Annotated in this window: 88 protein-coding genes, 1 other RNA gene, 2 pseudogenes and 1 riboswitch (1 of these 92 running past the window's edge); of the genes and pseudogenes, 24 read left to right on the top strand and 67 right to left on the bottom strand. The window is 67.3% G+C overall.

Annotation, left to right across the window (positions count from 1 at the left end; translation table 11 throughout):
- Window positions 1–31 carry the 3' end of an amidohydrolase family protein gene (locus N5D20_RS00455; RefSeq protein ID WP_279914654.1) on the top strand. Its footprint begins 1,487 nt before the window's first position, so the window shows 31 of its 1,518 coding nt (coding positions 1,488–1,518); its start codon lies off the left edge, out of view; it ends in the stop codon at window positions 29–31.
- A gap of 6 nt (window positions 32–37) precedes the next feature.
- Here N5D20_RS00455 and N5D20_RS00450 read toward each other — a convergent pair whose 3' ends face one another.
- The 3 genes from N5D20_RS00450 to N5D20_RS00440 are packed head-to-tail and all read right to left on the bottom strand — an operon-like array spanning window position 38 to window position 2,766.
- Entirely contained in the window at window positions 38–769 is a 732-nt protein-coding gene (locus N5D20_RS00450; protein ID WP_143993675.1) for a LytTR family DNA-binding domain-containing protein, read from the bottom strand.
- On the bottom strand, window positions 766–1,815 hold the full coding sequence (locus N5D20_RS00445) for a histidine kinase (RefSeq protein WP_279914653.1): 1,050 nt from the start codon (window positions 1,813–1,815) through the stop codon (window positions 766–768). Before N5D20_RS00445 ends, N5D20_RS00450 begins: the two co-directional genes overlap by 4 nt.
- A gap of 24 nt (window positions 1,816–1,839) precedes the next feature.
- Window positions 1,840–2,766 (bottom strand): alpha/beta hydrolase, encoded by a 927-nt coding sequence (locus N5D20_RS00440; RefSeq protein WP_279914651.1) that lies wholly within the window; start codon window positions 2,764–2,766, stop codon window positions 1,840–1,842.
- Window positions 2,767–2,969: 203 nt separating this feature from the next.
- On the opposite strand from N5D20_RS00440, the gene metF reads away from it, so the two are divergent.
- Window positions 2,970–3,797: a methylenetetrahydrofolate reductase [NAD(P)H] gene (metF, locus tag N5D20_RS00435; RefSeq protein ID WP_004143823.1), complete on the top strand. Its 828-nt coding sequence runs from the start codon at window positions 2,970–2,972 to the stop codon at window positions 3,795–3,797.
- A gap of 40 nt (window positions 3,798–3,837) precedes the next feature.
- Entirely contained in the window at window positions 3,838–4,422 is a 585-nt protein-coding gene (locus N5D20_RS00430) for a DUF4124 domain-containing protein (RefSeq protein ID WP_019338075.1), read from the top strand.
- A gap of 44 nt (window positions 4,423–4,466) precedes the next feature.
- Here N5D20_RS00430 and N5D20_RS00425 read toward each other — a convergent pair whose 3' ends face one another.
- The 3 genes and pseudogenes from N5D20_RS00425 to N5D20_RS00415 form a co-directional block, all read right to left on the bottom strand.
- Window positions 4,467–5,423: a Nudix family hydrolase gene (locus N5D20_RS00425; protein WP_279914650.1), complete on the bottom strand. Its 957-nt coding sequence runs from the start codon at window positions 5,421–5,423 to the stop codon at window positions 4,467–4,469.
- Window positions 5,424–5,536: 113 nt separating this feature from the next.
- Window positions 5,537–8,269, bottom strand: coding sequence for a preprotein translocase subunit SecA (secA, locus tag N5D20_RS00420; RefSeq protein ID WP_279914648.1), 2,733 nt, complete (start codon window positions 8,267–8,269; stop codon window positions 5,537–5,539).
- Between the two features lie 267 nt (window positions 8,270–8,536).
- A pseudogene (locus tag N5D20_RS00415) lies at window positions 8,537–9,493 on the bottom strand (M23 family metallopeptidase).
- Window positions 9,494–9,505: 12 nt separating this feature from the next.
- Between N5D20_RS00415 and N5D20_RS00410 the strand changes: the two are divergent.
- Window positions 9,506–9,955: a DUF721 domain-containing protein gene (locus N5D20_RS00410; RefSeq protein WP_029379786.1), complete on the top strand. Its 450-nt coding sequence runs from the start codon at window positions 9,506–9,508 to the stop codon at window positions 9,953–9,955.
- Window positions 9,956–10,237: 282 nt separating this feature from the next.
- On the opposite strand, the gene lpxC is transcribed toward N5D20_RS00410, so the two are convergent.
- The 15 genes and pseudogenes from lpxC to mraZ form a co-directional block, all read right to left on the bottom strand.
- Window positions 10,238–11,149, bottom strand: coding sequence for a UDP-3-O-acyl-N-acetylglucosamine deacetylase (gene lpxC, locus N5D20_RS00405; protein WP_005408085.1), 912 nt, complete (start codon window positions 11,147–11,149; stop codon window positions 10,238–10,240).
- A 191-nt stretch (window positions 11,150–11,340) separates the two neighbouring features.
- Entirely contained in the window at window positions 11,341–12,576 is a 1,236-nt protein-coding gene (ftsZ, locus tag N5D20_RS00400) for a cell division protein FtsZ (protein WP_043397963.1), read from the bottom strand.
- Window positions 12,577–12,746: 170 nt separating this feature from the next.
- Window positions 12,747–13,982 (bottom strand): cell division protein FtsA, encoded by a 1,236-nt coding sequence (gene ftsA / locus N5D20_RS00395; protein ID WP_005408083.1) that lies wholly within the window; start codon window positions 13,980–13,982, stop codon window positions 12,747–12,749.
- A gap of 71 nt (window positions 13,983–14,053) precedes the next feature.
- Window positions 14,054–14,728 (bottom strand): annotated as a pseudogene (locus N5D20_RS00390) (cell division protein FtsQ/DivIB); the annotation flags it as partial.
- Entirely contained in the window at window positions 14,725–15,687 is a 963-nt protein-coding gene (locus N5D20_RS00385; RefSeq protein ID WP_043397959.1) for a D-alanine--D-alanine ligase, read from the bottom strand. The pseudogene N5D20_RS00390 and the gene N5D20_RS00385, both read right to left, overlap by 4 nt.
- Entirely contained in the window at window positions 15,684–17,120 is a 1,437-nt protein-coding gene (gene murC / locus N5D20_RS00380; RefSeq protein WP_010481926.1) for a UDP-N-acetylmuramate--L-alanine ligase, read from the bottom strand. The genes N5D20_RS00385 and murC overlap by 4 nt, the downstream gene beginning before the upstream one ends.
- A gap of 40 nt (window positions 17,121–17,160) precedes the next feature.
- A complete protein-coding gene (gene murG, locus N5D20_RS00375; RefSeq protein ID WP_279914645.1) occupies window positions 17,161–18,246 on the bottom strand; it encodes an undecaprenyldiphospho-muramoylpentapeptide beta-N-acetylglucosaminyltransferase in 1,086 nt (361 codons plus the stop codon).
- Entirely contained in the window at window positions 18,243–19,562 is a 1,320-nt protein-coding gene (gene ftsW / locus N5D20_RS00370; RefSeq protein WP_049411261.1) for a putative lipid II flippase FtsW, read from the bottom strand. Before ftsW ends, murG begins: the two co-directional genes overlap by 4 nt.
- A gap of 1 nt (window position 19,563) precedes the next feature.
- The gene (mraY, locus tag N5D20_RS00365; RefSeq protein ID WP_010481929.1) at window positions 19,564–20,649 is read right to left on the bottom strand and encodes a phospho-N-acetylmuramoyl-pentapeptide-transferase; all 1,086 of its coding nucleotides are present in this window, start codon (window positions 20,647–20,649) and stop codon (window positions 19,564–19,566) included.
- Window positions 20,639–22,033 carry a UDP-N-acetylmuramoyl-tripeptide--D-alanyl-D-alanine ligase gene (gene murF, locus N5D20_RS00360; RefSeq protein WP_049411259.1) on the bottom strand — a complete coding sequence of 465 codons (1,395 nt, stop codon included), beginning with the start codon at window positions 22,031–22,033 and terminating at the stop codon, window positions 20,639–20,641. Before murF ends, mraY begins: the two co-directional genes overlap by 11 nt.
- Window positions 22,030–23,538: a UDP-N-acetylmuramoyl-L-alanyl-D-glutamate--2,6-diaminopimelate ligase gene (locus N5D20_RS00355; protein ID WP_029379787.1), complete on the bottom strand. Its 1,509-nt coding sequence runs from the start codon at window positions 23,536–23,538 to the stop codon at window positions 22,030–22,032. Before N5D20_RS00355 ends, murF begins: the two co-directional genes overlap by 4 nt.
- The gene (locus N5D20_RS00350) at window positions 23,535–25,379 is read right to left on the bottom strand and encodes a penicillin-binding protein 2 (RefSeq protein ID WP_049399810.1); all 1,845 of its coding nucleotides are present in this window, start codon (window positions 25,377–25,379) and stop codon (window positions 23,535–23,537) included. The genes N5D20_RS00355 and N5D20_RS00350 overlap by 4 nt, the downstream gene beginning before the upstream one ends.
- Window positions 25,376–25,639, bottom strand: coding sequence for a cell division protein FtsL (gene ftsL, locus N5D20_RS00345; RefSeq protein ID WP_005412242.1), 264 nt, complete (start codon window positions 25,637–25,639; stop codon window positions 25,376–25,378). The genes N5D20_RS00350 and ftsL overlap by 4 nt, the downstream gene beginning before the upstream one ends.
- Complete coding sequence (gene rsmH, locus N5D20_RS00340; RefSeq protein ID WP_010481940.1) at window positions 25,636–26,604, bottom strand: 16S rRNA (cytosine(1402)-N(4))-methyltransferase RsmH; 969 nt, start codon at window positions 26,602–26,604, stop codon at window positions 25,636–25,638. The genes ftsL and rsmH overlap by 4 nt, the downstream gene beginning before the upstream one ends.
- Window positions 26,605–26,618: 14 nt before the next feature.
- Window positions 26,619–27,065: a division/cell wall cluster transcriptional repressor MraZ gene (mraZ, locus tag N5D20_RS00335; RefSeq protein WP_004143635.1), complete on the bottom strand. Its 447-nt coding sequence runs from the start codon at window positions 27,063–27,065 to the stop codon at window positions 26,619–26,621.
- Between the two features lie 323 nt (window positions 27,066–27,388).
- Here mraZ and N5D20_RS00330 point away from each other — a divergent pair, with 323 nt between their 5' ends.
- Window positions 27,389–28,141, top strand: coding sequence for an NRDE family protein (locus N5D20_RS00330; protein WP_043397934.1), 753 nt, complete (start codon window positions 27,389–27,391; stop codon window positions 28,139–28,141).
- Window positions 28,142–28,242: 101 nt separating this feature from the next.
- Window positions 28,243–28,722, top strand: a complete 480-nt coding sequence (locus N5D20_RS00325; protein ID WP_010481944.1) for a DM13 domain-containing protein — start codon at window positions 28,243–28,245, stop codon at window positions 28,720–28,722.
- Window positions 28,723–28,811: 89 nt separating this feature from the next.
- On the opposite strand, the gene rnpB is transcribed toward N5D20_RS00325, so the two are convergent.
- An RNA gene (gene rnpB / locus N5D20_RS00320) (RNase P RNA component class A) lies at window positions 28,812–29,163 on the bottom strand.
- A 134-nt stretch (window positions 29,164–29,297) separates the two neighbouring features.
- Complete coding sequence (gene rsmI / locus N5D20_RS00315) at window positions 29,298–30,116, bottom strand: 16S rRNA (cytidine(1402)-2'-O)-methyltransferase (RefSeq protein WP_005412235.1); 819 nt, start codon at window positions 30,114–30,116, stop codon at window positions 29,298–29,300.
- Window positions 30,117–30,197: 81 nt separating this feature from the next.
- On the opposite strand from rsmI, the gene N5D20_RS00310 reads away from it, so the two are divergent.
- The 4 genes from N5D20_RS00310 to N5D20_RS00295 all read left to right on the top strand — a co-directional run bounded on the left by N5D20_RS00310 (window position 30,198) and on the right by N5D20_RS00295 (window position 34,405).
- Complete coding sequence (locus N5D20_RS00310; RefSeq protein ID WP_019661062.1) at window positions 30,198–31,919, top strand: penicillin-binding protein activator; 1,722 nt, start codon at window positions 30,198–30,200, stop codon at window positions 31,917–31,919.
- On the top strand, window positions 31,909–32,277 hold the full coding sequence (locus tag N5D20_RS00305; RefSeq protein WP_029379788.1) for a YraN family protein: 369 nt from the start codon (window positions 31,909–31,911) through the stop codon (window positions 32,275–32,277). The genes N5D20_RS00310 and N5D20_RS00305 overlap by 11 nt, the downstream gene beginning before the upstream one ends.
- Window positions 32,278–32,387: 110 nt before the next feature.
- The gene (locus N5D20_RS00300; protein WP_279914644.1) at window positions 32,388–33,023 is read left to right on the top strand and encodes a metal-dependent hydrolase; all 636 of its coding nucleotides are present in this window, start codon (window positions 32,388–32,390) and stop codon (window positions 33,021–33,023) included.
- Window positions 33,020–34,405, top strand: a complete 1,386-nt coding sequence (locus N5D20_RS00295; protein WP_279914643.1) for an FAD-linked oxidase C-terminal domain-containing protein — start codon at window positions 33,020–33,022, stop codon at window positions 34,403–34,405. The genes N5D20_RS00300 and N5D20_RS00295 overlap by 4 nt, the downstream gene beginning before the upstream one ends.
- 205 nt (window positions 34,406–34,610) lie before the next feature.
- Here N5D20_RS00295 and N5D20_RS00290 read toward each other — a convergent pair whose 3' ends face one another.
- A complete protein-coding gene (locus N5D20_RS00290) occupies window positions 34,611–37,826 on the bottom strand; it encodes an autotransporter outer membrane beta-barrel domain-containing protein (RefSeq protein WP_279914642.1) in 3,216 nt (1,071 codons plus the stop codon).
- Window positions 37,827–38,175: 349 nt separating this feature from the next.
- On the opposite strand from N5D20_RS00290, the gene N5D20_RS00285 reads away from it, so the two are divergent.
- Together N5D20_RS00285 and N5D20_RS00280 are read left to right on the top strand one after the other, a co-directional pair.
- Window positions 38,176–40,575, top strand: coding sequence for an autotransporter outer membrane beta-barrel domain-containing protein (locus N5D20_RS00285; protein WP_279914640.1), 2,400 nt, complete (start codon window positions 38,176–38,178; stop codon window positions 40,573–40,575).
- A gap of 539 nt (window positions 40,576–41,114) precedes the next feature.
- Window positions 41,115–41,528 (top strand): hypothetical protein, encoded by a 414-nt coding sequence (locus N5D20_RS00280; RefSeq protein ID WP_279914639.1) that lies wholly within the window; start codon window positions 41,115–41,117, stop codon window positions 41,526–41,528.
- 110 nt (window positions 41,529–41,638) lie between these two features.
- On the opposite strand, the gene N5D20_RS00275 is transcribed toward N5D20_RS00280, so the two are convergent.
- From N5D20_RS00275 to N5D20_RS00260, 4 genes are all read right to left on the bottom strand, one after another.
- Complete coding sequence (locus N5D20_RS00275; protein ID WP_279914638.1) at window positions 41,639–42,109, bottom strand: fimbrial protein; 471 nt, start codon at window positions 42,107–42,109, stop codon at window positions 41,639–41,641.
- Window positions 42,052–42,516, bottom strand: a complete 465-nt coding sequence (locus N5D20_RS00270; RefSeq protein WP_279914636.1) for a hypothetical protein — start codon at window positions 42,514–42,516, stop codon at window positions 42,052–42,054. The genes N5D20_RS00275 and N5D20_RS00270 overlap by 58 nt, the downstream gene beginning before the upstream one ends.
- Before the next feature lie 110 nt (window positions 42,517–42,626).
- Window positions 42,627–43,136 carry a fimbrial protein gene (locus tag N5D20_RS00265; RefSeq protein WP_279914635.1) on the bottom strand — a complete coding sequence of 170 codons (510 nt, stop codon included), beginning with the start codon at window positions 43,134–43,136 and terminating at the stop codon, window positions 42,627–42,629.
- 38 nt (window positions 43,137–43,174) lie between these two features.
- The gene (locus tag N5D20_RS00260) at window positions 43,175–45,589 is read right to left on the bottom strand and encodes a fimbria/pilus outer membrane usher protein (protein ID WP_279914677.1); all 2,415 of its coding nucleotides are present in this window, start codon (window positions 45,587–45,589) and stop codon (window positions 43,175–43,177) included.
- A gap of 447 nt (window positions 45,590–46,036) precedes the next feature.
- On the opposite strand from N5D20_RS00260, the gene N5D20_RS00255 reads away from it, so the two are divergent.
- From N5D20_RS00255 to N5D20_RS00245, 3 genes are all read left to right on the top strand, one after another.
- Window positions 46,037–46,549: a fimbrial protein gene (locus tag N5D20_RS00255; protein ID WP_279914634.1), complete on the top strand. Its 513-nt coding sequence runs from the start codon at window positions 46,037–46,039 to the stop codon at window positions 46,547–46,549.
- 60 nt (window positions 46,550–46,609) lie between these two features.
- Window positions 46,610–47,332, top strand: a complete 723-nt coding sequence (locus N5D20_RS00250; protein ID WP_279914633.1) for a fimbria/pilus periplasmic chaperone — start codon at window positions 46,610–46,612, stop codon at window positions 47,330–47,332.
- A gap of 714 nt (window positions 47,333–48,046) precedes the next feature.
- Window positions 48,047–48,457 carry a hypothetical protein gene (locus N5D20_RS00245; RefSeq protein ID WP_279914631.1) on the top strand — a complete coding sequence of 137 codons (411 nt, stop codon included), beginning with the start codon at window positions 48,047–48,049 and terminating at the stop codon, window positions 48,455–48,457.
- 95 nt (window positions 48,458–48,552) lie between these two features.
- Here N5D20_RS00245 and N5D20_RS00240 read toward each other — a convergent pair whose 3' ends face one another.
- From N5D20_RS00240 to N5D20_RS00230, 3 genes are read right to left on the bottom strand one after another with little or no spacing between them, the layout of a single operon-like run.
- Window positions 48,553–49,062, bottom strand: coding sequence for a fimbrial protein (locus tag N5D20_RS00240; RefSeq protein ID WP_248854301.1), 510 nt, complete (start codon window positions 49,060–49,062; stop codon window positions 48,553–48,555).
- 38 nt (window positions 49,063–49,100) lie between these two features.
- Window positions 49,101–51,617 carry a fimbrial biogenesis outer membrane usher protein gene (locus N5D20_RS00235; RefSeq protein ID WP_279914630.1) on the bottom strand — a complete coding sequence of 839 codons (2,517 nt, stop codon included), beginning with the start codon at window positions 51,615–51,617 and terminating at the stop codon, window positions 49,101–49,103.
- On the bottom strand, window positions 51,614–52,561 hold the full coding sequence (locus N5D20_RS00230) for a fimbrial protein (protein ID WP_279914629.1): 948 nt from the start codon (window positions 52,559–52,561) through the stop codon (window positions 51,614–51,616). The genes N5D20_RS00235 and N5D20_RS00230 overlap by 4 nt, the downstream gene beginning before the upstream one ends.
- Before the next feature lie 274 nt (window positions 52,562–52,835).
- On the opposite strand from N5D20_RS00230, the gene N5D20_RS00225 reads away from it, so the two are divergent.
- The 3 genes from N5D20_RS00225 to N5D20_RS00215 all read left to right on the top strand — a co-directional run bounded on the left by N5D20_RS00225 (window position 52,836) and on the right by N5D20_RS00215 (window position 57,224).
- Window positions 52,836–53,348 (top strand): fimbrial protein, encoded by a 513-nt coding sequence (locus N5D20_RS00225; RefSeq protein ID WP_279914628.1) that lies wholly within the window; start codon window positions 52,836–52,838, stop codon window positions 53,346–53,348.
- Window positions 53,349–53,408: 60 nt separating this feature from the next.
- The gene (locus tag N5D20_RS00220) at window positions 53,409–54,131 is read left to right on the top strand and encodes a fimbria/pilus periplasmic chaperone (protein ID WP_279914627.1); all 723 of its coding nucleotides are present in this window, start codon (window positions 53,409–53,411) and stop codon (window positions 54,129–54,131) included.
- A 99-nt stretch (window positions 54,132–54,230) separates the two neighbouring features.
- Complete coding sequence (locus tag N5D20_RS00215; RefSeq protein ID WP_279914626.1) at window positions 54,231–57,224, top strand: ATP-binding protein; 2,994 nt, start codon at window positions 54,231–54,233, stop codon at window positions 57,222–57,224.
- 9 nt (window positions 57,225–57,233) lie between these two features.
- On the opposite strand, the gene thiL is transcribed toward N5D20_RS00215, so the two are convergent.
- The 5 genes from thiL to N5D20_RS00190 all read right to left on the bottom strand — a co-directional run bounded on the left by thiL (window position 57,234) and on the right by N5D20_RS00190 (window position 61,157).
- Complete coding sequence (thiL, locus tag N5D20_RS00210; protein WP_010481973.1) at window positions 57,234–58,199, bottom strand: thiamine-phosphate kinase; 966 nt, start codon at window positions 58,197–58,199, stop codon at window positions 57,234–57,236.
- 130 nt (window positions 58,200–58,329) lie between these two features.
- Window positions 58,330–58,809 carry a transcription antitermination factor NusB gene (gene nusB, locus N5D20_RS00205; protein ID WP_005408062.1) on the bottom strand — a complete coding sequence of 160 codons (480 nt, stop codon included), beginning with the start codon at window positions 58,807–58,809 and terminating at the stop codon, window positions 58,330–58,332.
- Window positions 58,806–59,273: a 6,7-dimethyl-8-ribityllumazine synthase gene (gene ribH / locus N5D20_RS00200; RefSeq protein WP_010481977.1), complete on the bottom strand. Its 468-nt coding sequence runs from the start codon at window positions 59,271–59,273 to the stop codon at window positions 58,806–58,808. The genes nusB and ribH overlap by 4 nt, the downstream gene beginning before the upstream one ends.
- Before the next feature lie 160 nt (window positions 59,274–59,433).
- Window positions 59,434–60,534 (bottom strand): 3,4-dihydroxy-2-butanone-4-phosphate synthase, encoded by a 1,101-nt coding sequence (ribB, locus tag N5D20_RS00195; RefSeq protein WP_159359791.1) that lies wholly within the window; start codon window positions 60,532–60,534, stop codon window positions 59,434–59,436.
- Window positions 60,531–61,157 (bottom strand): riboflavin synthase, encoded by a 627-nt coding sequence (locus N5D20_RS00190; RefSeq protein WP_279914972.1) that lies wholly within the window; start codon window positions 61,155–61,157, stop codon window positions 60,531–60,533. Before N5D20_RS00190 ends, ribB begins: the two co-directional genes overlap by 4 nt.
- Window positions 61,158–61,231: 74 nt before the next feature.
- Window positions 61,232–61,377: riboswitch (FMN riboswitch) on the bottom strand.
- Window positions 61,378–61,565: 188 nt separating this feature from the next.
- Between N5D20_RS00190 and N5D20_RS00185 the strand changes: the two genes are divergently transcribed.
- Together N5D20_RS00185 and N5D20_RS00180 are read left to right on the top strand one after the other, a co-directional pair.
- Window positions 61,566–62,186, top strand: coding sequence for a hypothetical protein (locus N5D20_RS00185; RefSeq protein ID WP_010481980.1), 621 nt, complete (start codon window positions 61,566–61,568; stop codon window positions 62,184–62,186).
- Between the two features lie 152 nt (window positions 62,187–62,338).
- Window positions 62,339–63,223 (top strand): hypothetical protein, encoded by an 885-nt coding sequence (locus N5D20_RS00180; protein WP_279914971.1) that lies wholly within the window; start codon window positions 62,339–62,341, stop codon window positions 63,221–63,223.
- A gap of 83 nt (window positions 63,224–63,306) precedes the next feature.
- Here N5D20_RS00180 and ribD read toward each other — a convergent pair whose 3' ends face one another.
- From ribD to N5D20_RS00150, 6 genes are all read right to left on the bottom strand, one after another.
- Complete coding sequence (ribD, locus tag N5D20_RS00175) at window positions 63,307–64,392, bottom strand: bifunctional diaminohydroxyphosphoribosylaminopyrimidine deaminase/5-amino-6-(5-phosphoribosylamino)uracil reductase RibD (protein WP_279914970.1); 1,086 nt, start codon at window positions 64,390–64,392, stop codon at window positions 63,307–63,309.
- Window positions 64,393–64,470: 78 nt separating this feature from the next.
- Window positions 64,471–64,992, bottom strand: coding sequence for a transcriptional regulator NrdR (gene nrdR / locus N5D20_RS00170; RefSeq protein ID WP_004143350.1), 522 nt, complete (start codon window positions 64,990–64,992; stop codon window positions 64,471–64,473).
- 149 nt (window positions 64,993–65,141) lie between these two features.
- A complete protein-coding gene (locus N5D20_RS00165; RefSeq protein WP_279914969.1) occupies window positions 65,142–65,591 on the bottom strand; it encodes a hypothetical protein in 450 nt (149 codons plus the stop codon).
- A gap of 27 nt (window positions 65,592–65,618) precedes the next feature.
- The gene (locus N5D20_RS00160) at window positions 65,619–66,038 is read right to left on the bottom strand and encodes a hypothetical protein (protein WP_061478417.1); all 420 of its coding nucleotides are present in this window, start codon (window positions 66,036–66,038) and stop codon (window positions 65,619–65,621) included.
- A gap of 67 nt (window positions 66,039–66,105) precedes the next feature.
- Window positions 66,106–67,359, bottom strand: coding sequence for a serine hydroxymethyltransferase (glyA, locus tag N5D20_RS00155; RefSeq protein ID WP_010481990.1), 1,254 nt, complete (start codon window positions 67,357–67,359; stop codon window positions 66,106–66,108).
- A 184-nt stretch (window positions 67,360–67,543) separates the two neighbouring features.
- Window positions 67,544–68,017 carry an RcnB family protein gene (locus N5D20_RS00150; RefSeq protein ID WP_019338039.1) on the bottom strand — a complete coding sequence of 158 codons (474 nt, stop codon included), beginning with the start codon at window positions 68,015–68,017 and terminating at the stop codon, window positions 67,544–67,546.
- A gap of 254 nt (window positions 68,018–68,271) precedes the next feature.
- Here N5D20_RS00150 and ettA point away from each other — a divergent pair, with 254 nt between their 5' ends.
- The 3 genes from ettA (at window position 68,272) to N5D20_RS00135 (ending at window position 72,497) form a co-directional block, all read left to right on the top strand.
- Entirely contained in the window at window positions 68,272–69,936 is a 1,665-nt protein-coding gene (gene ettA, locus N5D20_RS00145) for an energy-dependent translational throttle protein EttA (RefSeq protein ID WP_010481992.1), read from the top strand.
- Window positions 69,937–70,060: 124 nt separating this feature from the next.
- Window positions 70,061–71,377: an NCS2 family permease gene (locus tag N5D20_RS00140; RefSeq protein WP_005408048.1), complete on the top strand. Its 1,317-nt coding sequence runs from the start codon at window positions 70,061–70,063 to the stop codon at window positions 71,375–71,377.
- 115 nt (window positions 71,378–71,492) lie between these two features.
- Window positions 71,493–72,497 carry a DUF4434 domain-containing protein gene (locus N5D20_RS00135; protein WP_279914968.1) on the top strand — a complete coding sequence of 335 codons (1,005 nt, stop codon included), beginning with the start codon at window positions 71,493–71,495 and terminating at the stop codon, window positions 72,495–72,497.
- Here the strand turns inward: N5D20_RS00135 and N5D20_RS00130 are convergent.
- The 8 genes from N5D20_RS00130 to N5D20_RS00095 form a co-directional block, all read right to left on the bottom strand.
- The gene (locus tag N5D20_RS00130) at window positions 72,491–75,310 is read right to left on the bottom strand and encodes a hypothetical protein (RefSeq protein ID WP_279914967.1); all 2,820 of its coding nucleotides are present in this window, start codon (window positions 75,308–75,310) and stop codon (window positions 72,491–72,493) included. The two genes, N5D20_RS00135 and N5D20_RS00130, sit on opposite strands and share 7 nt — an antisense overlap.
- Window positions 75,307–77,454, bottom strand: a complete 2,148-nt coding sequence (locus tag N5D20_RS00125; RefSeq protein WP_279914966.1) for a glycosyl transferase family protein — start codon at window positions 77,452–77,454, stop codon at window positions 75,307–75,309. The genes N5D20_RS00130 and N5D20_RS00125 overlap by 4 nt, the downstream gene beginning before the upstream one ends.
- Before the next feature lie 6 nt (window positions 77,455–77,460).
- On the bottom strand, window positions 77,461–79,662 hold the full coding sequence (locus N5D20_RS00120; protein ID WP_279914965.1) for a hypothetical protein: 2,202 nt from the start codon (window positions 79,660–79,662) through the stop codon (window positions 77,461–77,463).
- On the bottom strand, window positions 79,659–80,843 hold the full coding sequence (wecB, locus tag N5D20_RS00115) for a UDP-N-acetylglucosamine 2-epimerase (non-hydrolyzing) (protein ID WP_043397864.1): 1,185 nt from the start codon (window positions 80,841–80,843) through the stop codon (window positions 79,659–79,661). The genes N5D20_RS00120 and wecB overlap by 4 nt, the downstream gene beginning before the upstream one ends.
- Window positions 80,844–81,110: 267 nt before the next feature.
- Window positions 81,111–82,148, bottom strand: a complete 1,038-nt coding sequence (locus N5D20_RS00110; RefSeq protein WP_279914964.1) for a fimbrial protein — start codon at window positions 82,146–82,148, stop codon at window positions 81,111–81,113.
- Window positions 82,139–84,703 carry a fimbria/pilus outer membrane usher protein gene (locus tag N5D20_RS00105; protein ID WP_010482000.1) on the bottom strand — a complete coding sequence of 855 codons (2,565 nt, stop codon included), beginning with the start codon at window positions 84,701–84,703 and terminating at the stop codon, window positions 82,139–82,141. Before N5D20_RS00105 ends, N5D20_RS00110 begins: the two co-directional genes overlap by 10 nt.
- Window positions 84,704–84,795: 92 nt before the next feature.
- Window positions 84,796–85,524 carry a molecular chaperone gene (locus N5D20_RS00100; protein WP_049411192.1) on the bottom strand — a complete coding sequence of 243 codons (729 nt, stop codon included), beginning with the start codon at window positions 85,522–85,524 and terminating at the stop codon, window positions 84,796–84,798.
- Window positions 85,525–85,609: 85 nt separating this feature from the next.
- Window positions 85,610–86,119: a fimbrial protein gene (locus N5D20_RS00095; RefSeq protein ID WP_279914963.1), complete on the bottom strand. Its 510-nt coding sequence runs from the start codon at window positions 86,117–86,119 to the stop codon at window positions 85,610–85,612.
- A 489-nt stretch (window positions 86,120–86,608) separates the two neighbouring features.
- Here N5D20_RS00095 and N5D20_RS00090 point away from each other — a divergent pair, with 489 nt between their 5' ends.
- The gene (locus N5D20_RS00090) at window positions 86,609–86,974 is read left to right on the top strand and encodes a hypothetical protein (RefSeq protein ID WP_010482007.1); all 366 of its coding nucleotides are present in this window, start codon (window positions 86,609–86,611) and stop codon (window positions 86,972–86,974) included.
- 25 nt (window positions 86,975–86,999) lie between these two features.
- Here the strand turns inward: N5D20_RS00090 and pncB are convergent, their stop codons facing one another.
- The 17 genes from pncB to purL all read right to left on the bottom strand — a co-directional run bounded on the left by pncB (window position 87,000) and on the right by purL (window position 114,922).
- The gene (gene pncB, locus N5D20_RS00085) at window positions 87,000–88,178 is read right to left on the bottom strand and encodes a nicotinate phosphoribosyltransferase (RefSeq protein WP_279914962.1); all 1,179 of its coding nucleotides are present in this window, start codon (window positions 88,176–88,178) and stop codon (window positions 87,000–87,002) included.
- 107 nt (window positions 88,179–88,285) lie between these two features.
- Window positions 88,286–89,125, bottom strand: a complete 840-nt coding sequence (locus N5D20_RS00080; protein ID WP_010482011.1) for a glycosyltransferase family 2 protein — start codon at window positions 89,123–89,125, stop codon at window positions 88,286–88,288.
- Window positions 89,122–89,976 (bottom strand): glycosyltransferase, encoded by an 855-nt coding sequence (locus N5D20_RS00075; protein ID WP_197578233.1) that lies wholly within the window; start codon window positions 89,974–89,976, stop codon window positions 89,122–89,124. Before N5D20_RS00075 ends, N5D20_RS00080 begins: the two co-directional genes overlap by 4 nt.
- 600 nt (window positions 89,977–90,576) lie before the next feature.
- Window positions 90,577–92,778 carry a type II secretion system secretin GspD gene (gspD, locus tag N5D20_RS00070; protein ID WP_279914961.1) on the bottom strand — a complete coding sequence of 734 codons (2,202 nt, stop codon included), beginning with the start codon at window positions 92,776–92,778 and terminating at the stop codon, window positions 90,577–90,579.
- Between the two features lie 9 nt (window positions 92,779–92,787).
- Window positions 92,788–93,582 (bottom strand): general secretion pathway protein GspN, encoded by a 795-nt coding sequence (locus tag N5D20_RS00065; protein WP_159359783.1) that lies wholly within the window; start codon window positions 93,580–93,582, stop codon window positions 92,788–92,790.
- The gene (gene gspM / locus N5D20_RS00060) at window positions 93,572–94,279 is read right to left on the bottom strand and encodes a type II secretion system protein GspM (RefSeq protein WP_032952327.1); all 708 of its coding nucleotides are present in this window, start codon (window positions 94,277–94,279) and stop codon (window positions 93,572–93,574) included. Before gspM ends, N5D20_RS00065 begins: the two co-directional genes overlap by 11 nt.
- Window positions 94,260–95,405, bottom strand: coding sequence for a PilN domain-containing protein (locus N5D20_RS00055; protein WP_279914960.1), 1,146 nt, complete (start codon window positions 95,403–95,405; stop codon window positions 94,260–94,262). The genes gspM and N5D20_RS00055 overlap by 20 nt, the downstream gene beginning before the upstream one ends.
- Entirely contained in the window at window positions 95,402–96,265 is an 864-nt protein-coding gene (locus N5D20_RS00050; RefSeq protein WP_010482023.1) for a general secretion pathway protein GspK, read from the bottom strand. Before N5D20_RS00050 ends, N5D20_RS00055 begins: the two co-directional genes overlap by 4 nt.
- Window positions 96,262–96,894, bottom strand: a complete 633-nt coding sequence (locus N5D20_RS00045; RefSeq protein ID WP_279914959.1) for a type II secretion system protein J — start codon at window positions 96,892–96,894, stop codon at window positions 96,262–96,264. The genes N5D20_RS00050 and N5D20_RS00045 overlap by 4 nt, the downstream gene beginning before the upstream one ends.
- On the bottom strand, window positions 96,891–97,310 hold the full coding sequence (locus N5D20_RS00040; RefSeq protein WP_010482027.1) for a prepilin-type N-terminal cleavage/methylation domain-containing protein: 420 nt from the start codon (window positions 97,308–97,310) through the stop codon (window positions 96,891–96,893). Before N5D20_RS00040 ends, N5D20_RS00045 begins: the two co-directional genes overlap by 4 nt.
- Complete coding sequence (locus N5D20_RS00035) at window positions 97,307–97,801, bottom strand: GspH/FimT family pseudopilin (protein WP_109815202.1); 495 nt, start codon at window positions 97,799–97,801, stop codon at window positions 97,307–97,309. The genes N5D20_RS00040 and N5D20_RS00035 overlap by 4 nt, the downstream gene beginning before the upstream one ends.
- A gap of 6 nt (window positions 97,802–97,807) precedes the next feature.
- Window positions 97,808–98,251 (bottom strand): type II secretion system major pseudopilin GspG, encoded by a 444-nt coding sequence (gene gspG, locus N5D20_RS00030; RefSeq protein ID WP_010482031.1) that lies wholly within the window; start codon window positions 98,249–98,251, stop codon window positions 97,808–97,810.
- A 49-nt stretch (window positions 98,252–98,300) separates the two neighbouring features.
- Window positions 98,301–99,521 (bottom strand): type II secretion system F family protein, encoded by a 1,221-nt coding sequence (locus N5D20_RS00025; RefSeq protein WP_049435124.1) that lies wholly within the window; start codon window positions 99,519–99,521, stop codon window positions 98,301–98,303.
- 24 nt (window positions 99,522–99,545) lie between these two features.
- Window positions 99,546–101,270: a type II secretion system ATPase GspE gene (gene gspE, locus N5D20_RS00020; protein WP_043402652.1), complete on the bottom strand. Its 1,725-nt coding sequence runs from the start codon at window positions 101,268–101,270 to the stop codon at window positions 99,546–99,548.
- A gap of 136 nt (window positions 101,271–101,406) precedes the next feature.
- Window positions 101,407–103,260, bottom strand: a complete 1,854-nt coding sequence (locus N5D20_RS00015; protein WP_019338022.1) for a S8 family peptidase — start codon at window positions 103,258–103,260, stop codon at window positions 101,407–101,409.
- Between the two features lie 157 nt (window positions 103,261–103,417).
- Window positions 103,418–110,599: an ESPR-type extended signal peptide-containing protein gene (locus N5D20_RS00010; RefSeq protein ID WP_279914958.1), complete on the bottom strand. Its 7,182-nt coding sequence runs from the start codon at window positions 110,597–110,599 to the stop codon at window positions 103,418–103,420.
- A 438-nt stretch (window positions 110,600–111,037) separates the two neighbouring features.
- Window positions 111,038–114,922: a phosphoribosylformylglycinamidine synthase gene (gene purL / locus N5D20_RS00005; RefSeq protein ID WP_171953826.1), complete on the bottom strand. Its 3,885-nt coding sequence runs from the start codon at window positions 114,920–114,922 to the stop codon at window positions 111,038–111,040.
- Window positions 114,923–115,343: the final 421 nt, after the last annotated feature.

Here is a 115,343-nt window from a genome sequence, read left to right as displayed (position 1 = left end):
CATCACCAGCCCGGTCAGTGCCGAGCTGTAGCGGCAGCTACAACGCCATCCGCTCGCGCAGTTCACGTGCCTGCCGCCGCGACACTTCCACCTCACTGCCATCATCCAGCGTCAGCTCGTAACCATCGGCAATGCTGGGCGTTACGCCACGGATGCGGCGCAGGTTGACCAGGGTATTGCGGTTGGCACGGAAGAACAGATCCTGCGGCAGTCGTGCTTCCAACGCGCTCAGGCTGCGGGTCAGCAAGGCGTTCTGGTCGCGGAACCACAGCCGCGTGTAATTGCCATCCACCACCAGCCGGCGGATCTCGGAGACCGCCACGAACCAGCAGCGTTCTCCCTCGCGCACGAACACCTGGTCCTGCGCGCCCAGTGTGCTGCGCGGCTCCCGCGTTTCGCCCGCCACCACCTCGCGCTGGCGCGCCCGCTCCAGCGCCTCCAGCAAGCGTGGCGCCTCGACAGGCTTCACCAGATAATCCAGCGCATTGGCCTGGAACGCGCGCACGGCGTAGGTGTCGTAGGCGGTGACGAACACCACTGCAGGCACCGTCTCCAGGCCGTCCAGCACATCGAAACCACTGCCGGAAGGCATCTGCACGTCCAGCAGCACCAGGTCCGGCGCCAGCGTGGCGATCGCCTCGCGCGCGGCAGGCACATCGTCGGCTTCACCCACGCACTGCACCCAGGGCAACGCCGACAACAGCGTGCGCAGCTCCTGCCGTGCCAGCCGTGCGTCATCGACGATCAGTACACGCAGTACGCGACTCATTGCGGAATCTCCAGCAGGGCCTGCATGCGATCGCCGACCGGCTGCAGGGTGAAACGCCCGCGCGAACCGAGCTGCGCACGCAGGTAGGCCAGACCCACACCATGCCCGTGGGTGGGCTCGCTGGCATTGCCCAGCGGGTTGTCCACCTGAAGGCGCAACACGTCGTCGTCCAACGTGGCCCGGATCTCTATCCCGCCACCGCCGGGACGACTGGCGATGCCGTGCTTGATCGCATTCTCCACCAGCAGCTGCAGCGCCATCGCCGGCAACTGCGCCTGCAGGGCGTCAACATCGATGCGCCGAGCTACCTGCAGGCGCTGCTCGAAGTGGATCGCCTCGATCGCCAGATAGTCGTCCACCACCGCCAGTTCTTCGGCCAGCGTGACCTGCTCACTGCGGTTGTGCGCCAGCGCCTGGCGCAGCGTGCGCGACAGGCGCGTGACCATGTCGCGGGCGCGCTCGGGATCTTCCAGGATCAGCGCGCGCAGGTTGTTCAGCGCATTGAACATGAAGTGCGGGTTGAGCCGTGCGCGCAGTGCATCGCGCTCCAGTGCGCTGCGTTCGGCTTCGGCGCGCAGCCGGGCCAGTTCACTGTGGCGCGCCCGGCGCAGACCGTGCAGGCCGGCCCACAGGCCGGTCCACATCAGCAGGAACAGCGCGGTGTTCATCCAGTACACCAACAGCGAAGACCATCGGTAATCCGCGTGGCCACCGGGCAGCTGCACCCAGCCCAGTGCCAGCGCCGGCAGCAGCAGCGCCGCCGTCATCGCCTGTGCGACGCTGGCACCGGCCACCACACCGGCGGCCAGTTTCAACACCAGGCTGCCCAGGCTCCCCTCCCACCAGCGCTGGCGCAGCGCCACCGCGCGCAGCATGCCACTGCACAGCCACAGGCAGGCGGCCACGCTGACGGTGATCAACACGATGCCGCTGAACACCACGCCGCCGCCGATCCGCATCCCCGCCCACAGCCCGTACATCGCATAACCCGCCCATGCCAGTGCATTGAGCGTCCAGAAGCGGCGGGATGAGGTAGTGGCGTCCATGCGGGCTCTCGGCGAGGACAAGGGTCAGGGGTGCGCGGCGAGGAAACGCTGCACCTGCTCCTGCAGCCAGCGCGGATCATCCCACATCAGGAAGTGGAACCCCTGCGCGCTCATCGCGATCTGCACGCCCTGAAGCTTCGCGTACTGGGCCTGGAACACCGCGCGCGTGCTGGCCTCGGTGCCGCCCATCGGCTGGTAACCGGCCCAGCTGCCCAGCACCAGCGTCGGTGCGCTGATCGAGGCGATGCTGTCGCGCAGGTCGGTGGTCATCACCGCATGCATGGCATCGGCGGTGGTCTGGCGGTCACTGCCTTCGCCCCAGCGGCCCAGCTCGGCCTGGCGCTGCGGATCACGGGTCATGCCCGGAAGGCCGGCCTTCAACTGCGCCTGCCATTGCGCGGCGTCGGCAGCGAGCATGCCCTTGCGCAGCTGGTCGGCCATCGGCCGCACGCTGTCTGCGGTGGCCTTCGGGTCACGCGCGGCTGGCAGGAACGGCAGTGCATCGACCACCACCAGGCCGCTGACCGCCGCCGGCTCGGTCTGCGCCATCTGCAGGCCCAGCAGGCCACCCAGGCTGTGTCCGATCACCACCACCGGGCCCAGGTGCCGGTCATGCAGGTAGGCCAGCAGCTGCCCACGCATGGCCGGCAGGAACTCGGCCGGGCGCGGATCAGCGGCTTCGGCGCCGGCAAAGCCGGGCAGCTGCACCAGATGGCACTGCACGTCCTTCAGCGCCAGGCAGGTCTCGCGCCAGACCTCGGCGCTGCTGTTGAGACCGGGGATCATCAGCAGCGGACGGCCCTTGCCGACCACCTCGACCTGCACCTTGCCGGTGCCTGTGGCGGCCGCCGCATGGGCCGGACCGGAGCCAAGCACGGCCATCGCCATGCCGATCATCGCCAGCCGGGCCAAGGCCTTCATTGCGTACCACAGTGCCAGGAAGATCTTCATCGTCTGCTCCTTCGTCGGGTGGGTGGTGCCGGGATGGGAACAGCGTGCCGCCGGGCCAGTGCCCCCGGTTACGATTTCGGAGCAACGGCCGGACACCGGGGCGAACGGTCGCGTGCCACGGATGGCCTGCCCTCACGCAGCCGTCAAACATCCATCTTGATGAAGCGATATACTGACCCGCACCCGCCGCCACCGCCCGTGCCATGACTGCCATCAGCTTCGAGTTCTATCCGCCCAAGACCGACGAACAGCGCAGCCAGCTGGACCGCGCCGCGGCCAAGCTGAAGGACTACGGCCCCGAGTACGTGTCGTGTACCTTCGGCGCCGGTGGCTCGACCCTGAGCTACACCTCCGAAACCGTGCGCCATCTCAACCAGCACCACGGTTTCGATGCCGCGCCGCACCTGTCGTGCGTGGGCGGCACCCGCCAGGAAATCCGCGAGCTGCTCAAGCTGTACCGCGCCATCGGCTGCCGCCGCCTGGTCGCGCTGCGCGGCGACCTGCCGTCGGGCATGGGCTTTCCCGGCGACATGCGCTATGCCGCCGAACTGATCGACTTCATCCGCGCCGAGCACGGCGATGCGTTCCATATCGAAGTGGGCGCGTACCCCGAAACGCATCCGCAGGCCTCCGATGCACTGGCCGACCTGAAGCACTTCAAGGCCAAGATCGATGCCGGTGCCGATGCGGCGATCACCCAGTACTTCTTCAACCCGGACGCGTACTTCCATTTCGTCGACGAAGTGCGGCGGTTGGGCGTGCAGGTACCGATCACCCCCGGCATCATGCCGATCGCCAACTTCAGCCAGCTGCGTCGCTTCTCCGAACAGTGTGGTGCGGAGATTCCGCGTTGGATCAGCCGCAAGATGCAGGCCTATGGCGATGACGCGGAGTCAGTGCGCGCATTCGGCACTGAAGTGGTGGCCCGGCTGTGCCAGCGCCTGATCGAAGGCGGCGCACCCGGCCTGCACTTCTACACCCTGAACCTGGCCAAGCCGACCACCTCGGTGCTGAAGCTGCTGCAGGGCTGAGAGCACGACGCGCAAGCGTGATCGGCGCTACCCTGCAGGAATGATCCGGCTTTCCTTCCTGCTGTTGCTGCTGCCGCTGTGCGTGCTGTCGAGCGTCGCCCAGGCACAGTCCACGCGCCTGAACCGCTGTACCGATGCCCAGGGCCAGAGCGTGTATACCGACCGTCCCTGCGACAGCCTGGGTGCGCAGTCGCGGCTGCCGCCGCCTGCGCCCGCCGGCAACACCCTGCAGCGCGACACCCTGGGGGCACGCTGCCCGCGGCGACTGAGCGAACTGGTGGATGCGCTGCGTACTGGCATCCTCAGCAACGATGTGAACCGGCTGTCCTCGCTGTACCTGTGGGGCGCGGTCTCTGATGCGGGTGCGCAGCGCATCCTCGGCCAACTGGAATCGTTGGCGCGGCGGCCATTGGTGGACGTGGTGCCGGTGTATCCCTCGCAGGCGCTGCCGCAATCGCAGGATGAGGGCCAGAGCCCTGCTGCGCAGGGATCCGACTCTGTGGCCTCTGTGGCGCGGCATCCGATCGGCCTGCGCCTGGAACAGACCTTGCCCGGCAGCGTGTCGCGCGCTTCGACGGTGCTGGGGTTGCGGCGGCAGTACGGGTGTTTCTGGATCACGTTGTGATCGGGAGGGTCAGAGCCGCGCGTTGCGATGATCCGACCCTGACATCACGCCGGCCACAGCGCGCGAATGGCGGCGATGCCCTGCCCACCATGGCGACGCGCCTCACTGATGTGGCCACTACCCATGCCACCCAGCGCGTAGATCGGCAGTGACACCTGCGCACGCAGCTCGGCGAAGGCATCCCAGCCCAGCGGCACGGCATCGGGATGGCTGGCCGTGGCCTGCACCGGACCCAGCACGGCGAAGTCGCAGCCCAACTGCTGTGCGGCCTGCAGCTGCTGCAGGTCATGACAGGACGCGGCCACCAGCTGGCCTTCGGGCAGCGGACGCTGCGACAGCTCCAGCAGCTGTTCGCTGCCCAGATGCACGCCCACGCCCAGTGCGCGTGCCAGCTCGATATCGCGGTTGAGCAGCCACTGCACCCCGCTGCGACGATGCGCGCGCAGGGCCTGCTCGACCATCGCCTGCCGCTGCGGATGCGCCGATGGCAGCCGCAGCTGGATGCGCTGCTGGCCCGCGGCCACCGCGCGCTGCAGCTGTTCATGCCAATGCTGCATGCCGCCCTCATCATCGGCCGGCGCCGGGGTGATCAGGTAGCTGTCGGGCTGGCGCAGGGCGGCCACCACCGGCAGGTCTGCCGGCGGCATTGAATAGCGGCCCAGCTTGTCCGGCGCCACCCAGGTGATCGCCTGCCCTTCACGGCCGCGGGGGGTTCCCTTCCAGCTGCGCACGTGGCGCACTTCCAGGGTCAGGTGCTTGTCCGGGTAGCGCTGCGGCACGTCCATCAGCCACTCGCCGACATCGGCCTCGATGCCCAGTTCCTCGCGCAGCTCGCGCACCAGGGCCTGCTCGGAGGTCTCGCCGGATTCGCGCTTGCCGCCAGGGAATTCCCAAAGGCCGGCCATGTCGCGGTTCTCGGTACGGCGGTTGAGCAGCACGCGGCCACGGGCGTCGGTGATGACGGCGGCCACAACGTGGATCGATCGGGTGGGGGAAGGCATGGAGGAAGCATGCCCAGAACAGGGCGGCCCGCGCAATCTCGGATCGGGCCGGATCAGCCCTGCGAAACAGCCGCCCTAAAAGAAGAGCCCCGCTTTCGCGGGGCTCTTCGGGGTCAGCTCAGCTGGCCGTGGCAGTGCTTGTACTTCTTGCCACTGCCGCACGGGCATGGATCGTTGCGGCCGATCTTCGGCTCGTCGCGCTGCACCTGTGCGATGCCCTGCTGGGCAGCCTGCACCTGCGCGGCTTCCTCGTCGGCGCTGTAGCCGCCCACGTCCTGGTGCTGGAACTGCGACTGGCTCAGGCGGGCTTCGGCCTGCTGGCGTTCTGCCGCTTCCAGCGCCTGCACTTCCTCGTCGCTGCGGATGCGCACGCGCGACAGCAGGGTCACCACTTCGCGCTTGACGTTCTCCAGCATGTCCGAGAACAGTTCGAAGGCTTCCTTCTTGTACTCCTGCTTCGGCTGCTTCTGCGCGTAACCACGCAGGTAGATGCCCTGGCGCAGGTAATCCATGCGGGCCAGGTGCTCCTTCCAGCTCTGGTCCAGCACGGTCAGCATCACGTGCTTCTCCAGCGCGCGCATGGTCTCTTCGCCCACGCCAGCTTCCTTCTCGGCGAAGTGCTGGTTGACGCGCTCCTGCACCTTGGCGGCGATGGCTTCGGCGTCCAGCTCTTCGTGCGACTTGACCAGGTCGGTCAGCGACATCTGCAGGCCGAAGTCCGACTCCAGGGTCGCTTCCAGGCCACGCAGGTCCCACTGCTCGTCGATCGAGTTCGGCGGCACGAAGCGGGCCACCACGTCGAAGATCACGTCGTCGCGGATGCCGTCGACGTTGTCCTTCACCGACTCGGCGTCCAGCAGCTCGTCGCGCTGGGCGTAGATCACCTTGCGCTGGTCGTTGTTGACGTCGTCGAAGTCCAGCAGGTTCTTGCGGATGTCGAAGTTGTGGGCCTCGACCTTGCGCTGCGCCTTCTCGATCTGGCGGCTGACCAGGCGGTCCTCGATGACGTCATCTTCCTTCATGCCCATCATGCGCATGGCCTTCTGCACCCAGTCGGAGGCGAAGATGCGCATCAGGTTGTCTTCCAGCGACAGGTAGAAGCGGGACGAACCCGGGTCACCCTGGCGGCCCGAACGGCCACGCAGCTGGTTGTCGATACGGCGCGATTCATGGCGTTCGGTACCGACGATGTGCAGGCCGCCGGCAGCCTTGACGGCCTCGTGGCGCTTCTGCCATTCGGCCTTGACCGCGGCCTTCTGCTCGTCGGTGGCACCTTCGCCCAGCTCGTGGATTTCCGCTTCCAGCGAACCGCCCAGCACGATGTCGGTACCACGGCCGGCCATGTTGGTGGCAATGGTCACGGCCGCCGGACGGCCGGCATTGGCGACGATGGTCGCTTCGCGGTCATGCTGCTTGGCGTTTAGCACTTCGTGCTTCACGCCCGCCTTGCGCAGGTGCTCGGACAGCATTTCCGAGGTTTCGATCGAGGTGGTACCCACCAGCACCGGCTGGCCGCGCTTGGCGCACTCTTCGATGTCGGCCAGCACCGCATTGAACTTGCCCTTGCGGTTGAGGAACACCTGGTCCGGGCTGTCCTTGCGGATGGTCGGGCGGTTGGTCGGAATCACCACCACTTCCAGGCCGTAAATGCTCTGGAACTCGAAGGCTTCGGTATCGGCCGTACCGGTCATGCCGGACAGCTTCTTGTACATGCGGAACAGGTTCTGGAAGGTGATGCTCGCCAGCGTCTGGTTCTCGCGCTGGACCGGCACGCCTTCCTTCGCTTCCACCGCCTGGTGCAGGCCATCGGACCAGCGACGGCCGGACAGGGTGCGGCCGGTGAACTCATCGACGATGACCACTTCGCCATCGCGCACGATGTAGTCCACGTCACGCTGGTAGATCGCGTGCGCGCGCAGTGCGGCGTTGAGGTGGTGGACCACGGTCAGGTTCTGCGGCGCGTACAGGCCTTCGGTCTCGCCGTCGAGGATGCCGGCCTCGACCAGCAGCTGCTCGGCGTGCTCCATGCCCGCTTCTGACAGGTGCACCTGCTTGCCCTTCTCGTCGACCCAGAAGTCGCCTTCGCCGTCTTCCACTTCCTGCTTGACCAGGTTCGGCACGACGCGGTTGACGCGGATGTACAGCTCCGGGGAATCATCGGCCGGGCCGGAGATGATCAGCGGGGTACGCGCTTCGTCGATCAGGATGGAGTCGACTTCGTCGACGATGGCGTAGTGCAGGCCGCGCTGGTAGCGGTCGGCCTTGGACAGCGCCATGTTGTCGCGCAGGTAGTCGAAACCGAATTCGTTGTTGGTGCCGTAGGTGATGTCCGAGGCGTAGGCTTCGCGCTTGTCGCTGTGCGGCATGCCCGGGTAGACCACGCCCACGCTCAGGCCCAGCCAGTTGTACAGCTTGCCCATCTGCGCGGCGTCACGGCGCGCCAGGTAGTCGTTCACGGTGACCACGTGCACGCCCTTGCCTTCCAGCGCGTTGAGGTACACCGGCAGGGTCGCCACCAGGGTCTTGCCTTCACCGGTGCGCATTTCTGCGATCTTGCCCAGGTGAAGCACCATGCCGCCGATCAGCTGCACGTCGTAGTGGCGCATGCCCAGCACGCGGCGACCGGCCTCGCGGCAGACCGCGAACGCTTCCGGCAGCACCTTGTCCAGGGCTTCACCATTGGCAATGCGCTGCTTGAACTCCGGCGTCTTGGCCTGAAGCTGCTCGTCGGAAAGCTTCTCGATCTCCGGTTCCAGCGCATTGATCTTGGCGACGATGCGGTTGAGCTGGCGCAGCTGTCGTTCGTTACGACTGCCAAATACGCGGGTAAGCAGGCTGTTGATCATTGAAGGAACCGGGTTGGATGGACACGACGCCCGGCCTCCCCCTTGGGATCCGTCCGCCGCAAACGAAACAGGGCGCCTGGCGCCCTGTCGATGGCAACACCCATTGTAGCTTGGGACGGCCGTGAGGGGTTTCAACCCTTTGCGGTCGTCCAGGCGGCCGGGACCAGGGTCCTGGCGGCCGCGCTTCGCGCTCGCGGGGCATGGCCCCGCGCTACCGCCGGGATCCGACGGCGTGCCGGTAGCGCCGGGCCATGCCCGGCGTTGGGTTCAACCGCGGCTGATGCGGCCAACCGGCGTATTGCCGCCGTCGCCAAGGAACTTGCGCGGGTTGACCACGTTGCCGTTCTCCCACACCTCGAAGTGCACGTGGGCGCCGGTCGAACGACCGGTGGAACCGGCCTTGGCCACTTCCTACCCGGCACGGACCAGGTCGCCGACCTTCACCACCAGGCGCGAATTGTGCGCGTAGCGGGTGACGTAGCCGTTACCGTGGTCGACGTCGACCACGTTGCCGTAGCCGCCCTTGACGCCGGCGAAGCTGACCACGCCTTCGGCCACGGCCATCACCGGGTCACCGACCTTGGCGTGGAAGTCCATGCCCTTGTGGGTGGCGGCACCGCGGCCGAACGGGTCGGCACGGGTGCCGAAACCGGAGGTCACATAGCTGTTGCGGATCGGCATGCGCGAGGGCACGGCGTTCTGCTGCAGCTGGTGGTCGAACATCAGCGATTCCATCACCGACAACTGGCGGCCTGAAGCAGCGAAGCGCTGCTCCAGCACCTGTAAGTCGGCGTTGACGTCCTTGACCGGGATGTCGCTGGTCGGGCCGCCGGCGTCACCGTCACCGAGGCCGGGGGTCTCGTTGAAGTCGAACTCGCCGTCTTCCAGCTTGCCCATCTGGGTCAGCCGTTCGCCGAGGGCGTTGAGGCGTGTGGCCTGGGCCTGCAGCTCGCCGAGGCGGGCCGCCAGCGCGTTGACCTGGGTCTGCGCATCGCGCTTGACCTTGGCCAGCTCCGCATCCTGGCGCTCGACCTTGGCCTGCAGGCGGGAGTCATTCAGCGCGCTGGCGCCAATGCCACCGGCAAGGCCGATAATGCAGCCTACCCCGAGCACGCTGCCCAGCAGGGCGCGGGGGCGGTCCTCGAAATAGAACCGCAAACGCGCGATGGGCGACGATTTGGCCTGTCCTTCACGCGTTTTGATTACGATCTTTTTGAATGCCATCAGTGAGTTTTCATGTCTGAGCCGAAATCCAGCGTTCGCCCCGCGTCAGTGCCGAAGCCGGCGCTGGATGCGGTGATGGCGGACAAAAGCGGGAACCCGCTGCGGCGTGCCTTGTGGCTCGACGCGCTGGACCGTCAGTTGCGCCCCCAGTTGCCGCCACCTCTGCGCAGCCGTTGCCGGCTGGCCAATGTGGACGGGGAACACCTCGTTTTTCTCGTCGAGTCCCCGGTCTGGCATGCCAAGTTGCGGCTTGCCGAAGCCCAGTTGCTCGACGCGGCCCGTTCCATCGGGCTGAAGGCCACCAAGGTGACCATCAAGACTGCGTCTCCCACTCCCACGCGCTCCCCAGCGCTCGACAACCGGAATGGACCCCACGCAGTTTCAGCCGCCACGCACAAAGGGCTACGCGACGCCTTGGCTTGCCTGCAGGACGTTCCTTCGAAGCCGAAGAAGCGGTCCTGACGACAACGGAGCATCCGGCTCCGCTCCCCGTCGCACGTGTCACCACGGCGTGAAACATTTCGGGGGCCGGGTCGCATCCTAGCTGCCATCCGGGGGCCTGTCGTTAGATTGTTGTTAAAACTACGTTAAATTCAGGCTTCCGATCCAACAGGTTCACAAAACCGTGACCTCGAACCGGCCTTGATGCGCGTCAAGCATGCTGAATGCGACGAAGATACCTGAAACGACAACGCCGCCCTGGAAGGCGGCGTTTTTGTCTTTCAATTCAACAACCTGCAGAAATCAGGCGTAGGCCGGAGTGGCATATTCGACCGGATCCGGCGTGGCCGGCGAGTCGAAGCTGACCCATTCCCAGGCGGTGGCATCGGCCATCAGCGCGCGCACCAGCTTGTTGTTGAGCGCGTGACCCGACTTGAAGCCCTCGTAGGCACCCAGCACCTGGCCACCGGCCAGATAAAGGTCGCCGATCGCGTCGAGGATCTTGTGGCGCACGAATTCGTCGGCGTAGCGCAGGCCGTCTTCGTTGAGCACGCGGAACTCGTCCAGCACGATGGCGTTGTCCATCGAACCGCCCAGGCCCAGGTTGCGCTCGCGCATGTATTCCAGGTCGCGCATGAAGCCGAAGGTGCGCGCGCGGGAGATTTCCTTGGTGTAGGCCAGCGTCGAGAACTCGATTTCCTGGCGCGACTGCTTGGCCGGGATCATCGGGTGGTCGAACTGGATGGTGAAGCCCAGCTTGTAGCCCTCGTACGGGCTGAAGCGGGCCACCTTGTCGCCCTCGGTCACTTCCACGGTCTTCAGCACGCGGATGAAGCGCTTGGGCGCATCCTGTTCCACGATGCCCGCCGACTGCAGCAGGAACACGAAGGGGCCGGCCGAACCGTCCATGATCGGCAGCTCGGCCGAGGACAGTTCGACGATGATGTTGTCCACACCCAGGCCGGCCAGCGCCGACATCAGGTGTTCGACGGTCTGGATCTTGGCGTCGTTGCAGGTCAGGCCGGTGCACAGGGTCACTTCGGTGACCAGCTCGGCCTTGGCCGGCACTTCCACCACCGGGTCCAGGTCCACGCGGCGGAACACGATGCCATGGTTGACCGGTGCCGGGCGCAGGGTCATGTAGACCTTGTCACCGCTGTGCAGGCCAACGCCGGTGGCGCGGATCGTGTTCTTGAGGGTGCGTTGCTGGATCATGGGGGATGGACCGGAAGTGACACATTAGATTAACACGCAAGGTCCCCTACCCCGGCTGAAAGCAGGCAGGACGCACCGGCGCGCCAATGGGACGCACATGAAGCAGGGCGGCCGGGCCCATCCTGGCCCGGCGCCCGCATTTTCAGGACATGGTGGCGCAACCCGGGGAGGACAACCCCGGGCCGCCCCGCTCAGTCCGCCTGGCGGCGCAGGAACGCCGGGATGTCCAGGTAGTCGTTCGGCAGTTCCGCCGCAGCCGGTGCCGAAGCCGCCGGGGCCGACGGGGCCGAAGCCGCTGCGGTATCGCTGCTGGCACGACGCAGGCCCAGGCCCATGCCACCGACGGCCTTGGACACAGCGTCGCCGCCGTTGTCGAAGTCACCGAATTCCGGCTGGCCGGTGGTGGCATTGCGGACCAGCTTGATCGGCGCACGCTCGCCCGGACGCTGGGTCTTGCTGGCCGACACGCGGTTCAGGCCGGTAGCGACCACGGTCACGCGCACTTCGTCCTGCATGTCCGGATCCAGCACGGTACCGACCACCACGGTGGCGTCTTCGGAAGCGAAGCCATCGATGGTGCGGCCGATCTCGTCGAACTCGGCCATGGTGAAGTCCGCACCGGCGGTGATGTTGACCAGGATGCCGTTGGCACCGGCCAGGTTCACATCGTCCAGCAGCGGGTTCTGGATCGCGGCTTCGGCGGCGGCCTGGGCGCGGTCATCACCACGCGCGGTGCCGGTACCCATCATCGCCAGGCCCATTTCGGACATGACGGTGCGCACGTCGGCGAAGTCGACGTTGATCAGGCCCGGACGCACGATCAGGTCGGCGATGCCCTGCACGGCGCCCTGCAGCACGTCGTTGGCGGCACGGAAGGCCTGGATCATGGTCGCGTTGCGGCCCAGCACGGTGATCAGCTTCTCGTTCGGGATGGTGATCAGCGAGTCGCAGTGCTGGCTCAGTTCCTCGATGCCCTTCAGCGCCACCTGCATGCGGCGACGGCCTTCGAACGGGAACGGCTTGGTGACCACGGCCACGGTCAGGATGCCCATTTCCTTGGCCAGCTGTGCCACCACCGGTGCCGCGCCGGTGCCGGTGCCACCGCCCATGCCGGCGGTGATGAAGACCATGTCCGCGCCCTGCAGCGCGTCCATGATGCGCTCACGGTCTTCCAGCGCGGCCTGGCGGCCGACTTCCGGATTCGCGCCTGCGCCCAGGCCCTTGGTCACGTTGGTACCCAGCTGCAGCTGCAGCTTGGCACCACAATTCTTGATGGCCTGCGAGTCGGTGTTGGCGGTGATGAATTCCACGCCATCCACCGCCGAGTTGACCATGTGCGCCACGGCATTGCCGCCGCCGCCGCCCACGCCAACCACCTTGATCACCGCATTGGGTGCCATCTTTTCGATCAGTTCAAAATGCGCCATGTCCGTGTCCTCGTTGTATCCGCTTTGGCTGGCATGGGCATTCGGGCGTCCTGCCGTCCTGCTGCATGCCAACGTTGCGGCTGTGTGGGTTGTGTGTTGCCGGTGTTGCCTTGTGATGCGGGTACTGCGGGTACTGCGACCGGGCCAGGCCCGGTATTACGGGTTCCGCGTCAGAACTCGCCGCGGAACCAGGTCTTGAGTTTCTTGAACATGCTTCCAGCGCGCCCGGTCGGCAGCGACGGCCGGCGCGGATGCTCGATCTGGCTGCCCATCAGCAGCAGGCCCACGCCGGTGGCATGCACCGGGTTGCCGACTACTTCGCCGAGGCCGGTGACGTGCTGCGGAATGCCCACGCGCACCGGCATCTGCAGCATTTCCTCGGCCAGCTCGACCACGCCTTCCATCTTCGAAGCGCCACCGGTCAGCACCATGCCGGCGCGCACCAGTTCCTCGAAGCCGGAGCGGCGCAGTTCGGCCTGCACCATCTCGAAGATCTCCTCGTAACGACCCTGCACCGCCTGCGCCAGCGAGTGGCGCGGCATGCGACGCGGCGGGCGGTCACCCACCGACGGCACCTGGATGCTCTCCTCGGCGGTGGCCAGCTGGGCCAGGGCGCAGGCGTAACGCACCTTGATCTGCTCGGCTTCCGGGGTCGGCGTGCGCAGCATGTGCGCGATGTCGTTGGTGACGTGGTCGCCGGCGATCGGCAGCGAGGCGGTGTGGCAGATCGCGCCCTGCACGAACACCGCGATGTCGGTGGTGCCGGCGCCCATGTCGACCAGCACCACGCCCAGCTCGCGCTCGTCAGCAGTCAGCACCGCCACGCTGGAGGCCAGCGAGGACAGCACCAGGTCATCCACCTGCAGGCCGCAGCGCTGCACGCACTTGCTGATGTTGGCCGCGGCCGACTGCGCGCACACCACCAGGTGCGCGTGCACCTCCAGGCGCACGCCGGTCATGCCGACCGGGTTGCGGATGCCTTCCTGCGAGTCGTCCAGCACGTACTCGCGCGGGATCGCGTGCAGGATCTTCTGGTCGGCCGGAATCGCCACCGCCTTGGCCGCATCGAGCACGCGATCCAGGTCGCCCCAGGTCACTTCCCCGTCGCGGATCGGCACGATGCCCGGCGAATTCTTGCACTGCACGTGGTTGCCGGAGATCGAGGCGTACACCGAGCGGATCTCGCAGCCGGCCATCAGCTCGGCTTCTTCCACCGCGCGCTGGATCGACTGCACGGTCGATTCGATGTCCACCACCACGCCGCGCTTCAAACCGCGCGACTCGTGCGAGCCAATGCCGATCACTTCGATCGGGTTGCCCGGCGAATACTCGCCCACCAGCGCCACCACCTTGGAGGTGCCGATGTCCAGGCCAACGATCAGCGATTTGTCACCCTTGCGATTCATGTCCTTTCCTGCGTCCTGCTGGCTGGGGTCGCCGGCGTTTTCGCCGGCGTGGCCGGGGTACCCCAGCTCAGCGTGAAACCATTGGTGTAACGGAGGTCGGCGCGCTCGATCGGCGCGTCCTGACGGTTCAGCTGCGGCAGCACCTTGACGAAGCGCTGCATGCGCGAGCGCGCGTCGTCGCGGCCCACCACCACTTCGGTGCCGTTGCTCAGCACCAGCGACCAACTGCCGCGTGCATCCATCGTCACCCGGCGCACGTCGACGCCGGCCGGTGCGAACAATGCACGCGAGTCGCTGTACAGCTTCATCACTTCTTCTGTCTGGCTGTCGGGGCCATCCAGTTCGGGCAGCGCCAGGTCGGCCAGCTTCTTCGGCGTGGGGAACAACTTGCCCTGCTCGGAAACCAGGCGGTCGCTGCCCCAGCGCGCGAACGGCTTGTGCTCGACCAGGGTCACTTCCAGCACGTCCGGCCACTGCTTGCGCACCTGCGCGCTTTCCACCCACGGCAGCTGTTCCAGCGCATCCTGCGCGTCCTGCAGCTTGACCGCGAAGAAGCCGGCGCGCGCGTACGGCAGCAGCACCTGCTGCAGCTGTTCGGCCGGCACCCGCTTGAACTCACCATGCACGCGCAGCTTCGCCAGCGGCCAGCGCTCGGCGCCGACCCAGCCATTGACCACGGCCACCACCGGCAGTGCAACCACCGACAGCGCCAACAGCCAGACGAAGATGCGCAGCACCGCGTTCATGCGTGCGAGGCCTCCAGGGTCTGTTCCAGCACGCGCCACACCAGCTCTTCGAAGCTGATGCCGGCCTGGCCCGCGGCCTTGGGCACCAGCGAATGGCTGGTCATGCCCGGCGCGGTGTTCACTTCCAGCAGGAAGAAGCGGCCGCTGCTGCGATCGCGCATCACGTCCACGCGGCCCCAGCCACGGCAACCGGCGGCACGGAATGCAGCCAGCGCGATGCGCCGGATTTCTTCTTCGTCGTCACCGTCCAGGCCCGGGCACAGATACTGGGTGTCTTCGGCGATGTACTTGGCGTTGTAGTCGTACCACTGGCCCTTGGGCACGATGCGGATCGACGGCAGCGCGACATCCCCCAGGATGGCCACGGTCAGTTCGTCGCCCACCACCATCTGCTCCATCAGCAGCTGGCCGTCGTAGCGCGCGGCCAGCGCCACGGCCTCATCCAGGCCTGCATCGTCGGTGACCCGGCTGATGCCCACGCTGGAACCTTCGTTGGCCGGCTTCACCACCACCGGCAGGCCCAGTTCGGCGGCATTGGCGTGCACGTCCTCGGCAGTGACCTTGCGGTACTGCGGGGTCGGCAGGCCCAGCGACAGCCACACCTGCTTGGTGCGGATCTTGTCCATGCTCAGCGCCGAACCCAACACGTCCGAGCCGGTGTACGGCACGCCGAAGGCGTCCATCAGGCCCTGCACGATGCCGTCCTCACCACCACCGTTGTGACCATGCAGGATGTTGAACACGCGATCGATGCCACCGGCGGCCAGCGCCTTGGCCAGCGCAGGGATGCCGTCCACGGCAAACGCATCGACGCCGCGTGACTGCAGGGCTTCGAGCACGTTGCGGCCGGAATCCAGCGATACCTCGCGTTCGCTGGAGGTGCCACCGAGCAGCACGGCGACGCGGCCGAAGCGAGCCGGGTCGGTCACGTGCAGCGGCGGGAAGGTCAGCGTGCTCACGCCTCGCCCTCCCCCTTGAAGCCTTCCACCGCGATGTGGGTGGCCACGGCGCCGATGTCGCCCGCCCCCATCATCAGCAGCAGGTCACCGTCCTGCAGTACGTCCGGCAGCACGCTGGCCAGTTCGGCGGCCTTGCCCACCACCACCGGCTCGCTGCGGCCGCGCGCACGGATGGCACGGGCCAGCGCGTGCGAGTCGGCACCGGCAATCGGCTCTTCACCGGCCGGGTAGACCTCGCTCAGCACCAGCGCGTCGACGCTGGACAGCACCGCGGCGAACTTGTCGAACTGGTCGCGGGTACGGCTGTAGCGGTGCGGCTGGAAGGCCACCACCAGGCGCTTGTCGGCCCAGCCACCGCGGGCGGCGGCGAACACGGCTTCCAGCTCGCTCGGGTGATGACCGTAGTCGTCGATGATGCGGACCTTGGCACCGCTGGCGGTGGTCACTTCGCCCAGATCGTTGAAGCGACGGCCGACACCGGCAAAGGCTTCCAGCGCGCGTGCAATGGCATCCGGCGCCACGCCCAGCTGCCAGCCCACCGCAGCGGCGGCCAGCGCGTTCAACACGTTGTGCTTGCCCGGCAGCGCCAGCACCACTTCCTGGCTGGTGCCCTGCGGCAGGCGCAGGGTGAAGCGCATGCGCGAGCCTTCCTGCACCACGTTCTCGGCGCGCACGTCGGCCTGCGGGCTCATGCCGTAGCTCATCACGTGGCGCGGGGTCTTGGCGGCCAGTGCAGCCACTTCCGGGTCGTCGATGCACAGCACCGCCAGGCCGTAGAACGGCAGGCGCTGCAGGAACTCGGCGAACGCCGCCTGCACGCGGGCGAAGTCGTTGCCGTAGTTCTCCAGATGATCGGCATCGATGTTGGTGATGATCGACATCAGCGGATTCAGGCGCAGGAAGCTGCCATCGCTTTCGTCGGCCTCGGCCACCAGCCACTGCCCACCGCCCAGCTTGGCGTTGGCGCCGGCAGCCAGCAGCTGGCCACCGATCACGAAGGTCGGGTCCAGGCCACCTTCGCTCAGCACCGCAGCGGTGAGGCTGGTGGTGGTGGTCTTGCCATGGGTACCGGCCACGGCAATGCCGCGGCGGAAGCGCATCAGTTCGGCCAGCATCGCTGCGCGCGGCATGATCGGAATGCGCTGGCTGCGCGCTTCCATCAGTTCCGGGTTGTCTTCGCGGATGGCGCTGGAGACCACCACGCAGTCGGTGCCCAGCACGTTGGCCGCCGAGTGGCCGCGCATGATGCGCGCACCCAGGCTGGCCAGGCGGCGGGTCGCCACGTTGTCGGCGTTGTCCGAGCCGGACACTTCATAGCCCAGCGTCAGCATCACTTCGGCGATACCGCTCATGCCGGTGCCGCCGATGCCGACGAAATGCACGCGCGGGAATGCGCGCACCAGGTCGTTGGTGTCGTGCAGGCGGCGGATCATGCGCGGCCTCGCGCAGGGCAGGCGCGGTGGCATGCCTTCTTCATACAGCTTCCTCAAGAATGATATCGGCGATGCGCTCGGCGGCATCGACCTTGGCCAGGGCACGCGCGGCTTGCGCCATCTGCATGCGGCGGGCGGGATTTTCGGACAGATCGCGCAGCAGTGCGGCAATGCCGTCGGCCAGCGTTCCGTCCTGCTTCAGCAACACCGCCGCGCCGCGCTCGACCAGGTACTCCGCATTGCGGGTCTGGTGATCGTCGACGGCGGCAGGGAATGGCACCAGTACGCTGCCGACACCGACCGCGCACAGCTCGGCCAGCGTCGACGCGCCGGCACGGCACACGACCAGATCGGCCCAGGCGAAGGCTTCGGCCATGTTCGCGATGAACGGGGTGATTTCAGCCTGCACGCCGGCCTTGGCATACGCCTCGACCGCTTCGGCATGCAGCTTCTCGCCGCTCTGGTGGCGCACCTGCACCGGCACGCTCGTGCCCAGCGCAGCAATCGCCTGCGGCACGCCGGTGTTGAGCGCACGCGCGCCCTGGCTGCCACCGACCACCAGCACACGCAGCGGGCCGTGACGGTCGGCGAAGCGCTGTTCCGGCGGTGCGATGGCGGCGATCTCCGCACGCACCGGGTTGCCGACGAACTCCTCGCGCGCGGCGAAGGTACCGGGGAAGCCGGTCAGCAACCGGCGCGCATAGCGCGACAGGATGCGGTTGGTCATGCCGGGCGCGCGATTCTGTTCGTGCACCAGCAGCGGCAGGCCATGCAGGCGCGTGGCCATGCCGCCAGGGCCGGAGGCGAAGCCGCCGAAGGCGACCACCGCACGCGGCTGGCGCTTGCGGATGATCATGCCGGCCGCGCGCAGCGCGCGCATCAGCCGCCACGGCGCGCCCAGCAGGGCCAGCTTGCCCTTGCCGCGCAGGCCGGTGATGGCCAGCGTGTCGATCGGAATGTCGTGCTGCGGCACCAGGCGCGTTTCCATCGCACCATCGGCGCCCATCCAGGTGACCGGCACGCCGCGCTGGCGCAGCACGCGGGCCACGGCCAGGCCGGGGAAGATGTGACCGCCGGTGCCACCGGCCAGGATCATCACCGGGCGGGCGTTGGAAGCACTGCTCATGACAGCCTCCCGAAGGTCGGTTCGATGCGCGACTGCAGGCGGCTGGTGCCACGCGCAGCGTTCGGCGCAGCGGCAGCCACCGGCTCGGCGCTCATCGGCACGCTGGCGGCCACCGGCGCGGCGGGCCCGTCCATCGGCTCGGCAGCGGCGTCTTCGGCGCCGCCGATGCGCACGGCCTGGCGGCGCTCGGCGCGCTTGAGCTCATAGGACACGCGCAGCAGCAGGCCCATCGCCACGCAGGTCATCAGCACCGACGAACCGCCGGAGGAGATCAGCGGCAGGGTCAGGCCCTTGGTCGGCAGGATGCCCAGGTTCACGCCGATCGAGACGAAGGTCTGCATGCTGATCCACAGGCCGATGCCGAACGCGATATAGCCGGAGAAGTGGCGCTTCATTTCCACGCAGCGCATGCCCAGCCAGAAGGTGCGGCCGACCAGCAGCGCATACAGCGCCACGATCACGCAGGTGCCCAGGAAGCCGAATTCCTCGGCGGTGACCGAGAAGATGAAGTCGGTGTGCGCTTCAGGCAGGTAGTACAGCTTCTGCACCGAGTTGCCCAGGCCGACGCCGGTCCACTCGCCACGGCCCACCGCCATCAGCGCGTTGGACAGCTGGTAGCCGTCGCCCTGCTGGTCGGCCCACGGGTCCAGGAAGGAGGTGATGCGGCGCATGCGGTACGGCTCGATGATCGCCAGCGCGCTCATGCCGACCAGGCCGATGATCACCGGCATCGACATGCGCGGCATGTTCACCCCGCCCAGCACCAGCATGCCGGCGGTGATCGCCAGCAGCAGGGTGGACGAACCGAAGTCCGGCTGCAGCAGCAGCAACAGCACCAGCGCACCGGCCACGCCCAACGGCTTGAGCATCGCGGGCCAGGTCGCGTTGACCTCGTCGCGGAAGCGCACCAGATAGCTGGACAGCCAGACGATGTAGAGCACCTTCACCGCTTCCACCGTCTGGAACTTGGAGATGCCCAGGTTGATCCAGCGGCGTGCGCCGTTGACCGTGCTGCCCAGGCCCGGTGCGAACACCGCCAGCAGCAGCACGAAGCAGCCCAGCAGCAGCATCTGGTTGTACTGCTCGATGGACTTCAGTTCAGTGCGGGCGGCCACGACCGCCAGCACGATGCCCACCGCCAGGAAGATCAGGTGGCGGTTGAGGTAGTAGAACGGGCTGCTCATCAGCGCGATCGAACTGGACGCCACCATCACCACGCCAATGCCCGTGAGCGCGATGATCGCGCCCAGCAGCCACTTGTCGTAGCTGCCTTCGATGGCTTCAAGGCGTGTTGCCTGGCGGGACAGGTCGTTCATCTCAGCGCACCTTCAACGTGGCCAGGCCGATCAGCACGAGCACGACGGAGATGATCCAGAAGCGCACGATCACGCGCGGCTCCGGCCAGCCCTTCAGTTCGAAGTGGTGATGGATCGGCGCCATGCGGAACACGCGCTTGCCGGTCAGCTTGAACGAGGCGACCTGGATCATCACCGACAGCGTTTCGATGACGAACACGCCGCCCATGATCACCAGCACCAGTTCCTGGCGGGTGATCACCGCGATCGTGCCCAGCACCGCACCCAGCGCCAGTGCACCGATGTCGCCCATGAACACCATGGCCGGATAGGTGTTGAACCACAGGAAGCCGAGGCCCGCACCGGCGATGGCCGCGCAGATGATGACCAGCTCGCCGGCGCCCGGGATCTGCGGGATCTGCAGGTAGTTGGCGAACACCACGTTGCCCGAGGCGTAGGCGAACACACCCAGCGCGCAGGCCACCAGCACGGTCGGCATGATCGCCAGGCCGTCCAGGCCGTCGGTCAGGTTCACCGCGTTGGAGAAACCGACGATCCAGAAGTAGGCGATGGCCACGAAGCCGATGCCGGCCAGCGGCAGCGCGATCGACTTGAACATCGGGATGTAGAAGGTCAGCGCCGCCGGCACGTCGGCCGTGTAGAACAGGAACAGGCCCGCGGCCAGGCCGAAGATCGACTGCAGCAGGTACTTCCAGCGCGACTTCAGGCCGTTCGGGTCGCGGCGGACGATCTTGATCCAGTCGTCATACCAGCCGATGGCGCCGAAGCACAGCATCACCGCCAGCACCAGCCACACGTAGCGGTTGCGCAGGTCAGCCCACATCAGCACCGACAGGGTGATGGTGAGCAGGATCAGCGAACCGCCCATGGTCGGTGTGCCGGCCTTGGAGAAATGGGTCTGCGGACCGTCCTTGCGGATCGGCTGGCCGCCCTTGAACTGGGCAAGCTTGCGGATCATCGCCGGGCCGAGCCACAGCGACAGGAACAGGGCCGTCAGCGCGGCAAGGATGGCGCGGAACGTCTGGTAGTTGAACAGCCCGAACAGGCTCTCCAACTGCTGCAACCATCGAGCCAGTTCATACAACATGCGGGGATTCCTCTCCTTGCGCCAGCAGCGCTTTGACAATCGTGTCCATGGCGCTGCCACGGGAACCCTTGACCAGGCAGCGCACGCCGGCGTGCAGCTCGTCCTTCAGCGCCTGCGACAGCGCGTCATGGGTGGCGAAATGACGGCCGCCTTCGCCGAAGGCGGTGGCGGCAGCGGCGCTGAGCGGGCCCAGCGCATACAGGCGCTTGAGGCCAGCAGCGCGCGCGCGGAGCCCCGCCTGCGCGTGCAGTGCTTCAGCGTCCGGCCCCAGCTCGCGCATGTCGCCCAGCACCAGCCAGCCCTCTTCCGGGGCTGCGGCCAGGGCATCGATGGCCGCAGCCAAGGAGCCGGGATTGGCGTTGTAGCTGTCATCCACCAGCACCGCGCCGTTGCGCAGCTGATGGGCGATCTGCCGACCCGGCACCGGCTGTGCCTCGGCCAGGCCGGCGGCAATCAGCGCGAGATCGACACCGGCGGCCAGCGCCAGGCTGGCCGCGGCCAGTGCATTGCTGACGTTGTGGCGCCCCGGCAGGCCGAGCACCACGCGGGCTTCACCGGCCGGCGAAACCAGGGTGAACTGGCTGCCCTGCGCACCGGCGCGGATGTCGCGCGCGGTCACGTCGGCGGTATGTTCCAGGCCATAGCGCAGCACGCGGCAGCGCGGCGGAGTGCCGACGAAATGCTGTTCGAACCAGCGGCCGTAGGCATCGTCGGCGTTGATCACCGCCACACCATCGGCCGGCAATGCGGCATAGATCGCGCCCTTGGTCACTGCCACGCCGAGCAGGCTGCCCATGCGTTCCAGATGGGCCGGGGCGATGTTGTTGACCAGCGCATAGCGCGGGCGGGCGATATCGGTCAGGTAGGCGATGTCACCCGGCTTGCCAGCGCCCATCTCGTAGACGGCGTAGTCGGCATCTTCCGGCGCATCGATCACCGCCAGCGGCAGGCCGATCTCGTTGTTGCGGTTGCCCGGGTTGGCGTAGACCACCTTGTGCGCGTGCTGTGCCACCTGCTGCAGGATCGACAGCAGCAGGCTCTTCACGCTGGTCTTGCCGTTGCTGCCGGTGATCGCGAACACCTCGGTGCCGCGGTCACGCTGCATGCCGGTGGCGATCTTCGCCAGCGCCAGTTCACTGTCGGCCACCAGCACCTGCGGCAGCTCGATCGGCAGCAGGCGCTCGACCAGCAGCGCACTGGCACCGCGCGCCTGTGCGTCGGCGGCGAAATCATGGCCGTCAAAACGCTCGCCGCGCAGCGCCACATACAGGCTGCCCGGACCGAGGCTGCGGGTGTCATGGCTGACCGCATCGATGGCCACGTCGTCGCCGTGGATCTCGCCGCCGGCCCAGTGTGCGATCAGCGAAAGCAGGGTGCGCTTCATGCGATGCCCTCCCCGGCCTGCGAGCTCAGAACACCGGCCTTGGCAGCCAACGCAGCGGCGGCCACTTCGGTGTCGTCGAAGTCATGGCGTACGCCATTTACTTCCTGGTATGGCTCGTGGCCCTTGCCGGCAATCAGGATGATGTCGCCGGCACCGGCGCGCTTCACCGCCAGGCCGATCGCACGCGCGCGGCTGCGCTGCACGGTCACGGCATCGGCATTCTGGAAGCCCGCCAGGATGTCGGCCACGATCACGTCGCCATCCTCGCCACGCGGGTTGTCGTCGGTGACGATGACCTGGTTGGCCAGGCGCTCGGCGATCGCGGCCATCTGAGGACGCTTGCCGGTATCGCGCTCGCCACCGCAGCCAAAAACGCAGAACAGCGCGCCGTGCAGGTGGCCGTGCAGGCTGTCCAATGCCTGTTCCAGCGCGTCCGGGGTATGTGCGTAATCGACCACCACGGTCGGCAGGCCGTCTTCGCCGCCGAGGCGGTTCATGCGGCCGCGGATCGGCTGCAGCGCCGACAGCACTTCAGCGATGCGTGGCAGCGGCTGGCCCTGTGCATGCAGGGTTCCGGCCACGGCCAGCAGGTTGTCCACGTTGAACCGGCCCAGCAGCGGCGACTGCACCGCGGCACGTTGGCCGTCGATGACCAGTTCGAACGCAATGCCTCGGCCATCCAGCTGTAGCGCTTCAGCGCGCACGCTGGCATCGCTGGCACCACGCGAGCTCAGTCCGATCGGCTGCACGCCCGCCGGCAGGCCGGCAAACAGCTGGCGGCCGAAGGCGTCGTCAAGATTGATCACCGCAGCCTTCAGGCCCGGACGATGGAACAGCCGCGCCTTGGCCGCGCCGTAGCTGGCCATGTCGCCGTGGTAATCCAGATGATCGCGGGTAAGGTTGGTGAACACCGCCACGTCGTAATGCACGGCATCGACGCGGCCCTGGTCCAGCGCGTGCGAGCTGACTTCCATCGCCACCGCGCGCGCACCGGCGTCGCGCAGCTGCGCCAGCAGCGCATGCATCTGCAGCACCAGCGGCGTAGTGAAACCGGTCGGTTCAACCGCACCATAAAGTCCGGCGCCCAGCGTGCCGATACTGCCACTGGGCGTGCCGAGCAGGTGCCAGGCCTGGGCCAGCAGCTGCACGGTGGAGGTCTTGCCGTTGGTGCCGGTCACGCCCACCATCGCCATCGCCCGCGACGGTGCGCCATGGAACTGGTCGGCCATCGCCCCCATGCGCGCACGCAGGCCCGGCACCGCGATCGCATCGGCCGGGGCCGGCAACTCGGCAGGGGCCGGCGGCTCGAACAGGATGGCGCCAGCGCCCGCCGCGCGGGCCTGCTCGACAAAGCCCAGGCCATGCGCGCCGAAACCGGCGATGGCGACGAAGGCATTGCCGGGGCGCACGGCGCGGCTGTCCAGCACCAGGCCGGTCAGAACGGGATCATGGCCCGCCAGGGCCACGTCCGGAAGCAACTGCGAAAGCAACATCGAAGGACTCATTGCGTGCCTCCCGTAGCGGGCGGCGTCTGGGCTTGCGCGCTGGGCAGCGCAGCGTCGAATTCAGCGGCGGCATCCACCGGCAGCGCAGCCTCTGCGGGCGGCGCAGGCAGGATCGAGGCCGAGTGGCCGACCTTGCCGGACTGCTGTGCGGCCAGCCACGACTGCAGGTCGTCCAGCGGCACGTCCATCAGGCGCAGAGTGCCTTCCATCACGTTGTGGTAGACCGGCGCCGACACCAGGCCACCGTAGAACTTGCCGGCCTGCGGGTCGTTGATGACGATGACGGTGGCGAAGCGCGGGTTGGTGGCCGGCACCACGCCGGCAAACAACGCGTTGTAATGGCCACGCTCGTAACCACCCGGGCCGGTCTTGCGCGCGGTACCGGTCTTGCCGGCCACGCGGTAGCCCAGCACCGCCGCCTGCTTGGCGCCGCCCTGGGTAACCACCGTTTCCATCATCGCCACCACCTGCCTGGCGACGCTCTCATCGATGATCTGATGCGCTTCGTTGCGCTGGCCTTTGACGAAGGTCGGCGCGATCAGCTTGCCGCCATTGGCCAGCGCCGAATAGGCGGTGGCGATCTGCAGCGGCGTCACGTTCAGGCCGTAGCCGTATGACATGGTGGTCTTGGTGGCACCGTCCCAATTGGCCGGGCGTCGCACCACGCCACCGGATTCACCCGGGAAGCCGCTGTGCGGCACCGAGCCATAGCCGAAGCGGCGCACGCCGTCATAGAACACCTGGTCCGGCATCTTCGCCGCAACCTTGGCCGCGCCGATATTGGAACTGCGGGTGATCACACCGGTCACGTTCAACACGCCGTTGTTGCGCGGCACGTCGCGGATGGTGAAGCGGGCCACCTGCATGTAACCCGGGTTGGTATCGATGATGGTGTCCTTGGTCACCGCACCGGCCTGCAGCGCGGTGGCGATGGTCAGCGGCTTCATCGTCGAACCCGGCTCGACCAGATCGGTCACCGCACGGTTGCGGCGCGCATCGGGCAGCGCGCCGGTCAGCGAATTCGGGTTGTAGGTCGGCAGGTTGACCATGGCCAGGATCTCGCCGGTGGTCACGTCCATGATCACCATCGAACCGCCGGCCGCCTTGTTGGCCACCAGCGCGTTGCGCAGTTCCTTGAACGCCAGGTACTGGATGCGGCGATCGATGCTGAGGGTCAGGTCCTTGCCCGGTTCAGCAGCGCGCAGCAGATCGCTCTCGACGGTTTCGCCCTTGCGGTTGCGGATGACCCGCTTCGCACCGGCCTTGCCGCGCAGCCATTCGTCGAAGGCCAGCTCCAGGCCTTCCTGGCCGCGGTCGTCAATGTTGGTGAAGCCCAGCACGTGCGCCATCGCTTCGCCCTGCGGGTAGAAGCGGCGGAACTCGCGCTGCGCGGCCACGCCCGGAATCTTCAGCGCGACCACCTTTTCTGCCTCGTCCGGATTGATCCGGCGGCGCAGGTACATGAATTCCTTGTCCGACTTCTGCGACAGGCGGCTGCTCAGCTCGTCCACCGACATGCCGACCGCCTGGGCCAGCTCCGGAATGCGCTCGGGCGAGCGCAGCAGGTCCTGCGGGTTGACCCAGATCGAGGCGACCGGGGTGGATACCGCCAGCGGCTCGCCGTTGCGGTCGGTGATCATGCCGCGCGAGGTCTTGATCGGCAGCTCGCGCAGGTAACGGGCCTCGCCCTGGCGCTGGTAGAAGTCGCTATTGATGATCTGCACGTAGGCGGCACGACCGACCAGCGACACCGAGCACAGGCCGAGCGCCAGCGCGACCCAGCGCAGGCGCTGGCGCAGGTTGAAGGCGTTGCGCGGGCGGTTGCGGCCGGTCTTGCTCATGGCCGCACCACCACGATGTCGGCGGCCTCGGGGAACTTCATGCCGAGCTTCTCGCGGGCGATGCGATCGACACGGTTGGCTTCGGCCAGGGTCGCCTGCTCCAGCTGCAGGCGGCCGAATTCCAGATTGATGTCATCGCGCTTGCGCTCGGCGCGCGACAACTCGATGAACGTCTGCCGGTGACGGTGACGCACGAACACGACGCCGATCGCCGAGGCCACGGTGGAAGCCAGCAGGATGATCAGCAGCAGCCGGCTCATGCATCGGCCTCCCGCTTCTGCGCCACGCGCAGCACGGCGCTGCGGGCGCGCGGGTTGGCGGCCAGCTCTTCGTCGGTGGCCTTGATGGCACCGCCGATCAGGTCCAGCGTCGGCACGAACGCGACCGCCTCGGGCAGGCGGCGATTGGCCGGCGGCGCCTTGGCCAGGCGGTTCATGTACTGCTTGACGATGCGGTCTTCCAGCGAATGGAAGCTGATCACCGCCAGGCGGCCACCGGGCTTGAGCCGTTCCACCGCCGCATCGAGCCCGGCTTCCAGATCGGCCAGCTCGCGGTTGATGTGGATGCGGATGGCCTGGAAGCTGCGCGTGGCTGGGTGGATCTTGTCCTTGCCCCGCGGCATCACCGAGGCAATCAGCTCGGCCAGTTCGGCGGTGCGGGTGAACGGCTGCTTCTCGCGGCGGGCCACAATGGCACGGGCGATGCGGCGGCTCTGCCGCTCTTCGCCGTAGGTCCACAGCACGTCGGCAATCTCGCGGTCTTCCACGCGGTTGATCCACTGCGCGGCGCTTTCGCCGCTGTCCGGATCCATGCGCATGTCCAGCGGGCCGTCCTTGCCGAAGCTGAAACCCCGCTCGGCCACGTCCAGCTGCGGCGACGACACACCCAGGTCGAACAGCACGCCGTCCAGGCCCTCGGCCGTCGCATCCCACTGCAGCAGCTGGGCGAAGCTGCCACGGAAGATGGACACGCGCGGGTCCGGCGCGAAATCGCGCTCGGCAACGGCGATGGCTTCCGGATCCTTGTCCATGACCAGCAGGCGCCCCTCGGGACCAAGCTGGGTGAGCACGCCACGTGCATGACCGCCACGACCGAACGTGCCATCCAGATAACGTCCGTTTTCGATCACCCTCAGGCCTTCGATGACCTGGGTGTACAGGACCGGCAGGTGCACCGCCGGCGACTGCGACACCGGAAGGTGACCGGCCTGCGCTTCTGGGCGCATCCGGGCACCCCGGCTCACAACTTCAGGTCGAGCAACCCATCACCCAGATCCTCGTCAGACAACGTCTGCTGGATCAGGGCCCGATGCGCCTGCTCGCTCCACAATTCGAACTTGTCGCCCATACCGAGCAATACCGCCTTCTTCTCAATGCCCACCGCACCGCGGTGGCTGGCGGGGATGCTGATGCGACCGTTGCCGTCCAGCTCCAGATGGGCGGCCGAGCCGACCAGCTTCTGCTGCAACAGGCGCACGACGCGCTGGGTGTTGGGCTTGGACATGACGTCGTCGCGGACCCGCTCCCATTCCGACTCTGCATACAGCCACAGGCAGCCGGCTTCGAACGGGTTGTAGGTCAGCACGAGACGGTTGTTGCTGGCGCGCGCGACGAGGTCGCGGTAAGCGGTGGGAACCGCCATGCGCCCTTTATCGTCAACTGTGATGGCCGTCTCGCCCTGGAACACGACGCGTGCACCTATCCTTCGCCCGGTGAAACATTGAACCACGAAAACCCACAAAACACCCGGATTTCCCTCTGATGCCCACCTTAGCAGCGGCCGAAGGGTTGTCAACAACTTTTCAGCGGGGAAATCGCCAGCCGCATCAATGGCTTGCAACAACCTTTAGAGAATTGTTCAAGGCTTATCCACAAGTTGCTGATCCGTCTCAATTTTTGAGATTGAACGGAAGTTCAGGGCTGTGGACAGAGCGTGAAACATCGCCCGCGCATTCATCCGGGACGGGCAGGAAGCGGCGCCAGACTGCGCAAACCGTGCACAATGAGGCCATGTGCCTGCTCGCTCTTGGCTGGATGCACCACCCGCGCTGGCGGCTGGTGATGACCGGCAACCGTGATGAGTTCCACGCCCGCCCGACGGCGGCGCTGGCCCCCTGGCAAGATGAGACCTCCGTCATCGGGGGGCGCGACCTGCGCTCCGGCGGTGGCTGGGCCGGCGTCGGTGCCGGCGGCCGCATGGCGGTGGTCACCAATGTCCGCGATCCGCTGGCCGCCCAGACCGGTCCTTCTCGGGGCGCGCTGGTGGCCGACTTCCTGCGCGGCCGCGACCCGGCCGCCGTGCATATCGACCGACTGGCAACGGTGGCCGGCGCCTACGCCCCATTCAACCTGCTGCTGGCCGACGGCCACAGCCTGGAGTTCCTGGGCAACCACCCTGCCGAGCGCCAGCGCCTGGGCCCGGGCGTGCATGGCATGTCCAACGGCGCGCTGGACGCGCCCTGGCCGAAGACCCGGCGGCTGATGGCTGCGCTTGAAGCCTGGTTCGAGGCCGGCGATGAGGACCTGACCCCGCTCTGGGCCGCCCTGGCGGACGAACATCGCCCCGCCGACAGCGACCTGCCCGACACCGGCATCGGATTGGAACGCGAGCGCTGGCTGAGCCCGGCCTTCATCCGCGGCGACGACTATGGCACCCGCGCCAGCACGGTCCTGCTGATCGATGCCGAAGGGCACGGGCAGATCCACGAGCGTCGCTTCGGCCCGCAGGGTGTCGCCCTCGGCCAGAGCCAGGTCGATTTCTGACCCTGTACCTGTTTTCTGTGTCTATAAATGTCTGCACGCACGCCACACGATGACCCGGCGCGGTTCTGCCGCGCGCCTCACCGATCCACAGGGAGTCATCGATGCGCCGCGTTCTCGTACTTGTCGTCACCCACCTGCTCGCCCTCGGCCTGGGCTTCGGCCTTGGCATCTACCTGCTGCCGATCCTGATCGCCCCCGACGACCCGCCGGTCGCGCAGGTACAGGCGGCGATGGGCGACGCCCGTTACCACACCACTTTCCGTCGCGACCTCAAGGGCAGCGACGCCGTGCACTGGGCCGACGGCAAGGTCAGCGTCAGCCCGCGCCAGGTCGCGTTCGACGGCAAGATGGGCCCGGGGCCGGACTACAAGGTCTACCTCGTGCGCGACTTCGTCGACAACAAGGCCGATTTCCTGAAGATCAAGGCACAGGCCCAGCGCATCGGCGAGGTGAAGACCTTCAACCGTTTCCTGGTGGACGTGCCTGAAAGCGTCAACGTGGACGATTACACCACCGTAGTGGTGTGGTGCGAACGGTTCGAGCAGTTCATTTCCGCCGGGCAGTACCGCACGCCGGGTTGAACAACATCCCAAGCATCTGGGCGGAGAGCAGCCGAGCATGGCTCGGCTCCACTGTAGAGCCGAGCCATGCCCGGCTTACCGTAAGAAAGAGGCGGAGCCGGCCGATAAGCCGGGTTCTGTCGTGGACAGTCATTCCTCTAGGCGTTACGTCACCGCAACGCTCAAGCAACCTACCCGGATCCAACGCGGGCCGCGCCAAAGGATCCCTATTTGGTCTTGCTCCAGGTGGGGTTTGCCGTGCCGGTCTGTTGCCAGACTCGCGGTGCGCTCTTACCGCACCATTTCACCCTTACCGGCCTTCCGAAGAAGACGTAGGCGGTATCTTTCTGTTGCACTTTCCGTCGGCTTGCGCCGCCCAGGCGTTACCTGGCACCTTGCCCTATGGAGCCCGGACTTTCCTCGGCACCCCCGAAGGGATGACGCGACTGTCTGGCCGGCTCCGCCAGCGCACATTCTAGCCTACGCACGTCCTTCCTGCCGTGCTGATCGCGGCATCCGGTTCATCCATCCACGCATGGCGTGGATCTATTGCCATCTCCGCTCTGATGGGTGCGGACCTTGGTCCGCACGATCCATCAACTCCCGTACAACGCCTTGCGCGGCGCGCCGGTCAGCTCGGCCGCCAGCTTCGCCGCGGTCGACGGCGGCAGATGCTCGCTCAGCTTGGCGTAGACACGGCGGCCATGCGCCAACTGCGCTTCCTCATCGTCGCCGGCACCCTGCACCATCACCACGAACTCGCCCTTGCGCTGGTTCTCGTCGGCTTCCACTTTGGCCAGCAGCCCCGCCAGATCGCCATCGAGCACGGTCTCGAACAGCTTGGTCAGCTCGCGCGCCAGCACCGCCGGGCGCTCGCCGCCGAAGATCGCGGCCATGTCGGCCAGCGACTCGGCGATGCGATGCGAGGATTCGTAGAACACCATCGTGCGCACTTCACCCGCCAGCGCCTGCAGCCGGTCGCGGCGGCCGCTGGCCTTGGCCGGCAGGAAACCTTCGAAGCTGAAGCGGTCGCTGGGCAGGCCGGCCACGCTCAGCGCGGCGATGGCGGCACAGGCCCCCGGGATCGGGCTGACCTTGATGCCGGCCGCGCGCGCGGCACGCACCAAGCGGAAACCGGGGTCACTGACCAGCGGGGTGCCGGCATCGCTGACCAGCGCCAGCGACTCACCGGCCTGCAGGCGCGACACCAAGCGCTGCGCCAGGGCCTCTTCATTGTGTTCATGCAGGGCCACCAGCGGCTGCTGGATGCCGAAATGGGACAGCAGCTGGCCGCTGCGGCGGGTGTCCTCGGCACAGATGGCCGCCACCGAACGCAGCACCTCCTGCGCGCGCGGGCTCAGATCGGCCAGGTTGCCGATCGGGGTGGCGACGACGTACAGGGTTGGGACACTCATTTCAGCGGTACTCACGGGGCAAGGGTAGAATCGTAGCGTGTACCCGGCCAAGGCCGCTGCCCTCATCGCATGGACCCGATCATGAACAAGCCCGCCGCACGGATCTCCGCCCTGTCGCTGTCGCTGATGCTGCTGGCCGGCTGTGCCACCACCAGCCTGACCAGCGCGCCCGAATCGCCGGCCCAGAGCCAGGCGCTGGCGCTGATCGAACAAGGCAAACCGCGCGACGCCGCCCTGCAGCTGGAAGCGCTGGCCGCAACCCTGAAAGGTGGCGCCCGCAGCAACGCCCTGGCCGATGCCGCCTGGGCCTGGCACCTGGCCGGCGACAGTGCCCGCGCACGCAGCCTGCTCGGCCAGCTCACCGCCCGCCAGCTGTCCGGCGCCAGCCTGCAGCGCTACCAGCTGACCGGCGCCGAGCTGGCACTGGCCGACAAGCAGCCGGCGCAGGCCCTGGCCCTGCTGAAGGAACAGGGCGACAACGTCTTCCCCGCGCTGCGCACGCGCTGGCACGTAGCCCGCGCCAACGCGCTGCAGGGCACCGGCGATGCCTTCGGTGCCGCCACCGAGCGCGCCCGCGCCCACGCCAGCCTGACCGGCAGCGCACGCAGCGAGAACCAGGCCGCCATCGCCGGTCTGCTCGGTACGCTTGACGACGCCACCCTGCGCAGCCGTGCCGCCGCGCTGCCGGCCAACGACCCGCTGTACAACTTCGCCGGCCGTGCACTGATCGCGCGTGGCCTGCCGCTGCCGCGCCCGTTCGACCGCGATGGCGCCGCCCAGTTCGATACCAGCAAGCGCCCGCCGGCCATGAGCGACGGCTACCGTCCGCCGGCCAAGCTGGCCGTGCTGCTGCCGCTCAGCGGCCGCCTGGCCACCGCCGCGCAGCCGGTGCGTGATGGCCTGCTGGCCGCGTACTACGGCGAGACCCGCCGCCGCCCGGACATCAACTTCATCGACACCGCCGGTACCCCGGCCGGTGCGCTGGCCGCCTATGACAAGGCCGTCGCCTCCGGCGCCGACTTCGTGGTCGGCCCGCTGGGCCGCGACGAAGTGGATGCGGTCTATGGCCGCCAGCAGCTGCAGGTGCCGGTGCTGGCCCTGAACCGTGGCAAGGACGCGCCGCCGGCCGGCAGCGCCGGCTTCTCGCTGGCGCCGGAAGACGACGGCATCGTCGCCGCCGAATACCTGCGTGGCCGCGAGCGCGGCAAGGCGTTGGTGATCAACAGCGCCGACGACACTGGCCGCCGTGCCGCCGCTGCCTTCGCCCAGCGCTTCGCCCAGCGTGGCGGCCAGGTGGTGGCCACCGTCGGCGTCAGCGACGCGGTTGGCGATGTCGGCGCGCAGGTGCGCAATGCCGGCCAGGTCGATGCCGTGTTCCTCGCCGTGCGCGCGCCGCAGGCCCGCCTGCTGGCGCCGCAGCTGGCGCTGGCCGGTGCCGGTGGCGCCACCCGCGTGGGCACCTCGCAGCTGACCGTCGGCAGCGGCAAGGTGGAAGAAGACGTGGCGCTGGACGGCATCGTCTACCCGAACGAAGCCTGGAACGTGCGCAGCGTGTCCGGCCTGCCCTCAGCCAGCCAGGTCGCCAGCACCCTGCCCAGCGCACGCGGTGCCGCCGGCCGCCTGTTCGCCTTCGGCGCCGATGCCTGGAAGATCACCGCCTACCTGGACAAGCTGTCCAACGAAGGCGGCCTGGACGGCGCCACCGGCACCCTGTTCCTGGACAGCAACGGCAACATCCTGCGCCAGCCGGCCTGGTCCACCTTCAATGGCGGCCGGCCGATGCCGATCGTCGGTGGTCGCTGAGCGCAGCCAACGGGGCTCGGCGGTGGAAGCCGCCGCCGAGCAGCATCTGCAACAGGCCGGACTGCAGCCGCGTGCGCGCAACGTGCGTTATCGCGGCGGTGAACTGGACCTGGTGATGGACGACGCCGGCACCGTGGTGTTCGTGGAAGTGCGTTACCGCGCGCGATCCGATTTCGGTGGCGGTGCGGCCTCAGTGGATGTGCGCAAGTGTCGACGCCTGGCGCATGCCGCGTTGTTGTACCTGCAGGACCATCCCGCGCTTGCCGATGCGCCCTGCCGTTTCGATGTGGTGGAAGCCACGGGTGAACCGCCGCAGTTGAACTGGCTGCGCGATGCGTTCCGGCTGGATGATTGCTGATGTGTACCGTCCGCACTGGTAGAGACCGACCTTGGTCGGCGCTTCTGTGCCAACCAAGGTTGGCACCTACCAGCGCGCAGCCTGGCCGGCACGACCATGGTGCGTGACTGATGCCTTCGATCATCACTCATGCCGCTGTGCCTTTGGCGCTGTGGTGCGCCGCGGATCGTGGCCGCATTCCGGCACGGCTGCTGGCTGCCGGTGTGGTTGCCGCGATGCTGCCCGATGCCGACGTGCTGGCCTTTGCCCTGCACATTCCCTATGCCGATGCGTTCGGCCATCGCGGTGCCAGTCATTCGTTGTTGTTTGCCGGGGGGTTGGCGGTGTTGGCAGCGTTCTTTGGTAGCGGCCGACCTTGGTCGGCACCACACAGCTCCGGTAGTCGCCGACCTGGGTCGGCGGTTTCGTGCCAACCAAGGTTGGCACCTACCCAGCGAGGGTCAACGTTGGCGTCCACCGTACAGGCGGCGGTGTTCGTCTTCATCTGCGCCGCCAGCCATCCCCTGCTCGACGCAATGACCTCCGGTGGCCTCGGCGTTGCCCTCGCCTGGCCGTGGAGCGAACAGCGCTTCTTCGCCCCGTGGCGGCCGATCCGCGTTTCACCGTTTGCGCCGCAGTTCTTCAGCGCGCGCGGTATCGCCACCCTGCTCTCTGAACTGCGCTGGGTCTGGCTGCCGCTGGCCGGCGCCGTTGTTGCCTGGAAACTGATCCAACCCGCTCCTGCTGCCCCAAGAGATCTGTCATGAGTACTGCCCTGCCCACCGCATTGATTGCCGAACTGTCTGCCCTGCTGGGAGCGGAGGGCTGGCGCATGGATGACAACGCGCTGGAGGCGAACGCGCAGGACAACTCGTGGCGCCACCAGCGCCCCGCTGCCGTCGCGCTGCCCGCCAGCGTCGAACAGGTGCAGGCACTGGTGCGCGCCTGCCGTGCGCATGGCGTGGCGCTGGTCGCGCGCGGCGCGGGCACCGGCACCACCGGCGCTGCCGTGCCGTTGCCGGGCAGCATCGTGCTGTCGTTCACCCGCATGGACCGCATCGTGGAGATCCGTGCCGGTGATCGCTGCGCCGTGGTGCAGCCGGGCGTGCTCAATGGAACGCTTCAGCAAGCCCTGGCACCGCACGGCCTGTTCTGGGCGCCCGATCCTTCCAGCGCGGAGATCTGCAGCGTGGGTGGCAACCTGGCCTGCAACGCCGGTGGCCCACGCGCGGTGAAGTACGGCACCAGCCGCGACAACGTGTTGGGCCTGGTGGCTGTCACCGGCACCGGCGAGGTGATCCGCTGCGGGGGTGCCTACACCAAGGATTCCACCGGCTACGACCTCACCCACCTGCTGGTGGGCAGCGAAGGCACGTTGGCGCTGATCGTGGAGGCCACCCTCAAGCTGACCCCGCTGCCGGTCAGCCAGGCCGGTCTACGCGTGCTGTACCGCGACGCCGACGCGGCGGCGGCAGCGGTATCTCGCCTGATGTCGCAGCCGGTGGTGCCCACGCGCCTGGAATTCATGGATTCACGCAGCCTGGAGCTGTTGCGCCTCAATGGTGCTGACGTACCCGAGGCAGGCGCGATGCTGCTGGTCGAAGCCGATGGTGACCACGACACCCTGCCCTACCTGCTGCAGGCACTGGCCAGCGCCGCCGAAGGCGACGGCATGATCGAGCTGGACGTGGCGATGGAAGGCCGTGCACGCGACCAGCTGTGGGCCGCACGAAAGGCCTTGTCGCCCGCACTGCGTACCGTCGCGCCCGGCAAGATCAATGAAGACGTGGTGGTGCCGGTGTCGCGCATTCCGGAACTGGTGGCCGGCGTGCAGGCATTGGCACGCGAGTACACGCTGACCATCGTCACTTTCGGTCACGCCGGCAACGGCAACCTGCACGTCAACATTCTCTACCACCCGGACGACGCCGACGAGAACACACGCGCGCATGCCGCGCTGCCGAAGATCTTCGAACTGACGCTGTCGCTGGGCGGCACGTTGTCGGGAGAACACGGCATTGGATTGGCCAAGCGCGATTTCATGGCACAGGCGTTCAGCCCGGCCACGCTGGCGACGATGCGCGCGATCAAGACCGCACTGGACCCGGATGGAATTCTCAACCCGGGCAAGGTGCTGCCGCCGGTGTGATGCTGGCCGGGCATGAACCGGCGCTACCAAGGCGTGCAGCTGTAGAGCCGAGCCCACGCTCGGCTGCTCTTCGTTCAGATCACGATGCACCCGCGCTTCGCGCGGTGAGCCGAGCATGGGCTCAGCTCTACAGAGGTCCGCGTGCCGGAAGGGTTGGGGTCGGATCCCATTGCCAAGCAATGGGCTCCGACCCCGGCACGCCCGCTTACCAGGCCATGCGCACGCCCACCTGGCCACCCACGTTGCGGTAGCCATGGTCACCGCGCTGTACACTCAGGCCGCCCCATGCGCCCCAGCGCTGGCCCAGCTTCAACTCGGCACCGGCCTGCACTTCATAACGATTGCGCGGCACATCCGCGCCCAGCGTGTCATCGTTGAACTGCAACGTGCTGGTACCGCTGCCGCGCAGCCAGTTCACACCCAGGTACGGCTGCACGGTGTTGCCACCCGCAATGCCATGGCCGAACACGCGCACGCCCAGGCGCCCGCTCAGGCCACCTGCATCCGCATGGTCGACAACCGTGCCATTGCTCTCCACGTGGCGATCCGCACGGTAGTCCGCATACGTCAGCTGCAGCTGCGGCTGCACGTAGAACGAACTGCCAGCACCCTGCCGCACATTGAAGGTATGGCCCATCTCCAGTGACGCAGTGGCCACACGCGCATCATAGTGCTCCGGCTCCAGGCCGATACCCTGCACACGGTTGTCGAAGCGGCCAAACTGCATGGCTGCGTCCACGTAGGCACCGCCGGTTCCTTCTGCATCCTGCAGCCAGGTGCCGTACACGCCCAACGCAGTGCCACGCACACGCCCCTTGGCGCTGTAGCCGGTCAGCTCGGATAGCACACTGCTGTCAGCGCGCCCGTTGCCCAGCATCACACCGAACGCGGCGTTGCCACGACGCAGCAGATCACTGCCGATCTGCAGCACCGAGGTGTTGCCATCCACCGACAGCTGCCCCCCCACCGCAGTGAAGTCCGCATTGCTACGACCCACGCGTGCCCAGGCAGTGCGCTCACCCGTGAGGGTGCCGGTGCGATCATGCATACGATGCGCGAACATGTTCACCGCGGCCGACTGGTTCGCCAGATAGGCACCGGCTTCCGGGCGCAGTACCGGCGGCGGCCGGATCGGATCCACGATGCCGCCACCGTCCTCGCCCTCGCCACCTTCAATCGGGTCCGGACCCGGGCCCGGGTTCACCACGCACCCCGGCGCACCCGGGTCGTCCTCGCAGACATCGAACCACTGCGAGCGCAGGTACCAATGGCCATCGGTGGGATCTGCCACGCCGCCCTGGAACAGGAAGTACTCGTACGAACCACCCACGGCACGCCCGGTCAGCGCATAGCTGGCCAGCGATGCGCCGTCCACTTCGATCAGCTGGATGCCATCCACGGTGGGCGCCCCCACACCGCCGATGTTCCTCACCGCAATCAAGGCATCACCAGAGGTATCACCACGCACGTGCAGGCGGTCGATGGCCGAATCATCGCCGGCCAGCGCGCCCTGGAGCAGGAACGTGGCGCCTTCGCTGTGCAGGTCGCCGTCCACGGTAAGCGTGTTGAAGCGGCCGCTGCCGTCGGACAGTGCCAGCGTACTGTCGCGCACCTGCAGATCATCCACCGTGGCATCGCCGGTCAACGTCCACTGGCTGCCGCTTTCAAGCGCGAGCGTCTGCACCAGATCGGAAGACCCCTGCCACAGCGCGCCATCCGCCAGGCGTACGTGCACCTCGGACTGCGGCACCAGCCCGGCATCTTCATCCTCGGGGGTGATGACGATATCGCCGTGCAACTGCGAGCCCCCTTCCAGCGCCACGTCGAAGCGGCCGGCCACGGCAGCATCCAGTGCCAGGCCGATGCCGTTGCCACCGGACACCACCACGCCATTGCTCAACGTCAGCGCAGGGTCGCGGCTGCTGCGCAACCAGATGCCACCGTGCTGCGCACTTACCAGCGAGCCGCCATCGATATTCATGCGGCCGTTGTCGTTGATCACCGCCGCCCAGGCACCCTCACCCTCGGTACGCACGTGGGTGTTGGCCAGCGTCATTTCGCCCACACCACCGGAGAGCACACCATGCGCGCCCTCACCGGTGGTCAGCACGGTGCTGTCCACAAGATCGATGCTGCCGCCCTTTCGCGCAACAGCCCCTATCGCGTTGTCGCCGGTGGTGCTCAGCAACGTGCCACGGGAATCGATGCGCGGGCGTACCGCGCCACTGACTTCCGCGTACAGCGCGTGGCCTGACGCACCCGTGGTGTGGACCTCCGCGCCTTCCAGCGTCACCGCACCGCCGCGATTGTCGATGCCAACCCGATTGTCACCTTCGCTACGGACCACACTGCGCAGGAGTTCCAACGTTGCCGAGTCGTAAACTGCAATCGTGGCCGCCCCTCCATCACCCAGCAGTTCGGATCCCTCGACATGGGCGGTAGTCCCCAGCCCTGAGAGCCGCAGCGCCCCGTTCGCCGCATGCACACGACTGCCCGTCAGCTCCAGCCGCGCACCACCAATCGCGCTGATGCCATAGTCACCGCGAACATCCACCGATTCCAGTCGCATGCTCCCACCGTGGGCTTCGACGGCCGTGCTCCCTGCTGCAACTGCGGTAACGGAACCTCCAAGCAAGGCGACGTCGCCGCCACCTGCCAGACCGGTCCCCAAGCCCTGCACCGTGATGTGCACATTGCGCAGCTCGCCGGTACTGCCTGCGTGGATGGCGACGCCAAGACCTGCACCCTCATGGACAACCTGTGTGTCCTGCAGGTGCAGGGCGGCGCCCGAGTTGGCCAGGGCGACGTAGTTCCCCGCGCCGCGGCTGACCAGGGTGCTCCCTGCGATCCGTGCCGTACTGCCCGCACCACTGACCATCACCGCGTTGGCATTGCTTCCTTCCACGGTGATCGCACCGCCGCCCAACTCCAGAACACCGCCGCCGCTGACCATCACGCCGTGGGCGCCATTGCCACGGGTGAGAATGTCTGCGTGGCCAACGCTGGCACCGGAACCCACAACGTTCATGCCGTGACTGGCTGAACCCTGTGTCTCGATGCTGACCCTGGCGACCTGGATCGCACCGTCAGCGCCGGAAATGGACACACCTGCTGCATTGTCGCCACGGGTGGTGATGGTGGCATCGGCAACGTACAGGCTGCTGCCTGCGCCTTCCACGCGGATGCCAGCGGCCCCATTTCCCTCGGTGGCCAGCACGACCGCATCGTTGGCAGTGATGCGGCCGCCATTGAGGACATGGAACGCATGCGCGTCGACACCGGTGGTGGAATAGCTGCCGCCAGCGGGATTCTCATGGGTGCCATCAGCCACCACCTGCTGAGCCTGGACGGCAGGAGAGACGAACAGCGCACCCGCCAGGGCGATCACGAGGGGATGGTGGTGCGGGGAAGCAGTGCGCATTCGAGGTCTCCGGGAAGTGGCCGACATGCTCGCGGCACGACCAACGCCCCACTATCGAATCCGTTGCAATCACGGCTGCGTCCGAATGTCGCAGATCGCAAGGCCCCATATCCGCGCCTTAACGGCTCCCATAGCGGATTAGCCCGCCAAGCGCGCTTTGCAACTAATTGCATGGGAACACTCCTGCGGCGAGAGGACACTCGCGGCCATTCCAGACACGCGCATTCGCAAACAACCATCTGCCTCACGTTCTCTTCACGAGTTGCAGGCTTATACGTCACCCCGCTGAACAGGGGTTTCCGGTTGTCATGCAGTGTCCCGCTCGCTTCTCCCTGCAAAGGACAAGACCATGCACCTTCATCCTGCCCGTCCCCTGTCGCTGTGCCCGTTGGCCCGCAGCCTGCTGCTGGCGCTTTCCACGCTCTCCACTGGCGTCGCATTGGCGGGCGATCTCGATGGCCAGTCCGCCGAGGTCGTCGCGGGTGATCCGGTGGAGTCCTGGACACTGAAGAATGGCTCGACGCTGGTCGGTCGCGATGCGGCGATGAACTCGATCTACGCCGAAGACAGTTCTACCATCACGCTGCAAGGCGGTACGGTGACAACGGGCCCGTCCAGCAATACTTCCGTCACGCTGGTAGGTGATGCCACCCTGACCGCAGTTGGCACCCATTTCCGCGGCAGCGGCATCCACCTGACCGGCGGCAATACCGTGGCCCGTCTCACCGGCGGCTCCATCATCGTGACCGCAGCCGACATGACCGCCTTCGGCGGCCGACCCGTCGGCGTCGATCTTGCGAGCGGGTTCGTCAGCGCGGGGACTCGGAACCCACATGCAGTGCTCGATGCCATGCAGATTCTGGTGGAGGACCACCCGTCGGCAACCCAGCCCTACAACAGCGGCCTGGGCGTTCGCCTGCAGTTCGGCACGATGGACATCCTCAACGGATCGCATGTGACCGGTGCCAACGTGGGCGCGATGCTGTGGGGCGAGCTCAATCCGGCGGGTGCGGTGACGCTCAACGTTGATGACTCCACGTTGGTGTCCCAGCGCAGTGCGGCCATCCAGGTCATGCCGCTGGAAGACAACGACTACAACATCACGATTCGCAACAACGCAAAGCTGTCGGGCGCTGATGGCAACGTGCTGCTGGTCAAGAGTGAATTCGGCCCTCTCGCTGCGCGCACCGACGTCAACTTCACTGTTGATGATTCCCGGCTGGCCGGCAACGTGACCTTCGACCCGACCACGGTCACCAATGGCACGCTGGACGTAATCCTGCGCAACAAAGCCCAGATCGACGGCCGCTTCATCAACGTCACCAGCGCCACCATCGATACCGACAGCGCCTGGCTGATGACCGGCGACAGCAACGTCGGCCACCTCACCTTGGGCGCGGGCGGTACCGTGGCGCTGGGCAATGGCAGCAGCTTCAACACGCTCAGCCTGGACGAGTTCACTGGCAACGGCGGCACCCTGCTGTTCAACACCCAGCTGGGTGACGACACCTCGCTGACCGACAAGCTGGTGATTGCTGGTGATGCCAACGGCCAGGCCAACGTGCGCGTGCTCAATGCCGGCGGTGCTGGTGCCAAGACCGAACGCGGCATCGAGCTGATCGACATCGGCGGCGCCTCCAACGCGCAGTTCGATCTGGTCGGCCGCGCTGTGGGCGGTCAGTACGAGTACTTCCTGGTGAAGGATGCCAACGGCAACTGGTACCTGCGCTCGGAGCTGGCAACCACGCCGGACCCGTGCCTGGCTGACCCGTCGCTGCCGCAGTGCAAGCCGATCATTGATCCGATTGATCCCATCGACCCGATCACCCCCATCCCGATCCTGCGCCCGGAGACCGGCGCCTATCTGGCCAACCAGTTCGCGCTGGACCAGATGCTGCGCCACAGCTACCGCGATCGCCAGGGCGGCGCCGCGGCGGCGGAGGGCATCCGTGGCTGGGCCCGTGTTGACGCTACCCAGAGCAAGCTGGGCGCGGTGGATGACCAGCTCGACCTGCGCGTGGACCGCACGCGCCTGCAGCTGGGTGCGGACATCGGCGTGTTCGATGACGGTCGCGGCCGCGTCGGCGTGATGGGCACTGCGGCACGTAGCAGCGCCACTTCGCGTTCGGACGTGACCGGTTTCAGTGCACGCGGCAAGGTGGAAGGTGGTGCACTGGGCGTGTACGGCAGCTGGGCCAACGATGCGATGTACGTGGATGCCAGCGTGCAGCGCGGCCAGTTCCGCAACCGCGTGCAGGGCGAGGGCCTGACCGAAGAACGTTACGACTCGGATATCTGGCAGTCGTCCGTGGAAGCCGGTTACCGCTTCGGCATCGGCCAGATCGGCAACACCGCGCTGAGCCTGCAGCCGGAACTGCAGCTCGTCTACACCGATGCGAAGACCGACGTGCATACCGAAACCAACGGCACGGTGGTGCGTGCAGCAGGCAACAACGGCCTGTCCGGCCGTGCTGGCCTGCGCCTGCAGGGTGAATCGCGCTCGGCCGCGGGCGCATCGGTCAGCCCGTATCTGGCGGCCAACTGGTACCGCGATGGCGCCGGTAATGGCATCGCATTCGACGATGAAGTGCTGAAGGCTGGCATTCCGCGTAACCGCTATGAGCTGAGTGCCGGGGCGCGCGTGGAATTCCGTTCCGGCTTCAGTGCCTGGGGTGGGTTTGGGGTGATGCGTGGTGACAGTGGGTACCGCGAAGCAACTGCCAACCTGTCTGTGGCGTACAGCTGGTAATGAAACAAGAACGGCGCCGGAGCAATCCGGCGCTGTTCCACTGTGCACGATGCGCTTTCTGTAGAGCCGAGCCCACGCTTGGCTACTCTCCGGTCAGATCACGAAGAACGCCGCGCTTCGCGCGGTGAGCCGAGCATAGGCTCGGCTCTACAGGGAATCCGTGCGAACTCTGACGCAATCGCCTCACTCCGCATGACCACGCAACGCGTGCATGCAGATTGCAATAATTTTGAATTTGAAAATTATCTGATTGGTGCAGCGGCACTTCCGTGCACATCATGGATCGCCACCGACAACGGGTGGCATGGGCTTGCAATCCCGTTGGACTATCGCGTTGTTTACGCTTGCCTGTCGGCGTCGCTCTCTCCTTGTTGGGCGGCGTCGGCAGGCAATCCGTCCGCGCCTTATGGCGGGCGGTGCGTGGGGGCCTTGTGCCCGCCGGCTAACACGCGTTGGTCCCCGGTATTGCAACCACGCACCGTCCGCCGCCCTCACCCAGCGCGAGGGCGGCCCTTTGCCATCAGCACAAGGATGCCGCCATGACTTCTTCGCTCTATCCCTATCTGTTCGCCACACTGGGCGATGCCGTTGAACGCCTGCCGGATGACCTGGCCAAAGCGCTGGAAACCACGCTGGGCAGCACGATGGGCGCCCACGCCGACGAGGGCATTACCCTGCTCGGCTGCCTGCAGCGCATTCGCCACGTGGAGGCCGCCGACGGGCGAGCGTGGCCCTGGAAAACCCGCACCCAGGGTCATGGCATCGCGATGGCACGCCTCGACCGCGCCAACGCCGGGCTGACGCTGCTGCTGGAACTACTGCATGCCACCGAGCGTGTGCGCGTAGACGGCGATGAGGGTCAGCAGGTGGGCGATGACGTGCGTGAGGGACTGCTGCTGGCCTGCCGCGGGCTGGCCGAGCATGTGGATGTGCAGTTGCGGGAAGCCGTGTAGCGCCGAGCCATGCTCGGCTGCTCTTCGTCATGGCCTCTGGAATGCCGGCGAGCCATGCATGCAGCCGAGCATGCGGTTCGGTGCTGCAGCCGCAGATCAGCCGCCTTCCCTTACCAGTAGTCCACGTTCAATACCGCCTCGCCCCTGATCAAGCCAGGCTGCAACGCATCACCAGTGCGGAAGTAGCGCGCAGTGAATGCATGGTCGTGCACACCGCCAGTACCGGGATCGAAATCCCATTGCTGCCCAAACTGGACTTCACTGCCATTGCGCAACATCTGCACCCGCACGCCCTTCGCGTCTGATCCGGCGCTTGGGGTGAGCAGACTGCCCGTGTTGGACGCATCTGCTGCATCCGACAGCATCATTCTTGCTCGCGGCGCATCAACCCCGCAGTTCATGCGGAGTGCCACGACTTTCTCCTTCGCAGTACTTCCCGGCGTGGTCAGTTCGGCAACCTGCACATCCTGCAGCGTCTCAGCCGCATCATCCAGAGGGCAGGTCGTGGCAGGAAAGACCATCTTCAGATGAAGCGGAAACGTGCCACTGACGGATGGGTAAGCACCCGCATTGACATGCATGCTCCCTCCACCAATCTCAAACGATCGCAATCGACGGTCGTCCGACCGTGTGAAGAAGGCAACGCCGAATTGAATTGCACGTTCGCCGGCAGGGTTCCCGTGGATGTCCTGACGATTGGCATTGCCGCCCCCACCTCCAGCGGTGTGAGCGGCGGATACAGGGGTAGGGCCTGGATCCAGTAGAAAATGATCAGTGGCGAGTCGGGTGCCGCTTCGTAGGCAGGAAATGTCTCTCCTTGCCAGTAGATGGTTCCTGCGGGGCGCAATCCCGGGAATTCGACGCGCACGTCCATCGCAAGGTCTTCATCCGGCACAGTACAACCGCGGATGTGGTGGATGGCGACCTCTTTTGCAATCTCCTGGCCGGGCCATGATGGATAGGTTTGATGCACGCTGTCGTGGTTCATCGCCCGGTACTCAGACGATGTGCAGGCCCGGGCAGTCCCGGCGCCTGCAACCATCAGCGCGACTCCTCCTGCAAGCACGCCGAGGCCTCTTTTAGCTGATCTGTTCCGCATCACTCGTAATCCGCCGTCACCACGATTTCAGCCTGCACGGCACCTGCGCTCACCCCTGCCACAGCCGGCAGGTAGTAGCCGGCTCGCAGTGGGTAGCTAGCTGTCGCACCACTCACCACCACCTCTATGCCGGTGTCACCGTTCTTCAGATACGTGTTTCCTGTGGAACCGGCCAGCAATGCGACCGATACGCCATCGGCCGCATCAGTGGCGGCGGTGTTCTTCCAGCGATCGGCATCGCCATCGGCTGCAGTACCGGCGAAGGACAGCGTGGCCTTGCCCACGCCCACACAGCCAGTGAAGTCCAAGGTACCAGCTTTGAGCTTGTTGTCGCCCTGCACCAGTTCATCGGCCTTGATCGGGTCCAAGTCAATAGCAGGCGCCGCCAGGGTGCAGGTACCCGGCAGCACACGGCCGGTGATTGTCAGTGTGGCCTGGTCAGCGAATGCGGCCGAAGCACTCAGGCATAGCGCCGCGGTGGTTGCCAGCTGAAGGAAGGAACGGGACATGCGGAAGCTCCTGTGAGCGATGAAAGGGACAACGGGAATTACGGGGCCGTGTTCTCGACCGCTTCTGGCGTGGCCACCTGCAGACCCTCCGGCGGCAGCGGCTGCGGCACGCACACGGCTTGGCTCCACGACAGCCCGTAGGCATCTGTCGCATCGGGCATGCGGTAGTCGATGCGGCAGCGCCGCTTGCCATCGGGGTCGACGATCAACGCGCCGCTGTCCTGTGCACCCCGCAGCTGGATCACCCCGCCCTGCCCCACCGCACCAGCTGGTGTGCCGTCTTCGGTCTGCACCACCGCCGCAAACGGCAGCGGCTGGCCCACGGCATCGGTGGCGTCGATGAACAGCGTGCGCTCGCGGCGCACCTGGAACGGCACGCGCACGATGCCACCGGCGGTGGGCGCTACACGCTGCGAGGTCTGCAGCAGCTCCACCTCGATCGGCAGGCCGGAGGGATCCAGGTCGATGGTGTTCCAGCGATAGGGGCTGATGTGCGGCAGCAGCGCGTAGCCATTACGCGCCACACGCAGGTCAGTACTGCTGCCGATGCGTGCGCCCTGCGCACCCGGCGCCTGCACCAGCACGAAGCCGTCGCCCACGGGAGCGCCCAGGTTCAGGCCACCGCTGTGCAGCGCCACGCTGCCCGATGCGCCAAGCGACAGGCTGCGGTAGTCGCCGCTCCGGCTGTAGCCAGTATTGAGATTGCCACGGCTGCCCTGCCACGCGGCATAGGCACTGTGGCTGCTCTGTCCGTTGCCCTGTGCACCGGACAGGCTGTAGCTGAGCGCACGTGACTCACCCAGGCTGCCGCTGATGCCCAGCTGCGATTGCCGCCCACTGTCGGCCTGGCCGAGCTGGGTGCTGGCACGCGGTGCGTTGGCACTACGGCCCAGCGGCACGCTGAGGGTGAACGCATAGCGCGTGTCCTGGCGGCCATCGCCCACGCGGAAGCGCAGCGCGGACACGCCGTAGTTGACCCGTCCCAGCGTGCTCTGGAAGCCCAGCTGGAAATCGTTGCGGCGCCGTGCGCTGTCCCAGTAGGCCACGTGGCCGCCGCTGAGATACAGGTTGCTGCGCTGACCCACCTTCTGCGAGAAGTTCACCTGGTAGCGCTGGCGGGCGCGCTGGCCATAGCCCCAGTCGTCGTTCTGCGCACGTGCCACGTCGTTGAGGCTGAGGAAGCCGCGCGTGCTGTAGCGGTACGCGGCCAGGCCGAAGTTGGTACCGGTGCGCGCCACGTAGCGCTGGTAGTTCAGGCGGAAGCTGTTGCCGGTAACGGTCTCGCTGCCGCGCAGGCGGGCGCGCGAATGGGTCACATCGGCACCGAACGCACCGATGGCCGTGTTGACCGCGGCACCGGTGAGCAGCGCGCGATAGTCCTCACCCAGCTGCGCGCCACCCAGCACGGTAAGTCGGTTGTTCACGCCGCGCGCGTAGGTACCTTCGGTGAAGCGCAGCGCCTGCAGCGTGTTGCCGGTGTCGCGCAACTCGCCGGCGGTGACTGCGAAGCGCGACGACCCGGCACGCAACGCCTGCGGCACGGCGGAGAAATTAACACTGAAGCGCTGCACGCGGCCATCGGCTTCGGTGACGCTGACGTCCAGATCGCCGCCGAAGTTGGTGGGATACAGATCCTCGATGGTGAACGGGCCCGGCGCCACATTGCTTTCGTGAATGATGCTGCCGTTCTGGCGGATGGTGACCACCGCATTGCCTTCGGCAATGCCCTGCACCACCGGCGCATAGCCGCGCAGCGAATCGGGCAGCATGCGTTCGTCGCTGGCCACGCGCACGCCAGTAAACGGCACGCTTTCGAACAGCTCGCCACCGGTGTTGCCCTGGCCCAGCAGCAGCTGGCTGTTCCAGCGCGGAATGTCGCGCTGTAGATGGCTGCTGATGACCTCGTGGCGGGTGCCTTGGCTGCCATGGGTGAACGACGCGCGGTGGCGCAGGCGCCATGCGCCCAGGTTCACGCCTGCCCGCAACCCAAGGTAGCTGCTGTCGCTGTCTTGGCTGCGGTAGTGGTTGGCGCTGTAGTCGATGAAGGCGGCGGTAATGCCGTCGTCGCGCAGTTCCGGTGCCACGAAGCCACGCGCGGCGATGGCCTGTGCCGCCTGCGGAATGCTGAGGGACAACTGCAGTTCGCCGCTGTCAAAGGTGGTGCTAGCGCCCTCCACCAGCGCTGGCAGATCCACACAGGTGCTTTCCTCGGCGGGCAGTGCCTCCAGGAACGCAGGCTTCAATGGCAGCCCGCGCACCAGCGCCGGTGACAGGCACGCCACGGCAATCTGCGGATCGTCTTCGATGACGAAGCGGATGTCCTGGCTGCGCAAGAACTCGCCGTTCACGTGCAGGTCCACCGCGTAGTCGCCAGCCGGCAACGGATTGCCGTTGGCGTAACGCGCCATGTCGATGGCTTCGCCGCCGATCAGGAAGCCTTCGCTGAACTGCATGGGACCCGCGGGCGTTGCCGTTGCCAGGGCAGGCGCGCTGGCCAGCAGGGCGAAGGTGATTGCCTGGGCAAGACAGTGGGTGCGGAACGTGGCACGGCGGGGCGCTGCTGGATTCGCGGGGGGCAACTTCATCGAGGACGATAGCCGGTGCCGAAGCAGCGGCATGAGGAAGGGGAACCGCAGGCTAGAGGCTGCGGCACATGCTCCCCATCCAAAAAGTTGCAGATCGGCCCAGGCACCGCTGTATTGCAATTCGTTCGATGCCAAAGCGCCGGTTGTCATCTCGCATCAGCCGCAGGGATGCCGTCTTCCGGATCTGTAGTGAGCGAGCTTCATCACGCATTTGCAACTAATTCCATTCTGCAGCTGGAAGCACGCGTCGAAACTGGCCGCACTGCCTGCCATGGGCGGTCATTGCGTGTCTTCATTCCACTAACGAGAACCATCATGTCCCTGACGCTCCGCCTGCTGTCCCTGTCCATCGTCGCCGTTACGGCGCCCTCGGTATCCGCCGAATCGCTGGAAATCACCGGTGAACTGATGACCTCCACCTGTTCGGTGGGTTCTAGCGGCGGCACCATCACCGTACCGATGGGCAAGGTCGATCTGGCCTCGGTCAACGCCAGCACCCGTGCCGGCCAGAAGAACTTCACCATCGCCCTGGACTGCTCGGGTTCGGGTGCATCACAGGATGTAGGTGTGCGCTTCGGCGGCACGCCCGATGGCAGCACCGGCAACCTGGCACTGACCGCGGCGTCTTCTGCAGCCAATGTTGGCGTGGCCCTGTACGACGCTGCGGGCAACCAGCAGAAGATCGGTGAGGACCCGGCCGTGTGGGTGACCATCGCCGCCGGTGGCAGCGGCCAGCTGGACTACAGCGCGTGGTACGCCTCACCGGCGCAGAACGCGCAGGCAGGCACCGCTAACGCTTCGGGCGACTTCGTGGTGCTCTACAAGTAATCCGCTTCCGGCAGGCCGGCGCCACGCAGCGACGGCCTGCCCCTTTCAACGAGGTTGACCATGAAACTCCGCGCCAGGACGTGGATATGCGCGCTGCTGGCCGTGTCGGCGGCGCTGCCGGCATCGGCCGCGGTGACGCTGCAGGGCACGCGCATCGTGCACGATGCCAGCAAGGGCCGCGACGTGACAGTCAGGGCGAGCAACGTGGGCGAGTTGCCCGCGATGACCCAGGTCTGGATCGATGACGGCGACAGCCAGTCGCGCCCGGAGAACGTACGCACGCCGTTCCGGCTGACACCGGCCGAGCCACGGCTGCTGCAGCCGAAGCAGGGCCAGGCATATCGCGTCACCTACGCACCGCGCCCGTCGGAAGCACCGCTGCCGACCGACCGCGAATCGGTGTTCTATTTCAACCTGCTGGATATTCCACCCAAGCCCAGCGATGCCAGTGGCAAGAACCTGCTGCAGTTCGCGGTGCGTACGCGGGTGAAGCTGTTTCATCGACCCGCCGGGCTGCCGGGCAATGCACGCGACGCAGCAGCCACGCTGCAGTGGACTGCCGATGGTGATGCGCTGCAGGTACGCAACCCGAGCGCGTACCACGTGTCGTTGAGTTCATTGACGCTGGCCGATGGCCGCCGCGTGGACGTGGATATGATCGCGCCGGGGGCACAGGTACGCTATGCGCTGCCGAAAGGTGCAGCCATGCCGGCAACGGTGGCGTTCAAATGGCTGGATGATTACGGCACGCCGCGCGATGCCGAAGCGCGCGTTAAGCGGTAGGCGCATACCAGGCTACGGCAGCGCACCGCCCACGGCTTGCATTGAGGGTGGCGTGCGCGTGTGGAATTCCGTTCCGGTTTCAGTGCCTGGGGCGGGTTCGGGGTGATGCGCGGTGACAGCGGGTATCGCGAAGCCACTGGCAACCTGAGCGTGGCTTACAGCTGGTAAGAAGGAACTGAAACGGCGCCGGAGCAATCCGGCGCCGTTCCACTGTGCACGATGCGCCTTCTGTAGAGCCGAGCCATGCTCGGCTGCTTTTCGGCCAGATCGCGAAAAGCACCGCGCTTCGCGCGGCAAGCCGAGCATGGCTCGGCTCTACAAGGATGCTGCGCGAATGCTGACGCATTCGCCTCACTCTGCATGACGATCTTCCGCGCGCATGCAGATTGCAACAAACTTGAATTTGAAACTTTTCTCATTGGTACAGCGGCACCTACGTGCGCAAGATGTAGATGCCACCGACAACGGGTGGCACGGGCTTCCAATCCCGTTTGATTAGTGTCGTTTACGCTTGCCTGCCGGCGTCACCGCCTTCCCTCGTGCCTGGGTGGCGTCGGCAGGCATTCTGTCCGCGAGTCTTCGGCGGGCGGTGCGTGGGGGCCTCGTGCCCGCCGGCATTTGGCGACACTAATCACCGGTATTGGAACCACGCACCGTCCGCCACCCTCGCTGTTAAGCGGGGTGGCCCCTTGCTTCGCACACAAGGACGCCGCCATGACCACGTCACACTATCCCCACCTGTTCGCCACTCTGGGCGAGGCCGCCACGCGCCTGCCTGACGATCTGGCGCGCACGCTGGAAAGCACCTTCGCCGCACTGCAGGAAGACGAAGCGCCCGGCACCATTACGCTGCTGCACTGCCTGCAGCACATCCGCCAGGGCGACGCCGCCGATGGGCAACCGTGGCCGGGCAAAGGCCGCACGCCGGGGCAGCGGCTGGCACTGGCGCGCATCGACCGCGCCAATGCCGGGCTGACGTTTCTACTTGAGCTGCTGCACGCTACAGAACGCGTGCGCGTGGATGGCGAGATCAGCCAGCAGGTGGACGATGACACGCGCGAGGGGTTGCTGCTGGCGTGCCGGGGGTTGGCCGAGTATGTGGATGTACAGCTGCACGCAGCTTAGCGGCTTCTGTAGAGCCGAGCCCATGCCCGGCTTGCCCGGAACCTGATCGAAGAGCAGCCGAGCGTGGGCTCGGCGCTACAGGGCCGTACCGGCTTTCAATCGTAGGCGGCGGTGACCACGATCTCGGTGGAGATATTGCCGGCGTTGATACCACTGGTGTTGGGAATGAAGTAACCCGCGCGCAGCGGATAGGACGCCGTCGCGCCAGAGACAGCCACCGGAATGTCGGTGTCGCCCTTCTTCAGGTAGGTGTTGCCGGTCGCGCCAGCCAGCAGCGCGACCGTCACACCCGTTGCTGGCGTGGTGGCGGCGGTGTTCTTCCAGCGCTCCGGGTCGCCGTCAGCGGCCGTGCCATCGAAGGACAGGCGCGCGCCGCTGACGCCCACACAGCCGGTGAAGTTCAACGCACCTGCCTTCACGCTGTTGGCGGCACCTGGCGTCATCTCATCGGCCTTCACCGGATCCAGTGCAATGGTGGGCGCTGCCAGCGTGCAGGTGCCCGGCAGCACGCGACCGCTGATGGTGAGGGTGGTCTGGGCACCTGCGGCCGACGCGATCAGGCACAGCATCGGCACCGCGATCACCTGAAGAAGAGAACGGGACATGGTTGAACTCCTGTGAACGTTGAAAGGAAAGACGAAACTCATGGGGCGGTGCCCTCTTCCTGCTCCGGCGTGCCCGCCTGCAGGCTCTCCGGCGGCAACGGCTGCGGTACGCACACGGCCTGGTTCCACGACAGCCCGTAGGCATCCGGCGCGTCGGGCATGCGGTAGTCGATGCGGCAGCGTCGCTTGCCATCGGGGTCGACGATCAAACTGCCACTGTCCTGCGCACCGCGCAGCTGGATCACCCCGCCCTGCCCCACCGCGCCGACCGGCGCGCCGTCTTCGCTCTGCACCACCGCCGCAAACGGCAGCGGCTGACCCAGCGCATCGGTGGCGTCGATGAACAGCGTGCGCTCGCGGCGCACCTGGAACGGCACGCGCACGATGCCACCGGCGGTGGGCGCCACACGTTGCGAGGTCTGCAGCAGCTCCACCTCGATCGGCAGGCCGGAGGGATCCAGGTCAATGGTGTTCCAGCGATAGGGGCTGATGTGCGGCAGCAGCGCGTAGCCATTGCGCGCTACGCGCAGGTCAGTGCTGCTGCCGATGCGCGCGCCCTGCGCACCCGGCGCCTGCACCAGTACGAAGCCGTCGCCCACGGGAGCGCCCAGGTTCAGGCCACCGCTGTGCAGCGCCACGCTGCCCGATGCGCCAAGCGACAGGCTGCGGTAGTCGCCACTGCGGCTGTAGCCGGCATTGAGATTGCCACGGCTGCCTTGCCACGCGGCATAAGCACTATGGCTGTTCTGTCCATTGCCTTGTGCGCTGGACAGGCTGTAGCTCAGCGCACGTGACTCACCCAGGCTGCCGCTGATGCCCAGCTGCGACTGCCTGCCACTATCGGCCTGGCTGAGCTGGGTGCTGGCACGCGGTGCGTTGGCGCTACGGCCCAGCGGCACGCTGAGGGTGAACGCATAGCGCGTGTCCTGGCGGCCATCGCCCACGCGGAAGCGCAGCGCGGACACACCGTAGTTGACCCGCCCCAGCGTGCTCTGGAAGCCCACCTGGAAATCGTTGCGGCGTCGGGCGCTGTCCCAGTAAGACACATGGCCGCCGCTGAGATACAGGTTGCTGCGCTGGCCGACCTTCTGCGAGAAGTTCACCTGGTAGCGCTGGCGGGCGCGCTGGCCGTAACCCCAGTCGTCGCTCTGCGCGCGTGCCACATCGTTGAGGCTGAGGAAGCCGCGCGTACTGTAGCGATACGCGGCCAGGCCGAAGTTGGTACCGGTGCGCGCCACGTAACGTTGGTAATTCACGCGGAAGCTGTTGCCGGTGGCGGTGTCGTTGCCGCGCAGGCGGGCGCGCGAATGGGTGACATCGGCACCGAATGCACCGATGGCCGTGTTGACCGCAGCACCGGCGAGCAGGGCGCGATAGTCCTCACCCAGCTGCGCGCCACCCAGCACGGTAAGCCGGTTGTTCAGGCCGCGCGCGTAGGTGCCCTCGGTGAAGCGCAGCGCCTGCAGCGTGTTGCCGGTGTCGCGCAGCTCGCCGGCGGTGACTGCGAAGCGCGACGACCCAGCGCGCAGCGCCTGCGGTACAGCGGAGAAGTTGACGCTGAAGCGTTGCACGCGGCCATCGGCTTCGGTAACGCTGACGTCCAGATCGCCGCCGAAGTTGGTGGGATACAGATCCTCGATGGTGAACGGGCCCGGCGCCACATTGCTTTCGTGAATGATGCTGCCGTTCTGGCGGATGGTGACCACCGCATTGCCTTCGGCAATGCCCTGCACCACCGGCGCATAGCCGCGCAGCGAATCGGGCAGCATGCGTTCGTCGCTGGCCACGCGCACGCCGGTGAACGGCACGCTTTCGAACAGCTCGCCACCGGTGTTGCCCTGGCCCAGCAGCAGCTGGCTGTTCCAGCGCGGAATGTCGCGCTGTAGATGGCTGCTGATGACCTCGTGGCGGGTGCCTTGGCTGCCATGGGTGAACGACGCGCGGTGGCGCAGGCGCCATGCGCCCAGGTTCAGGCCCGCCTGAAGGCCGAGGTAGCTGCTGTCGCTGCCCTGGCTGCGGTAGTGGTTGGCGCTGTAGTCGATGAAGGCGGCGGTGATGCCGTCGTCGCGCAGTTCCGGTGCCACGAAGCCACGCGCGGCGATGGCCTGGGCCGCTTGCGGAATACTCAGGGACAACTGCAGTTCGCCGCTGTCAAAGGTGGTGCTAGCGCCCTCCACCAGCGCTGGCAGATCCACACAGGTGCTTTCCTCGGCGGGCAGTGCCTCAAGAAACGCAGGCTTCAATGGCAACCCGCGTACCAGCATCGGAGAAAGGCATGGCACCGCGATCTGCGGGTCGTCCTGGATGACGAAGCGGATGTCCTGGCTGCGCAGGTACTCGCCATTCACATGCACATCCACCGCGTAGTCGCCGGCCGGCAACGGATTGCCGTTGGCGTAGCGCGCCATGTCGATGGCTTCGCCGCTGATCAGGAAGCCTTCGCTGAACTCGACGGGGGCTGCCGTGGCGTCCAGTGCAAATCCAGTCGACAGCACCGCACCGATGGCGGCGCAGAGGGACCGGGTGGCGGCAGGGGTACGATTGACGGCGATCATCGGTAGTCGGCGGTCAGCACCGCCTCGCCCTTGACGTCGCCGGGCACCAGCGGATCGGCTGTACGCAGATAGCGTGCACTGAACGGGATGGCCTGCTGGCCCTTGCTGGACCAGCCATGCGACCACGCCTGGCCGAACTGCACTGGCTGGCCACCGCGTAGCAGCTGCACCTGCACGCCGCCGGCGGTGGTGCCGGGGGCAGGTGCGAGCTGGCCGTTGCTGCTGCCAGGGTCATTGGCGTCGGCCAGCGACAGCTGCACGTCGATGTTGTCCATCGGGCAGTTCATCGTGACGTCGAAGCTGGATTCCTTCGCGTTGCTGCCGCTGGCGGCTAGCTCGTTGGCGAGCACGTCGTCGAGGGTGTGGGACGCATTGGCGAGGCTGCAGGTGACGGGGGGGACGGTGATCTCCAGCCGCACGTGGTGCTGCATCGATTGGCTGGGGTCGCTCTCGACCGACGAGGTGATGGTGCCCAGATCGGTCATGGGAATGCTCTCCATGGCGCCGCCGCGGAAGAAAATCACCATGTAGACGTCTACGTCCATAGCTTCCGTCTTGGTCAAAGGCTCCCCGGGGTGTCGGTTGCGAACGCCGAGTTCGATGGGCGGACCGCCAAAGGTCGTCCCAGCCCTCCTCACACTGAAGCTGAAGCCGATCAGTGGCGATCTTGGTCCTGTGCTGTAGACCTTGTAGAGGTAGCTGTCCAGCTGGACATCCCGCACATAGGTGAGACCGGCGAGAGGCGCATCGATGTTGAATGCAGTTTGTCCCGCTGTGCATTCGAAGCCGCCAGAGATCCGTCCAACATTGACTACTCTGTAACGCGTATCCGGCCGGTCTACATTCGGCATGGTGAACGACGCCGTCAGATCCTGATCACCCGGATTCAACCTCACACAGCTCGCATTGGCCTGCTGTGACTGCAGCGCCATCGCAGCAGCCATCAATAGCACCAGCAACCCGGGCGCACGCGATCTGCGCCACGTAGCGACGGGAAGTAGGGCGGGAGCGCACACGGCAATTCTTCCGGCAACCAATCGAGGCCGCGCAGTCTAGGCAGCGCGGCTACCGCTTTCTATCGGATTAATTGCAGTTCGCGAACGTCAACGCACATTTGCAACTTGTTGCATTCCGTGGCCTGGCGCGCGCGTCGAAACTGGCCGCGCTGGCTGCCGTGGGCGGCCACTGCGTGCCTTCATTCCACAACTGAGAACTGTCATGTCCCTGACGCTCCGCCTGCTGTCCCTTTCCGTCTTCGCCATCGCCGCGCCGTCGGTGTCTGCCGAATCGCTGGAAATCACCGGCGAACTGATGACCTCCACCTGCTCGGTGGGCTCCACCGGTGGCACCATCACCGTGCCGATGGGCAAGGTGGACCTGGCCTCGGTCAACGCCAGCACCCGCGCCGGCCAGAAGAACTTCACCATCGCCCTGGACTGCTCCGGTTCGGGTACATCGCAGGATGTGGGTGTGCGCTTTGGCGGCACGCCCGATGGCAGCACCGGCAACCTGGCACTGACCGCGGCGTCTTCTGCAGCCAATGTTGGCGTGGCCCTGTACGACGCTGCGGGCAACCAGCAGAAGATCGGTGAGGACCCGGCCGTGTGGGTGACCATCGCCGCCGGTGGCAGCGGCCAGCTGGACTACAGCGCGTGGTACGCCTCACCGGCGCAGAACGCGCAGGCAGGCACCGCTAACGCTTCGGGCGACTTCGTGGTGCTCTACAAGTAATCCGCTTCCGGCAGGCCAGCGCCACGCTGCGCTGGCCTGCACCCTTGAATGAGGTTGACCATGAAACTCCGCGCCAGGACGTGGATATGCGCGCTGCTGGCCGTGTCGGTAGCGCTGCCGGCATCGGCCGCGGTGACACTGCAGGGCACGCGCATCGTTCACGACGCCAGCAAGGGTCGCGACGTAACGGTCAGGGCGAGCAACGTGGGTGAACTGCCGGCGATGACCCAGGTGTGGATCGATGACGGCGACAGCCAGTCGCGCCCGGAGAGCGTACGCACGCCGTTCCGGCTGACACCCGCCGAGCCGCGACTGCTACAACCGAAGCAGGGCCAGGCATATCGCGTCACCTACGCACCGCGCCCGTCGGAGTCACCGCTGCCAACCGATCGCGAATCGGTGTTCTATTTCAATCTGCTGGACATTCCGCCCAAGCCCAGCGATGCCAGTAGCAAGAACCTGCTGCAGTTCGCGGTGCGTACGCGGGTGAAGCTGTTCCATCGCCCGGCCGGGCTGCCGGGCAGTGCACGCGATGCAGCGGCCACGCTGCAGTGGTCTGCCGATGGTGATGGCCTGCGGGTTCGCAATCCGAGCGCGTACCACGTCTCGTTGAGTTCATTGACGCTGGCCGATGGCCGCAGCGTGGACGTGGATATGATCGCGCCGGGGGCACAGGTGCGCTATGCGCTGCCGGAAGGTGCAGCGATGCCCGCAACGGTGGCGTTCAAATGGCTGGATGATTACGGCACGCCCCGTGAGGCCGAGGCGCGCGTTGATCGGTAAACGTAGATCGGGCTTCCGCAGTGCTCCGGCAATGACTTGCACTGAGGGTGGCATACGCGTCACGCTGCACGCCACAGCCTCACAACCCAGGTTCGCACCATGGCGTCACCCCCGGGCTCCGTGCTTGCCACCCTGCAAGGCCTGCAGCGCCGGCTGCTGTTCGGCGGCGGTGCCATCTTGACCCTGCTTCTCCTGGCCGCCGGCTGCGCGGCGCTGTGGCTGCGGCTGGAAACGGTGCACCTCAACGAGCGCGAGGCGCTGCAGCGCGGCCAGCAGACGGTGGATCGCTACATTGGCGAGCGCAGGCGGGCCTACGTGGCCAGCTTGAACACCAACGCCATGCTGTGGGCTACCCAGCAAACCGCACTGGTGGCCGGTGGCCTGCCTGTTGCTGCCCGCTTTTCAGCACAGGATGGCCAGGCCGGCGTGGTGGCACCCGGCGCCCTGTCCGTCCCCTGGCTGGCGCTGTCCCCGCGCGAGGGCCGTCTTCCGCCACAGGCGGAGGCGGCGTACCTGGGCATGGTGCAGACCTATTCGGCGTACATGGCCGCCACCGTAGCGGCGCAGGATTCGCCCACTTCCTTGATCTCCTTCGCCTTCGAACCGGAAGGGCGCCTGTTTGCGATCGCCGGGCTGCATGATGAAGCGCAGCTGCTGCAGCACATGAAGGTGCCTACCCGTGAACAGGCACTGGCCGCGCTGGCACAGACCGCCGATGCCGGCTGGCAGTCAGCGGGTGCGGACTCCGAGCTTCAACTGGACAGTGGCCGGCTGCGCGCCTACTTCGGCCGCAATCCGTTCACCGGCGAGGATGCACTGGTCACCCAGATGCGCCTGCGCAGCAATGGCACCCCCTTCATCAACCGGCTGACGTTTGAACCGCTTCAAGGCCTGCGCGAGCGGTTGGAGGAGGCCAGCCCGGGAATGTGGGTGGTGCTGGACCGGCAGGGAAACGATGTTCTGCGCAGTGCTGCGGACGCTGCGATTTCCGGGCCTGCGCTGCGCGCCGCGCCATCGCCCCGGCCTACGCTATTGGCACTGCCTGCCGGCCGTGCCTTCGTGATGTCCGCACCCTTGCAGGGCATCGACTGGACGCTGCTGCGGCTCTACCGCTGGACCGACATCTGGACGGCGCAGCAGACCTATCTGCTCGGCGGTGGGCTGGCCCTGACCGCCCTGCTGGCCGCACTGTGGACGCTGTTGCTGCTGGTGGACCGGCGCGTGCTGCGGCCGGCGCTGGAAGAAGCCGCGAGGGTGCATGAAAGCGAAGCGCTGAGCCGCACCTTGATCGAAACGTCGCCGGTCGGCCTGTGCCTGCTCGACCAGCAGAGCGGGCAGGTGATCCTGCACAACCAGGCACTGGAGCAGCTGATCGGCGACACCGCCGGCAACCTGATGGACGTGCTGGTCGGCCGCCTGGTGCAACGCGTTGACGGCCAGGTACACGGGCAGCTGTTCGAGGCGCCGTCCGCGGATGAGCACGGTCCATCGCGCTACCTGCAATCCATCGTGGCCGCCGCGCGCTACCAGCGGCGGGCGATCTGGGTCTGCGCGGTGACCGATGTGACCGCGCAGACCGAAACCCAGCAGCGCCTGCTGGATGCACGGCGTCATGCCGAACAGGCCCAGCACGATGCCGAGGCTGCGGACCAGGCCAAGACCGCCTTCGTGGCGATGATCAGCCATGAAATCCGCACCCCTTTGAGCGGCGTGCTCGGCCATCTTGAACTGCTTGCCCGCCAGACCATGCCGGCGGCGGCGCATACGCATGTCACGCGCGCGCGCAGCGCGGCCGATGTGCTGCAGGGGCTGGTAAACGACACCCTCGACCTTTCCCGTATCGAAGCCGGGCTGATGACGCTGGAGCCGGCGCCTTTCGACCCGCGTGCGCTGCTGCAGCAGACCGCGACACTGTTCGAGCCACAGGCCACCGCGAAAGGCCTGCGCCTGGAGCTGCACACCGGCGATGCGCTGGGGCCAGCCTACGTGGCCGACGCAGGCCGCGTGGCGCAGGTGATCAACAACCTGGTGGGCAATGCGGTGAAGTTCACGGCATCGGGAACGGTGGCGGTCAGCGTTGATGCCTCGCTGCGGCCCGATGGCAGCGAGTGGCTACACGTGGAGGTGCGCGATACCGGCCCGGGCATCGATGCGGAGGCGCAGGCCGTGTTGTTCAAGCCGTTCGTGCAGGTCGGTGCCGGTTCGGCACGGCAGCACGGCGGCAGCGGCCTGGGGCTGGCCTTGTGCCAACGCTTCGCCGAACTGCTCGGCGGCACGCTCGGCGTGCGTAGCACCCCGGGTGCCGGCAGCGTTTTCCACCTGGACATTCCGGCACGCCGGACCACCGCCGTGGCAGGCACGCCGCCACGGCCGGCGCCTGTCGAGCACGTGCATCCGTCGGGCGGTCACGCGTTGTTGGTGGATGACAGCGTGATCAGCCGTGACGTGACGCTGGGGCAACTGCATGCGCTGGGTTGGCAGGTCACCCTCGCGGCCGACGGTGAGGAGGCGTGGCAGCGCTGGCGCGAGGGCCGGTTCGACATCGTGCTGACCGATCTGAACATGCCACGCCTGGACGGATTCGGGCTGGCCCGGAAACTGCGTGCGGATGACTCCTCCATCCCCATCGTCGCGCTCACCGCCAATGCGATGCCCGAGGACGCGCAGCGCGTGCGCGAGGCCGGCATGTCCAAGCTGCTGCTGAAGCCGCTCGACCTGGCGTCGCTGCAGGCCGCGCTGCATGGATTCGACCTCGATCGCTCGGCACAGGCACCCTTACCTCCGGTGGTGAGCGAGGCGGTTCAGCGGCAGATGCGCGAGGCGTTCCTGCAGACCGCGCATCGCGACTACGCGGCGTTGACCCAGGCGCTGGACAGTGCCGATGCACCGGCCATGATCGATCAGCTGCACAGCTTCGCCGGCGCGCTGGTATTTCTGGGAGAAGCCCCGGCAGCGCGCAGCTGCCAACAGGCCGAACAGGCCCTGCGCAGCACCGGCGCGACAGATGCGGCGTCGAAGGCGATCGTCATTGAGGCTATCGCGTTGATCGCGGCGAGCATCGAACGTCAGGTTGCCGCGCAGCAGCAGGCATGACCTGCGTGCTCAGCCGGCGAAGTGCTCGTACCCGCTGGGGCCGTCGTGGCCTTCGGTATGCACGCCCTGCCCTTCCATGATGCGGCCGATGCGGGTGATCGGCAGATCCAGCGATTCGGCAACGAAGTGCAACGCGTCGCGCTGGTCGGCGGCGGCGGTGAAGCACAGTTCGTAATCGTCGCCGCCGTGCAGCGCGCACTCACGGGCAGCATCGCGGCCCAGCAGTTCGCGCAGCGCCGCTGACATCGGCAACGCATCGGCATCGACTTCGGCACGCACACCGCTGCGTGCCGCGATGTGGCCAAGGTCGGCCAGCAACCCATCGGAGATATCCACGGCCGCATGCGCGAACGCACGCAGGCGCAGGCCGAGGGTGACGCGCGGGGTCGGCCGCAGCAAGCGCAGGCGCAGGCTTTCGTAATCGGCCAGCAGCGTGGCGGTGGCCACGTTCAGCGCACCCTGCTGCCATAGCCGCAGCGCACCGGCGGCGTCGCCGAGGGTGCCGCTGACCCAGATGTCATCGCCAATCTGTGCGCGATCACGACGCAGCGCCTGGCCGCGCGACACCTGCCCCATCGCAGTGACCGACAGCGACAGCGGGCCACGCGTGGTGTCGCCACCAATCAGGGCGATGTCGTGCTGGTCGGCCAGTGCGAAGAAACCGTCGGCGAAGGCCTCGATCCAGTCTTCGCTGGCTTCCGGCAACGACAGCGCCAGCGTGCACCACGCCGGGCGCGCGCCCATCGCGGCGAGGTCGGACAGATTCACTGCCAACGTCTTCCAGCCGATGTCGAACGCCGGCGTTTCGGCCGGGAAGTGCACGCCGCTGTTGAGTGTATCGGCGGTGACCACCAGCTGTTCGTTCGGGCGTGGCTGCAGCAGTGCGGCGTCGTCGCCAATACCGAGCACGATGTCGTCGCGCTCGGCGGTGCGGGCGCGGATGCGGTCGATGAGGGCGAATTCAGCCAGGGACATGGGGCGTTCCCGTGGGGGTGGCGGCGATATCGGGCATCGGTGCCAACCAAGGTTGGCACCCACCAGAAGCGGAGTCAGGGCCGGTATCGACCCCGCAGGTCACGGCCCGTCCAGGACGAGCAGAACCGGATCAGTGACCCGATTCGACCTTGCGCCATTCCACGGCGGCACGATCCAGCACGCCGTTGACGTAGGTGTGGCCGTGTTCGGAACCGAAGCGCTTGGCCGATTCGATGGCTTCGTTGATCACTACGCGGTACGGCACATCCAGGCGGTAGCGCAGCTCGTAGGCGGCCAGGCGCAGCACCGCGCGTTCGATCGCGTCCACTTCTTCGATGCCGCGGTCCAGGTACGGGCCGAGCGCTTCGTCGATGTCGCGGCGGTTGTCGAGCACGCCGTGCAGCAGTGCCTCGAAGTACGCCAGATCGGCGATTTCGCGGGCCTGCTCGTGAGCGAACTGGGCGATCAGCGACTGTGCGTTGCCGCCGGAGATCTGCCAGGCGTAGATGGCCTGCACGGCACGACGGCGGGCGCGCGAGCGCAGCACCGGATCGACGCCATCGCGGCGGACGGGTTTACCGGAGGGCTTGCCCTGGGTGTTCTTGTTCATGGCAGCTGCTCCAGAAGATTGACCATTTCCAATGCGGCGAGTGCGACTTCCTCGCCCTTGTTGCCGTGGCTGCCGCCTGCGCGGGCCTCGGCGTCTTCAACGCGTTCCACCGCCAGCACGCCGTTCAGCACCGGCACGCCGAAGTCCAGCTGCACGCGCATCAGGCCTTCGGCGCAGCGGTCGGCCACGTGTTCATAGTGGCGGGTATCGCCACGGATCACGCAGCCCAGGGTGAGGATGGCGGCGTGTTCATGGGCGGCGGCCAGGCGCGCGGCCACCAGCGGCAGCTCCCAGGCACCCGGCACGCGGATCACGTCGATGTTGGCTTCGGTGATGCCGTTGCCGGCCAGGCTCTGGCGGGCGCCAGCGACCAGCGTATCGGTGATGCGGGCGTTCCAGCGGCTGGCCAGGATGGCGAAGCGCGCCGATTCGGGAGTGCGAAGATCGCCTTCGTAGTGGCTCATATGCGGCTTGGGGGACTCGATAAGGGGGTAATTCTAGCGTGGATGGGCCCCGGCCGTGGCTGGCGGGGGCCTGGGGAACCCGCCGGGCATGGCCCGGCGCTACCGGATTAGGGGGCGCCGGGGTAGCGCCGGGCCATGCCCGGCGAGCGCAGCGGGCGCGTTACGGGGTAACCGTCTCCACCACTTCCAGGCCGTACCCGGCCAGGCCGATCTGGCGGCGTGGGGTGCCCAGCACGCGCAGCTTGCCCAGGCCCAGGTCGGACAGGATCTGCGCGCCAGCACCGTTGCGGCGCCACTGGCTCACGTCCTTGTCCTTGCCCGGCACCACCGGCGCCGGCTGCTGGCGCAGGCGGGCCAGCAGGGCCTCGCCATCACGCGGGGCCTGCAGCACCACCATCACGCCACTGCCTTCAGCATCGATCGCACGCAGGGCATCGGTGGCGGCCACGCCGAAATCGTCGCGGCGCCAGTGCAGCAGGTCGGCCAGCGGGTTTTCCACCTGCACCCGCACCAGGGTGGGGGTGTCGGCATCCGGCGTGCCACGGACCAGGGCGAAATGCAGGTCGTGGGCGATGCGGTCGCGGTAGGTGACCAGCTTGAACGGGCCGAATTCGGTCTCGATCTCGCGCTCGTCCACGCGTTCGACGGTCTTTTCGGTGGCCAGGCGGTAGGCGATCAGGTCGGCGATGGAGCCCATCTTCAGGCCGTGCTCGCGGGCGAACACTTCCAGTTCCGGGCGGCGCGCCATGCTGCCATCCGGGTTCAGGATCTCCACCAGCACGCCGGCCGGTTCCAGCCCAGCCAGCATGGCCATGTCCACGGCGGCTTCGGTGTGGCCGGCGCGGGTCAGCACGCCACCCGGCTGAGCGATCAGCGGGAAGATGTGGCCCGGCTGGTGCAGGTCCGACGGCTTGGCGTTGGGTTTCACCGCAGTGCGGATGGTGTGGGCGCGGTCATGCGCCGAGATGCCCGTGGTGACGCCCTCGGCGGCCTCGATGCTGACCGTGAAATTGGTCTGGAACTGCGCGGTATTGGCCTGCACCATCGGCGCCAGGCCGAGATCGGCGGCGCGGGTGCGGTTCAACGGCAGGCAGACCAGGCCACGGCCATGGGTGACCATGAAGTTGATGTCGCTGGCCTTGACCAGCTCGGCGGCCATGATCAGGTCGCCTTCGTTCTCGCGGTCTTCGTCATCGACGATGACCACCATGCGGCCCAGGCGGATGTCTTCCAGGATGTCCGGAATCGGGGCGAAATTCATGCGACATCTCCCTGTGGGGGCTGACCGTTGGTCGGCACACTGATCAGGCGCTCCACATACCGGGCGACCAGATCGATTTCAAGATTGACCGCGCTGCCCACGCCTGCGGCGGAGAAGGCGGTGTTGGCGACGGTGTGCGGAATGAGGGCGACGTCAAACCCTTCATCGTCCACTTCGTTGACGGTGAGGCTGACGCCGTCCACGCAGATCGAGCCCTTCTTGGCGATGTAGCGGCGCAGCGAGGCCGGCGCGGCGAAACGCCAGCGCTGGGCACGCGCGTCTTCGTGGATGGACAGCACCTTGCCGAGGCCGTCGACGTGGCCGCTGACCAGATGGCCGCCCAGGCGGTCGGTCGGGCGCATGGCGCGCTCCAGGTTGATGACCGCCCCTTCGCCCAGCTGACCCAGCGTGGTCAGGCCCAGGGTCTCGGTGGACGCATCGGCCTGGAAGCTGCTGGCGTCGAATGCGATGACGGTGAGGCAGACGCCGTTGATGGCAATGCTCTCGCCCATCTGCACGTTGTCGAACGGCAGGTTCCCGACATTGAAGGTGAAGCGGACATCGCCGCCGATGGATTCGCGTGCGGCCAGACGGCCGACGCCTTCGATGATTCCAGTAAACAAGAAACGTTCTCCGCGAAAAGTGAGCGAAAAACGCCGCAAGGCAAACAGGCACGCGCAGGGCATGAGCTCTGTGGCACCGTCTTCTTTCATCCGGACTATGACCGTCGGCTCCGGCATTGGACCGGATCTGCTGACCCCCGGCCGTAGGCCGGGGCGCTCGCGGGCTCGTGCTTGCGCACCTACCGCCGGTGGGGAATTGCACCCCGCCCTGAAGACGTTTGTGTACCGGCGAACCGGCGTGGCTAGTGTACCAGCCCGGGCTGAACAGGGTCGGATGCCACAGCTGTGACGGCCGTCGCTCGCAATTTGTAAAACTTTCATTAAAATTCCACCCCGGACGACATGAGGTCGCCACGGGCAGCCCGCTGGGGCAGGCCCGCCAAAGGACTGAAATTCACAGGAATTCCCATGCGCAAGATGCTGATCGTGGCCGCCCTGCTGGCCGCCGCCCCGCTCTCGGCTTCGGCCGACGCCCTGAGCTACACCTACGTCGAAGGCGGTTGGACGCAGGTCAAGGTTGACGACAACGCACTGGACGACCCGAAGGTCGACGGCGGCTACCTGCGTGGCTCCGTGGCCATCGCCGAACAGGTCTACGTGTTCGGTGGCTGGTCGCGCACCAGCAAGACCTACCATTACAGCGACGGCTCGCTGAAGCTGGAACTGAACCAGCCGGAGCTGGGCATCGGCTACCACATGCCGTGGACCGACCGCCTGGACTTCACCGCCGATATCGCCTGGGTGCGCCAGAGCGCTGAACTGACCGACCGTTACGACGGCTACAGCGACCGCTACAAGGATCACACCAACCTGGGCCGCGCCACCCTGGGCATCCGCGGCAAGCCGTCGCGCATGACCGAAGCCTGGGCCAAGGCCGGCTACATGGACGGCGGCAACAACTTCAAGGGCACCTGGGTCGGCACCGTCGGCGGCCAGATCAACTTCACCAGGACCTGGGGTCTGGTGGGCGAGATCTCCGGCTACCGTGACGTCACCCAGTACTCGGCCGGCGTGCGCGCCAGCTTCTGATCCAACGATCGCTCCTCGTCGTGCGATCGAACGGGCCCCGCAAGGGGCCCGTTTTTTTGGCCGGGGTACACCGCCATGTGACCTCTGGCCGCCATCGAAAGTAGCGCTGGATGCGCTAGGCTTGCGCGCCTCTGGAACAGGAAAACACCGTCATGAAGACCACCACCCGTACCCTTCTGGCCAGCGTGCTGCTGTGCGCCCCGCTGATTGCCAGCGCTGCACCGGCCCAGCTGACGCCCGAGCAGGCCTTCGACCTGTACGCACGCGTGCTGCTGGAAGACGACGCGGCCGCCACGCGCACGCTCAACGACGCACTGAAGCCGGCCTTCGAAGGCCAGGACGCCGTGACCCCCAACCCGGGTGCGCTGGCCAAGGCATTGGCCGAGCCGTGGCAGACCGTGCTGGCCAGCGCCGGTGACAAGTCCGACGCTGCGGCCACCGAAGCGCTGTATGCCAAGGCGCTGCGTGATTCGAAGTGCCGCGCGACCAAGAGCGTGGTCGAAGACAACGAATACGTTGAAGACCAGAAGCTGGCGCGGATCACCTACAGCTGCCAGCTGCCCGACCTGGGCAAGGTCCGCCCGCTGTTTGCCGCCAGCCTCGCGTCTGACGCCAGCCCGGCCGCGCGCAAGCAGTTCACCGATGCCTACACCCTGGCACTGCAGAGTGGCGCGCGCGTGCCGGTCAGCGGCACCTTCACCCTGTACCCGGCCAAGGACAACGGCTACTGGTACAGCGGTAATTTCGACGATCTGGTGGGCACCGTAGCCGGTGCGCTGGCGCCGTTCGAGGACTGGATGCAGGATGCACAGGCCGCCAGCGCGCCGAAAGTAACCGGCGTACCGGGCTGCGACCTGCTGCTGCAGCAGCACCGCGCCTGCGTGGCGAAGATCGCGCCGGAGCAGATCAGCGGCGTGGATGCGATGGCCGAGGAACTGAAGGCCAAGGCGCAGGTGCAGTCGGCCGAGGAGATGACGCAGGAGTGCAAGGCACTGCGCCCGATCGCCGAGATGATGTGGACCGACGAATGCGCGTGAGGTGGTAAGCGGTAGCGCCGGGCCATGCCCGGCGGTTCCATCCCACGACATGCGCCGGACAATGCCCGGCGCATGTCATTGCGCTACGACCGCAGCAACAAGCGGATGTCCTCACCCACCTGCCGCTGATCCACCACGTGCAGCCGCCGCTGCTGGTCCATCGCCTCGATGCCGAGGCCGGCCAGCAGCGGACGACCGTTATCGCCCAGCAGCGTGGGCGCCTGATACAGCAGCAGTTCGTCCACCCAGCCGCCGCGCAGCAAGGCACCGGCCAGCGTCGCGCCGGCTTCGGTATGCACTTCGTTGATGCCACGTTCGGCCAGCAGGGCCAGCACCACACCAAGATCCAACCTGCCACCACTGCCCGGCACGCTGGCAAATTCGGCGTCGGCCGCATCCGGTGCGCTTACTGCTGCGCCATGCAGGTACAACGTCGGCGCCCCACCCTCGCGCACACGGCTGCACTCCAGCGAGCGCAGGCGTGAATCAAGCACCACGCGCAGCGGTGGCATCACCTCGGTATCGGCCAGGCGCACGGTCAGCATCGGGTCGTCGGCAATCACGGTGTCGGCGCCGGTCAGGATCGCACCCGCACGTGCGCGCCAGTGCTGCACGTCTTCGCGCGCGGCCGCACCGGTGATCCACTTGGAGCTGCCATCGGCCATTGCGGTACGCCCATCGAGGCTGGCCGCCAGCTTCACCCGCAGCCACGGGCGGTTGCGCTCCACGCGCGACAGGTAACCCTTGTTGAGCTCGCGCGCCTGTGCCGCCATCAGCCCTTCGGCGACGTCGATGCCGGCATTGCGCAGTAGATCGAAGCCACCGCCATCGACCTTGGGGAACGGATCGCGCATCGCCGCGACCACACGCGACACGCCCGCTTCGATCAGTGCCAGCGCACACGGTGGCGTGCGCCCGTAGTGCGCGCAGGGTTCCAGGGTGACGTAGGCGGTGGCGCCACGGGCGTCGCTGCCGGCCTCGCGCAGCGCGAACACTTCAGCATGCGGGCCACCGGCGCGCTGGTGCCAGCCCTGCCCGACCACGCGTTCGCCATGGGCGATCACGCAGCCGACCATCGGGTTGGGGCGGGTGGTGTAGGCGGCACGCTCGGCCAGGCGCAGTGCGTTGGCCATGTGCAGGTGGTCGAGGACGGAGAACGGGGTGGTCATGCGGCCATGGTAACGCCGCCGGTGTGCATCCATGCCATCAGTGCCAACCAAGGTTGGCATCTACCAGGGAAAAGGCGGTCAGCCCTTCTTCTTCTTGGTCAGGGCAATCACGTCGCCCAGCAGCTGCAGCTGTTCGGTGCTGGACGGCAGGTCGCGTTCCAGCTTCTCGATCTCCTCGCGGAAATCGGCCACGTCCTCGAAGCTGCGGTAGACCGATGCGAAGCGCACATAGCCGACGTGGTCGAGCTTGCGCAGTTCGTTCATGACGAACTCGCCGACCTTGATCGAAGGCACTTCGCGCTCGCCGCTGATGCGCAGCTGGTGGACCACGGCGCGTACCGCCGCTTCGATCTTGTCTTCGGCCACCGCACGCTTCTGCAGCGCGCGGTCGAAGCCAGCGCGGACCTTGCGCTGGTCGAACGCCTCGCGGGTGCCATCGCTCTTGACGATGGCCGGCAGCTTCAGTTCAACCGTTTCCATGGTGCTGAAGCGCTCGCCACAGGCTTCGCATTCACGCCGACGACGGATCGTCGCGCCGTCTTCGGAGACGCGCGAGTCGATGACCCGGGTATCGGCATGTTGGCAGAAGGGGCAATGCATGGAACGCCTGGCTCAGGGAAGTACCTATTGCCACGGTCATGGCAGCGTCGCAAAGGTACCTGAGAAAGGGCCCCGCAGCAAATGCTGTCTGCGCGGAAGGGCCTGCATTTCGGCCGAACAGAGCCTCCAGCGCGGTCAGCGCTGTGCGCTCAACCGGGTGCCGGCGGCACCGAGGCTGCGCGTGCCCAGCGCAGCCACACCAGGTGCCCGGCCATCACCAGCAACAGTGGGCCAAAGCCGAGGAAGGCCAATGTCGAGATCTCCCCGTGCTTGAAGGTGAAGTACAGCGTGGCGGCAACCACGGCCAATGCGGCCAGCCCCCCCAGCGCCAACCCCACCCAGGCGACAACCGGGGAATCGCGCAGGCCGGCAAGGCCACGCCACAGGAACAGGCCGCTCAGCCACAACCACGACAGCAGGCCGATGATTCCGGCGGTCGACCACAGCAGCAACAGTGTGTGCTCGTCGCCTGTCAGGTACTTGCCATCCCATACGACCATCAGCCCCAGCACGGCACCCGTGCCGCCTGCCGCCACGGTGGGCAGGCCTGCCAGCAGGCCGGCGATCGCCATCCAGCGTTTGTGCAGACGCTCATCCATGCGTTCGATGTCCTTCCATGGGCCACGTCATGCGCAGCGTTTGATCCACACCAGCATCGCAGCCGGCACCAGCATCGACGGGCCCAGCAGCAACAGGGTGATGCCTTCGGCGTGCACGGTGACGCCCCACCACAGCGCCAGCCCCAGCGGGGGCAAGGCGGCGAGACCGCCCGCCAGCAGCATCCACCACCAGAGACGGTGCACGTGCAGCCCAGCACGCCCCTGCATCAGAAAACCCGCACTGAGCCACAACCAGGCCAGGCAGCCGGCAATGCCGGCCAGGCCCCACAGCGGCATCACCGTCACCGAGGCCAGCGTGCCGTGACCGAACTGGCCCAGCCCCATCAGCAGCAGCATGGTCGCTGCCGCGCCGCCCATCACCAGGCTGGGCAGGCCAAGCAGCACCGCCAGGGCGGTGTACAGATACTTGAGGTGGCGCTCATCCATGCGCGGTTACTCCAATGCTGGGGTCAGAGCCCTTCCCTGCGGGAAGGGATCCGACCCCACTCCCCGATCAGCCGTAGACCGGGTACTTGCGGCACTGCGCGCTGACGGCGTCGCGCACGCGGGCGATCACGGCGTCATCGTTCGGCGCGTCGAGCACGTCGGCGATCCAGTTTGCCAGGTCCACGCAGTCCTGTTCAACGTAACCACGGGTGGTCACCGCCGGGGTACCCAGGCGCAGGCCCGAGGTCACGAACGGCGAACGCGGGTCGTTCGGCACCGAGTTCTTGTTGACGGTGATGTGCGCCTTGCCCAGCGCCGCTTCCGCGTCCTTGCCGGACACGTCCTTGCCGATCATGTCGACCAGCATCAGGTGGTTCTGGGTGCCACCGGAGACGATCTTGTAGCCGCGCGCGATCAGCGTGTTGGCCATCGCCTGGGCGTTCTTCACCACCTGCTGCTGGTAGGCCTTGAAGCCCGGTTCCAGCGCTTCCTTGAAGGCGACGGCCTTGCCGGCGATGACGTGCATCAGCGGACCACCCTGGATGCCCGGGAACACGATCGACTGCAGCTTCTTGACCAGGTCTTCGTCGGCGCCCTTGGCGACGATGATGCCGCCGCGCGGGCCGCGCAGGGTCTTGTGGGTGGTGGAGGTGACCACGTGGGCGTGCTCCAGCGGGCTGGGGTACACGCCTGCGGCGACCAGGCCGGCAACGTGGGCCATGTCGACGAACAGGTAGGCACCGACCTTGTCGGCGATGGCGCGGAAGCGTGCCCAGTCGATCACCTGCGAGTAGGCCGAGAAGCCGGCCACGACCATCTTCGGCTTGTGCTCCAGGGCCAGGCGCTCGACTTCGTCGTAATCGATCAGGCCCTGATCGTTCACGCCGTACTGCACGGCGTTGAACAGCTTGCCCGAGGCATTCACCTTGGCACCGTGGGTGAGGTGGCCGCCGTGGGCCAGGCTCATGCCGAGGATGGTGTCACCCGGCTGCAGCAGGGCGAAGTACACGGCCTGGTTGGCCTGCGAACCGCTGTGCGGCTGCACGTTGGCGTAGTCCGCGCCGAACAGCTGCTTGAGGCGGTCGATCGCCAGCTGCTCGGCGATGTCCACGTATTCGCAGCCACCGTAGTAGCGCTTGCCCGGGTAGCCTTCGGCGTACTTGTTGGTCAGCTGGCTGCCCTGGGCTTCCATCACCGCCGGGCTGGTGTAGTTCTCGCTGGCGATCAGCTCGACGTGGTCTTCCTGGCGCTGGGTTTCAGCGGCGATGGCCTTGGCCAGTTCGGGATCGTAGGATTCGATGCGGACGTCACGCGGGAACATCGGGTACTCCAGCAGGCAGGGAAAAGGGGGTACGGCTCAGCCCCCGATTGTAGCCCCGCACCGACCTGCTGGGGCCGAAACGGACGGGGCCGGCATCCCCGAAGGAATCCGGCCCCGTATGGTTTCGATTGCGCTGCCCCGCCGTGCCGGTAGATCCACGCCATGCGCGGATATGACCGCCGACTCAGCGGTTGCTGAGCACGTACTGGGCGATCACACCGGTGGCGATGGCAACCAGCAGCATGTTGCCGCGGTCATCGCGGATCCAGTGGTGCCCGTAGGGCGGGCGACGCAGGTGATAGCGCGGGTAGTCGTTCACCACATAGATCGGGCCGCGGTAATAGTCGCGGTAGCGATGGCCGACCTTCCAGCCATAGCCCGGGCCATAGGCCGGGCGGTACACCACACGCGGCGGTGCCGGGCGGTAGTAGCGGTCATGATCACGGTGCCACTCGCGGCGATCCTGGCGGTAGTCGCGCCGGGCCTCGCGGCGGTCGCGCTCCCAGTCACGGCGGTCGTGGCGCCACTCACGGCGATCCTCGCGCCATTCGCGGCGGTCGTGGTTGCGGCGATGGTCGTTGTCGGCGAACGCCGGGGCCACGGCGCCCAGCGCCAGCACAGAGGCCACGGCACTGGCCATTACTCGATTGATGCGCATGTCAGACCTCTGCTCGGGTGGGTGGTGAGCCCATATTGCGCAACCGATCTGAACCGTTTCCGGCTGGAAACGCTTCCCGTTGCAGGACTGTGACGCAGTATTCAGGCGGCGGCCAGCCCGGCGCCCCCTTCCCGGGCGCGGCCCGGAACCGGTTCCGGCTATAATTGGCGGTATTCCATTTCAGTCTGTGCCCGCTGCCGCAACGGGATCTTCCCGTGACGGACCGGGCGCAGGGCCGCGCCTACGGAGACCGCATGTCCTCGCAATACATCTACACCATGAACCGCGTGTCCAAGGTGGTCCCGCCCAAGCGGCAGATCATCAAGGACATCTCGCTGTCCTTCTTCCCGGGCGCGAAGATCGGCCTGCTGGGCCTGAACGGCGCCGGCAAGTCCACCGTGCTGAAGATCATGGCCGGCGTGGACACCGATTTCGAGGGCGAAGCCCGCCCGCAGCCGGGCATCAAGGTCGGCTACCTGGCGCAGGAACCGGAGCTGGACCCGACCAAGACCGTGCGTGAAGCGGTGGAGGAAGGCGTGGGCGAAGTGCTGCAGGCCCAGGCCGCGCTGGAAGCGGTGTACGCCGCCTACGCCGAGGAAGGCGCCGACTTCGACGCGCTGGCCAAGGAACAGGAGCGCCTGGAGGCGATCCTGGCCGCTGGCGACGCACACACCCTGGAAAACCAGCTGGACGTGGCCGCCGATGCGCTGCGCCTGCCGCCGTGGGATGCCGTGGTCGGCAAGCTGTCCGGTGGTGAAAAGCGCCGCGTGGCCCTGTGCCGCCTGCTGCTGCAGAAGCCGGACATGCTGCTGCTCGACGAACCGACCAACCACCTCGACGCCGAGTCGGTGGAATGGCTGGAACAGTTCCTGGCGCGCTACACCGGCACCGTGGTGGCGGTCACCCACGATCGCTACTTCCTGGACAACGCCGCCGAATGGATCCTGGAACTGGACCGCGGCCGCGGCATTCCGTGGAAGGGCAACTACACCGACTGGCTGACCCAGAAGGACGAGCGCCTGAAGCAGGAAGACAACCAGGAAAAGGCCCGCCAGAAGGCGATCCAGAAGGAACTGGAGTGGTCGCGCCAGAACGCCAAGGGTGGCCGCACCAAGGGCAAGGCCCGTCTGGCCCGCCTGGAAGAACTGCAGTCGGTCGATTACCAGAAGCGCAACGAGACCAACGAAATCTTCATCCCGCCGGGCGAGCGCCTGGGCAACGCGGTGATGGAGTTCAAGAACGTCTCCAAGAAGTTCGGCGACCGCCTGCTGTTCGACAACCTGAGCTTCCTGGTGCCGGCCGGCGCCATCGTCGGCATCATCGGCCCGAACGGTGCCGGTAAGTCGACCCTGTTCAAGATGATCACCGGCCAGGAAAAGCCGGACACCGGCGAGATCGTGGTCGGCCCGACCGTGAAGCTGTCCTACGTGGACCAGAGCCGCGACGCGCTGGAAGGCAACCACAACGTCTTCCAGGAAATCGCCGGCGGCCTGGACATCCTCAACATCAACGGCATCGAGATCCAGTCGCGCGCCTACATCGGCCGCTTCAACTTCAAGGGCCAGGACCAGCAGAAGATGGTCGGTTCGCTGTCCGGTGGTGAGCGTGGCCGCCTGCACATGGCCAAGACCCTGCTGCAGGGTGGCAACGTGCTGCTGCTCGACGAACCGTCCAACGACCTGGACATCGAAACCCTGCGTGCGCTGGAAGATGCGCTGCTGGAGTTCCCGGGCAACACCTTCGTCATCTCGCATGACCGCTGGTTCCTGGATCGCATCGCGACCCACATCCTGGCGTTCGAAGGCGACTCGCACGTGGAGTTCTTCCAGGGCAACTACCGCGAGTACGAAGAAGACAAGCGCCGCCGCATGGGCGACGACGCTGCGCCGAAGCGCCTGCGCTTCAAGGCGCTGAAATAAGGCAACCGGAAAGGCCGCGCTCGCGCGGCCTTTCTCCTTTCGGTAGGTCACCACCGTTGGTGGTGACGCTTCAAGGCGTACCGACCAACGGTCGGTACCCACCACCAACGGGTCGAGATTCCCCATGTCCCTGTTCGAGCGCCTGTTCCAGCTGCAGCAGCACGGCACCACCGTGCGTACCGAGCTGCTGGCCGGTGTCACCACCTTCCTGACGATGTCCTACATCGTCTTCGTGAACCCCGAGATCCTCGGCACCACCGGCATGGACGCGGGCGCGGTGTTCGTGGCCACCTGCCTGGCTGCGGCGCTGGGTTCGGCGGTGATGGCGCTGGCCGCCAACTTCCCCGTGGGCATGGCACCGGGCATGGGCCTGAACGCGTTCTTCGCCTTCACCGTGGTCGGTGCCGCTGGCCTGCCGTGGCAGCAGGCGCTGGGTGCGGTGTTCATCTCCGGCCTGGTGTTCCTGGTGCTGTCGCTGACCGGCGTGCGCGCATGGCTGGTGTCCGGCATCCCCTCGTCGCTGCGCTCGGCGATCGTGGCCGGCATCGGCCTGTTCCTGGCGATCATCGCGCTGCAGAAGTCCGGCGTGATCGTCGGCAATGAAGACACGCTGGTGGCGCTGGGCCCGTTGAACACGGCGCCGCCGCTGCTGGCACTGGCCGGCTTCCTGCTGATCGCGGTGCTGGAAGCACGCCGCATCCGCGGTGCGATCCTGATCGGCATCCTGGCGGTGACCGGCGCGGGCTGGGCGTTGGGCGACGTGCAGTACCAGGGCCTGGTCTCGCTGCCGCCGAGCCTCGCACCCACCTTCCTGCAGCTGGACCTGCCGGGCCTGCTGCACCATGACGGCGGCGCACCGATCGCAGTGCTGCTGCAGGTGGTGCTGGTGTTCGTGCTGGTGGAAGTGTTCGATGCCACCGGCACGCTGTACGGCGTGGTCGGTCGCGCCGGCCTGCTGAAGCTGCCGGGCGCGCAGAAGCGTTTCGGCCGTGCGCTGCTGGCCGACAGCACCGCGATCGTGGCCGGTTCGATGCTTGGCACCAGCAGCACCACGGCCTTTGCCGAAAGCGCCTCGGGCGTGCAGGTGGGCGGCCGCACCGGCCTGACCGCGCTGGTGGTGTCGGCGCTGTTCCTGGCGGCGCTGCTGTTCTCGCCGCTTGCGGCAATGGTGCCCAGCTATGCCACCGCGCCGGCACTGCTGTTCGTGGCTGGCCTGATGCTGCGTGAGCTGGTGGAAGTGGACTGGAGCGACCTGACCGAATCGGTGCCAGCCGCACTCTGTGCGCTGGCGATGCCGTTCACCTACTCGATCGCCAACGGCCTGGCGTTCGGCTTCATTGCCTATGCCGCGCTGAAGGCCGGTACCGGGCGCTGGCGCGAAGTGCATCCGGCGGTGTGGCTGGTGGCGGTGCTGTTTACCCTGCGCTACGCGCTGGAATAAGCGGTAGGCGATGCCGGCCAGCGGCCGGCGCTACCAGAGCACGCTTCGGCCCGCGACCGGGACTACCGGACGCGGGGTTCACCCGCCACGCACGGCGCTCTGGGATGATGCGGGCATGGTTCGGCCCGACCTTCCCGCGGATCCTTCTTCGCCGTTGCGCCGTCGCTTGCTGCGCGCGGCAGTGCTGGCGCCGTTGGCCGCTACGCTCGCCACCCTGCCCGGCTGCTCGCTGCCGGTGCAGGTCGATGGCACCTTCCTGCAGCCGTGGCGCAGCCACCTGCAATGGGGCCTGGCCGACTGGCAGCGATCCTTGAAGCTTGCGCATACCCTGGGCTGCCGTCAGCTGGTGCTGCAATGGACCGGCATCGTCGGTGGCAGCGACGGCGACTGGTCACTGCCCGACGGCAGCCTGCAGCAGCTGTTCACCGCCGCCGGCGAGAACGGCATCCGCATCCGCGTCGGCCTGCCCTTCCAGCAACGCTGGTGGCAGGCCATCGCCGCGGACGACGCCACGCTGAAGGCCTTCCTGGCCGAGAGCCTGGCGTACGCACGCCGCTGGTTGGCACAGGCACCCTGGGCGCAGCAGCCGGCCTTCGGGGGCTGGTACCTGCCCTACGAACTGGAGCAGTACCACTGGGCCGATCCGGCCCGCCAGCAATGGCTGGCGCAGTGGCTGCACGGGCTGGTGCAGGCCGCCAGCACGCGCGGCGGTGACTGTGCGATCTCCTGTTACTTCAGCCGCCTGCAGACCGATGGCAACCTGGTCACGCTGTGGCAGGCGGTGCTGGCACAGGCCACGCTACGGCCGATGGTGCAGGATGGCGTGGGGGTGGCCGGTGCCGGCAACGTGCAGCAGCTCCAGCCGTTGCTCGATCATTTCCATGCACACGGCATCGGTTTCGATGCGATCGTCGAACTGTTCCGCGAACTGCCTGGCAGCGCCGCTGATGGCAGCGGATTCAAGGGCGAAACCGCCGATGCCGCGCGTATCCAGCGGCAGTTGGCATGGGCACGCGACAGCGGCGCACAGCACGTGCTGGTCTATGCACTGGAGCCATGGCTGACCCAGGACACGCCGCAGGCCACAGCGCTGCGGCGACGCTGGGGCCTGCGTCAATAGTAGAGGATGGCGGTAGCGAACAGGCCCTTGGCCCGCTGTGTATCACCGCCACCGATCGCGAAGCGGTACTGCACGGTCAGGTCCAGGTAGGAACGCGGCGTGTTGTAGTGGTCCTCGCGGAACCCGTAACGCACGCCCACGCCCGGCCCTGCGCCAAGTGACCAGCTGCGCTGCGTATCGTTGAGCGCGAACGACTGCGCCGGGAAGGGCGGATAACGGATGTCGCGCACGCGCGAGCGCTGGTCCAGCCAATCGGCACCCACCACGACATAGGGTGTGACCACCCAATGCGTCTGCCCTGCACCGAAGCGGAAACTGCGCCCGGCGCGCAGTTCACCGGCAGCGAACCACTGTTCGCGATGCAGGCGCCTATTGGCCTCACCCAGGCGCCGCACCGGCGTGCCGTTGGCATCAAGCGCGTCGAGGGTGAAGGTGGCACCGTTGTCGTCCCAGGTGTATCCCCCCTGCGCGTAGCCACTGACCATCCACCACTGGTTCACATCGGTGCGCAGATCGGTGCCATGGTAGTAGCCATAGGTCAGGTAGGACATCCAGCCACCGGAACCACTGGCCAGCCGGTAGCGCGCCAGCGTGCTGGCTTCCAGTGGCCGGTTCAGGGCCAGCTGCAGGCGGCACTGCACCGCTGCCGACTCGGGGTAGACCTCGCCCTGGCGGGTTGCACTGCCGAGGAACTGTCGGCGCTCGATGCCAGCACTCAGACCGCTCTGGCCAAACGCGTAGCGCATGCCGAAGGACGCGATTGTGGAGGGCCAGCCGGTAGTGGAACGCGAGTGGCTGAGGCGCTCCGCGCGTGCACGCGCATCCGGCGTTGATTCGCCGGTGCACGGGTCCACCGCGCGGATCGATTCGTAAGTGCCACCCTCGTCGTACAGCGTGTTGAGCAGGCGCGCGTAGAGTTCCAGCGTGCCATGCTGGTCGTTGAAGGCCGGGGGCCGCCAGAACGCCTCCAGCGTGCTGAACACCGAATCGCCGGGCGTACTGATCGCCGCACCGCCGACATTGGTCGCCGCCTGGCGAGCACCACGGAAACCCGCCGAGGCGATCACGCCCCACTCGCGCGAGTAATTGGCGATGGCATTGCGTACGTTGTAGCGCTGGTGCGCATCCAGTGGCAGCTCACCGGCATCGGCGCGATCAATGGCGCTGCGCAGCAGCATCACCGCCTGCGGATGGTCGCCGATGGCTGCGCTGGCGTAGGCCTGGTCGAGCACTACGCTTTTCGGTGCCTTTCCGGTGGCCTCGGCGGCACGGAAGTCGGCCAGTGCGCGCGCCGGTTCGTGGGCCTTCTGGTTGAGGTAGCCGCGTTGCATCAGTGCACCCGCGTCATCAGGACGCTGTGCCAGTGCCGTATCCAGGCGCTGCCGCGCTTCGTCCTGCTGGGCACGGTTGCCCGCCGCCAGCGTGGTGGTCAGCAGGCGTTGCAGGTTCGCGTCGTCCGGTGCGAGTTGCACGGCCTGCCGTGCCTCACCGATGGCATCGGCGTAATCCTGGCGCGCGTAGGCAGCGTAGGCACGCTGTGCGGCACCGCCATCCCCCTGCAGATCGGCCGGCACCAGTTCGCAGACGTTGCCGCTGTCACCGGACGGGCAGTGCTGGACCGGTGGCGGGTAGGCCTCGGCGCTGATGCGGGGAGGCTCGCGACTGGCACGGGTCGCCCGGCTGCGCTGCTCGATGCCCTGCTGCAGCAGCTGCCGTGTCCGTGCATCGCCTTCAACTGCCGGTAGCGCCGCCTGCAACGGTGCCAGCAGTGCAGCTGCGCGTACCCGATCACCTGCGGCCAGCGCCGCATCCACCGCCAGCAGCCGCACGTTGCGCTGCTGCGCGGTTGATCCCGGCGTGGCGAGCGCGGCATCGAAATCCTCATTGGCCCGCAGCGTACTGCCCTGGCGCTGGCGCAGATAGCCACGCATCACCCGGGCATTGAGATCGTTGGCGTCCACCTGCAATGCCTGATCAGCACTGTGCTCAGCGTCGGCCAGCTGATCGCCCTGCAGCTGCGCGGTGATCAGCAGCAACCGGTATGAAGCAACGTCGGGTGCCAGTTCCACGGCGGCGTGCGCCTGCTCAATGGCGGCGGCATCCTCGCCTGCGGACAGCAATTGATAGGCCTGCTGTGCCTGCAGCAGCGCGCGTTGGCGGCCCAGTGTCACGCGCCGCGCGCGCAGCGCTTCGACATTCGGTGCACCCAACTGCAGCGCGGTGCCGATGGCGGCGTCGGCCTGTTCGGGCTGTTGCTGTGCCTCCAGCGCCGCCACCCACAGCAGGGCCCATGCGCCCTGTTCCGGCTGCTGCCGGAACGCCTGTTCGGCCTTGCTGGCGGCGACACCCATCTGCCCGGCGTCGTAGGCCGCATAGGCTTCGGTTGCCAGCATGTAGGCCTGCCGGTTGTTACGGTCGGCCACCGTTGCGGGTGCACGCGGCACCGCTGTGCTACGCGCTGCACCTGTGGTCGTCCTGGGCGCGGCGGCCAGCGCAGGCAAGGCCGGATCCTTCATCCCCGCGTCCAGCGCACGGCGCGCCTGCTGCTGCGCTTCTGCGCCACGACCAAGCTTCTGCAGCGCATAGATCTGCAGCAGGCGCAGCCGCACCACGTCCGGGCGCAGCCGGATCGCTTCGCTGGACTGCCGGTAGGCCGTGGGGTAATCGCCACGTTCATAGGCAGCAAACGCCTGCTCGGCGATGCGGTAGGCCGCACCGGACAGCGGCAGTGGCACCTCGGCCTGCGCCATCACCGGCGCGGCGGCCGTGGCCAGTGCCACGGCAATGACGGTGGACAGCAGCGTGGTCTTCATGCCGGCAAGGCTCCGGGCGGCGGCGACTGCAGCGTGGCCGCACGCCGGCGCTGCTCCTGCATGGCCTGGGCCACGGCCTCATCGGTGGTGATGCCCTGCTTGACCAGGTAGTCGCCGATGCGACCGTCGCGCTGCGGCATGTAGTCGTCCAGTGCGATCTCGAAGCGTGCGTGATCGATCAGGCGCATTTCCACCAGCAGGTCGCCCAGCAATGGCACGTTGTCCAGGTGCCACTGCCGTTCGCCACCGATCAGGCGCAGACCCGCGTTGATCTCGCTTTCGCGGGCAATGCTCTGTTCGATGTGCTCGCTGCGCGTTTCCTGCTTCAGCAATGCCACGGCGTCCTCGGGCAGCGGACTGGCCACGGCCAGTCGCAGGGTGCCTTCCTGGCGCGGCGGCAGCGGCAGCATGCGCCATTGCACGCAGGCATCGGCACTGACCGGGAACTGGCAGGCACGCAGGTAATCCACGTCGATCACCGCGCGTGGCAGGTCACCCTGGAACGCGATGGCCTCGGCCAGGGTCTCGTCATCCAGCCAGCCCTGGGTGAGCAGGATGCGGCCCAGCGGCTGCTGGCGGCCTGCCTGCTGCTGGTCCAGCGCCTGCTGCAGGCGCTCGGGTTCCACCGCCTGCCAGGTGGTCAACAGCTCACCCAGTTGCTTGCGGGTCTGCACCAGCTGCGCCGCATCGGGGAAGTCGTGCATGGTCTTGTCCCAGACCATGCGCTTGCCGAACAGCAGGTAGGCCAGGAACACCTTCCAGGCACGGGCGGTGGCCATGAAATTGATCATGTTGCCGACCACCATGCGCGGGATCGACATCAGCGCGTGCTCCCAGCCGTACAGCCGGTTGACGAAGTAGAAACGCTGCACGACCCGGGTCGCCAGCGCTGCGGTGGTCAGCAGCGCGACATTCATCTGCCAGGTACCGGCCTGGAACACGCTGGGGAACTGCATCGTCCACAGCCCGGTCATCTTCAACAGCCAGAACAGCAGCAGCTGCAGGAAGATGATGTAGGCGATGATGCTGACGAACGAGGTGATGATGCCCTTGCGGTCGCGCGCCAGCAGGTACTTGGTGGCCAGTGATCCACGCCAGCCCAGCGACTCCCAGCTCTGCAGGCCGATGCCCAGCACCCACCGCGCCTTCTGCCGGTACGAGGCACGGAAGTTGTCGGGGAAGTACTCGCGCACGCACAGCGCCATCTGCTGGGTACGCTCGCACACCGGCCCCCAGCCGAACCATGACGGACGGCGCACGCGGAACTGCACCGGGAAGCGGGCGAAGATCGACTGCATGCCCATCGCCGCCAGCCGCGCACCGACGTCGTAATCCTCGGTGAGGCTGTCGGTATTGAAGGGCTGGTTGTCGGTCTGCGCGCTCAGCGCCAGCAGCGCGCGCCGGGAGAAGCAGGTACCCACGCCCGCGGAGGGCACCATGCCGGACACGCTCTCGCGCACCACCAGATCCTTTGCGTGCCATTCGGCGAACTCGTCCATGTAGACGCCGGCCACCAGTTCGTACCACTCGCGGTCCAGCGAGGTCACCGGCAACTGGATCATGTCCTTGCGTGGCAGCAGGTAGTTGTAGAAGCGCAGTTCCATCGGGTGCAGCACGTCCTCGCTGTCGTGCAGGATCACCCCGGCGAATTCGATGTCGTGGCGCTTCTCGTAATCGAAGATGGCCAGGATCAACCAGTTCAGGCAATCGGCCTTGCTGGTCGGCCCGTCGTGCGGCACCTCCACGCGGCGCAGGCGCTTGTAGCGGCGGCGCATGCGCTCCACTTCGTCGATGGTCTGCTGGTCGTTGGGATAGGTGCCGACGAACACGACGTACTCGCGGTAGTCGAGCACGTTGATCATGTTCTCCACCATCTGCGCGATGACGTCGTATTCCATCCACGCCGGCACCATGATCGCCAGCGGCTGTTGCGGCCGCTGCATCAGGTCTTCCTGGGTCAGCGGCCGGTACGCTCCGCGACGCTTGATGGTGAGCGCGCGCCAGCTCTCGCGCACCCAGTACCAGACATCGATGAACAGGTCATCGAGGCTGGAGATCAGGATCAGCACGGCCACCGCCGCCGCCGTGGTTTCCAGGGCGGCGTAATAGTTGGCCAGCTGGATGTTCCAGAACAGACCGTCCACGGTGGATCAGTGCCCTGTGTTGGCGGACTTGCGGCGGCGCACCTGGGTGACGCGGGCGGCCAGCAGCGCGAACACGATCACGCCGACCAGCAGCAGCAACCAGACCATGTGCCGTTCCCACTTCGATTGCGGATTGCCATCCTGGGCAACGCGGCTTCCGTAAGGATCCTGGCGATCGAACTCGCGCACGGCATCAGTGCCGTCGAGCACCGCAAGATCACCGCGCAGCAGCCGGAACGGTGCGCCGAACGACGGTGCCTGTGCGCCCAGGTCGCTGTACAGCACCCCGAGCTGGCCGCCGGAGGTGCCGACCTGCACCACCGCAGCGCGATCCAGGCCGCCGACATCCAGCAGCGGCTGCGGCTTCCCGCCGATCAGCAGGTGGCCGTCCTTCAGGCCGGCCACATCAACACCCGACGGCGCCACACCGAAGGCCAGCCACGGCGTACCCGGGCTGACCGCCGCACCGGCATCGACCACCTTCAGCGCCGACGCCTCCGGCGAGGCGCCCATTGCACTGGCCACCGCGATCACCTTGCGCAGCGATGCCGGCGCATCCTGCAGCCACGTGGCGGGCACGAACACCTGGTTGCCGCGTGACAGCTGGCTGCTGGCACCGACGAAATCACTGCCCAGCGAACGCTTGGCCAGGGTCAGGTGACTGCTGGGCAGGACCGATACCGGATAGGCGGTGGCCGGATCGTGGCAATAGGGGCGTGCCGGCTGGCGCAGGAAGCTGACCCGGATCTCGTTGCGCGCCGACAGCGCATAGGCCGGCACCTTGGCCACCAGCCGCTGCGGCTGGCCGTTGGCCGACAACACCTTGCCCCCCAGCAGGTAATCGTTGAAATGGATGGTGGCCACCGCGCCCTGCCCGGCCGCGTTGGGGGCCGCCGAGACGTCGATCACCACCTCTTCGGGCAGGCGCCCATCGGCCGACAGCGCGCCGAGGTCGAAGGTGGCGCTGCGGTCCGCGCGGGTGACGACATCCATCGTGCCGGCGATGTTGCCGAGCCGGCTCAGCAGCACCTGGTCACCGTCCAGCTTCGGCGTGCCCGCTGCGCTGACCTGCAGGCTGCGGCCCAGCGCATAGCTGCGCCACTGTTCGGCGAACAACCCGGCGACCTTGCCCGCCGCCGCCGGGTCGACCACCAGCGTCGGACGGCCGGCAACGGCCACCACGCTGACCGAGGCGCTGGTCGCGGGCTTTTCCAGGCCACCCATGTCGGTACCGCGCCACGCGGCGAACGCCGTGCCCGCGTCGGCGCCAGTGGTGGCAACCTGTGCGGCCAGCGCATCCAGCGCCGCGCGCACGCCGGCCCGCAGCGCATCACTGCCGATCATCACATCGGCGGCCAACGGCCCGCTGTCCCGCAGCGACAGCAGCGCACCGACTTCGGCCAGATCCTTGATCGCGTATGCCCGCTCGCCCGCGGCCAGCGCGGCATAGGCCGGCACGCCCTGCAGGCTGGCCGGGATGCTGATGCCGGTCAGGTCGACACGGTCACCAACCTTGGGCAGCGCCACCACCTGCACCTGCTTGCCACCGGCCTGCATTGCGGTACCGATGCGCCAGGCCGCATCGTAGGCGGGCGCCTGCAGTGCCTTGCCATCCACCAGCAGGCGCACCTGCGGGGGCAGCGCGCCCCACGCCTTGGCCACGGTATCCACGGCGCGGCCGTCGAAGCGGTAGCTGAAACGCGAGTCCGGCGACAGCCGCAGCACGTTGGCCGGCGCGCTCTGGTCGGCACATTGGTAGTCGGACACGATCGACCACCAGCCGACGCCGACCCGCACGAAGCCGTTCTGGCGGGGTTCGCCATCGATGGCCAGCAGCTGGCTGGCATCGCCCTGGGCATCGGTGATCGAGCGCGCGGCGATTGGATCGCCATCCACCGACCACAAGCCCGAGGTACGCCCAGCGTGCCCGCGTACATAGCGCCCATCGAGCTGCAGCTGTGCATCGCGGGTGGCAACGCCAGCCGGCACCGGCAGGTAGACCTCGCGCTGGCTCTCCTGCCCGCTGAGCACCAGCGGTTGGCGGAAACCGAGTTCGCGCAGGGTCATCTGCCGGTTGACCGTGCTGTCGCCGCTCCATTCGGCGAACTGGCCGGCGACGCTGTCGGCGGCATGGGCACTGCCAACCACGCCCGACAGGACGAACGCGGCGGCGGATGCAAGCAGGGGAGAGCGGCCGGTCTGGGTCATGGCGTCACTTCGCGTGGATGGGAGTGGGCGGCACCGCCGCTGCGGAGGCCAGGCGAGAATTCGGGAAGGGGCGTGCCACGCAGCGCGGCGACGATGCGCGCGCTGGCACGGCCATCGCCGTAAGGGCTGGCATCGGGATCGAAGTGGGTCGGGTGCGGTGGTTGTGCCAGTGCCGCATTGACCGCCTCGACAATGCGCGAAGGCGTGGTGCCGACCAGCGTCACCACACCGGCCTCGACCGCCTCCGGGCGTTCGGTGACGTCGCGCATGACCAGCACGGGCTTGGCCAGCGCCGGCGCTTCTTCCTGCACGCCCCCAGAGTCGGTGAGGATGACGTCGGCGCGCTGCATCAGGCGCACGAAGCGCAGGTAATCCTGCGGCGGCACCAGGTGCACGTTGTCGAGATGGCCGAGGTGGGCGTTGACCGGGCCCTGCACGTTCGGGTTGAGATGCACCGGGTACAGCACCTGCAGGTCCGGCCGCCGGGCCAGCTCGGCCAGCGCGCGGCAGATGTCCTCGAAGCCCTGGCCGAAGCTCTCACGGCGGTGGCCAGTGACCAGCAGCAGGCGACGATCGGGATCAAGCATATGGAAGGGTTCGTCAGCCCGCGCACGCAGCGCCGGGGCGGCATCCAGGCGCTCCACGGTCTGCTGCAGGGCATCGATGACGGTGTTGCCGGTGACCAGGATCTGCCCGCCCAGGTGTTCACCGGCCAGGTTGGCGCGCGAGCTGGGCGTGGGCGCGTACAGCTGGTGGCCGACCACATCGATCACCCGCCGGTTCATTTCCTCCGGCCACGGCCGGTTGATGTCACCGGTGCGCAGTCCGGCCTCGACATGGCCGATCGGAATGCGGTGGTGGAACGCGGCCAGCGCGGCGGTCATCGCCGTGGTGGTATCGCCGTGCACCAGCACCCTGTCCGGACGGACCTGCGTGTACAGCGCGTCAAGCCGCTCGAACAGCTTCGCGCACAAGCCATTGAGGGTCTGGTTGGGGACCATGACATCGAGGTCATGGTCGGCGGTGATCTCGAACAGCGACATCACCTGGTCCAGCATTGCCCGGTGCTGGCCGGTGATGCAGACCACCGATTCGATATCCGCAGCCTCGCCCAGGGCACGCACCAGCGGCCCCATCTTGATCGCTTCCGGTCGCGTGCCGAACACCGACAGGACCTTCACCGCAGCGCTCCGGACGGACGGCGCGAGGAAATGCCAGGAGCTGTAGCCACGTCTGGATCCTTTCGGCGTTCCCGTCCAACACCCGCAGGCAGGAGACGGTCACCTCATGAGGAAACTCCAAAATCGCGACGTACATCACATTCGAATGATGGTACGCGCGTCGTGGCATTGATCTTCATCGTTGGAAGATCAAGACGCAGTCAACGCCGCCCGCGGAACGGGCGACGTTGCAGTGAAACGCAGCAGTGGCCGCAGCCTGGGACCGCCTTACTCGTACTGGATGGTGAACGTGGCCTGGCCGTTCGCGACACCGGCGCCGACCGTGCCGGCCTGGGTCTGCACATAGCGCGCGCGCAGCGGCAGCGCCATGACGCTGGTGCCCGGCGCGGTGGTGCCGACGTTGATGGTCTGGCCGAAGCGGACTTCGCGCTCGGTGCTGCCATCCCGCTGGACCATCTGGATGCCGATGCGGGTGGCACTGTTGGTGGCCGCACTGAGCTTCAGCACGCCCGGCATGTTCGAGCTGTCCTGGTCGGCGTCGAGGCGGATGCCGATCTTGCTCTGGTAGGCGGCGACATTGCTGCCCTGGCAGTTCAGGCGGATCTCGAAATCGCGGTCAACGGCCTTGGAACCGACACCGGTGAAGGTGGTGTTGGGCACGCTGCCGAAATCGACGGCGATGTTGCGGCTGCCGGCCTGCACTTCGCAGGTCGGGCTGACCACGGTGGTGCCCGAGCCCCTGAACGTCGAGGTCAGCACCGGACGGCTGGGACCGTCACCATCGAAGTAATAGGTGGTGAATCGACCGTTCGGTGCGATCACGCCCGAACCGGTCTGCGCGGCGGTCTTGATCAGCTGGATGCGGAACTGGCCACCGATCAGCGAGATGGTGGAGTTGGCAGCGAAGTTGATGGAGTGCGGGTAGTAGGTCTGGATCGCGCCGGAGTCGCGGAACAGGCGGATGCCCACACCCGCGACGCCAGTCTCGTAAACGTTGGCAAACCCGGCCACCGGTCGCTTCTGCGGTGCGTTGACATACTCACCGGTGGAGTAGCCACCGTTCCAGTAGTCGCAGCGGGCAACGCTGTTCTGCTGGTTGATCGGTACGCTGATTTCCTTGATCACGCCGCCTACCGGCGTGCTGGGCAGGATCACGATCTGACCCATGTCCATCTGCACGTCCTGTGCAACAAATCCATTGATCTGGATACGGCACGCGGCACTGGCCTGCTGCGCCAGCAACACACCACCGAGCACGGCCACGGCAGCCAGCGCCTTGCGGCCTCGGGAAGAAATCATCGGCATGCTGCCTCCAGCGGGATGAAGCCGGTCTTGGACGCATCGGCGCCCGCCGGAACCTGGTAATCGACGGTGCAGCGCTGGTCGGCGCCTGCGCCCCATTCCACCAGCAGGCGGCCCTGGTTCTTTTCACTGCGCACGTACAGGCGGCCGCCCTGGCTGACCATGCCCACCGGCTGGCCCTGCTCGTCCTTGACCTGCGCACCGAACGGCATGGTGCGACCATCCGGGTTGCGCACCTGGATCAGCAGCGCGTTGCCCTTGCGGGTATCGAAGCGCAGGTAGCTGATGGCACCGGCGAACGGCGCGATCGACTGGCTGGTGCTTTCCAGCTCGACGTCGTGGGCCATGCCCTGCGGGTCGAGGGTGACGGTGTTGAGGCGGTACGGCGACACGTACGGCACCACGGCGTAGCCGCGGCCATCGACGCGCAGGCCCGGGGCGTTGCTGACGATCGCATCGCGCGCGCCCGGTGCTTCCACCAGCACCATGGTGTCGCCACGCTGCGGGGTGAAGGTGAAACCACCCGGATGCACGACCACGCTGCCATTGGCACCCACCGAAGCCTGACGGAAGTCACGCGAGTGGCTGTAGCTGGCGTTCAATGCGGAATAGCGGCTGCGGTATTCGACGTTGCCGATCGCGGTGGTGCTGCCCTCGCGGGAATCGGACAGGGCCGCGCCATAGCTGAAGTTGTTGTCGACACCGGCCGAACCGGTGATGCCAACGCGGCTGTTGTCGTAGCCCCCGCGGTCGCGCACGCCGAGATCAGCACTGAACGACACAGGGTGGGTACCACGGCCCAGCGGCACGCTCATCGACAGCAGGTACTGGGTATCCGAGCGGCCGAGTACGCCCTCTTCGGTGCGCAGCGCCGAGAAGCCGTAGTTCACCGAACGCCAGGCGTTGTTGTAGCCGACCTGGTACTGCTTGGAGGTGCCGGAACGGTCGTAGAAGTCGCGCACCGAGCCGGTCACGTACAACGCGCCGCCCCGACGGCCCAACGGCTGGTTCAGGGTCACCTGGAACTGGCTGCGCTGGCGACCACGGGTGGTCGGATCGATGCCGCGCTTGTCCGAATCACGGCCATACAGCGCATCCTGCAGGCTGTAGAAGCCTTCGGTCGAATAGCGGTAGGCGGCCAGGGTCAGGTTGGTCCCGGTCTCGCCGATCATGTTGCTGTAGCTCAAGCGCACGCTGGCACCGGTGTGGTTGCCGTAGTGGTCGAACGTCGTACGTGCGTGGGTGACGTCGGCGGCGAACGCGCCAACCGGCGTGGACAGGCCGACGCCGTACAGCAGCGACAGGTAGCCGTCGCTCAGTGCACTGCCGCCGTACAGCGTCAGCTGGTTGCCGATACCGCGCTGGTAGGTGCCCTGCACCAGCCACGGCTCATCGGCCAGCAGCTTGTTGCGCACCTGGCCGGCGGTCAGCGAGTAACGCGACACGCCTTCGCGCAGCATCTGCGGCACCGAACCGAACGGCACCTTGAATTCGCGGCGGCGGCCATCGGCCTCGATCACGCTCACTTCCAGATCGCCGCCGTAGCCGGTCGGGTACAGGTCGTCGATGACGAAGCTGCCCGGCGACACGGTGGAGGAGTAGATCAGCTGCTCGTTCTGGCGCACTTCGATGCGTGCATTGGTCTCGGCGATGCCGCGCACGACCGGCGCGTAGCCGCGCAGCGAATCGGGCAGCATGCGGTCGTCGCTGGCCAGGCTGGCACCGCGGTAACCGATCGAGTCGAACAGTTCACCGGTGGTGTAGGCCTCACCGATGGTGAGCATGCCGCGCACCTGCGGAATGCCGCGCTGTGCATAGGTGGCGATGCTCTGCCAATGGCGGCCATCGCCCTCGGACCAGGTCAGGTTCGAATCGTGGCGAAACTGCCAGCCACCCAGGTTCATGCCGGCGTTGAGGCCGAGGTAGGCACTGCGGTTACGCTGGCCACCTTCGACACGGCTGTCGCTGTCGATGGCATTGAAGCTGTAGCCGACGAAGCCGGCATTGATGCCGCGGTCCCACAGCGCCGGGTTGACGTAGCCGCGTGCCTCACGGCGCAGGAACACCTGCGGGATGCTGAGGTCGTAGCGCAGGTTGCCGCTGTCATAGACACCATAGGCATTGGCCATGCGCTGCTGGACCGGCACGCAGCTGGTCTTGTCGGTCGGCACGGACGGATCCTGCTGCAGCAGCACGGCTTCGCTGTCCACGCCCATTTCTTCCAGCATCGGCAGCGGCAGGCAGGCGTCGACACGGCCCTGCGCATCGGCCTTGAACTGCAGATCGCGACGGCCCTGCCAGGCACCGTTGACGTAGACGTCGACACGATAGTTGCCGGCCACCATCGGGTTGCCGTTGCTGAAGGCCGCCAGGTCGACCTGCTTGGCCTGGCCAGACAGGAAGCTGGAATTGAACTGGGCCGACTCCGGTGCACGCGCATTGGCCGCACCACTCTGCGCCATCAGCGCCTGTTCGCCGAGATTGGCCGGGGCAGCCAGCGCCCATCCTGGGCAGGCCACGCCAGCAACCAGCAGGCAAAGCGCCTGATGGATCGACAATGTCAATCTGTTTCCGATCACACTGACATTCCTTCAATTCGCCGCACAGCGGCGGTGGCGGGATGCGCAGGCCAAGGGCCAGCGCGGCGCGTTCAGCCCCCGGTGCTGCCGAGGCGGATGGTGTGTTCCACCCGGCCGCCGTAGTCGTTGATGGTGATGAAGCGGACCTGGTCGGTGCCCGCCGGTGCGGCGAACTCCAGGCTCTGCTTCGGCGCGACCATCGCGCCCTTGTCCTCGACGGCCTTTTCACTGCTGCCGGTCACGGCATGTACTTCGGCCAGAGTGACGTGGAAGGGGCTCGGGTTTTCCACCCGCAGGCGGTCGCCGGTGCGGGTCCAGCGCAGCGCTGCCGGCGCGTCGTTGGCGACGCCCTTCAGGCCCTGCGGCCGGTAGAAAAGCTTCAGGCGCGAACGGAACGCGACCTGCAGGTAATTCTGTTCGCCGCTGTCGGCGTTGTCCGGGGACGGCGGAACATCCAGCACGTTGAGCCAGAACACCGACTCACGGTCGGTCGGCAGCTGCGCGCCGGAGAAGATCAGGCGAAGCGCCTGGCTGCGGCCCGGTTCGACGCGCGCGATCGGCGGCGTCAGCACGAACGGGGCATCGCTGGTATCGGCGGTCTGGTTGGCGTCGCCGCTGTCGATCCAGGCCTGCACCAGCGCCGGCGAATCGCCCACGTTGTCGACCTGCACGGTGACTTCGCGCGCCTGCGCCGGATAGATCACTCGCGTGCCATTGACCACCACGCCGGCCAGAGCGTTCTGGCAGAAGGGCAGCGTGAACGCTGCCAGCAGCAGCGCCCGGGGAAAGATTGCTTTCATCGGAAGTACTACGCTCGAGGTATGTGGCCTGGGGCCGCGATGCACTGGCCGGCGCGTACGCCGGCCAGTGCGGGTACGACTACGATCAGTTGTAGATGATCGTGTACTTGACGCTGCTGGTGACGTCGCCCGGGGTGGCGGCGGCAGTGGCGTAGTACTCAGCGTAGTAATTCAGGTTGGCGGTGCCGTCGCCGGCCACGGTCACCCACTGCGAGTTGTCCTGGGCCAGACCGGTGCCAGCCGCCTTGATCGGCAGGAACGTGTTGTTCGAGCCCAGCAGCTGCAGCTGCACGTTGGTGGCAGCGTTGGCCGAAGCCTGGTTGACCAGGCGGCCGCTGTTGAAGTCAACGGTGGAACCCGGCTCGAAGTAGGTGGCGACGTTGCCGGCGCTGCACTTGCTCAGGTTGATGGCGAACGGGGTACGGCCCGCAACGGCACCGGCGGTGGCCAGGGTGTTCTTGGACACGGTCGGCAGGGTGACGGCGAAGTCCTTGCCGCCCGGGGTCGAGATGGTGCAGGTCTTGTCGGTCACCTTGCCGTTGAAGGTGATGGTGCCGTCGGCGGCGTTGGCGGCCAGCGGAGCGGCGGCCAGCATCAGAGCGGCGATGATATTGATCTTGTGCTTTCGCTTTTACCTAACCCTACTGAAGAGATGAGAAGTAGAGGAGGAAGCAAGGAGCACTGCCGGGCTATCAAGACCCATCCTTGCGTCTCACCTGTGGCCGGACTCGGACATACCTTCCCCTGAATCCGTGACGCAAGTATAGGCACAACTGTGATGAAAGTCTCATTATTTTTCTGAACGCCAATTCATTGACGCTTTAAATGTGACGTGATAGGCAAAATTGAGATTCAGGGAGCGCGGGGAACGTGACGGTGGCCGGATCAGGTCACAAACGACCCTGCATGACGCTCCTTGTGACGCGTTCGGCATGCGCGGAAACAGGCTTTTTTCAAGTGGAAATCGCCTTATTTGATGCGCATCACTCTTTCTTGGTGATGGCCCTAGCAGATTCGGATTTGTCCTATTAAAGACGGATCGAACCTGTCGCTAACTAGGACACACCGAACCAGAGAACGTGTCATGAGGAACTCCATTCTGCTGTGCGTGGCCCTGATGTCCGTCAGCGCACTGGCCCAGGCCAGCAGCGGCAGCATCCGTTTCAGCGGCCGCATCGCCGAGCCGGGCTGCACGACGGCCCTGTCCCAGGGTGAGCTGAGCCTGGCCGCCTGCCCGCCGTCGGCCAAGGGCTCGACGGTTGCCGTGACGGCCCTTGCCGATGGCCAGGCCGCCACGCTGCGCGACGGCAAGCGCCAGGGCCAGAAGCTGTCGGTGTCGGCCAGCGCGATGCGCGCCGGCGATATCGCCTTCTCCGAGCGTTACAGCGTGCAGGCTTCGAAGCAGCAGCCGCTGCAGGGAGCCTACCTGGTGGTGGTCGACTACCTGTAAGCCGGCGTGCTGCAAGCCGACGCGTTTACGCCGGCGGCAGCTCGAAGACCTGGCGCAGATAGGCCAGGTAGCCCGGGTCGTCGCACATGCTCTTGCCCGGCGAATCGCTGAGCTTGGCCACCGGCTGGCCGTTGCAGCGGACCATCTTGATGACGATGTTGAGCGGCGTTGGCCCCAGATCATTGGTCAGGTGGGTGCCGACGCCGAAGGCGACCTGGCAGCGACCACGGAAGTAGTCGTACAGGCGCATCACCTTGGCGATGTCGAGCCCATCGCTGAACACCAGCACCTTGCTGCGTGCATCCACCCGGCGCTGCTGGAAGTGCGCCAGCATGCGGTCGCCCCAGTCGAACGGATCGCCCGAATCGTGGCGGACACCGTCGAACAGCTTGCAGAAGTACATATCGAAGTCGCGCAGGAACGCATCCAGGCCGACCACGTCGGACAGCGCGATGCCCAGATCGCCGCGATACTCGCGTGCCCACGATTCCAGTGCCGCCACCTGCGAGTCGCGCAGGCGCGGGCCCAGTGCCTGGAAGGCCTGCAGATACTCATGGGCCATGGTGCCGTGCGGGGTCATGCCGTACAGGCGGGCGAAGTGCACGTTGCTGGTGCCGACCAGCTGCGGGCCGAGCGCGTCGCGCAGCAGCGGCAGCAGACGGGCGTGCCAGTCACGCGAGTAGCGGCGGCGGCTGCCGTAGTCGGCAATGCGGCACTGCTCGAAACCAGGGGTATCGCGCAGCAGCGCGGCCTTGGCCTGCAGGCGGCGCTCACCCTCGGCGAAGTCGGCGGCGGTGGTGTTGCGGAACCAGACTTCGTTGATGATCGCCAGCAGCGGCACTTCGAACAGGATGGTGTGCAGCCACGGGCCGGTGATGTCCAGTTCGATCTCACCGGGCACGGTCTTCGACGCGCGTAGCTGGATGTACTTGCGGTCGAGGTGGAACAGGCCGAGGAAATCGGCGAAATCCGGCTTCACGAAGCGCAGGCCACGCATGTAGTCCAGCTCCGCGTCGCTGAAGCGCAGGCTGCACAGGTGGTCGATCTCTTCGTCGATCTGGTCGATGTAGTGGGCCAGGTCGATGCCGGGCGTGCGGCACTTGAACCGATACTGCACCTGGGCACCGGGGTGCTGGTGGAGCACCGCCTGCATCATGGTGAACTTGTACAGATCGGTGTCGAGCAGGGACTGGATGATAGGCATGGGGCGGATTATGCGCCCGGCGGAGTGAACCGTGGGCGCGCCCGCCTTCCGTAGAGCCGGGCCCACGCCCGGTTGGATTGTTGCCTGAGCCGCGCGTGGGCTCGGCTCTACAACGACCTGCGCAGCAGGCGCGGCACCAGCATCAGGGCGTGCGCCCAGATCGCGCCCCACACCGCCACCCGTACCGGCAGCGAACGCTGCCTGGCCTCGAACTTCTGGAAATAGCGCCACAGGCCCTTGTGCTTGTGCCATTCAACGAAGAACGGCCGCGAGCGGCTGGAGACGCCACGAACGTGGGTGACCTGCAGGTCATTGGCGATCGCCACCACCGCCCCGGCTTCGCGCGCGCGCCGGCACAGGTCCAGGTCTTCGGCGTGCAGACGATAGCCCGCGTCCCAGCCTCCGATGCAGTCGAACAATGCACGCGGCATCATCAGCAGCGCGCCAGACAACGCCGGCACCCGCTGCAGCACCTGCTGCGGGTCACGCGGCACCGCCAGCTTCGAGCCCTTGCCTGGCGAGCGCAGCATCATCAGGAAGTCCGGATCGCGGCGGCGCACGGCCTCGTCGGCATGGCCCTGCTCGTCGACCTGTTCGACGCCGAGCAGGCAGTCGCCCAGCGCTTCGGCACGGGCGCGCAGTGCGGCCAGTGTTTCCGGTTCAACCATCAGGTCCGGGTTGATGAAGGCCAGCCATGGGCTGTGCGAATCGGCCACGCCCTGGTTGTTGGCGGCGGCAAAGCCGGGATTGTCCGGATTGCCGACGAAACGCACGCGCGGGTCGTGGCTGGCATGGCGCTGCACGATATCCAGCGTGCCATCCATCGAGCCATTGTCGATCACCCGGATCTCGGCCACGTCCTGCGCCTGGCGCAGGCGCGAGAGGCAGGCATCGATGGTGCTGCCGCTCTGGTAGGTGACGACGATGGCGGCAATGGCAACATTCAAGCAGGAGGCTCCGGCGCGGAAGACGGGACGAACAGGTCCCCCTGTTCCTTCGGCATTATCGCCTGCCGCATGCGCTGCTGCAGATCGGCGCGCAGCCCGTGCAGTGGATCGTGCATCAGGAAGTCAGCCAGCCGAGGCACCCAGCCCGGCCAGCGCGCGGCCAGGGCCTCGAGATCGCCATCGCGGCTGACCGCCTCCCCTGCCCGGCTGATGAAGGCGGTCTCGCACAACACGTTGCGCCATCCCAGGCCGGCCATGCGCAGGCTCAGGTCCACCAGCGCCGCGTTCCAGCCGGCATAGCTGTCCACGTCCAGGCCCCCGGCACGCCGACGCGCGTTGCCCCGCACCAGCACCGCGTGGGTGACCGCCGACGGCAGCTCCGGGTGCAGCGCTGGCAGGCCGGCACAGGTCTGCGCCAGCAGCGCGGCATCGTCGGGTTCCGGATTGATCTCGCCCAGCCGGGGCCACGCAGCGGTTTCGCCGGCATTGCACCATGGGGTTGCGGTCGCGATGGCGGCATCGCGGGCGAAGGCGTCCTGCAGCTGCTGCAGCCAGCCCGGTGCGGGCACGCTGTCCGGTGCCAGCACCGCCACGTCCATGCCATCGCAGGCGCGCAGCATCTCGTCCAGGTGGGCGACTTCACCCAGTGGCCGTGCACGCCGGGTGTACTCGGCCTGCAGTGGCGTGTGCGCCAACCAGTGTTCCACCACCGCCTGCGCACGCGGCCCGGTCTGCGCATCGTCGGCCAGCCAGACCGCGGTGCCCGGCGCGGTGCCCGCATCCAGTGCGGCCAGGCAGCGGTCGAGCGCGGCATCGTCCACGCACAGCGGCAACAACACGATCGCCCCCATCCCGCCTCCGTGGTTGTCGGTAGCCACAGCCTAGCACTGGGAGGGTATCGGCCGGGTTGCACCCGGCAGCCGCCTCAGGCCAGGGCAACAGCAACAGCCGAAGCAAAAGCTGGGTTCCTGGGGGTTGGCGGGGTGGGTCCGGTTGCGGGGGACGCTGCAAGTACGTCCATGTAAGCTCGGTCGCCGCATCCATGCGGCTCACGCCCCCGCAACCGGACCCACCCCGCCTTCGACAGTTTTCCGCGACCTGCCTGCTCTTCTGTAGAGCCGAGCCATGCTGGGCTCAGATCTCACATATATCGAAATATTCGATTTCGATGGAGAGTCATCCACGCATGGCGTGGATCGCGTCGACCAAGGTCGACACCTACCAACAGCAGCAGGAAACTGTCGAAGGCGGGGCACTGTGGGTTTGCGGGGTGTGAGCCGCATGGATGCGGCGACCAAGCCCCCATGGACGGGTTTACGGCGTCCCCGCAAACCCACAGTGCCCCGCCATCCCTCAGTAAACCCGCTGTTGCTGTTGCTGTTGCTGTTGCTGTTGCCGTTGCTCCAGCTTCAGCCTCTGCGGGTGCAGGGCGCAGCCCTGCCGCAACCCCCTTACTTCTTTGCGCGCGGCTGGTTCAGCGGTTCCATCGCGCGGAAGCGCTGGCTGTACTCGTCGGTCAGATTGCGCGCTTCCTGGCTGTTGCGCACGATGCTCGGGGTCAGCAGCACGATCACCTCCGAACGACGGCTGGTGCGGCTCTTCTGCCCGAACAGCGCGCCCACCACCGGAATCCGGCTCAGGCCGGGAATGCCGCTGCTGCCATCGGTGGCCGTATCGGTGATCAGGCCGGCCAGCATGATGGTGTCGCCACTCTGCACCGCCGCTTCGGTCGACAGCTTCTTGGTGGAAATGCGCGGGTTGCAGTTGCGCTCCTGCGGGTTGCAGTTCTCCGGCACGTTCGAGGCGCTGCTCACTTCCTGCACGATATCGAGGAACACCGTGCCGTCGCGGGTCACGCGCGGGCGCACCTTCAGGATCACGCCGGTGTCGATGTACTGCACCGAGCTGTAGCTGCTGGTGCCGATGCCGGTGTTCACCGTAGTCGTGTTGATCGGCACCTTGTCGCCCACGTTGAGCGTGGCCTCGGCGTTGTTGCGCACGAACACCGAAGGGGTCTGCAGCAGGCGTACATCGGTGACCTTGTCCAGCGCGCTCACCACCGCCGCGCCATTGTGGCCGGTGAATGCCCAGCCCAGGCCTTCGCCGCCCGTTGCGGCACCGGCGAAGCTGCTCCACGAGCCCCCCGCTGCCGCCGGCAGGGTCACGCCGCCCAATGCGCCCGTCAGGGCACGCCCGGCCACGGCGTTGTCGAAGAACCAGTTCACGCCGTACTTCAGGTCGCCATCGAGCGAGACCTCGGCCACCTGGGCTTCGATGTGCACCTGCAGGGGCATCACGTCCAGCTTCTCGATCACCTCGCGGATCGAGCGCCAGGCCTGCGGGGTCGAGCGCACCAGCAGGGTATTGGTTTCCTCCACCGCCGACACGCCCACGCGATCGCCCTCCACTTCCAGGCTGACGCTGACGTTGCCGGACTGGCGCTGCGGCAGGTTCATGCTGCCGTTGCCGGCACCACTGGAACCGCTGCCCGGGGTCGAGCCGAAACTGCTGTTGTTGTTGCTGTCCATGCCACGGTCGCCGTCGCTGCCCAGCTGCGACGGCATCGCACCCGGGGCCAGCGAGGCCGGGCTTGAACCGCCACGGTTGCCGCTGCTGGCGAAGGCTTCACTGAGCCGTTCGGCCAGGTCACGCGCCTTGATGTAGCGCAGCTCGTAGGAGAACAGGCGGGCACTGCCACCGGCGGTATCGATGCGGTCCAGCCACTGCTGGATCTGGTCCAGGTAGCGCACCTGCGGGGTGATCACCAGCACCGCGTTGGCGTTTTCCAGGGGCAGGAAGCGGAACATGCCGGCGCTGGGCGTCTTGCTCTCCTCGCCGAACACTTTCTCCAGGTCGGCGGCCACCTGTTCGGCCTTGCCCGACTGGATCGGGAACACGCCCACCGACATGCCCGACAGCCAGTCGACGTCGAAGATCTCGACGGTGCGCATGTAGTTTTCCAGCTCGGCGCGGGTACCACCCAGGGTGATCACGTTGCGGCCGCTGTCGACGTTGACGATGGCATTGGGCCGCGCATACGGCTCCAGTACCTTCTTCATTTCGGTGGCGGAGATGAACTGCAGCGGGATGACCCGTACCTCGAAGCCTCGCGCACTGGCAGCGGGCGCCGTGCTCGGCGCGACCGTACCGGCCAGCGCCTGGTCGGCGGCGACGATGTTGTAGCGGCCACCACTGTAGACCATGCGTGCGTTGTTCCAGCCCAGCACCATCTCCAGCAGGTTCAACGCCTGCGCCGGCGACACCGGCTTGGGCGTGGCCAGGGTGACCGTGCCCTGCACCCCCGGTGCGATCACGTAGTTCTGGCCCAGCATGTCACCGAGGATGGCCTTGACCACCGCATGCACCGATTCGCCTTCGAAATTGAAGGTTGCTTCACCGGTGCTGGCGCCATGCAGTGCCGGTGCCGGTGCGCGTGCTGCTTCGCGGTTGATCATGGTGCCGGTGCCACGGCGGATCACCGCCTGCGGAGCGCCCTGGGCGTCACGGGCAGCATCCGCGGCGACATCGGCCGCCTGGCCGGCCTCGGCAGTGGGCGACAGATTGCCCTTGCGCTGCACATGCGGCGCGGACACGGTGCTGCAGCCGACCAGCAGCGCGAGGGCAAAGGACCAGGGAAGGAAACGCAGGCTCATGCATTCACTCTATCGGTTGGTGCCATCGCCCGGGGGCGGCGACGGTTGTTGCTGCTGTTGTTGTTGCTGCAGCTGGCGGCGACGGGCCTGGATGCGTTCGCGGATGGCCTGCATCTGCGCTTCGCTGGGGCCGTTGTTGGTGGCAGGCGGTGTGGTGGCCGCCGCAGCCGAGGGCGCGGGCGTACTGGCAGCAGGCGACGGCGATGGAGTTGCCGCAGCCGGCGGCGGTGTCGGCGGAGCACCTGCCGGGGGCGGCACAACGATCGCACCTGCCGGCGGCGCACCGTTGGCGCCGCGCAGCACGGTCGGCGGCTCACCGCCCTGGCCGTTGAAGACCGCCAGTTCCAGCACCTGGTTGCCACCGGGGCCGATCACGGTGGCCTGGCGCGGCTGCAGTGCCACCAGCTGCCAGCCGTCGACGGCTTCACCGTTGAGGCGCAGGCGCAACGAACGGTTCTGTTCGGTGGTGAAGGTGGCCATGCCGAAGTCGCCGGTCAGCAGCACGCCGGTCAGGCGCAGCGCGGCGCTGGCGGCAGGCTCGCTGCCACCGAGCAGGTAGGGCTTCGGCCTGCGGTCCTCGGCGAACAGCGGTCGCTCGCCGATGGCACTGTAGCTGTCGGCGCTGGCCATGCGTTCTGCGGCCAACGGCGGCAGCACCGGCAACGAAGGCACTGCATCGGCATCGCCATCGGCACCTGGCAGCTGGCTGCCCAGGCCGAAGCCGGTGGCCAGCCAGACCGCTGCCGCCCAGCCGGCCAGTGCCAGCAGGAAACCGGTGCGCAGGCTGATCTGCTCAAGCTTCATCGGCCACCTCCTGCCCCTCTTCCGGCACAGCCGGTGAGGGTGCCGGTGCAGCCGAAGGCGGTTGCGGCGCCGCGCCCGGCTCGGCTGCAGGTGCCGGCGCAGCGCCATCGGCAGCGGCACCGGGCAGCAGGTAGCCGGCCAGTTCGAACGACACGTCCAGGCCCAGCCCGGATTCATTCGGCGACTGCTGAAAGCGCTGCGCGATCAGGTTGAGGTTGTCGACGAACAGGCGAGGGCTGCCGGTTTCCAGGCTGTGCAGCACCGTGGCCAGTTCGGCCACACCGCAACGCAGGCGCACCTGCATGGCAACGCGCACGAACTCGGCGTCACGACGGTTGTCGGTCAGTGGCGTGCGGTTGCTGATGGTGCAGCTGCGGTTGCCCGGGCTGGCCATCGCCACCGCATCCTGCAGCTTCGCGCCGAGCGCAGCGGCTGCAGCTTCGGCGGTGGCTTCACGCAGGAAGCCCGGCCGCTGCTGCAGTGCCTCGCGGGTGGCGCGCAGGCGTTGTTCGATCTGCGGCTGCTGCTGCAGCTGCGCCTGCACGCGCTGTTCGCGCTCGCGCAGGGCGGCCACGTCGGCATCGATTTCGCGCAGCGGCTGGGTGAACCAGGGGTGCACCAGCAGCAGGTAGGCCAGGCCCAGCACTGCCAGCAGCAGCGCCAGTGCCAGCCAGCGGTCACGGCGTGCGCTTGGCATCGGCATCGGCCGCCTCCCGGGTCGGGGCCGCAGCCTGCAACGGCTGCAGTTCGGCGGTCATGGTGAAGCGGTCACGGCCACTGGCGGCGCCATCGGCCTGCAGTACGCCGGTCAGATTGACTTTGCGCCACTGCGGCGCGTCCTGCAGCAGCTGCACCAGCTGCGAGGCCTCGCGGCTCAGGCCGATCAGCTGCAGGTTGTTGTTCTCGATGGCCAGCTTTTCCAGGTAGGTGCCCTCCGGCAGGCGCCGGGTCAGTTCATTCCAGATTTCCACCGTTCCGGCGCGCTGGCTGCGCTGCTTTTCCAGGAATGCGGCACCATCGATCAGTGCCTGCAGCTGCGCGCGTTCGCTGGCGACACCACGCGCACTGCGCGCACTGCGTTCAACCTGCGCACGCAGCTCATCGGCGGCGGCACGGCGGTTGTCGAGCAGCTGCAGGGCCGCCAGCACCAGCATCACCAGCGCGGCCACGGCCAGCAGCACATTCCAGCGCCGCGTCGGATCCACCCGCAGCTGGCGCTGCCCCGGCGGCAACAGATTCACCTGCAGGGGGTCACCGTGGGCGTCGATGGCATCGACACCGGCCAGCGCATCGGCCCACTCGCCCACGCTGGCCCGCCACGCTTCAAGCTGGCGCAATGGCCAGGCAACCAGTTCGACCTGCAGCTGGCCTTCGGCCGCGCTCCCGAGTTCACGCACGTCATAGCTGACCTGGCTGGATTCGAACGGCGTCTGGCGGTCGATCTCGAAACCGACCACGGCGCGCAGGCGGTCGGCCGCAGCCGCAGGCAGGCGCAGATGACGACGCAGTACTTCGCTGGCCGGCAGCAACCACACCCGCGGCAGGCTGCGCAGTCGCGGTTCCAGCACGCGGTCCAGTTCGGCCGGCGACAGCGGCCACGGCACGCTGGCCACCGCTTCGCGGCGCTCACCGGCCTCTCGCCAGACCTGCAGCTGGTCACCCTGGCGCTGCAGCAGCAGGCGCGCCTGTGCCCAGCCCAGTGCCCACTGCCAACGTGCCGGCACCCAGGCCAGCAGCGATTGCCGCCACCAGCGCAGGAAACGGCCGGCACCAGGGCCGATCCGGCCCTGCACCTGCCGCACACTGTCCTGCCATGCCGTCATCTTGCTGTCATTCCCTGCTCCCAGCGAAGCACTGTGTAGGACCGCCCGGGAACCCCGCCCGAGCCATTGCGTACCACTGCCTGCAACACCGACCGGCGTCCACTGCCATCGGTTGCACGAGACTCGATACTATAGGTGCCGCTGCTGCTGGCAAGCGTTGTCGCACCGCCAGCGGTATCTGCGTCACGCTCCTGCTGCGCGCGCTGCGCCAGCACGGTATCCGCATCCAGGCCCAGTGCGGTCAGCACCGGCGCGCTGGCGAACTGGGGATCCGGGCGCGCCTGGCGGCTGTACAGGGTCAGGTGCGGCAGCATGGCCTTGTACAGCGGACCGCGCATCCCCAGTACCCGCTGCAGTTCGCCGAGCGTCTCGAAACGCTTGTTGCGCGGGCCATACGGCAACCCGGCCGCCGCATAGTCCGGCGCTTCGGCGCCACCACCCGGCTGCAGCAGGCTGTCTTCATCACGCCAGTCGACAATGGCGCCGGCCATCTGCCGGGCCGCCCCTTCGTCTTCGCCGAGCGCCTTGAGGAACGCGGTCAGCAGGGTCACGTCGGCCAGGTTCAGGTTGATCTTGCCGTTCTCGTCCAGCACCTTGATCTCGATGCTGGCGTCATCGAACTGCCAGCGGTAGGTGCGGCCATCGGCACGCCAGGGCGCCCGCAGCGGATCGGCGGACAGCCGCAGCAGCGCGTACTCCAGGCCGGCCCGCGCCCGTTCCTGGCCGCGTGCGTCGTCATCCAGCACCCGCTGCTGCAGATGCTCGACCCGTGCGCTCAGCGCGAACGCACCGACCAGCGCGGTCATCAATGCGATCAACCACAGCACCAGGACCAGTGCCGCACCGTGTTGCCGGTTCATCGCGCGCCTCCGCTGCCGCCAGCGCGCGGTGCCACCACCAGCGTGGGCCAGGGCGCCCCCTTGGCGGGCACGATCTGGATCTCCACCAGCATCGGCAGGCGACGGGTATCGTCCCAGCGCGGCATCCAGTCGCTCATCTGGCCGGTACTGGCATCGATGCCGCGATAGCGCAGCTGCACCGACTTCAGGTTCTCCACCAGCACTTCCGGTGGGCGCGGCGGATTTTCGGCGATGCGCTCGCCTTCCTGCAGCAGCACCAGGTCCAGCAGCAGGCGCTGCTGGCCATCGCGGCCGTCCACCTGCAGCGCGTGCAGGTAGGCTCCGCCACGGCCGAGGTAACCCGAGAGATCAGCGGCGAACATCATGCGCTGTTCTTCGCCCTGGAAGAAGATCGGTTCGCGGGTGGGATCGGGGACTTCCAGCGGCGTGCGCAGCGCACCGGCCAGCTGCCGCCGCAACAGGGCCTGCACCGCGCGCATGCGCTCACTCTCGGCCGCAATCTGCTCGCCACGCTGGCTGACCGCCATCGCCGAGCGCACGCTGGCGAACGCCAGCGCCAGGCCACCGGCCAACAGCACCGTGGCCAGCATCACTTCAACCAGCGTGAAACCTGCAGCACGGCGCGTCATCGCGCACGCTCCAGATCCGGCGGCAGCAGGCGCAGGCTGCGCCAGCGCAGCTGCTCGCGTTCGCTGTCACCCCAACGCACCTGCAGCTGCAGTTCGGCCAGCCAGGGGGCACCGGCTGACTGTGTCTGCACGACGCTGCCTGCACGTGGCTCCACCCACGGCTGCACCTGCAGTTCCCAGTGGTAGCGTCCCTGCTCCCAGTCGCCCTGCTGGCTGCCCACCTGCAGCGGCGTGGCGACGCCGGTTTCGGCCAGCAACGACTGCGCATGCAGTATTGCGCGCGTGCGCAGTTCGGCCTCACGCACCTGCCTGGCGCCGCCTGACAGGCTGCCCAGCAGCAGGGTCAGCGCCAGCCCGAGCAGGGCAAAGGCGATGATCACTTCCAGCAGGGTGAAGCCGCGGGCGCGCCGCTTCATTGCGCCCGCCAGGGGCCGGAGCGGACCTCACCGGTCAGCCAGCCCACGTCGATGCGCCATTCGGCATCATCACGCTGCAGCCGGATGCGGCCGCCGCTGGAGCCGCCGTCGGGATGGAACTCGATCACGCCCTGTCCTGGCGCGGTGGCCAGCTGCGCGGCGCCTTCGAACTGGACCTGCAGCTGTGCCGGCACGTCGCCGTGGCGCTGGTTGGCGCCTTCCCAGCGCCGCTTGGCCGGCTCGATGACAAAGCGCTGCGGTTCGCCCCGGGCGATCGCCTGCGCGCGCACCACGCGCAGCTGGTTGGCGATGTCCTTGCCGGCGCTGCGCAGCTGCATGCCGGCGAAACCGCGCGACAGGCCGGCAGCGGTGATCAGGCCGATCGCGGCGATCAGCGCGATCACCAGCAGCATTTCCAGCAGCGAAAGGCCCGCTGCGCGCCTGCCGGGCAGGCGCGGGCGTGTCAACCGGCGCGGCAGGAAATGCGACATGCCCGGTTACGGCTGGTAGCGGATGTCAGCGTCGACGCTGCTGCCGCCGGCCTTGCCGTCCTTGCCCAGGCTGATCAGCTCATACGGCTGGCCTTCGCCCGGCGTGCGGTATTCCAGCGCATGGCCCCACGGATCGTTCAGATCGGCCGGCTTGGCATACGGGCCCAACCAGCCACCGACGCCAGCCGGTGCAGTCACCAGATCATTGAGTGAGCCGGGCAGCTTACCGGTATCGATCTGGTAGTTGTCGACCTTGGATGCGACGGTCTGCACCTGTGCCTTGGCGATGTTGGCCTTGCCGCGGTCGGCGCCACCCAGCACGCGGCTGGCGACCAGGGTCAGCACCGCGCCGATCAGCACGATGACGATGATGATCTCCAGCAGGCTCATGCCCGACTGGTTGCGCGCGGCGGTGAAGGAAAGGCGGATCGGTCGACGGGAAGCAATCATGGTCGGTCCTTTCAGTTGCGGAGTGTCGAGGTTGCGTAGGGATCCATCGTCAACCGATGGCATTGGTCAGGTCGTACAGCGGCACCAGCACGGCGACGATCACCGCGCCGACCACCGAGGCCAGTACGAGAGTGATCGCCGGCACCATCGCCGCCAGCAGGCGGTCGATGCGCCGGGCGCTGTCCTGTTCGAAGGTATCGGCCGCTTTCAGCAGCATGGTATCGAGTGCACCGGATTCCTCACCGACCTGGATCATCTGCAGCGCCAGGCGCGGGAAACGCTTGCCGCGCGACAGCGCCAGCGACAGGCCGGTACCGTTCTTCACTTCATCCGCGGCGGCTTCCACATCGGCGGCCAGCGCGCGGTTGCCCAGTACATTGCGGGCGATGCCCAGGGCACCCAGCAGCGGCACCCCATTGCGCAGCAGCGTGCCCAGCGTGCGGGCCAGCCGCGCGGTTTCCAGTTCACCCAGCAGGCGCCCGATGCCGCGACGCTGCAGCAGCCAGCCATCCAGCGCCAGCCGGAAGGCGGGTTGCCGTGCCTTGCGTTCGAAGAACAGCGCCAGCACCGCCGGCACCACCAGCAGCAACACCCACCAGTCACGCACGAACAGGCCCAGCTGCAGTACCGCGTTGGTGAACCACGGCAGCGCCACATCCAGGCTCTCGTACATCTGCGCGAACTGCGGCACCACGTAGCCGAGCAGGAACAGCAGTGCGCCGCCCACCACCACCAGCAGGATGGCCGGGTACACCAGCGCGTTGATCACCTTGCCCTGCAGGGCCCGGCTGCGTTCGAGGTAGTCGGCCAGGCGCTGCAGGGTTTCGTGCAGGCTGCCGCCGGCCTCACCGGCACGCACCATGTTCACGTACAGGCGCGAGAACAACCCATGCTGGCGCTCCAGTGCGGTCGACAGCGGCGCACCACCGCGCACCACATCGCGGATGTCGGTGATCGCGCGGCGCGAGCGTTCGTCTTCCGGCAGGCCGAGCAGGATCGACAGCGCGCGATCCAGCGGCTGGCCTGCACCGAGCAGTGTCGCCAGCTGCTGGGTGAACTGCAGCAATGCCGCACCCTGCAGCGGCCGTTGGCGGAACAGGTTGCGCCAATTGCTGCCACCGATCGCACCGCCATCGGCCAGCTGGGTCTCCATCGGCAGGTGACCCTGGTCCTGCAGGCGCGCGACCAGTTCGGCCTCGCTGGCCGCTTCCATCTGCCCGTCGAAGATCTCGCCGTGCGGATTCAGTGCCTTGTAACGGTAGGTCGGCATGTCAGCCCCGGCGTCCTGCGCGCATCAGCTTTCCTCGGTGACACGCAGGACTTCCTCGATGGTCGTCTGGCCACTGAGGGCCTTGGACAGGCCATCTTCGTACATCGTGCGCATGCCCGCTTCGCGGGCAATGCGTTCGATCTCGCCCATGCCATCGCGGCGCATCACCGCGCGCCGCAGCGCATCGTTCATCACCAGGAATTCCATGATGGTGGTGCGGCCGAGATAACCGGTCGGCGCCAGCGCGGAGGGCTTCGGGCGATACAGGTGGATCGGCCCTTCCGGCTGCAGGCGGCGCAGCTCGAAGCGTTCGATTTCCTCCGGCGAGGCCTCATAGCGCTCGGCGTGGGTTGGTTCCAGCCGGCGCACCAGGCGCTGGGCAAGGATGCCGTTGATGGTGGACGTGAGCAGGTAGTCTTCCACGCCCATGTCGAGCAGGCGGGTGATGCCACCCGCTGCGTTGTTGGTATGCAGGGTGGACAGCACCAGGTGGCCGGTCAACGCCGACTGGATCGCAATGCGCGCGGTTTCCAGGTCGCGCATTTCGCCGATCATGATGATGTCCGGATCCTGGCGCACGATGCTGCGCAGGGCGTTGGCGAAGTCCAGGCCGATCTGCGGCTTGGCCTGGATCTGGTTGATGCCCTCGATCTGGTATTCCACCGGGTCTTCGACCGTGATGATCTTGACGTCGGCGGTATTGAGCTGGCTCAGCGCGGTATACAGCGTGGTGGTCTTGCCCGAGCCGGTGGGGCCGGTCACCAGCAGGATGCCATGCGGCTGCTCCAGCACCTTGCGGAACTGCGGCAGGAACGCATCGGTGAAGCCGAGGCGGTGGAAATCGAACACCACCGTTTCGCGGTCCAGCAATCGCATCACCACGCTTTCGCCGTGCGCGGTCGGTACCGTGCTCACGCGCAGGTCCAGCTCCTTGCCCTGCACGCGCAGCATGATGCGGCCATCCTGCGGCAGGCGGCGCTCTGCGATGTTGAGCCGGGCCATGATCTTGATGCGGCTGATCACCGCCGCGGTGAGGTTGGCCGGCGGGCTTTCGCCCTCCACCAGTACACCGTCGACGCGGTAGCGCACCTTCAGCCGGCTCTCGAATGGTTCGACATGGATGTCCGACGCGCGCAGCTCCACTGCACGCTGGATCACCAGGTTGACCAGGCGGATCACCGGCGCTTCCGAGGCGAGGTCGCGCAGGTGCTCGATGTCATCGACCGCACCGCCCTCGCCATCGGCGGTTTCGACGATCGCGCCCATCGCGCTGCGGCCCTGGCCGAACCAGCGCTCGACCAGGTCATCGATCTCCGCACGCATGCCCAGCACCGGCGTCACCGGCACGCCCAGTGCCAGCTGCACCGCCTGCTGCGGGTAGGGATCGTGGGCGTCGGCCAGCCACAGCCGTACGCCCTGTTCATCCAGGGCCAGCGGGCAGACGTGGAACTGCTTGAGGAAGCGCAGTGACAACGGCAGGCCTTCCGCCAGCCCTTGTGGCGGTGCTTCCGGCAGCTGCTTGCCTTCCAGCAGCGGCAGGCCCAGCACTTCGGCGCTGGCCTGTGCCTGGTCACGCTCGGACACCAGCCCCAGCCGCACCAGCAGGCCCAGCAGGCTGCCGCCGGCCTCTGCGTGCAGCGGCCGCGCACGTGCCAGATCGCCTTCCTTCAGCCGGCCGCGCGCCAGCAGCGCATCCAGGATGCGGCCTTCAGCGTTGTCGGCAGCGGCGGTAGCAGCAAGCGCGTTCACATGACTCTCCTGTCAATCGGCTCGACTTTAACAGTTAAGCCATGATTTCCGCCGCCCCTCCACCACCTTTCGTAAAAAGACGAAGCCCGTCACACGGGATGACGGGCTTCGGCCATTCAATTACGACAGTTCCAGCTTACTGCGTGGCAAGGATGCTCACGCCGTTGTAGGCTGCTTCGCCGACTACCTTGATGTAGTAGGTACCGGCCACCGGCTTGTTCACCCGCACCGTCTCGGACGTGCCCGGACGGGTCGACTTGGCGTCGTTGTCGCTGGCGCTCGGTTCACGCCCCTGCGCGATGTAGACCGAGACATTGCCGGTGCCACCGTAGGTGATCACGCTGAGCTGCTTGCCGGCGACGGCTTCGAAGCTGTACAGGCGGCTGCTGGCGGCGGCACCGTTCAGGCCACCCACGGCGGCCTTGTTGGTCAGCGGCGTGGCCACCGGCCCGCAGTTCTCGGTGCACGGTTCTTCCAGTGCCTTGGCCAGCGCGGCCTTGGCATCGAGAATACCGGTACCGATCGGGGTCGCCGCCGGAATGGTGACCGGGAACGGACGTGCGGTTTCCTTCAACAGGGTACGCATCGCGGCCGGGGTCAACGGATCCTTGCCCTTGGCGATCAGCGCGCTCTGCACCAGTGCGGCAACGGCGGCCACATGCGGCGAGGCCATCGAGGTACCGCCCATGCCCATGTAGCCCGGCGTGCCCGATTCCGGCGTGGTGGCCGCATTGGAGCCGGTCTGCCAGATGTAGCCGCCCGGGTTGCCGTCCACACTGCCACCACCACCCGGACCGGACAGGTCCACGCGGGTGCCGTAGTTGGAGTAGTAGGTGATGCCACCGGTGATGCGGGTGGCACCCACGGTCACCACGCCTTCGCAGCTGGCCGGCTGGTACTTGGACGCGTTGTCGGCTTCATTGCCGGCCGCCACCACCACGGTGGTACCGCGCGAGATCGCGCCGTTGATCGCGTCCTGGTAGGTGCTGGCGCAGGCGCCACCGCCGCCCAGGCTCATGTTGATGATCTCGGCCGGATTGGTGTTGGCCGGAATGCCGGCCACCGTGCCACCCGATGCCCAGACCACCGCATCGGCGATGTCGGACAGGTAGCCACCGCACTTACCGAGCACGCGCACCGGCAGTACCTTGGCCTTGTAGGCGACACCGGCCATGCCGACGCCGTTGTTGGTCTGCTCGGCCACGGTGCCGGCGACGTGGGTGCCGTGCCAGGAACTGTCTTCGGCCAGCGAACCGTCATAGCACTCGTTGTCGTTCTCGACCCAATCACCGTAGTCCTGCGCACCCGGCACGCGATCGTTGGTCGGGCGCCGCGAGGTCTCCGCGTCGCTGATGAAGTCATAACCCTCCAGCAGGTTGCCGACCAGGTCCGGATGCTGCGGCAGGATGCCGGTATCGATCACCGCCACCACGATGCCCTCACCCTGCGAGACATCCCATGCCGCCGGTGCGTTGATGCCGCCGACCGCATTGTGCAGATGCCACTGGTTCTGCTGGTAGAAGGGATCGTTCGGCACCAGCGCCGGCTGTACGTTGCCGGCACGCAGTTCGGTGCGGCGCAGCTTCACGTCGGCTTCGGCGTACTGCACCGACGGGTCGGCCTTCAGCTCTTTCAGTACGCGCTGCAGTTCGGCCGGGGCCAGGCGGCCCTGCACACGGATGAGGTCCGCCCCGGTAGACAGCTTGCGGACCACCTGCGGGCCGAGCGTGCTGGCGCGGGATGTGCCGCCGGAGAGGCTGGCACGGGTCAGTGCGGACTGCACGGTGGACAGCTTCGCCGAGCGGTCAGTGGCGGCAGCAGCACCGGCCCGGTACTTGACGATGATGCGCTCGGTTCCCGGCTGGGCGGTGCTGGCCTGGCGCACCGGTTCACGGGTCGGCAGTCCAGCGGCGTGGACGGCACCGACAGCCGTCATCGACAGCACGGCGGCGGCAAGCACATTGATGCGAAGGTTCTGCTTCTTGATCACGTCGAATTCCTCTTCTGGGTCATGGATCGAACCAACACTGCGGCCATCATTCCTTGACGACTCCCGGCCGGCCCAGCCGGGATTGCCGTGACCTCCCCCCAGGCCCTCACTGCAGGTGCTGCGCCGGCGTGGGTGGCCGCCGGCGCGATGGAGTGGCTTACCAGCCGAAGCCGGCACCGACGCCAACCGAGCTGTCGTCGCTGCTGAAGGCACCACCGAAGGTCACCGTGGCGCGATCGCTGATCGCACGCTGGTAGCCCAGCGACAACGCCGACTCGCCGCCCTGGAAGCCAATGCCGACGCCGACCCGGTTCTGGGTGCGGATACCGGCGGCACTGGTGGCCATGTTGAGCATCGCCGCGCTCATCGCCCCCTGGCGGTCGATGCGGCGATCCATGTGGCGCAGGCGTCCGTCGATTTCGCCCTTGAACACATCGAAGCTGTCGGCGACGGCCTGGACGCGGCTGTCGGTGTAGCTGTTGGCCGTGGCCATGCCACGGTCGAGCTGGCCCTTGTTGACCGCATCGGTGGCCGTGGTACCGGCCGCCACGTTGGTGACCTGGCGCTCGTTGCCTTCGCTGCCCACCGAGACCGTGTTGGCACGATCGGCAACCGAGCCCTGCCCCAGTGCCACCGCGTTTGCCGCGCTGGCATTGGCGCCCTGGCCGATGGCGGTGGACGAAGCGCCACTGGCGACCGCGCCCTCGCCCATGGCGACGGCATTGAAGCCCGTCGCCGGGGTGCCGACCGGAATCCCGGCACCGGCGGCGGCTGCGGTCGGCGTGCCCTGCACGCGCGCGGTGCCGGCCGGTGCCGCGTCGGCCGTTGCAGGTGCATCAGCGGCGCTGGCCAGCGGGCTGTCATCCAGCGGGGTACTCATTGCGCGCAGGCTGGCAGTTCCGGCACGCGTGCCACCGGCGGTGCGGCGGTCGATCTCGCTGACCTTGCGGTCCAGCGCGCCGAGCGCATCGCCGACGTTGCTGTAGGTGGCGCCCTGGATCACGTAGTTCGGCGCCACGAACACACCCTGCATGCCAACGCTGGCACCACCGCCGAGGAAGCTGGCGGCATCACTGAGCGACTGGAACAGCTGGCCGCCGTTGATCGCCTGGCGACTGCCCGCAGCGATGCTGCCGGCACCGACGTTGTCGATGGTGGTGCCCTGGAAACCGGACAGGGTCAGGCGGTCACGGCTGGCGTCGTCATAGCCGACTGCGCTGGCCGCCGTGGTTTCCACGGTGGCGATGCGCGAATCGAAATCACCGACGCGGGTTTCCACCGCGCCCACCCGCTGGTTGGTGACGTTGAGCTGCGAACCGGTGATGGCATCGCTGCTGCCGGCGGCGATGCGGCCATCGGCCACATTGACGATGCGGCGCGTGGCCGGACCATCGGTGCCATTGCCACCGCCGACCGACACCACGTTGGCATCGAGTGCACGCGAACCGGCACCCAGCGCCACCGAGTTCGCGCCCGATGCGCCGGCGCTGGTGCCCAGTGCCAGGGCACCGTTGCCGATGGCCATCGCGTTGGCACCCAGGGCATTGCTGCGTGCGCCGCTGGCAGTGGCTGCCGACCCGATCGCGGCGGCATCGCTGCCGTTGGCACTGGCGGTACCTGCGCCGGTGGCCTTGACGTAGCGGGCCGTGCCATCGGCGGTCGCCGCGACCGCATCGAGCTGGCCACGATTGACCGCATCGGTGCGCTCGGTACCGGCAGCGACACGGGTGATCTGACGATCACTGCTCGCGCTGCCGACCGACACAGTGTTGGCACGGTCGGCGACCGAGCCCGCGCCCAACGCCACGCTGCCTGCGGCACTGGCGGTGGCACTCACACCTACCGCCGTGGCATTGGCGCCGGTTGCCTTGCTGCCGTAGCCGGCCGCGGTACCCAGGCGACCGCTGGCCTCGGCATAGCTGCCCAGCGCAGACGCACCATCGGCCGAGGCATTGGCGCGGAAACCACTGGCCTGCGACTGGGTGCCGCTGGCCGTGGCCTGCGCACCGCTGGCGGTACTGTAGGCACCCTTGGCCTGGGCACCGGCGCCGGTAGCACTGGCGCCGAGTTCGCTGGCGCTGGCGCCACTGCCCACGGCTACGCTGTCGACACCTCCGGCCTGCGCCGCGTTGCCGAGCGCCGCCGCATTGTTGCCGGTGGCCAGCGCATCGAAGCCCACGGCAGTGGCATTGGCGGCCATGGCATTGGCGCCGCTGCCCAGCGCGGTGGCGCCGTTGCCGATGGCATTGGCCGCATTGCCGGCTGCCAGTGCGTTGTCGCCGTCGACCAGTGCACCGGCTTCGCCATCGGCATTGCCGCTGGCCTGGAACTGCAGGCTGGTCTTGTCGGCGACGCTGGCGACCGCATCCAGCTGGCCCTTGTTCACCGCATCGGTGGCTTCGGTGCCCGCCGCGACGTGGGTCACCTGGCGCTCACCGCCGGCCTTGCCGACGGCTACGGTGTTGTCACGGTCAGCCTTGGAGCCAGCACCGAGCGCGACGCTGTTGCTGCCATTGGCGGTGGCGTTGGCCCCCAGCGCGGTGGCGCTGCTGCCTGCCGCCCACGAGTTCCAGCCAATCGCGGTCGCGTAGTCCTCGGTGGCCCATGCACCGGCGCCGAACGCCGCCGCACCGGTCCCACTGGCACGCGACGGGATCAGGCCGAAGAAGGTGCTGCCGCCGATGGCCACGCTCTCCTCGCCACTGGCTTCGCTGGACTGACCCACGGCAACGGCACCGGTACCGGCCGCCGCGGCACCGAAGCCGACTGCAGTGGTGTTGGCAGCGCTGGCCGCCGAGCCATAGCCCAGAGCGGTGCCGAGGCGACCGCTGGCTTCGGCGTAGCCACCCACCGCGGTGGTGCCATCAGCCGAAGCCGCGCTGCGGAAACCGCTTGCGAGCGCCTGCCCGCCGCTGGCATTGGCTTCTGTACCTGTGGCCGTGCTGTAGGCGCCGCTGGCCTGTGCACGCGCCCCCACCGCGCTTGCACCAACCTCGCTGGCGCCGGCACCGCTGCCCAGGGCCAGGCTGTCCTCGCCGGTGGCCTGTGCCGTGCTGCCCAGGGCAGCCGCGTTGCTGCCGGTGGCCAGCGCATCGATGCCCACGGCGGTGGCGTTGGCGGCCAGCGCATTGGCACCGCTGCCGAGCGCGGTGGCACCGTTGCCGATCGCGTTGGCCGCATCACCGGCCGCCAGCGCGTTGTCACCCTCCACCAGCGCGCCGGTTTCACCGTCGGCGTTGCCGCTGGCCTGGAACTGCCGGCGGGTCTTTTCCGCTGCCGCGGCGACGGCGTCGAGCTGGTTCTTGTTGACCGCATCATTGCCCTGCGTGCCATCGGCCACATTGGTGATCTGGCGGGTGTTGCCACCGCCGCCCACCGACACGGTGTTGTCGCGATCGGCGATCGAATCGGCACCCAGCGCCACGCTGTTGGCACCGCGCGATTCGGCGGCATTGCCCAGCGCGGTGCTGTTGATGCCGCCCGACCAGGCACCACCACCCACCGCGGTGGAGTAGTTGCCCGAGGCCTCGGTGGCCAGCACGCCGAACAACGAACCACCGACGGCGACGCTGTTGGTGCCGGTCGCCAGGCTGCCCTGGCCGGTGGCGGTGCTGTAGGCGCCGGAGGCTTCCGAATCGCCACCCACCGCCACACTGTTGGAACCGGAGGCATTGGCGAAGTTGCCGAACGCGGTGGCATTGAAGGCCGAGGCCTGTGCATAGCCACCGATGGCAGTGCTGTAACCGCCGCTGGCTTCGGCACCGATACCGAAGGCCGCCGACGCCGTACCACTGGCCACGCTCTCGCTGCCGACAGCGGTGGCCGCGTCGCCGCTGGCATTGCTGAAGTAGCCCACGGCCACGGCTTCTTCGCCGGACGCTTCGGACAGCACGCCATTGGCAGTGCTACCGGCGCCGCTGGCGATGCTGGCCGCACCGAACGCCGCGCTCTGCTCGCCGCTGGCTTCGCTTTCCGCACCCTGCGCGGTGGCGTACTCGCCCGTGGCCTGTGCGTTGGCACCGACAGCGCTGGCGTTGGCCGCGGTTGCCAGTGCATTGAAACCCAGCGCCTGTGCGTTGCTGGCCAGCGCGTTGGCGCCGCTGCCCAGTGCGGTGGCGCCATTGCCGATGGCGTTGGCGGCATCACCGGCCGCCAGTGCGTTGTCACCCTCCACCAGTGCACCGGCTACGTCGTCGCCGTTGCCGCTGGCCTGGAAGAAGCGGCTGGTGGTGGTGGCGGTGGTCGCAACCGCATCCAGCTGTGCCTTGTTCACTGCGTCGGTGGCCTGGGTGCCCGCGGCGACGTTGGTGACCTGGCGTTCGTTGCCGCTGCTACCCACCGATACCGTACGTGCACGACTGGCAACCGAACCGGCACCGAGCGCGACAGCGTTGCTGGCGCTGGCGTTACTGCCGGCGCCAAGCGCGATCGCGCTTTCACCACCGGCCACTGTATTGGTGCCGATGGCGATGCTGTTGATGCTGTTGCCCAGCGCCTGGAAGCCCAGTGCCACGCTGTTGTCGCCATAGCCGAAGGCACCGCGGCCGACCGCCGTGGAACTGGCGCCGTTGGCCCAGCTGTTGTAACCGATGGACGTGGCGCCGCTGCCACTGGCCCACGCCGCATTACCGAACGCCGAGGCATTGGTGGCGGTGGCCCATGCACCCGAACCGAATGCTGCTGCACCACTGGCAGTGGCCCAGCTGTAGCCGCCTACTGCGGTGCTGTCATCGCTGCTGGCGAAGGCGCTGTCGCCGACCGCGACCGCATAGCTGCCGGTGGCGCGCGACTTGCCGCCGGCGGCGAAGCTGTTGTCACCACTGGCCTTGGCCGCGTTGCCGAAGGCGCTGCTGGCAGCCCCGGTGGCCTGCGCGCCACTGCCCACCGCAGTGGCATCGGCGACGGCAGTGGTGCCCACCTGCTGTGCCGTGCCATCGGCACCGATGATCGGCTGGTTGAACTCGTCGTAGGCCTGGCCGAGGCCACCGATGGCGACACCGCCATTGCCGGTGGCTGCGCTGTTGCGGCCCACGGCCACGCTGTCATCGCCGATGGCCGACGCAGCCGCGCCATGGGCTACTGCGCCGGCGCCGATCGCATTGCTCGACGAACCGGCGGCGACGGCGCCCTCGCCCTCGGCCAGCGCGCCGGCATCGCTGTCGGCTTCCGGCTGTGCCTGGAAGAAGCGCGCGGTGCTGTCGGCGGTGCTGGCCACGGCATCGAGCTGCGCCTTGTTCACTGCATCGGTGGCTTCGCTGCCCGCAGCAACGCTGGTGATCTGCCGCTCGTTGCCTGCACTGCCAACGGCCACGCTGTTGGCACGCACCGCTTCGGAGTTCGCGCCAAGCGCGACGCTGTTGGTGCCGCGTGCGGTGGCGTAGTAACCCACTGCAGTGCTCTGCGCACCGCTGGCCCAGGTCTGCGCGCCCAGCGCACTGGCGTTCTCACCCGGTGCATAGGCGAAGTAGCCAACAGCGGTGGCTTCAGCACCGGAGGCTTCGCTCAGGCTGCCGTTGGCCACCGCACGATCGCCACTGGCGATGGCGCCGGCACCGACGGCGGTCGCGGCTTCGCCGCTGGCCTGGGTCTGCACGAAGAAGCCCAGGCCGGGAATCAGGTCGGCCGGGCCACCGATGGCGACGCTGCTGGTGCCGGTCGCATTGCTCTGGGTACCCAGTGCGGTGGAATAGTCGCCGATGGCATTGGCCACCGCACCGAACGCGGATGCCTGCGCGCCGGCCGCATAGGCACCCACACCGTAGGACGACGCCGCAAATCCGCTGGCTTCGGCACTGGCGCCCACCGCGGTGCCACCGACGCCTGCGCTGGTCGCGCCGGTTTCCACCGGTACGCCGCCACTGGTGATCAGCGGGTTGCCGTCGGCATCCACCGCAGCACCACCCACGGCAACGCTGCCTGGACCGTTGGCCTGCGCGTTGTTGCCGAACGCGGCACTGTTCTGGCCCGAGGCCAGTGCGTTGTTGCCCACGGCGGTCGCGTTCTGCGCGACGGCCGTTGCCCCGGCACCGACGGCCGTGGTGCCGTTGCCGAGGGCGTTGGCGGCCTCGCCGGCGGCCAGCGCGTCGTCACCTTCAGCCAGTGCACCGGCATCGCTGTTGCTGCTGCCGGTGGCCTGGAAGCGCTTGGCGGTGGCATCGGCCACGGCGGCCACGTCCTTCAGCTGGCCGACATTGACGGCATCGTTGTCTTCGGTGCCCGCAGCGACGCTGGTGATCTGCCGGGTCAGGCCGTACTCGGCAGCGCCGACGGACACGGTATCGACACGGTCGGCCAGCGAACCCGCGCCCAGCGCCACGCTGCCGGTGGCAACCGCAGCGGAATTCGAACCCAGCGCGGTGCTGTATTCACCGACAGCAGTGCTGAACGCACCGACTGCGATCGACGCTTCGTTGGCGGCGGTGGCGCCGCGGCCCAATGCGGTGCTGCCCGGGCCCATCGCCACGGCACCGCCGCCGACAGCGGTCGCGCCATCGGCGGTGGCTTCGGACAAGGCACCCAGTGCGGTGGCCGCGCCATTCTCGCTTGCGGCATAGGCACTGGCGCCGACGGCGGTGTCACCAAGACCGAACGCGGCAGCACTCTGCCCGACCACCACGCTGGCGTCACCGATCGCCAATGCGCCCTGGCCGAACGCGCTTGCGCCCAGGCCCGCGGCAATGGCCTGGGTACCGATGGCGGTGGTGGCGTTGGCCAGCGACTGTGCACCCGCACCCGCCGCAACCGCGCCCTGGCCGTCGATCTTCGCCGCGTCGCTGTCATCACCTGCGCCGTCGGCCTTGAAATAGCGGTTTCCATCTGCGGCGACATCGGCCAGCGCGGCCTGCGTGGCGCGCGCCTGCGCATCCAGCTGTGACTTGTTCACCGCATCGGTGGCCTGGGTGCCTGCGGCAACATGGGTGATCTGGCGTTCCTTGCCGGTATCACCCACGGACACCGTGTTGGCCCGCGTGGCCTTGGAGCCGGCGCCCAGCGCTACGCTGTTGGCGGCAGTGGCGCTGCTGTTGCTGCCGATCGCCACCGCGTTGCTGCCCTTGGCGCTGGCCGAGCCTTCGATCAGGCACTTTTCGAGCAGCTTGCCGCTGAATGCCACGCAGGTGGCGCTGCCGCCGATCTGCACCGACTGTGCTGCGGCGGTGCCGCTCATGCCCACCCCCAATACCAGGCCCAGTGCCACCGCCAGCAGTGCGGGCGTGGCCTGCGTCGCATCGCGGCGCTGGTCGACGACCCCACCACTGCTGCTGTCGGAGGAAGCCAGTTCCGAGGCCACCACCAACTGACCCAATGCTTTATTCCAGACCTTGCGATAAATCCGATTCATCGGTACGGCTCCTGATTGGACTGGTTTTGGGCAAAGCAACGCCACCGCTGGGCTTTCCGGCCCAACGTCCCCTGGGGGCGTTTATTCGCGTGATTTACTGCGGGGTATTGCCGAACGGCGCGCAGCGACAGAAAACCGAGCGCGTGCGCCAACCGGTTACTGCGAAATGAATGATTCTGAAACGGGGTTCAAGTGTTAACGGCAACTTTCCAAATCGTCAAGACTTTGACACGACAAATCCTATTGCCGTGAAGCAGTTCACCCTTTCACCTGTTTATGAAAGTGTTTTGTTAGGCAAGCGTGACGAAGTTCCGCCGCATGAAAATCGATGTAACTAGCGGTCGGGACAGGAGTTTCACGCGCGCATAGAAAAACCCGCCGATCAACGGCGGGTTTTTCCGTACGCAGCGGCATTGCGGCCTGCGCAGAACGCTGCGATCAGCCGCACCATACCCGCGCGTTGCGGAACATGCGCATCCACGGCGAGTCACCCTGCCACTCGGCCGGCGCCCAGCTCATGTTGAGCGCGCGCGGCGTGCGTTCCGGGTGCGGCATCATGATGGTGACGCGGCCGTCGCTGCTGGTCAGGCCGGTGATGCCGTCCGGCGAACCGTTCGGGTTCAGCGGGTACTGGCTGGCCACGTTGCCGTTGCCATCGATGTAGCGCAGCGAAACGCGAGCGGCTGCCTGGTCGACGGCATTGTCGAACACGGCCTGGCCTTCACCATGCGCCACCGCCACCTGCAGGCGCGAACCAGCCATGCCACGCAGCAGGATCGACGGCGACTCCACCACTTCCAGCAGCGCGGTACGGGCTTCGAACTGCTCACTGGCGTTGCGGCGGAACTGCGGCCAGTGCTCGGCCCCCGGAATGATGCCCTTGAGCTGGCTCATCATCTGGCAACCGTTGCACACGCCCAGCGCGAAGCTGTCCTCGCGCGCGAAGAACGCGGCAAAGGCATCACGCAGCGCACTGCGCTCCAGGATCGAGGTGGCCCAGCCGCGGCCGGCACCCAGCACGTCGCCGTAGCTGAAGCCACCGCAGGCGACCAGGCCGGTGAAGTCCTGCAATGCCACGCGGCCTTCGATCAGGTCGCTCATATGCACGTCGAAGGCGCGGAAGCCGGCACGTTCGAAGGCGTTGGCCATTTCGATCTGGCCGTTGACGCCCTGCTCGCGCAGTACCGCCACGTGCGGACGCGCGCCGGTGCTGATGAACGGGGCGGCCACATCTTCATTGAGGTCGAAGCTGAGCTTGGGCTTCAGGCCCGGCGCAGTGAAGGCACGGGCGATCTCGCGCTCGGCATCGGCATTGGCCGGGTTGTCGCGGCGCTTCTGCATCGCGTGGGTGACCGACCACCAGGCGTCGAACAGCGCTTCCCAGCGCCATTCGGCCAGGTTCTCGCCGGCCAGCGACACGCGCACCACCGGTGCGGTGGTCGGCTTGGCGATGCGCTGTGCACACTCGATCAGTGCATGGCGCTCGACCAGGTCGGCAAAGGCGGCGCGGTCTTCGCGGGCGATCTGCACCACCGCGCCCAGCTCTTCATTGAACAGGCTGCGGAACGGATCGTCGCCCCAGGCATCGAGGGTGATGTCCAGGCCCAGCCGCGAGGTGAAGGCCATTTCGCACAGCGCGGCGAAGGCGCCGCCGTCGCTGCGGTCGTGGTAAGCCAGCAGCAGGCCGGCCTGGCGCGCATCGCGGATCAGCTCGAAGAAGCCACGCAGGCGCTGCGGGTCGTCCAGGTCCGGTGCGGCGCCGGCGAAGGCCGGCAGGTCGCCGTGGTCGGCATGCACCTGCGCCAGGATCGAACCGCCCAGGCGCTGCTTGCCGGCGCCGAGGCCGATCAACCACAGCTCGCTGTCCACATCACGGTCGAGCAGCGGGGTCAGCTGCTGGCGCACGTCGGCCACCGGCGCGAACGCCGAGATCACCAGCGACACCGGCGACACGCTCTTGTGCGCTTCGCCCTGGTCGTGCCACTGCGCCTGCATCGACAGCGAGTCCTTGCCGACCGGGATGCTGATGTCCAGCTGCGGGCACAGTTCCATGCCCACCGCCTTCACCGCGTCGTACAGCAGCGCGTCTTCGCCGGGGTGGCCGGCCGCGGCCATCCAGTTCGCCGACAGCTTGATCTCATCCAGCGCATCGACCGGGGCCGCGCACAGGTTGGTCAGCGCTTCGCCCACCGCCATGCGTGCCGAAGCAGCCGCATCGAGCAGGGCCAGCGGGGTGCGCTCGCCGATCGACATCGCTTCGCCGGCCACACCGTCGAAGTCGGCCAGGGTGATCGCCACGTCGGCCACCGGCAGCTGCCACGGGCCGACCATCTGTTCGCGCGCGGTCAGGCCACCGACGCTGCGGTCACCGATGGTGACCAGGAAGTTCTTCGAAGCGACCGTCGGGTGCGCGAGCACGCGCAGGCCGGCGTCCTGCAGGTCCAGGCCGCCGGTCTTCAGCGCCGGCCAGCGCGGTGCCGGCGGGTGCGCGGTGTCGCGGTGCATCTTCGGCGGCTTGCCGAACAGCACGTCCATCGGCAGGTCGATCGGCGCGTCGGCCGGGGTATGGCCCGGCACGGCGCCGTAGGCGACCACCAGGTGCTCTTCAGCGGTGGCCACGCCAACGGCAGCGAACGGGCAGCGCTCGCGGGCGCACAGCGCGGCGAACTCGGCCAGGCGCTCCTGGGCCACGCCCAGCACATAGCGTTCCTGCGACTCGTTGCACCACAGCTGCATCGGCGACAGCGACGGGTCATCGGTGGGCACCTTGCCCAGGTCGATCACGCCGCCGACCTTGGAGTCGTGCAGCAGTTCGGGGATGGCATTGGACAGGCCACCGGCACCGACGTCATGGAAGAACTTGATCGGGTTGTTGGCGCCCATCGCCACGCAGCGGTCGATGACCTCCTGGCAGCGACGCTCCATTTCCGGGTTGTCGCGCTGCACGCTGGCGAAGTCCAGGTCCTCGGCGCTCTCGCCGGAGGCCACCGAACTGGCGGCGCCGCCGCCCAGGCCGATCAGCATTGCCGGGCCACCCAGCACGATGACCGCATCACCGGCCTGCAGCGGGATCTTGTCGACCTGCACGCGGTCGATCGCGCCAAGGCCACCGGCCAGCATGATCGGCTTGTCGTAGGCGCGCACCAGATCGGCGCCTTCAGGCAACTCGAAGCTGCGGAAGTAGCCGAGCAGGTTCGGGCGGCCGAATTCGTTGTTGAACGCGGCACCGCCCAGCGGGCCGTCAGTCATGATTTCCAGCGCCGGCGCCATGCGCGGGTTCAGCGCGCGCGGTGCTTCCCACGGCTGCGGCAGCTCCGGGATGCGCAGGTGCGAGACCGAGAAACCGGACAGGCCTGCCTTCGGCTTGCCGCCGCGACCGGTTGCGCCTTCGTCGCGGATCTCGCCACCGTTGCCGGTCGATGCGCCCGGGAACGGTGCGATCGCGGTCGGGTGGTTGTGCGTTTCCACCTTGATCTGGAACGCGCTGGGCACCTGTGCTTCGCGGCGGTATTCGCCGCTGGCCGGGTCCGGGCGGTAACGCGAGGCCGGATGGCCTTCAATCACCGCCGCATTGTCGCTGTACGCGCTGAGCGTGTGCTGCGGGGTCTGCTGGTGGGTGTTCTTGATCATCCGGAACAGCGAACGGTCCTGTTCCTGGCCGTCGATGGTCCAGCTGGCGTTGAAGATCTTGTGGCGGCAGTGCTCGGAATTGGCCTGCGCGAACATCATCAGTTCGACATCGGACGGCGCGCGGCCCAGCGCGGTGAAGCGTTCGCGCAGGTAGTCGATCTCGTCCTGGGCCATGGCCAGGCCGAGGCGCTGGTTGGCGGCCTCCAGCTGGTCCACCGGCACGCGTTCCAGTTCGCCACGGGCCGGCGCCGAGAACAGCGCCTGGCCCTGCTCCACGGTCTCCAGCACCGACTGCGTCATCGGGTCGTGCAGCGCCTTGACCAGCGCCTGCTGGGCGGCGGCATCGGCCGGCCAGCCCTGCACGTCGATGCGCAGGCCGCGCTCGACCCGGCTCACCGGCTGCCCGGCACCGCGGACCAGCTCGGTGGCCTTGCTCGACCACGGCGACAGCGTGCCCAGGCGCGGCACCACGATGCGGCTGACCGCGCCGTCGGCCACGGCTTCTGCCTGCGGCGCAGCTTCGAGGATGCGGCACAGGGTGGCGAGGTCGGGAGCGGCGCTTCCTTCGGGCTGCACGAAGTAGACGTGCCAGGCACCGCTGATGCGCAGGGAGGGAGCGATGGACTGCAGGCGGGATTCAAGACGTTCGCGGCGGAACGGCGACAGGGCGGGCGCGCCCTCGAGGACCATCATGTCCGGGGAACCGTAGTTGGGAAACGGGCCCGACATTGTACCGGAAGCGGGGGAAGGGCTTTGGCCGGGCGGCGCCCGGCACCCGCCGAAGCTGGGGCAACGGCAACGGCCCAAGCAACAGCCAAAGCAAAGGCGGACATTTCGTGGGCTGGCGGGGCGGTGGGGGCCAGCAGGACACGCCGTAAACCCATCCATGGGGGCTCGATGGCGCCATCCATGGCGCCAACGGTCCTGCTGGCCCCCACCGCCCCGCCTCCGACAGATTTCCGCGATCTGCGGGAACGGCACGGGGTCGGATCCCGTTGCTTCGCAACGGGCTCTGACCCTGGATTTGTCGCGATATCTGATAGATCCATCCACGCATGGCGTGGATGGGAGCGAAGCGACCGGCTTTTGCTTTTGCTTTTGCTTTTGATTTTTT

It is taken from the genome of Stenotrophomonas sp. GD03877, assembly GCF_029840555.1.
GTDB lineage: Bacteria > Pseudomonadota > Gammaproteobacteria > Xanthomonadales > Xanthomonadaceae > Stenotrophomonas > Stenotrophomonas geniculata.
The sequence above is the reverse complement of the archived record's forward strand: the minus strand, read 5'-3'. Positions and strand labels throughout refer to the sequence as shown.

Bases quoted from the DNA above. Each gene is read 5' to 3' on its own strand.
- ftsL (WP_005412242.1), bottom strand. From the start codon at position 25,639: ATGAGCCGGCTGCTGCTGATCATCCTGCTGGCTTCCACCGTGGCCTCG.
- N5D20_RS00265 (WP_279914635.1), bottom strand. From the start codon at position 43,136: ATGTCCCGTTCCTTCCTTCAGCTGGCAACCACCGCGGCGCTATGCCTG.
- N5D20_RS00120 (WP_279914965.1), bottom strand. From the start codon at position 79,662: ATGACCCAGACCGGCCGCTCTCCCCTGCTTGCATCCGCCGCCGCGTTC.
- gspG (WP_010482031.1), bottom strand. From the start codon at position 98,251: ATGATTGCTTCCCGTCGACCGATCCGCCTTTCCTTCACCGCCGCGCGC.
- murG (WP_279914645.1), bottom strand. From the start codon at position 18,246: ATGAGCAGTGCTTCCAACGCCCGCCCGGTGATGATCCTGGCCGGTGGC.
- N5D20_RS00425 (WP_279914650.1), bottom strand. From the start codon at position 5,423: ATGCCTTCCCCCACCCGATCGATCCACGTTGTGGCCGCCGTCATCACC.
- ftsA (WP_005408083.1), bottom strand. From the start codon at position 13,982: ATGAATCGCAAGGGTGACAAATCGCTGATCGTTGGCCTGGACATCGGC.
- N5D20_RS00240 (WP_248854301.1), bottom strand. From the start codon at position 49,062: ATGTCCCGTTCTCTTCTTCAGGTGATCGCGGTGCCGATGCTGTGCCTG.
- N5D20_RS00040 (WP_010482027.1), bottom strand. From the start codon at position 97,310: ATGAAGCGGCGCGCCCGCGGCTTCACCCTGCTGGAAGTGATCATCGCC.
- pncB (WP_279914962.1), bottom strand. From the start codon at position 88,178: ATGCCTATCATCCAGTCCCTGCTCGACACCGATCTGTACAAGTTCACC.
- lpxC (WP_005408085.1), bottom strand. From the start codon at position 11,149: ATGATCCAGCAACGCACCCTCAAGAACACGATCCGCGCCACCGGCGTT.
- N5D20_RS00225 (WP_279914628.1), top strand. From the start codon at position 52,836: ATGTCCCTGACGCTCCGCCTGCTGTCCCTTTCCGTCTTCGCCATCGCC.
- N5D20_RS00275 (WP_279914638.1), bottom strand. From the start codon at position 42,109: ATGCATGTCAATGCGGGTGCTTACCCATCCGTCAGTGGCACGTTTCCG.
- murF (WP_049411259.1), bottom strand. From the start codon at position 22,033: ATGAAGCGCACCCTGCTTTCGCTGATCGCACACTGGGCCGGCGGCGAG.
- N5D20_RS00055 (WP_279914960.1), bottom strand. From the start codon at position 95,405: ATGACGGCATGGCAGGACAGTGTGCGGCAGGTGCAGGGCCGGATCGGC.
- ribD (WP_279914970.1), bottom strand. From the start codon at position 64,392: ATGACCACCCCGTTCTCCGTCCTCGACCACCTGCACATGGCCAACGCA.
- secA (WP_279914648.1), bottom strand. From the start codon at position 8,269: ATGATCAACAGCCTGCTTACCCGCGTATTTGGCAGTCGTAACGAACGA.
- N5D20_RS00325 (WP_010481944.1), top strand. From the start codon at position 28,243: ATGCGCCGCGTTCTCGTACTTGTCGTCACCCACCTGCTCGCCCTCGGC.
- ettA (WP_010481992.1), top strand. From the start codon at position 68,272: ATGTCCTCGCAATACATCTACACCATGAACCGCGTGTCCAAGGTGGTC.
- N5D20_RS00330 (WP_043397934.1), top strand. From the start codon at position 27,389: ATGTGCCTGCTCGCTCTTGGCTGGATGCACCACCCGCGCTGGCGGCTG.
- N5D20_RS00290 (WP_279914642.1), bottom strand. From the start codon at position 37,826: ATGCGCACTGCTTCCCCGCACCACCATCCCCTCGTGATCGCCCTGGCG.
- N5D20_RS00135 (WP_279914968.1), top strand. From the start codon at position 71,493: ATGGTTCGGCCCGACCTTCCCGCGGATCCTTCTTCGCCGTTGCGCCGT.
- N5D20_RS00355 (WP_029379787.1), bottom strand. From the start codon at position 23,538: ATGAGTCCTTCGATGTTGCTTTCGCAGTTGCTTCCGGACGTGGCCCTG.
- N5D20_RS00045 (WP_279914959.1), bottom strand. From the start codon at position 96,894: ATGACGCGCCGTGCTGCAGGTTTCACGCTGGTTGAAGTGATGCTGGCC.
- N5D20_RS00185 (WP_010481980.1), top strand. From the start codon at position 61,566: ATGCGCAAGATGCTGATCGTGGCCGCCCTGCTGGCCGCCGCCCCGCTC.
- nusB (WP_005408062.1), bottom strand. From the start codon at position 58,809: ATGAACAAGAACACCCAGGGCAAGCCCTCCGGTAAACCCGTCCGCCGC.
- N5D20_RS00430 (WP_019338075.1), top strand. From the start codon at position 3,838: ATGATCCGGCTTTCCTTCCTGCTGTTGCTGCTGCCGCTGTGCGTGCTG.
- rsmH (WP_010481940.1), bottom strand. From the start codon at position 26,604: ATGCGCCCAGAAGCGCAGGCCGGTCACCTTCCGGTGTCGCAGTCGCCG.
- thiL (WP_010481973.1), bottom strand. From the start codon at position 58,199: ATGTCCCTGGCTGAATTCGCCCTCATCGACCGCATCCGCGCCCGCACC.
- N5D20_RS00445 (WP_279914653.1), bottom strand. From the start codon at position 1,815: ATGGACGCCACTACCTCATCCCGCCGCTTCTGGACGCTCAATGCACTG.
- N5D20_RS00140 (WP_005408048.1), top strand. From the start codon at position 70,061: ATGTCCCTGTTCGAGCGCCTGTTCCAGCTGCAGCAGCACGGCACCACC.
- N5D20_RS00010 (WP_279914958.1), bottom strand. From the start codon at position 110,599: ATGAATCGGATTTATCGCAAGGTCTGGAATAAAGCATTGGGTCAGTTG.
- murC (WP_010481926.1), bottom strand. From the start codon at position 17,120: ATGATCCGCCGCCTGCACGACACCAACGACCTGGTGCGCGCATTCCCG.
- N5D20_RS00095 (WP_279914963.1), bottom strand. From the start codon at position 86,119: ATGCTGGCCGCCGCTCCGCTGGCCGCCAACGCCGCCGACGGCACCATC.
- ftsW (WP_049411261.1), bottom strand. From the start codon at position 19,562: ATGAACGACCTGTCCCGCCAGGCAACACGCCTTGAAGCCATCGAAGGC.
- N5D20_RS00090 (WP_010482007.1), top strand. From the start codon at position 86,609: ATGAGGAACTCCATTCTGCTGTGCGTGGCCCTGATGTCCGTCAGCGCA.
- N5D20_RS00165 (WP_279914969.1), bottom strand. From the start codon at position 65,591: ATGGATGAGCGTCTGCACAAACGCTGGATGGCGATCGCCGGCCTGCTG.
- ribB (WP_159359791.1), bottom strand. From the start codon at position 60,534: ATGAATTTCGCCCCGATTCCGGACATCCTGGAAGACATCCGCCTGGGC.
- N5D20_RS00450 (WP_143993675.1), bottom strand. From the start codon at position 769: ATGAGTCGCGTACTGCGTGTACTGATCGTCGATGACGCACGGCTGGCA.
- N5D20_RS00260 (WP_279914677.1), bottom strand. From the start codon at position 45,589: ATGCAGTTCAGCGAAGGCTTCCTGATCGGCGGCGAAGCCATCGACATG.
- N5D20_RS00245 (WP_279914631.1), top strand. From the start codon at position 48,047: ATGACCACGTCACACTATCCCCACCTGTTCGCCACTCTGGGCGAGGCC.
- N5D20_RS00350 (WP_049399810.1), bottom strand. From the start codon at position 25,379: ATGAGCAAGACCGGCCGCAACCGCCCGCGCAACGCCTTCAACCTGCGC.
- N5D20_RS00285 (WP_279914640.1), top strand. From the start codon at position 38,176: ATGCACCTTCATCCTGCCCGTCCCCTGTCGCTGTGCCCGTTGGCCCGC.
- mraY (WP_010481929.1), bottom strand. From the start codon at position 20,649: ATGTTGTATGAACTGGCTCGATGGTTGCAGCAGTTGGAGAGCCTGTTC.
- N5D20_RS00100 (WP_049411192.1), bottom strand. From the start codon at position 85,524: ATGAAAGCAATCTTTCCCCGGGCGCTGCTGCTGGCAGCGTTCACGCTG.
- N5D20_RS00250 (WP_279914633.1), top strand. From the start codon at position 46,610: ATGAAACTCCGCGCCAGGACGTGGATATGCGCGCTGCTGGCCGTGTCG.
- N5D20_RS00215 (WP_279914626.1), top strand. From the start codon at position 54,231: ATGGCGTCACCCCCGGGCTCCGTGCTTGCCACCCTGCAAGGCCTGCAG.
- N5D20_RS00280 (WP_279914639.1), top strand. From the start codon at position 41,115: ATGACTTCTTCGCTCTATCCCTATCTGTTCGCCACACTGGGCGATGCC.
- N5D20_RS00295 (WP_279914643.1), top strand. From the start codon at position 33,020: ATGAGTACTGCCCTGCCCACCGCATTGATTGCCGAACTGTCTGCCCTG.
- N5D20_RS00180 (WP_279914971.1), top strand. From the start codon at position 62,339: ATGAAGACCACCACCCGTACCCTTCTGGCCAGCGTGCTGCTGTGCGCC.
- ribH (WP_010481977.1), bottom strand. From the start codon at position 59,273: ATGAGCCACTACGAAGGCGATCTTCGCACTCCCGAATCGGCGCGCTTC.
- N5D20_RS00075 (WP_197578233.1), bottom strand. From the start codon at position 89,976: ATGGGGGCGATCGTGTTGTTGCCGCTGTGCGTGGACGATGCCGCGCTC.
- N5D20_RS00035 (WP_109815202.1), bottom strand. From the start codon at position 97,801: ATGTCGCATTTCCTGCCGCGCCGGTTGACACGCCCGCGCCTGCCCGGC.
- N5D20_RS00440 (WP_279914651.1), bottom strand. From the start codon at position 2,766: ATGAAGATCTTCCTGGCACTGTGGTACGCAATGAAGGCCTTGGCCCGG.
- N5D20_RS00230 (WP_279914629.1), bottom strand. From the start codon at position 52,561: ATGGCTGCTGCGATGGCGCTGCAGTCACAGCAGGCCAATGCGAGCTGT.
- N5D20_RS00150 (WP_019338039.1), bottom strand. From the start codon at position 68,017: ATGCGCATCAATCGAGTAATGGCCAGTGCCGTGGCCTCTGTGCTGGCG.
- glyA (WP_010481990.1), bottom strand. From the start codon at position 67,359: ATGTTCCCGCGTGACGTCCGCATCGAATCCTACGATCCCGAACTGGCC.
- rsmI (WP_005412235.1), bottom strand. From the start codon at position 30,116: ATGAGTGTCCCAACCCTGTACGTCGTCGCCACCCCGATCGGCAACCTG.
- N5D20_RS00110 (WP_279914964.1), bottom strand. From the start codon at position 82,148: ATGCCGATGATTTCTTCCCGAGGCCGCAAGGCGCTGGCTGCCGTGGCC.
- N5D20_RS00025 (WP_049435124.1), bottom strand. From the start codon at position 99,521: ATGCCGACCTACCGTTACAAGGCACTGAATCCGCACGGCGAGATCTTC.
- N5D20_RS00160 (WP_061478417.1), bottom strand. From the start codon at position 66,038: ATGGATGAGCGCCACCTCAAGTATCTGTACACCGCCCTGGCGGTGCTG.
- purL (WP_171953826.1), bottom strand. From the start codon at position 114,922: ATGATGGTCCTCGAGGGCGCGCCCGCCCTGTCGCCGTTCCGCCGCGAA.
- N5D20_RS00300 (WP_279914644.1), top strand. From the start codon at position 32,388: ATGCCTTCGATCATCACTCATGCCGCTGTGCCTTTGGCGCTGTGGTGC.
- N5D20_RS00050 (WP_010482023.1), bottom strand. From the start codon at position 96,265: ATGAACCGGCAACACGGTGCGGCACTGGTCCTGGTGCTGTGGTTGATC.
- N5D20_RS00130 (WP_279914967.1), bottom strand. From the start codon at position 75,310: ATGAAGACCACGCTGCTGTCCACCGTCATTGCCGTGGCACTGGCCACG.
- gspD (WP_279914961.1), bottom strand. From the start codon at position 92,778: ATGAGCCTGCGTTTCCTTCCCTGGTCCTTTGCCCTCGCGCTGCTGGTC.
- N5D20_RS00310 (WP_019661062.1), top strand. From the start codon at position 30,198: ATGAACAAGCCCGCCGCACGGATCTCCGCCCTGTCGCTGTCGCTGATG.
- nrdR (WP_004143350.1), bottom strand. From the start codon at position 64,992: ATGCATTGCCCCTTCTGCCAACATGCCGATACCCGGGTCATCGACTCG.
- N5D20_RS00220 (WP_279914627.1), top strand. From the start codon at position 53,409: ATGAAACTCCGCGCCAGGACGTGGATATGCGCGCTGCTGGCCGTGTCG.
- gspM (WP_032952327.1), bottom strand. From the start codon at position 94,279: ATGCCAAGCGCACGCCGTGACCGCTGGCTGGCACTGGCGCTGCTGCTG.
- N5D20_RS00065 (WP_159359783.1), bottom strand. From the start codon at position 93,582: ATGAAGCTTGAGCAGATCAGCCTGCGCACCGGTTTCCTGCTGGCACTG.
- N5D20_RS00235 (WP_279914630.1), bottom strand. From the start codon at position 51,617: ATGATCGCCGTCAATCGTACCCCTGCCGCCACCCGGTCCCTCTGCGCC.
- N5D20_RS00270 (WP_279914636.1), bottom strand. From the start codon at position 42,516: ATGAACCACGACAGCGTGCATCAAACCTATCCATCATGGCCCGGCCAG.
- metF (WP_004143823.1), top strand. From the start codon at position 2,970: ATGACTGCCATCAGCTTCGAGTTCTATCCGCCCAAGACCGACGAACAG.
- N5D20_RS00255 (WP_279914634.1), top strand. From the start codon at position 46,037: ATGTCCCTGACGCTCCGCCTGCTGTCCCTGTCCATCGTCGCCGTTACG.
- N5D20_RS00410 (WP_029379786.1), top strand. From the start codon at position 9,506: ATGTCTGAGCCGAAATCCAGCGTTCGCCCCGCGTCAGTGCCGAAGCCG.
- ftsZ (WP_043397963.1), bottom strand. From the start codon at position 12,576: ATGGCGCATTTTGAACTGATCGAAAAGATGGCACCCAATGCGGTGATC.